Annotated in this window: 105 protein-coding genes and 2 pseudogenes (2 of these 107 only partly in view); 63 read left to right on the forward strand and 44 right to left on the reverse strand. The window is 72.3% G+C overall.

Features of this window, described 5'->3' with window-relative positions; genetic code table 11:
• Together MUY14_RS08530 and MUY14_RS08535 are read left to right on the forward strand one after the other, a co-directional pair.
• Positions 1-1293, forward strand: the 3' portion of a protein-coding gene (locus tag MUY14_RS08530; RefSeq protein WP_247022286.1) for an ABC transporter permease. 300 nt of this gene lie to the left of the window's left edge; 1293 of the gene's 1593 nt are visible here — the last part of the coding sequence; its start codon lies beyond the left edge, outside the window; its stop codon occupies positions 1291-1293.
• Between the two features lie 21 nt (positions 1294-1314).
• Positions 1315-2727: an MBL fold metallo-hydrolase gene (locus MUY14_RS08535; RefSeq protein WP_247022287.1), complete on the forward strand. Its 1413-nt coding sequence runs from the start codon at positions 1315-1317 to the stop codon at positions 2725-2727.
• A gap of 78 nt (positions 2728-2805) precedes the next feature.
• Here the strand turns inward: MUY14_RS08535 and MUY14_RS08540 are convergent, their stop codons facing one another.
• On the reverse strand, positions 2806-3147 hold the full coding sequence (locus MUY14_RS08540) for a DinB family protein (protein ID WP_315863264.1): 342 nt from the start codon (positions 3145-3147) through the stop codon (positions 2806-2808).
• Positions 3148-3320: 173 nt separating this feature from the next.
• Here MUY14_RS08540 and MUY14_RS08545 point away from each other — a divergent pair, with 173 nt between their 5' ends.
• Complete coding sequence (locus tag MUY14_RS08545) at positions 3321-4307, forward strand: Acg family FMN-binding oxidoreductase (protein WP_247022289.1); 987 nt, start codon at positions 3321-3323, stop codon at positions 4305-4307.
• Here MUY14_RS08545 and MUY14_RS08550 read toward each other — a convergent pair.
• A complete protein-coding gene (locus MUY14_RS08550) occupies positions 4240-4698 on the reverse strand; it encodes an HPP family protein (RefSeq protein ID WP_247022290.1) in 459 nt (152 codons plus the stop codon). The two genes, MUY14_RS08545 and MUY14_RS08550, sit on opposite strands and share 68 nt — an antisense overlap.
• A 186-nt stretch (positions 4699-4884) precedes the next feature.
• Here MUY14_RS08550 and MUY14_RS08555 point away from each other — a divergent pair, with 186 nt between their 5' ends.
• The 3 genes from MUY14_RS08555 to MUY14_RS08565 are packed head-to-tail and all read left to right on the forward strand — an operon-like array spanning position 4885 to position 6723.
• A complete protein-coding gene (locus MUY14_RS08555) occupies positions 4885-5484 on the forward strand; it encodes a hypothetical protein (RefSeq protein WP_247022291.1) in 600 nt (199 codons plus the stop codon).
• Positions 5485-5506: 22 nt separating this feature from the next.
• The gene (locus MUY14_RS08560) at positions 5507-6013 is read left to right on the forward strand and encodes a universal stress protein (protein WP_247022292.1); all 507 of its coding nucleotides are present in this window, start codon (positions 5507-5509) and stop codon (positions 6011-6013) included.
• Positions 6014-6024: 11 nt separating this feature from the next.
• Positions 6025-6723: a CBS domain-containing protein gene (locus MUY14_RS08565; RefSeq protein ID WP_247022294.1), complete on the forward strand. Its 699-nt coding sequence runs from the start codon at positions 6025-6027 to the stop codon at positions 6721-6723.
• A gap of 242 nt (positions 6724-6965) precedes the next feature.
• Here MUY14_RS08565 and MUY14_RS08570 read toward each other — a convergent pair whose 3' ends face one another.
• Positions 6966-8003, reverse strand: a complete 1038-nt coding sequence (locus MUY14_RS08570) for a zinc-dependent alcohol dehydrogenase family protein (protein ID WP_247022296.1) — start codon at positions 8001-8003, stop codon at positions 6966-6968.
• Positions 8004-8076: 73 nt separating this feature from the next.
• Positions 8077-8673 (reverse strand): DoxX family membrane protein, encoded by a 597-nt coding sequence (locus MUY14_RS08575; RefSeq protein WP_247022298.1) that lies wholly within the window; start codon positions 8671-8673, stop codon positions 8077-8079.
• A gap of 210 nt (positions 8674-8883) precedes the next feature.
• Between MUY14_RS08575 and MUY14_RS08580 the strand changes: the two genes are divergently transcribed.
• Positions 8884-9732 (forward strand): universal stress protein, encoded by an 849-nt coding sequence (locus MUY14_RS08580; RefSeq protein WP_247022299.1) that lies wholly within the window; start codon positions 8884-8886, stop codon positions 9730-9732.
• On the opposite strand, the gene MUY14_RS08585 is transcribed toward MUY14_RS08580, so the two are convergent.
• On the reverse strand, positions 9687-9923 hold the full coding sequence (locus MUY14_RS08585) for a PLD nuclease N-terminal domain-containing protein (protein ID WP_247022300.1): 237 nt from the start codon (positions 9921-9923) through the stop codon (positions 9687-9689). The genes MUY14_RS08580 and MUY14_RS08585 overlap by 46 nt on opposite strands.
• A 151-nt stretch (positions 9924-10074) precedes the next feature.
• Here MUY14_RS08585 and MUY14_RS08590 point away from each other — a divergent pair, with 151 nt between their 5' ends.
• From MUY14_RS08590 to MUY14_RS08615, 6 genes are all read left to right on the forward strand, one after another.
• Positions 10075-10737, forward strand: a complete 663-nt coding sequence (locus tag MUY14_RS08590) for a CBS domain-containing protein (protein WP_247022301.1) — start codon at positions 10075-10077, stop codon at positions 10735-10737.
• Positions 10738-10750: 13 nt separating this feature from the next.
• On the forward strand, positions 10751-11995 hold the full coding sequence (locus MUY14_RS08595) for an FAD/NAD(P)-binding oxidoreductase (protein WP_247022303.1): 1245 nt from the start codon (positions 10751-10753) through the stop codon (positions 11993-11995).
• 7 nt (positions 11996-12002) lie between these two features.
• On the forward strand, positions 12003-12320 hold the full coding sequence (locus MUY14_RS08600; protein ID WP_247022305.1) for a TusE/DsrC/DsvC family sulfur relay protein: 318 nt from the start codon (positions 12003-12005) through the stop codon (positions 12318-12320).
• A gap of 14 nt (positions 12321-12334) precedes the next feature.
• A complete protein-coding gene (locus tag MUY14_RS08605) occupies positions 12335-12802 on the forward strand; it encodes a DsrE/DsrF/DrsH-like family protein (RefSeq protein WP_247022306.1) in 468 nt (155 codons plus the stop codon).
• Positions 12803-12830: 28 nt separating this feature from the next.
• Positions 12831-14465, forward strand: coding sequence for a DUF11 domain-containing protein (locus MUY14_RS08610; RefSeq protein ID WP_247022307.1), 1635 nt, complete (start codon positions 12831-12833; stop codon positions 14463-14465).
• A 100-nt stretch (positions 14466-14565) separates the two neighbouring features.
• A complete protein-coding gene (locus MUY14_RS08615; protein ID WP_247022308.1) occupies positions 14566-14925 on the forward strand; it encodes a group 1 truncated hemoglobin in 360 nt (119 codons plus the stop codon).
• A gap of 124 nt (positions 14926-15049) precedes the next feature.
• Here MUY14_RS08615 and gap read toward each other — a convergent pair whose 3' ends face one another.
• Positions 15050-16063, reverse strand: a complete 1014-nt coding sequence (gap, locus tag MUY14_RS08620) for a type I glyceraldehyde-3-phosphate dehydrogenase (RefSeq protein WP_247022309.1) — start codon at positions 16061-16063, stop codon at positions 15050-15052.
• Between the two features lie 151 nt (positions 16064-16214).
• Between gap and MUY14_RS08625 the strand changes: the two genes are divergently transcribed.
• The 3 genes and pseudogenes from MUY14_RS08625 to MUY14_RS08635 all read left to right on the forward strand — a co-directional run bounded on the left by MUY14_RS08625 (position 16215) and on the right by MUY14_RS08635 (position 18247).
• Positions 16215-16712: a universal stress protein gene (locus tag MUY14_RS08625; protein WP_247022311.1), complete on the forward strand. Its 498-nt coding sequence runs from the start codon at positions 16215-16217 to the stop codon at positions 16710-16712.
• 16 nt (positions 16713-16728) lie between these two features.
• Positions 16729-17337: pseudogene (locus MUY14_RS08630) on the forward strand (ATP-binding cassette domain-containing protein); the annotation flags it as partial.
• A 94-nt stretch (positions 17338-17431) separates the two neighbouring features.
• On the forward strand, positions 17432-18247 hold the full coding sequence (locus tag MUY14_RS08635) for a slipin family protein (RefSeq protein ID WP_247022313.1): 816 nt from the start codon (positions 17432-17434) through the stop codon (positions 18245-18247).
• A 67-nt stretch (positions 18248-18314) separates the two neighbouring features.
• Here the strand turns inward: MUY14_RS08635 and MUY14_RS08640 are convergent, their stop codons facing one another.
• A complete protein-coding gene (locus tag MUY14_RS08640) occupies positions 18315-19574 on the reverse strand; it encodes an NAD(P)/FAD-dependent oxidoreductase (RefSeq protein ID WP_247022315.1) in 1260 nt (419 codons plus the stop codon).
• Positions 19575-19714: 140 nt separating this feature from the next.
• On the opposite strand from MUY14_RS08640, the gene MUY14_RS08645 reads away from it, so the two are divergent.
• A complete protein-coding gene (locus MUY14_RS08645) occupies positions 19715-21241 on the forward strand; it encodes a WS/DGAT domain-containing protein (RefSeq protein WP_247022316.1) in 1527 nt (508 codons plus the stop codon).
• Between the two features lie 269 nt (positions 21242-21510).
• Here the strand turns inward: MUY14_RS08645 and MUY14_RS08650 are convergent, their stop codons facing one another.
• From MUY14_RS08650 to MUY14_RS08670, 5 genes are read right to left on the reverse strand one after another with little or no spacing between them, the layout of a single operon-like run.
• Positions 21511-22872: a wax ester/triacylglycerol synthase family O-acyltransferase gene (locus tag MUY14_RS08650; protein WP_247022317.1), complete on the reverse strand. Its 1362-nt coding sequence runs from the start codon at positions 22870-22872 to the stop codon at positions 21511-21513.
• Between the two features lie 9 nt (positions 22873-22881).
• Positions 22882-23535 (reverse strand): hypothetical protein, encoded by a 654-nt coding sequence (locus MUY14_RS08655; protein ID WP_247022319.1) that lies wholly within the window; start codon positions 23533-23535, stop codon positions 22882-22884.
• A 2-nt stretch (positions 23536-23537) separates the two neighbouring features.
• Positions 23538-23777 (reverse strand): SHOCT domain-containing protein, encoded by a 240-nt coding sequence (locus MUY14_RS08660; RefSeq protein WP_247022321.1) that lies wholly within the window; start codon positions 23775-23777, stop codon positions 23538-23540.
• 13 nt (positions 23778-23790) lie between these two features.
• The gene (locus tag MUY14_RS08665) at positions 23791-24801 is read right to left on the reverse strand and encodes an Acg family FMN-binding oxidoreductase (protein ID WP_247025084.1); all 1011 of its coding nucleotides are present in this window, start codon (positions 24799-24801) and stop codon (positions 23791-23793) included.
• Entirely contained in the window at positions 24801-26351 is a 1551-nt protein-coding gene (locus MUY14_RS08670; RefSeq protein ID WP_247022322.1) for a bifunctional aminoglycoside phosphotransferase/ATP-binding protein, read from the reverse strand. The genes MUY14_RS08665 and MUY14_RS08670 overlap by 1 nt, the downstream gene beginning before the upstream one ends.
• 127 nt (positions 26352-26478) lie before the next feature.
• Here MUY14_RS08670 and MUY14_RS08675 point away from each other — a divergent pair, with 127 nt between their 5' ends.
• The 9 genes from MUY14_RS08675 (at position 26479) to MUY14_RS08715 (ending at position 35148) form a co-directional block, all read left to right on the forward strand.
• Positions 26479-27204 (forward strand): ABC transporter ATP-binding protein, encoded by a 726-nt coding sequence (locus MUY14_RS08675; protein WP_247022323.1) that lies wholly within the window; start codon positions 26479-26481, stop codon positions 27202-27204.
• Complete coding sequence (locus tag MUY14_RS08680) at positions 27201-27935, forward strand: ABC transporter permease (RefSeq protein ID WP_247022325.1); 735 nt, start codon at positions 27201-27203, stop codon at positions 27933-27935. Before MUY14_RS08675 ends, MUY14_RS08680 begins: the two co-directional genes overlap by 4 nt.
• A 309-nt stretch (positions 27936-28244) precedes the next feature.
• Positions 28245-28697, forward strand: coding sequence for a hypothetical protein (locus MUY14_RS08685; RefSeq protein WP_247022327.1), 453 nt, complete (start codon positions 28245-28247; stop codon positions 28695-28697).
• On the forward strand, positions 28616-29398 hold the full coding sequence (locus MUY14_RS08690) for a hypothetical protein (protein ID WP_247022329.1): 783 nt from the start codon (positions 28616-28618) through the stop codon (positions 29396-29398). Before MUY14_RS08685 ends, MUY14_RS08690 begins: the two co-directional genes overlap by 82 nt.
• Positions 29367-29816: a DUF6292 family protein gene (locus MUY14_RS08695; RefSeq protein ID WP_247022330.1), complete on the forward strand. Its 450-nt coding sequence runs from the start codon at positions 29367-29369 to the stop codon at positions 29814-29816. The genes MUY14_RS08690 and MUY14_RS08695 overlap by 32 nt, the downstream gene beginning before the upstream one ends.
• 14 nt (positions 29817-29830) lie before the next feature.
• The gene (locus MUY14_RS08700) at positions 29831-30820 is read left to right on the forward strand and encodes an Acg family FMN-binding oxidoreductase (RefSeq protein ID WP_247022332.1); all 990 of its coding nucleotides are present in this window, start codon (positions 29831-29833) and stop codon (positions 30818-30820) included.
• 147 nt (positions 30821-30967) lie between these two features.
• Positions 30968-31579, forward strand: a complete 612-nt coding sequence (locus MUY14_RS08705) for a hypothetical protein (RefSeq protein WP_247022333.1) — start codon at positions 30968-30970, stop codon at positions 31577-31579.
• Between the two features lie 1034 nt (positions 31580-32613).
• Entirely contained in the window at positions 32614-33405 is a 792-nt protein-coding gene (locus tag MUY14_RS08710; RefSeq protein WP_247022335.1) for a hypothetical protein, read from the forward strand.
• 861 nt (positions 33406-34266) lie between these two features.
• A complete protein-coding gene (locus MUY14_RS08715; protein ID WP_247022336.1) occupies positions 34267-35148 on the forward strand; it encodes a ParB/RepB/Spo0J family partition protein in 882 nt (293 codons plus the stop codon).
• Positions 35149-35156: 8 nt separating this feature from the next.
• Here the strand turns inward: MUY14_RS08715 and MUY14_RS08720 are convergent, their stop codons facing one another.
• Positions 35157-36752 carry a DUF692 family multinuclear iron-containing protein gene (locus MUY14_RS08720; RefSeq protein ID WP_247022338.1) on the reverse strand — a complete coding sequence of 532 codons (1596 nt, stop codon included), beginning with the start codon at positions 36750-36752 and terminating at the stop codon, positions 35157-35159.
• A 100-nt stretch (positions 36753-36852) separates the two neighbouring features.
• Here MUY14_RS08720 and MUY14_RS08725 point away from each other — a divergent pair, with 100 nt between their 5' ends.
• Genes MUY14_RS08725 through MUY14_RS08735 form a run of 3 tightly spaced genes read left to right on the forward strand, consistent with a single transcriptional unit; the run spans position 36853 to position 40362 of the window.
• Entirely contained in the window at positions 36853-37008 is a 156-nt protein-coding gene (locus MUY14_RS08725) for a hypothetical protein (protein WP_247022340.1), read from the forward strand.
• A 52-nt stretch (positions 37009-37060) separates the two neighbouring features.
• Positions 37061-38146, forward strand: coding sequence for a nucleotidyltransferase domain-containing protein (locus MUY14_RS08730; protein WP_281506270.1), 1086 nt, complete (start codon positions 37061-37063; stop codon positions 38144-38146).
• On the forward strand, positions 38143-40362 hold the full coding sequence (locus MUY14_RS08735; RefSeq protein WP_247022342.1) for a peptidylprolyl isomerase: 2220 nt from the start codon (positions 38143-38145) through the stop codon (positions 40360-40362). Before MUY14_RS08730 ends, MUY14_RS08735 begins: the two co-directional genes overlap by 4 nt.
• On the opposite strand, the gene MUY14_RS08740 is transcribed toward MUY14_RS08735, so the two are convergent.
• The 6 genes from MUY14_RS08740 to MUY14_RS08765 all read right to left on the reverse strand — a co-directional run bounded on the left by MUY14_RS08740 (position 40285) and on the right by MUY14_RS08765 (position 48415).
• A complete protein-coding gene (locus MUY14_RS08740) occupies positions 40285-41121 on the reverse strand; it encodes an endonuclease/exonuclease/phosphatase family protein (RefSeq protein WP_247022344.1) in 837 nt (278 codons plus the stop codon). The two genes, MUY14_RS08735 and MUY14_RS08740, sit on opposite strands and share 78 nt — an antisense overlap.
• Before the next feature lie 4 nt (positions 41122-41125).
• Positions 41126-42220, reverse strand: a complete 1095-nt coding sequence (locus tag MUY14_RS08745; RefSeq protein ID WP_247022345.1) for a hypothetical protein — start codon at positions 42218-42220, stop codon at positions 41126-41128.
• Positions 42221-42528: 308 nt separating this feature from the next.
• The gene (locus MUY14_RS08750; protein ID WP_247022347.1) at positions 42529-44397 is read right to left on the reverse strand and encodes a RiPP maturation radical SAM C-methyltransferase; all 1869 of its coding nucleotides are present in this window, start codon (positions 44395-44397) and stop codon (positions 42529-42531) included.
• Positions 44394-45401 (reverse strand): TauD/TfdA family dioxygenase, encoded by a 1008-nt coding sequence (locus MUY14_RS08755; RefSeq protein ID WP_247022348.1) that lies wholly within the window; start codon positions 45399-45401, stop codon positions 44394-44396. Before MUY14_RS08755 ends, MUY14_RS08750 begins: the two co-directional genes overlap by 4 nt.
• A 96-nt stretch (positions 45402-45497) precedes the next feature.
• Entirely contained in the window at positions 45498-46883 is a 1386-nt protein-coding gene (locus MUY14_RS08760; protein WP_247022349.1) for a metallopeptidase TldD-related protein, read from the reverse strand.
• Positions 46880-48415, reverse strand: coding sequence for a TldD/PmbA family protein (locus tag MUY14_RS08765; RefSeq protein ID WP_247022351.1), 1536 nt, complete (start codon positions 48413-48415; stop codon positions 46880-46882). The genes MUY14_RS08760 and MUY14_RS08765 overlap by 4 nt, the downstream gene beginning before the upstream one ends.
• A gap of 166 nt (positions 48416-48581) precedes the next feature.
• Here MUY14_RS08765 and MUY14_RS08770 point away from each other — a divergent pair, with 166 nt between their 5' ends.
• The 4 genes from MUY14_RS08770 to MUY14_RS08785 are packed head-to-tail and all read left to right on the forward strand — an operon-like array spanning position 48582 to position 53325.
• The gene (locus MUY14_RS08770) at positions 48582-49541 is read left to right on the forward strand and encodes an ABC transporter ATP-binding protein (RefSeq protein WP_247022352.1); all 960 of its coding nucleotides are present in this window, start codon (positions 48582-48584) and stop codon (positions 49539-49541) included.
• A gap of 4 nt (positions 49542-49545) precedes the next feature.
• On the forward strand, positions 49546-50343 hold the full coding sequence (locus tag MUY14_RS08775) for an ABC transporter permease (RefSeq protein WP_247022354.1): 798 nt from the start codon (positions 49546-49548) through the stop codon (positions 50341-50343).
• Entirely contained in the window at positions 50330-51106 is a 777-nt protein-coding gene (locus MUY14_RS08780) for an ABC transporter permease (RefSeq protein WP_247022356.1), read from the forward strand. The genes MUY14_RS08775 and MUY14_RS08780 overlap by 14 nt, the downstream gene beginning before the upstream one ends.
• A 14-nt stretch (positions 51107-51120) precedes the next feature.
• The gene (locus MUY14_RS08785) at positions 51121-53325 is read left to right on the forward strand and encodes a putative PEP-binding protein (RefSeq protein ID WP_247022358.1); all 2205 of its coding nucleotides are present in this window, start codon (positions 51121-51123) and stop codon (positions 53323-53325) included.
• Between the two features lie 187 nt (positions 53326-53512).
• Here the strand turns inward: MUY14_RS08785 and MUY14_RS08790 are convergent, their stop codons facing one another.
• The 4 genes from MUY14_RS08790 to MUY14_RS08805 form a co-directional block, all read right to left on the reverse strand.
• Entirely contained in the window at positions 53513-53746 is a 234-nt protein-coding gene (locus MUY14_RS08790) for an aldehyde dehydrogenase family protein (RefSeq protein ID WP_247022360.1), read from the reverse strand.
• A 147-nt stretch (positions 53747-53893) separates the two neighbouring features.
• Complete coding sequence (locus MUY14_RS08795; RefSeq protein ID WP_247022362.1) at positions 53894-54661, reverse strand: hypothetical protein; 768 nt, start codon at positions 54659-54661, stop codon at positions 53894-53896.
• Between the two features lie 38 nt (positions 54662-54699).
• Complete coding sequence (locus tag MUY14_RS08800) at positions 54700-55074, reverse strand: hypothetical protein (protein WP_247022364.1); 375 nt, start codon at positions 55072-55074, stop codon at positions 54700-54702.
• A 327-nt stretch (positions 55075-55401) separates the two neighbouring features.
• Positions 55402-56301, reverse strand: a complete 900-nt coding sequence (locus MUY14_RS08805; RefSeq protein WP_247025085.1) for a LysR family transcriptional regulator — start codon at positions 56299-56301, stop codon at positions 55402-55404.
• 93 nt (positions 56302-56394) lie between these two features.
• Between MUY14_RS08805 and MUY14_RS08810 the strand changes: the two genes are divergently transcribed.
• The 4 genes from MUY14_RS08810 (at position 56395) to MUY14_RS08825 (ending at position 61282) form a co-directional block, all read left to right on the forward strand.
• The gene (locus MUY14_RS08810; RefSeq protein ID WP_247025086.1) at positions 56395-57480 is read left to right on the forward strand and encodes an alcohol dehydrogenase catalytic domain-containing protein; all 1086 of its coding nucleotides are present in this window, start codon (positions 56395-56397) and stop codon (positions 57478-57480) included.
• Positions 57481-57780: 300 nt separating this feature from the next.
• Positions 57781-58302 (forward strand): PadR family transcriptional regulator, encoded by a 522-nt coding sequence (locus tag MUY14_RS08815; RefSeq protein ID WP_247022366.1) that lies wholly within the window; start codon positions 57781-57783, stop codon positions 58300-58302.
• Positions 58302-58991, forward strand: a complete 690-nt coding sequence (locus MUY14_RS08820) for an ABC transporter ATP-binding protein (protein ID WP_247022368.1) — start codon at positions 58302-58304, stop codon at positions 58989-58991. Before MUY14_RS08815 ends, MUY14_RS08820 begins: the two co-directional genes overlap by 1 nt.
• Positions 58991-61282, forward strand: a complete 2292-nt coding sequence (locus tag MUY14_RS08825; protein ID WP_247025087.1) for an FtsX-like permease family protein — start codon at positions 58991-58993, stop codon at positions 61280-61282. The genes MUY14_RS08820 and MUY14_RS08825 overlap by 1 nt, the downstream gene beginning before the upstream one ends.
• 126 nt (positions 61283-61408) lie before the next feature.
• Here MUY14_RS08825 and MUY14_RS08830 read toward each other — a convergent pair whose 3' ends face one another.
• Positions 61409-62173: an SDR family oxidoreductase gene (locus MUY14_RS08830; RefSeq protein WP_247022369.1), complete on the reverse strand. Its 765-nt coding sequence runs from the start codon at positions 62171-62173 to the stop codon at positions 61409-61411.
• Positions 62174-62272: 99 nt separating this feature from the next.
• Here MUY14_RS08830 and MUY14_RS08835 point away from each other — a divergent pair.
• A pseudogene (locus MUY14_RS08835) lies at positions 62273-63128 on the forward strand (helix-turn-helix transcriptional regulator).
• A gap of 273 nt (positions 63129-63401) precedes the next feature.
• Here MUY14_RS08835 and MUY14_RS08840 read toward each other — a convergent pair.
• Together MUY14_RS08840 and MUY14_RS08845 are read right to left on the reverse strand one after the other, a co-directional pair.
• A complete protein-coding gene (locus MUY14_RS08840; protein WP_247022370.1) occupies positions 63402-63554 on the reverse strand; it encodes a hypothetical protein in 153 nt (50 codons plus the stop codon).
• A 34-nt stretch (positions 63555-63588) separates the two neighbouring features.
• Positions 63589-64557, reverse strand: coding sequence for an NAD(P)-dependent alcohol dehydrogenase (locus MUY14_RS08845; RefSeq protein WP_247022371.1), 969 nt, complete (start codon positions 64555-64557; stop codon positions 63589-63591).
• Between the two features lie 66 nt (positions 64558-64623).
• Between MUY14_RS08845 and MUY14_RS08850 the strand changes: the two genes are divergently transcribed.
• Complete coding sequence (locus MUY14_RS08850; protein ID WP_247022372.1) at positions 64624-65280, forward strand: TetR/AcrR family transcriptional regulator; 657 nt, start codon at positions 64624-64626, stop codon at positions 65278-65280.
• Between the two features lie 136 nt (positions 65281-65416).
• Here the strand turns inward: MUY14_RS08850 and MUY14_RS08855 are convergent, their stop codons facing one another.
• Positions 65417-66166 carry an SDR family NAD(P)-dependent oxidoreductase gene (locus MUY14_RS08855; RefSeq protein WP_247022373.1) on the reverse strand — a complete coding sequence of 250 codons (750 nt, stop codon included), beginning with the start codon at positions 66164-66166 and terminating at the stop codon, positions 65417-65419.
• A 92-nt stretch (positions 66167-66258) separates the two neighbouring features.
• On the opposite strand from MUY14_RS08855, the gene MUY14_RS08860 reads away from it, so the two are divergent.
• Positions 66259-66858, forward strand: coding sequence for a TetR/AcrR family transcriptional regulator (locus MUY14_RS08860; RefSeq protein ID WP_247022374.1), 600 nt, complete (start codon positions 66259-66261; stop codon positions 66856-66858).
• Positions 66859-66952: 94 nt separating this feature from the next.
• On the opposite strand, the gene MUY14_RS08865 is transcribed toward MUY14_RS08860, so the two are convergent.
• Positions 66953-67879 carry an NADP-dependent oxidoreductase gene (locus tag MUY14_RS08865; RefSeq protein WP_247022375.1) on the reverse strand — a complete coding sequence of 309 codons (927 nt, stop codon included), beginning with the start codon at positions 67877-67879 and terminating at the stop codon, positions 66953-66955.
• A gap of 279 nt (positions 67880-68158) precedes the next feature.
• Here MUY14_RS08865 and MUY14_RS08870 point away from each other — a divergent pair, with 279 nt between their 5' ends.
• On the forward strand, positions 68159-68887 hold the full coding sequence (locus MUY14_RS08870) for an AraC family transcriptional regulator (protein WP_396126843.1): 729 nt from the start codon (positions 68159-68161) through the stop codon (positions 68885-68887).
• Positions 68888-68946: 59 nt separating this feature from the next.
• Here the strand turns inward: MUY14_RS08870 and MUY14_RS08875 are convergent, their stop codons facing one another.
• Complete coding sequence (locus MUY14_RS08875; RefSeq protein WP_247022377.1) at positions 68947-69999, reverse strand: sodium:calcium antiporter; 1053 nt, start codon at positions 69997-69999, stop codon at positions 68947-68949.
• A gap of 557 nt (positions 70000-70556) precedes the next feature.
• Positions 70557-70745: a hypothetical protein gene (locus MUY14_RS08880; RefSeq protein WP_247022378.1), complete on the reverse strand. Its 189-nt coding sequence runs from the start codon at positions 70743-70745 to the stop codon at positions 70557-70559.
• Between the two features lie 216 nt (positions 70746-70961).
• Here MUY14_RS08880 and MUY14_RS08885 point away from each other — a divergent pair, with 216 nt between their 5' ends.
• Both MUY14_RS08885 and MUY14_RS08890 read left to right on the forward strand, forming a co-directional pair.
• Complete coding sequence (locus MUY14_RS08885; RefSeq protein WP_247022379.1) at positions 70962-71516, forward strand: RNA polymerase sigma factor; 555 nt, start codon at positions 70962-70964, stop codon at positions 71514-71516.
• 10 nt (positions 71517-71526) lie between these two features.
• A complete protein-coding gene (locus MUY14_RS08890; protein WP_247022380.1) occupies positions 71527-72573 on the forward strand; it encodes a hypothetical protein in 1047 nt (348 codons plus the stop codon).
• A gap of 144 nt (positions 72574-72717) precedes the next feature.
• On the opposite strand, the gene MUY14_RS08895 is transcribed toward MUY14_RS08890, so the two are convergent.
• The 4 genes from MUY14_RS08895 to MUY14_RS08910 are packed head-to-tail and all read right to left on the reverse strand — an operon-like array spanning position 72718 to position 77426.
• Complete coding sequence (locus MUY14_RS08895) at positions 72718-74457, reverse strand: amylo-alpha-1,6-glucosidase (protein WP_247022381.1); 1740 nt, start codon at positions 74455-74457, stop codon at positions 72718-72720.
• Between the two features lie 13 nt (positions 74458-74470).
• Positions 74471-75232 carry a carbohydrate ABC transporter permease gene (locus tag MUY14_RS08900; protein WP_247025088.1) on the reverse strand — a complete coding sequence of 254 codons (762 nt, stop codon included), beginning with the start codon at positions 75230-75232 and terminating at the stop codon, positions 74471-74473.
• 47 nt (positions 75233-75279) lie between these two features.
• Positions 75280-76167: a carbohydrate ABC transporter permease gene (locus MUY14_RS08905; RefSeq protein ID WP_247022382.1), complete on the reverse strand. Its 888-nt coding sequence runs from the start codon at positions 76165-76167 to the stop codon at positions 75280-75282.
• An 8-nt stretch (positions 76168-76175) separates the two neighbouring features.
• A complete protein-coding gene (locus MUY14_RS08910) occupies positions 76176-77426 on the reverse strand; it encodes an extracellular solute-binding protein (protein WP_247022383.1) in 1251 nt (416 codons plus the stop codon).
• 95 nt (positions 77427-77521) lie between these two features.
• On the opposite strand from MUY14_RS08910, the gene MUY14_RS08915 reads away from it, so the two are divergent.
• The 3 genes from MUY14_RS08915 (at position 77522) to MUY14_RS08925 (ending at position 81240) form a co-directional block, all read left to right on the forward strand.
• Positions 77522-78607 (forward strand): LacI family DNA-binding transcriptional regulator, encoded by a 1086-nt coding sequence (locus tag MUY14_RS08915; protein WP_281506271.1) that lies wholly within the window; start codon positions 77522-77524, stop codon positions 78605-78607.
• Positions 78608-78737: 130 nt separating this feature from the next.
• Complete coding sequence (locus MUY14_RS08920; RefSeq protein WP_247022385.1) at positions 78738-80567, forward strand: RICIN domain-containing protein; 1830 nt, start codon at positions 78738-78740, stop codon at positions 80565-80567.
• 463 nt (positions 80568-81030) lie between these two features.
• Positions 81031-81240, forward strand: a complete 210-nt coding sequence (locus MUY14_RS08925) for a hypothetical protein (RefSeq protein ID WP_247022386.1) — start codon at positions 81031-81033, stop codon at positions 81238-81240.
• Between the two features lie 547 nt (positions 81241-81787).
• Here MUY14_RS08925 and MUY14_RS08930 read toward each other — a convergent pair.
• Complete coding sequence (locus MUY14_RS08930) at positions 81788-82531, reverse strand: TetR/AcrR family transcriptional regulator (RefSeq protein ID WP_247022387.1); 744 nt, start codon at positions 82529-82531, stop codon at positions 81788-81790.
• A 97-nt stretch (positions 82532-82628) separates the two neighbouring features.
• On the opposite strand from MUY14_RS08930, the gene MUY14_RS08935 reads away from it, so the two are divergent.
• Both MUY14_RS08935 and MUY14_RS08940 read left to right on the forward strand, forming a co-directional pair.
• Complete coding sequence (locus MUY14_RS08935) at positions 82629-83240, forward strand: flavodoxin family protein (RefSeq protein WP_247022388.1); 612 nt, start codon at positions 82629-82631, stop codon at positions 83238-83240.
• 359 nt (positions 83241-83599) lie between these two features.
• Positions 83600-84697, forward strand: coding sequence for an AI-2E family transporter (locus MUY14_RS08940; protein WP_247022389.1), 1098 nt, complete (start codon positions 83600-83602; stop codon positions 84695-84697).
• 93 nt (positions 84698-84790) lie between these two features.
• Here the strand turns inward: MUY14_RS08940 and MUY14_RS08945 are convergent, their stop codons facing one another.
• Entirely contained in the window at positions 84791-85120 is a 330-nt protein-coding gene (locus MUY14_RS08945; protein WP_247022392.1) for a helix-turn-helix domain-containing protein, read from the reverse strand.
• A gap of 778 nt (positions 85121-85898) precedes the next feature.
• Positions 85899-86849, reverse strand: coding sequence for a LysR family transcriptional regulator (locus tag MUY14_RS08950; protein ID WP_247022394.1), 951 nt, complete (start codon positions 86847-86849; stop codon positions 85899-85901).
• A 76-nt stretch (positions 86850-86925) separates the two neighbouring features.
• Between MUY14_RS08950 and MUY14_RS08955 the strand changes: the two genes are divergently transcribed.
• Positions 86926-87771: an alpha/beta fold hydrolase gene (locus MUY14_RS08955; protein WP_247022395.1), complete on the forward strand. Its 846-nt coding sequence runs from the start codon at positions 86926-86928 to the stop codon at positions 87769-87771.
• Complete coding sequence (locus MUY14_RS08960) at positions 87768-89279, forward strand: MFS transporter (protein WP_247022396.1); 1512 nt, start codon at positions 87768-87770, stop codon at positions 89277-89279. The genes MUY14_RS08955 and MUY14_RS08960 overlap by 4 nt, the downstream gene beginning before the upstream one ends.
• A gap of 7 nt (positions 89280-89286) precedes the next feature.
• Here the strand turns inward: MUY14_RS08960 and MUY14_RS08965 are convergent, their stop codons facing one another.
• Entirely contained in the window at positions 89287-89700 is a 414-nt protein-coding gene (locus MUY14_RS08965; protein ID WP_281506272.1) for a molybdopterin cofactor-binding domain-containing protein, read from the reverse strand.
• A 43-nt stretch (positions 89701-89743) separates the two neighbouring features.
• The gene (locus MUY14_RS08970; RefSeq protein WP_247022398.1) at positions 89744-90355 is read right to left on the reverse strand and encodes a TetR family transcriptional regulator; all 612 of its coding nucleotides are present in this window, start codon (positions 90353-90355) and stop codon (positions 89744-89746) included.
• A gap of 102 nt (positions 90356-90457) precedes the next feature.
• Between MUY14_RS08970 and MUY14_RS08975 the strand changes: the two genes are divergently transcribed.
• The 5 genes from MUY14_RS08975 (at position 90458) to MUY14_RS08995 (ending at position 92560) form a co-directional block, all read left to right on the forward strand.
• Positions 90458-90748, forward strand: coding sequence for a muconolactone Delta-isomerase family protein (locus tag MUY14_RS08975; RefSeq protein WP_247022399.1), 291 nt, complete (start codon positions 90458-90460; stop codon positions 90746-90748).
• A gap of 12 nt (positions 90749-90760) precedes the next feature.
• The gene (locus tag MUY14_RS08980; RefSeq protein ID WP_247022400.1) at positions 90761-91276 is read left to right on the forward strand and encodes a cupin domain-containing protein; all 516 of its coding nucleotides are present in this window, start codon (positions 90761-90763) and stop codon (positions 91274-91276) included.
• A 224-nt stretch (positions 91277-91500) separates the two neighbouring features.
• Positions 91501-91776, forward strand: a complete 276-nt coding sequence (locus tag MUY14_RS08985) for a hypothetical protein (protein WP_247022401.1) — start codon at positions 91501-91503, stop codon at positions 91774-91776.
• Positions 91777-91882: 106 nt separating this feature from the next.
• The gene (locus tag MUY14_RS08990; RefSeq protein WP_247022402.1) at positions 91883-92107 is read left to right on the forward strand and encodes a DUF6480 family protein; all 225 of its coding nucleotides are present in this window, start codon (positions 91883-91885) and stop codon (positions 92105-92107) included.
• Between the two features lie 150 nt (positions 92108-92257).
• Positions 92258-92560, forward strand: a complete 303-nt coding sequence (locus MUY14_RS08995) for a hypothetical protein (RefSeq protein WP_247022403.1) — start codon at positions 92258-92260, stop codon at positions 92558-92560.
• 57 nt (positions 92561-92617) lie between these two features.
• Here MUY14_RS08995 and guaB read toward each other — a convergent pair whose 3' ends face one another.
• Positions 92618-94129 carry an IMP dehydrogenase gene (guaB, locus tag MUY14_RS09000; protein WP_247025089.1) on the reverse strand — a complete coding sequence of 504 codons (1512 nt, stop codon included), beginning with the start codon at positions 94127-94129 and terminating at the stop codon, positions 92618-92620.
• A 304-nt stretch (positions 94130-94433) separates the two neighbouring features.
• Between guaB and MUY14_RS09005 the strand changes: the two genes are divergently transcribed.
• The 7 genes from MUY14_RS09005 to MUY14_RS09035 all read left to right on the forward strand — a co-directional run bounded on the left by MUY14_RS09005 (position 94434) and on the right by MUY14_RS09035 (position 108187).
• Positions 94434-95381 carry a RimK family alpha-L-glutamate ligase gene (locus MUY14_RS09005; RefSeq protein WP_247022404.1) on the forward strand — a complete coding sequence of 316 codons (948 nt, stop codon included), beginning with the start codon at positions 94434-94436 and terminating at the stop codon, positions 95379-95381.
• A gap of 73 nt (positions 95382-95454) precedes the next feature.
• Positions 95455-96165, forward strand: coding sequence for a DUF6875 domain-containing protein (locus MUY14_RS09010; protein ID WP_247022405.1), 711 nt, complete (start codon positions 95455-95457; stop codon positions 96163-96165).
• Positions 96162-103085 (forward strand): non-ribosomal peptide synthetase, encoded by a 6924-nt coding sequence (locus tag MUY14_RS09015; protein WP_247022406.1) that lies wholly within the window; start codon positions 96162-96164, stop codon positions 103083-103085. The genes MUY14_RS09010 and MUY14_RS09015 overlap by 4 nt, the downstream gene beginning before the upstream one ends.
• Positions 103082-103903, forward strand: a complete 822-nt coding sequence (locus tag MUY14_RS09020; RefSeq protein WP_247022407.1) for a hypothetical protein — start codon at positions 103082-103084, stop codon at positions 103901-103903. The genes MUY14_RS09015 and MUY14_RS09020 overlap by 4 nt, the downstream gene beginning before the upstream one ends.
• On the forward strand, positions 103900-105138 hold the full coding sequence (locus tag MUY14_RS09025) for an MFS transporter (protein ID WP_247022408.1): 1239 nt from the start codon (positions 103900-103902) through the stop codon (positions 105136-105138). Before MUY14_RS09020 ends, MUY14_RS09025 begins: the two co-directional genes overlap by 4 nt.
• The gene (gene asnB / locus MUY14_RS09030; RefSeq protein ID WP_247022409.1) at positions 105135-106967 is read left to right on the forward strand and encodes an asparagine synthase (glutamine-hydrolyzing); all 1833 of its coding nucleotides are present in this window, start codon (positions 105135-105137) and stop codon (positions 106965-106967) included. Before MUY14_RS09025 ends, asnB begins: the two co-directional genes overlap by 4 nt.
• A gap of 26 nt (positions 106968-106993) precedes the next feature.
• Positions 106994-108187, forward strand: coding sequence for a tryptophan 2,3-dioxygenase family protein (locus MUY14_RS09035; protein ID WP_247022410.1), 1194 nt, complete (start codon positions 106994-106996; stop codon positions 108185-108187).
• Between the two features lie 226 nt (positions 108188-108413).
• Here the strand turns inward: MUY14_RS09035 and MUY14_RS09040 are convergent, their stop codons facing one another.
• The 4 genes from MUY14_RS09040 to MUY14_RS09055 form a co-directional block, all read right to left on the reverse strand.
• Entirely contained in the window at positions 108414-108707 is a 294-nt protein-coding gene (locus MUY14_RS09040; RefSeq protein ID WP_247022411.1) for a DUF1330 domain-containing protein, read from the reverse strand.
• Positions 108708-108731: 24 nt separating this feature from the next.
• Positions 108732-110117, reverse strand: coding sequence for an MFS transporter (locus tag MUY14_RS09045; protein ID WP_247022412.1), 1386 nt, complete (start codon positions 110115-110117; stop codon positions 108732-108734).
• 41 nt (positions 110118-110158) lie between these two features.
• Entirely contained in the window at positions 110159-110542 is a 384-nt protein-coding gene (locus tag MUY14_RS09050; RefSeq protein WP_247022413.1) for a MarR family winged helix-turn-helix transcriptional regulator, read from the reverse strand.
• 132 nt (positions 110543-110674) lie between these two features.
• Positions 110675-113281 (reverse strand): fibronectin type III domain-containing protein, encoded by a 2607-nt coding sequence (locus MUY14_RS09055; RefSeq protein ID WP_247022414.1) that lies wholly within the window; start codon positions 113279-113281, stop codon positions 110675-110677.
• Positions 113282-113455: 174 nt separating this feature from the next.
• Here MUY14_RS09055 and MUY14_RS09060 point away from each other — a divergent pair, with 174 nt between their 5' ends.
• Positions 113456-113578, forward strand: partial view of a hypothetical protein gene (locus tag MUY14_RS09060; protein WP_247022415.1) — the 5' portion only. The gene runs 1803 nt beyond the window's last position; 123 of the gene's 1926 nt are visible here — the first part of the coding sequence; the start codon lies at positions 113456-113458; its stop codon lies off the right edge, out of view.

A 113578-nucleotide genomic window follows, 5' to 3' on the forward strand; every position in this document is an offset into this window, starting at 1 on the left:
GTCCGGCACACCCGGGCCGAAGAAGAGGCCGGGCGCCGCGAGCTGCTCGGCTCCGCGGTCGTGGGCCGCTACGCCGGGCTCGCCGCCGGGCTGGCCGTCACGGCCGGCGCGAGCATCGCGCTCGGTCTGGCCACCGCGGTGGCGCTCGCCGCGACGGGGTTGCCGGTCGCCGGGTCGCTGGCTTTCGGGTTCTGCTGGGCGGGCGCGGGCCTGGTCTTCGGCGGCGTCGCCGCGGTGACCGCCCAGCTGACGAAGAGCGCCCGAGCCGCGTCGGGCCTGGCCGTGCTCGCCCTGGTCGTCGCGTACTTCCTGCGTGCGGTGGGCGATTCCGCCGGTCCTGCTTGGCTTTCGTGGGCCTCGCCGATCGGCTGGAGCGAGGAGGTCCGGCCGTTCGCGGGGGACGTCTGGTGGGTGCTCGTGCTCCCGGCCGGCACGGCCGCGGTGCTCGGCGGGGTCGCGGTGGCGCTGTCCCGGGTGCGCGACCTCGGCGCGGGCCTGCTGCCCGACCACCCGGGCCCGGCCGGTGCGGGGAGGGCGCTGCGGAGCCCGTGGGGCCTCGCGTGGCGGCTGAACCGCGGGACGCTCGCCGTCTGGGTGAGCGCGTACGTGCTGCTCGGGGTGGTGTGCGGCAGCCTGGCCGGCAACGTCGGTTCGATGCTGACGAACTCCCAGGCCCAGGCCATGATCACGGCGCTGGGCGGCGAGAAGGGGATTTCCGACGCGTTCCTCGCGGCGGAGCTGGCGATGGCCGGGGTGATCACGTCCGTTTACGCGATCACCGTGCTGGCCCGGCTCCGGGCCGAGGAGCGGGCCCTGCGCGTCGAGCCGTTGCTGGCCGCCGCGGTGGACCGGCGCCGGCTCCTGGCCGGCTACCTGGTGTTCGCGGCCGCGGCGCCGGCGGTGCTGCTGGCCGCGCTGGGCCTGGCGGCCGGGCTCACGAACGGCGCCCACCTCGGCCGGGTCGGGCCCGAGGTGGCCCGGCTCGTCGGCGCGGCCTCGGCGCAGCTGCCGGCGGTCTGGGTGCTGACCGGGATCGCCACCGTCGTCTTCGGGTTGTTCGGCCGCGCGCTGACCGCGGCCTGGACGGCTTTGGTGGCCTTCCTGCTGCTCGGTGAGTTCGGCACGCTGCTGAAGCTCGACCAGTGGGTGCTCGACCTGTCGCCGTTCACGCACTCGCCGAAGCTGCCGGGCGTGGCGGTGCACGCGACGCCGTTGCTCTGGCTCACCGCGCTCGGGGCCGCACTGGTCGCGGCCGGTGTCGTGGGGTTCCGCCGGCGCGACGTCGCGGGCTAGGACTCCGGAAGGGAAAGACCGATGGCCGATGGTTCTCGCGGTGCCGCGCTCAGCGCCGCCCGCCGCGCGTCCGCGCGCTACCGCACCAGCCCCTGGCCGGGGAAGCTGCACCTGACCGGGCATCGTGCCACCACGCGTCCCGCTCCGGTGCTGACCTTCCTGGGCGGGGACGGCTGCGCCCGGTACCTCCTCGAGACGCCGGACGCGAAGCTGGTGATCGGGTGCGGGCTGTTCGCCGGCCCGGATGCCCGGTGGCGCCGCAACTTCTCGCCCGGCCCCGACGAGCTGCACACGGCCGACGCGGTCATCCTGCCGGGCGCCGGCCTCGGGCAGGCCGGGTTCCTGCCGCAGCTGGTCGCCGAAGGCTGGCACGGCCCGGTGTTCGCGACGCCCGGGACGGCCGCGCTGCTCCCGATCGTGCTGGCCGACGCCGCCGCGCAGTTCGCCGAGGACGCGGAGCGGAGCCCGTTCGGCCCCGCGCTGCCACCGTTCCGGGCGGCGGACGTCACCCGGGCGGTCGCGCTCGTGCGGCCGGTCGAGTTCGGCACGCTCGGCCGGCTCGACGGCGCCGAGTTCGAGTTCGGCCGCGCGGGCGGGCGGCTCGGGGCCGCGTGGGTGCGGGTCCGCGCCGCCGGCCGGTCGGTGCTGTTCGCCGGCCCGCTCGGCGCCGCCGGCCACCCGCTGCTGCGTCCACCGGACCCGAGGCCGCGCTCGGACGTCCTCGTGCTGGCCGCCCCGGGGCCACCCGGCGACGGCCACCTGGCCGGCCGGTTCGCGGCGGCGGTGCACCGCGCGGTCCGGCGAGGCGGCAGTGTCGTCGTCCCGGTGTCCGCGGCCGGCGGCGCCGAACTGGTGCTGACGATGGTGCGGGACCTCATGGCGGCCCGGGAGCTCCCGCGGCTGCCGGTCCTGCTGGACAGCCCGGCGGGCTCGGCCGGGATCGACGTCCACCGGCGGGCAGCGGCCGAACGGTGGCACGAAGTCCGTCGCGACGGTGTGGTGGGCGTGCCGCCTTCGCTGGCCGAGCGGATGCCGGACCGGTCGTCGCTCATCGTGGCCGGGCTGGAGACCGCCGACGCCGGTCGCGTGCTGCGGCAGCTGGAAACCCTGCTGCCGGATCCGCGCAACGGCGTCGTCCTGCTGGGGCACCCGGTGCCGGGGACGCGGGCCGCCGAGCTCGCCGGCGGGGCCCGTCAGCTGAAGATCCACGGCCGGTACGTGCCGGTCCGGGCGGAGGTGACGTCGCTGGGCGGAACCGGTGAGTTCGCCGGGCCGGCGGAGGTCCTGGAGTGGGCGAGCGCGACCCCGGCCCCGGAGACGGCGTTCGTCGTCGAGGGGGCGGAGGAGCCGTCGTCGGCACTGGCGAAGGCGTTGCACGCCGAGGCGGGCTGGTGCGCGGTGGTTCCGGCGGACGGTGAGCGGGTGCTCTGCTGAGCCGCTACCGGTCGAGGGTGAGCTGCTGCCGGTGGAAGGCGAAGTGCTGTGCCGGGTAGCGGTAGATGTCCGCCAACGTCATGTACGGCTCGAAGACGGGTCCCAGCGGTCCGGGTAGTGCATCCCGCGTCCGAGATCGGCTTCGGCGGCACGCTCCAGGCTCCGGTGCAGCGAAGCGATTATGTGGTCGAGCCACGCGGCGGCGAACCGGCGGCTCACGGAGTCCGGCAGCCTGCCGAAGACCCGGACCAGGACCAGCACAGCACGCACGATCTGGTAGCCGAACACGAGGTGGAACACCGGCTGGCCGTTCGTCCACCGGGTTCCGGCGGACGGCCGGCGCAGCTCGGCGGTGGCCGCCGGTTCGTGGACGGCGGCCCGGTCCTGGTCCCACTGCTCGTGCACTGGCCGCCGATCCATGGGCCACCTCCGCGTGCCGTCGTCGAGCATCCCGCGATCCGGGGAAGCCGGCGCCGGTCACGCGCACTCCGAAGGCCTTTGGTCCCTCCGAGACGTGACGCGAGGCCGTCGTCGCGAGGGGTGGGCGACGGTGATGCTGGGTGTGCCAGTCCCTCAGGAACCGGAGCCCGACGATGAGCCGACCACTGCCCGACGTGTTCGACCAGGCGCTCGCCTCGGCCGTGCGCGCGCCGTCGCCGCACAACACCCAGCCTTGGCGGTTCGTCGTCGAGCACGAGGTGATCGAGGTGTGGCTGGACCGCGAACGCGTGCTCCCCGTCGCCGACCCGCACGGGCGGGAGGCCCGGCTCGCCTGCGGTGCGGCCGCCTTCAACCTGCAGATCTGCCTGCGCGCCAACGGGCTCGCCGCCGTCGTGCGGCTGCTGCCGGACCCGGCCGAGCCCGACCTGGTCGCCGTGATCCGGCTGGACGGCAACGAGAAGGCCTCCGCGACCGAACGCAAGCTCGCCGAAGCCGTGTTCCGCCGGCACACCAACCGCCGTCCGCTGCTGGACAAGGAGGTGCCCGCCGCGGTGCGGACCGCGCTCAAGTCCGCGGCGCTGCAGGAGGGCGGGCAGATCGAGTACCTCGACGCCTCGGGCCGCTACACGCCGGTCGCGTCGCTGGTCCGGCAGGCCGAAGCACTGCAGGCCGACGACTTCGACTTCAAGGCCGAGGCCGCGTTCTGGACCCACCGCGAGCCCGGAAGTCCCGACGGGGTGCCGAAGATCGCGTCCGGTCCGCCGCCGCACAGCCCCGGGATCGTCTCGCTGCGTGCCTCGCACGAGAACCCCGAGCTGCCGGACCGCGAGTACGAGCAGGAGCCGCTGCTCGGTGCGGTGCTGACCCGCGACCGGGGGCCGCACGCGGAAGTCCGGGCGGGCATGGCGATGCAGCGGGTGCTGCTCACCGCGACCGCGGAAGGGCTGGCGACGTCGTTCCTGTCGCAGCCGTTCGAGACCTCGCGGACGCGCGATTCGCTCGTCGGGCTCTTCGCCGGGCTCGGGCAGCCGCACACCCTGCTGCGCATCGGCTACGGCTACCCGACCCGGCTCACCGCCCGTCGTCCGGTCGGCGACGTGCTGACCCACCGGACCGGGCCGGACGTGCCGGCGAGCTGACGCCCCGGGCGCGCAGCACGTCCCGGAAGGTGACCATGCCGACCACGTGCCCGTCTTCGACGACCGGCGCCGACCGGACCCCGGCGTCGGTCATCAGCCGCGCCAGCTCGCGCACGTCGGTGTCGGCGGGTACCGCCAGACCGGACGTGCGCATGACCGCGCCCGCGGTGCGCTGCCGGCCGTCGAGCACGACGCCGGAGTCCGGATCCCCGGCCGGTCCGGGCGCCCGCAATATGTCCACTTCGGACAGCAGGCCGAGCAGCCGTCCGTCGGTGTCGACCACCGGCATCGTCGTGAACCCGCGCGAGGTCATCATTTCCGCGGCTTCCTCGAGCGTCGCCGACGGCGCGAGGGCGAACGTCGGGGTGGACATGATGTCGCGTGCGCGCATGGTGTTCGCTCCGTTTCCTTCGGCTGCCCCGACGATCTCGCGCCGCCCGCGGGGAGCACAGGGTCCTAAGTCCCCGGCCCGCCCGCCGAGGGGCTCCGGGCCGGGGTCCAAGGCCTCTTCGGCCCGGCTCGAAAGCCCGCGAAGCTGGACGCGCGAACGACTTCCGGCACCGAAGGGGCAGGAACCATGAGCACGTCGTCGAACCCGCTCGCGCGGATGTGGCACACCGTCCTGCCCCGGCGCGGTTCGGTGGCGCGCGCCTCGGACCGCGTCCAGGCCGCCGTCGGCGTCCTGGCGGTGCTGCTCGCGCTCGCCGCGCTGCCGGTCGCCGCCAGCGTCGGTTCGGAAACCTACGTGCGGCAACAGGGGGAGTCCGCGCAGCAGCTGGGGGAGCGCACGCCGGTGACCGCGACACTGCTCGCCGACGGGCCGGCCATCACGGTCAATTCGCGCTCCGGTGCCGCCGGCGGTGGCGAGCCCACCGACGCGACGTGGACGCTCCCCGACGGCACGCCACGGGTCGGGAAGGTCGTTGCCGACGAGGGCACCCTCAAGGGGGCGCAGTTCACGATCTGGGTGGGCCGCGAAGGCACGCCGGTGGACCCGCCGCTCAGCGGCGCGGCGGTCGTCATCGACGCCGCGGGCGTCGGGCTCGGCCTGTGGATCTGCGCGCTGGTCCTGCTGGCGGCCTGCTACCGGATCACGGTGTTCGCCCTCGACCGCTTCCGCTACGCCCGGTGGCAGCAGGAGTGGCTCCAGGAGCAGGACCGCAAGACCCGTTCTTGAGACAGAGGAAGGTGAAACCGAAATGACCACGGCAAACCAGGGCGACATCGTCGTCGGTGTCGACCATTCGGCGGTCAGCGTGGCCGCCCTGCGCTGGGCGGCGGCGGAGGCCGCGGCAAGCGGCCGCCAGGTCGTCGCGCTGCGGGCCTGGACGTTCGAGCCGGCCTACGACCTCGGTGCGGCCGTCGCCGGAACCCCGCAGACGGTCGCGGAGCGCGAGCGGCAGCAGCTCGACGAAGTCCTCGGCGAGGTACGGGCCCGGCACCCGGGCATCGCCATCCGGGCGGAACTGGTCGAGCACTCGGCCGCGGTGGCGCTGGAAGAGGCGTCGAAGACCGCGGCGATGCTCGTGCTCGGCAGCCACGGCCGCGGCCGGCTGCTCAAGCTGCTCGTCGGCTCGGTCGCCGAGCACTGCCTGCGGGAGGCGAGCTGCCCCGTGGTGGTGATCCCGGCGCGGACCGTCCCGGAGCCGGAGAAGGCGCCCGCCGGGGAGCCCGTGGGCACCTACTACCCCGGGCCGCTGCTGTGAAGGAGATCAAGATGCCCAGTCGCCGCAAAGTCGGTGCGGTCATGACGACCGACGTCGCCACGGTCGGACCGGACACGCCGTTCAAGGCGGTCGCCGTCCTGCTGGCCTCGTGGAACATCAGCGGGGCGCCGGTGGTGGACGAAGACGGACAGGTGCTCGGGGTCGTCTCGCAGGGCGACCTGCTCGAGCGCGAGGCCCCGCACGGCCTGCTCAAGCCCGGCTCGCGCCAGGCGAAGCGGAAGGCCGGCGCGGCGTTCGTCGCCGACCTGATGACCAGCCCGGCGGTGGTCGTGCGGACCGGCGACGACGTCGCCGTCGCCGCGAAACTGCTGGAGGAGCACCACTTCCACCGTCTGCCCGTGGTGGACGAGGCCGGCAAGCTCGCCGGCGTCGTGTCCCGGTCGGACCTGCTGCGCGTGTTCCTGCGCACGGACGGGGAAATCCGGGACGAGGTCCGTGACGAGGTGCTCCTGCGAGAGATGGCGCTCGACCCGTCCGCGCTGTACGTCGCGGTGCACAACGGCATCGTGACGCTCAACGGCACCGTCGAACGCGAGAGCATGATCCCGGTCATCGTGGCCCTGATCCGCCGGGTGGACGGCGTGGTGGAGGTCCGGCAGACCCTGCGGGCACACTTCGACGACCGCGGCGTGTCGCCGGTACCGCCCGGGCCGACCGGGCTGCTCAGCCGGAAACGGCCCCTCGTCTGATGGGGCGCGGAAGGGGGCCACCGTCCGAACCGGACGGTGGCCCCCTTCGTATGCCCTTGCGGGCGGAGGACCGGCCGCGCCGATCCGGCTCGGCCGGGGCCACGTCGCCGGACGTCATGAACGACTCGTTCACCTCGCCGGGCGCGGTGAACGACTCTTTCATGACGTTCCCTGCGCCGCCCGAAAGCGGCCACCACCCGGATGCGGCCACCACCCGACAGGGGTGGTGGCCGCATCGTGGTTCAGCTGCGGAACAGGGCGACCTTCAGCGCGTTGCTGTCCTGCGGGTGGGCGAAGACGTCGTACGCCTCGTCCATCTCGTCGAGCCCGAACCGGTGCGTGATGAACCGGCTCGTCTCCAGCCGGCCGGCCGCGAGCATCCGCAGCAGCATCGGCGTGCTGGACGTGTCGACCAGCCCGGTGGTGATCGTGACGTTCTTGATCCACAGTTCTTCGAGGTGCAGTGTCGCCGGGGCACCGTGGACGCCGACGTTCGCGACGTGCCCGCCCGGGCGGACCAGCTTCGCGCACAGCTCGAACGTCTCCGGGACGCCGACCGCCTCGATCGCGACGTCCGCGCCGAGGCCGCCGCTCACCTCGGTCACCGCGGCCGCCGCGTCTTCCGGTCGCACCATCAGGTCCGCGCCGAACGACTTCGCCGCGTCCAGGCGGGCGGGTTCCCGGTCCACCACGACGATCGTGCTGGGGGAGAACAGCTGCGCGTTCGTGATCGCGGCCAGCCCGATCGGCCCGGCACCGACGATCACCACGGTGTCGCCGGGCTTGACGCCGCCGTTGCGGACGCCGACCTCGTACGACGTCGGCACGATGTCGGCCAGCATCAGCGCGGACTCGTCGCTCACCCCGGACGGCAGCACGTACGTCGACGTGTCGGCGAACGGGACGCGTGCGTACTCCGCCTGGACGCCGTCGGTGGTGTGGCCGAGGATCCAGCCCCCGCCGCCGAGGCACTGACCGTAGGCCGCGATCCGGCAGTACTCGCACCGGCCGCAGGCGGAGATGCAGGACACCAGGACCTTGTCGCCCGGCTTGACGGCGGTCACGGCGGACCCGGCCTCGACGATCGTGCCGACCGCTTCGTGGCCGAGGATCCGGCCGCGCTCGACCTCGGGGATGTCGCCCTTGAGGATGTGCAGGTCGGTGCCGCAGATGGTGACCGCGTCGACGCGGACGATCGCGTCGGTGGGCGCGGTGATTTCCGGCTCGGCGTGGTCGGTCCAGCCGCGCCGGCCGGGGCCGTCGTACACGAGTGCCTTCATTTCTTCTCCTTCGTCACCGGAACAGCGGAACGGGCGCCCGCCGGTCGGCGGGCGCCCGTGGAACGGATCGCTTTCAGCGCAGCCACTTGCGGTCGCCGGCGAGCTCGGCCCAGCGGCGGCCGAATCCCCACGTGTTCCCGGCCGAAGCGGCGGCCAGCGCGATGAGGATCAGCGCGTAGATGATGTGGTAGTCGACGATCGGGTTGGTGGAGTGCGTCGCCTCGCCGGTGCTCATGCTCTGGGCGAGCGGCCATTCGGCGGCCCACATCATGAGCATCATCAGCGAGCCGGCCACGGCACTCAGCCGCAGTCCGACGCCGGCGATCACGGCGAGGCCGATCGCGCCGAGGCCGAGCATGAACAGCCAGTCGGCCCACCAGGTGCCGGCCCAGGTGTGGAACATCGACTCGAACGGGCCGACGTGGACGCCGCTCAGGAAGCCCTTGGTCGGCGAACCGCCGTTGAGCCACGCGCCCTTCGACGGGGTCGCGTAGCCGAGGCCGAACAGCTTGTCCAGGAACGCCCACAGGAAGATGAACCCCGTGGCGACCCGCAGGACGGCCAGGGACTTCCCGGCGATGGTGGGTCCGGCGACGAAATCGGGGATCGGCGCCGGCTCGGTGGCCCGGTGAACCGGGGTGGTCTTCTTCTCATCCGGTCGGACGGACATGGGGAAACCTCCGTTCTTTTCGGTGCTGGGGTCAGTTTCTGCCGGTACCCCGGCGGTTTCTGGGGCCGAAGGTCCCCGGCCGGGAGGCCCTTGGGCGCCGATCGCCGGGGACCGCGCGGGAAGGACCGAAGTCCTCCCGGGAGGTGGCCGAAGCCTCGTGCCGCCGGCGGCTTCGGCCGGTTGACTTCCCGGTGACGAAAGGGGAAGCGGATGAGCGGCACGGAACTCGTGGTCGGCGTCGACGGTTCGGCCGGAGCCCTCGCGGCGGTCCGGTGGGCCGCGCGCGTCGCACGCGAACGGAATCTCGGCATCCGGCTGGTCCGCGCGCTGCCGGGACTGCCCGCGCCCTTCCCGAGGAACGATCCGGGGTACGAGCAGCTGCTGGAGGCGGCCACGGGGGAGAGCCGTGCCTTGCTGGCCGAGGCCCGCGACGCCGTTTCGGGTGTCCGCGTGGAGACGGTGCTGCGACCCGAGCAGCCCGCGGACGCCCTGGTGGCCGAGTCCGCCGACGCGGCGATGGTCGTGCTGGGCACGCCTGGTCTCCGGCCGCTGGGCCGGATCCTGCTCGGCTCGGTCACGGTGGCACTGTCCGCGCACGCGCGGTGCCCGGTGGCCGTGGTCCGCCCGCACGCGGGTGAGGACGAACCGCCCAGCGAGGGGCCGGTGGTGGTCGGCGTCGACGGCAGCCCGGCAAGCGAGGAGGCCATCGCGACCGCGTTCGAAGAAGCGTCCTGGCGGGGTGCCTGGCTGATCGCGGTGCACTGCCGCCGCGACGGATGGTGGGACACGGGCGAGCGGGCCGGGCAGTACGGGCACGAGCTGCTCGCCCAGCGACTGGCCGGCTGGCAGGAGAAGTACCCGGACGTACCCGTCGACCGCGAGGTCGTCGCCGGGCGCCCGGCGGAACGCCTGCTCGACTTCGCCGACCGCGCGCAGCTGCTGGTCGCCGGCAGCCGCGGCCGGGGCGGGTTCAGCGGCCTGGCCCTCGGATCGACGAGCCAGGCGCTGATGTCCTACGCGCTCTGCCCGGTCGTCGTGGCCCGGCCCCGGGCGAAGTAGAGCACCGGACCCACGAAGTTCACGGCGATCACCAGGGCCCACAACCACTTCGGCCCGCGGACCCGCTCGGCGGGCCGGTGGGCCAGGTCCCACCAGGCGGCCGCGGCCAGCAGGAACTGCACGCTCGCCGCGGCCCGGATCCCCGCGCGCTGCCGGGTGTCGAGCTCACGCCACCGCTTGTGGTCACTCATCGGACTGCTCCTTTCCTCGGTCCTCCAGCCAAGGGCGGCCGAGGCCACGGGCAAAGGGGCGAAAGACCTCTCGCCCGGGGACCGTCGCCCGCGGCGGGCGGCGGCACCGCGTTCCTAGTGTGCGGTCGAAGCCCTTAGACGGAGGTGTGCCATGCGCGGTCCGCTGGTGTCCGACCTGATGACCCGGCCGGTCGTGACCGCCGCGCCCGGGACGTCCTTCAAGGAGCTGGTCTCGTTGCTGGCCGACCACGGCATCGCGTCGATCCCCGTGGTCGACGAGCACCGGCGCCCGGTCGGCGTCGTCGGCGAGAGCGATCTGCTGGCCCGCCACGGCCGGGATGCGCACCGGCCGCAGCCGGTGTTCCGCAAGCGCCGGGTGTGGACCAAGGCCCAGGGCCTGAGCGCGCGAGAGCTGATGACCCGGCGCGTGCCCACGGTGGGCAAGGACGAGCCGGCGGCCGGCGCGGCCCGTCGGCTGGTAGAGGCGGACCTGCGCTGCCTCTACGTCGTCGACGGTGCCGGCCACCTGGTCGGCGTTCTCGCCCGGCGCGACGTCCTGCGCGCTTTCCTGCGGCCGGACGACGAGATCAAGGAGACCGTGGAGCGGGAGGTGCTGCAGCGCTCCATCTGGGCGGACCCGTCGACGGTGGCCGTGCAGGTCGTCGACGGTGTCGTGACCCTGAGCGGGGTGATCGACCGGCGCAGCGAGGTGGAGCGCGCCGAGTGGCTGACGGGGGCGGTACCCGGGGTGGTCGCGGTGCGCAACCGCATGAAGTACACCCAAGACGACGGCGCGGCCGTCGAGCCGCGCTGACGGGAGCGAAGTGATGAAACGCATCGTGATCCTCGGTGGTGGAACCGGTGGGACCCTCGCGGCGAACCGCCTGCACCGTGCTTACGGCGACGGCGCGCGGATCGTGGTCGTCGACCGGGACGACGACCACGTGTACCAGCCCGGGCTGCTGTTCGTGCCGTTCGGCATGGCCGACGCCGATGACCTCGTGCGCTCGCGCCCGCGGCAGCTGGCCGACGGGATCGGTTACCACCGCGGCGAAGTCGAACGCGTCGACCTCGAGGCCGACCGCGTCCACCTGGCCGACGGCACCGAGCTCGGCTACGACGCACTCGTGATCGCGACCGGCGCCCGGCTGATGCCGGAGGAGACCGAAGGGCTCACCGGCCCGGGCTGTCGCGGGCACGTCGACACGTTCTACGACCTCGACGGTGCCGTCGGCCTGGCGTCGGCGCTCGCGGCGTTCGACGGCGGCAAACTGGTGGTGAACGTCATCGACCTGCCGGTCAAGTGCCCGGTCGCGCCGCTCGAGTTCTGCTTCCTGGCCGACTGGTTCTTCACCGAACGCGGCATCCGCGACCGGGTCGAGCTGACGTACGTGACGCCGCTGGACGCCGCGTTCACCAAGCCCGTGGCCGCGCGGACGCTCGAAGGGATCCTGGAAGCGAAGGGCGTCGAACTGGTCACCGAGTTCACCACCGGCGAGGTGGACGGAGCCGACGGCAGGCTGGTGTCCTTCGACGGCCGTGAGGTCGCCTTCGACCAGGCGGTGGTCGTCCCCCTGCACGGCGGAGCGTCCTATGTGGACCGGTCACCGGGCCTGGGTGACGAACTCGGGTTCGTCCGCGCCGACGAGCACACCCTGCGTTCCCAGGTGAAGGACAACATCTTCGTCCTCGGGGACGCCGCATCGGTGCCGACGTCCAAGGCCGGCTCGGTCACGCACTTCGAGGGGGAGGTGCTGGCCCGCAACGTGGGGCAGTTCCTGGACGGCAGGCCGCTCGACGCGAGCTTCGACGGGCACACGAACTGCTTCATCGAGAGCGGCTTCGGCAAGGCGCTGCTCATCGACTTCAACTACGACACCGAACCGCTGCCCGGGCACTACCCGGCGGACGCGGGGCTGCCGCTGCTCAAGGAGTCGCGGCTCAACCACCTCGGGAAGCTGATGTTCTCGTGGCTCTACTGGCACAGCCTGCTCCCCGGCCGGGACCTGCCCGGCGTGTCGAGCGCGATGCCGCGCGCGGGCAAGCGCTTCCCGGAAGCCGCGCGACGATAGGAGAACCATGTCCACGAAGGTCTACGCGGGTACCGAGGTGCCCGTGAACGAAGAGGGGTTCTTCACCGATCCCGCTCTCTGGCGCGAGGAAATGGCGCCGGCGATCGCCGCCGACGCCGGCGTCGGCGAGCTGGGCGAACGGCACTGGCAGGTGCTGAAGTTCGTCCGCGCCGAGTTCGCCGAGAAGGGTACCGGCCCGACGGTCCGCGTCCTCGGCAAGACGTCCGGGGTGCCGGTCAAGGAGCTCTACCAGCTGTTCCCGAAGGGGCCGGCCAAGCTCGCGGCCCGCATCGCCGGGATCCCCAAGCCGCGCGGCTGCATCTGAGACAGGAGCACATCGTGACCGAGAAGATCGAAAAGATCTCCATCATCGTGTCGAAGGGCTCCCTCGAAGGGATCTACCCGGCGCTGATCATGGCGAACGGCGCTCGGGCCGAGGGCATCGAGGCGAACCTGTTCTTCACCTTCTTCGGCCTGGACGCGATCCACAAAGCCCGCCACGAGCACATCAAACTCGCCACGGTCGGCAACCCCGGCCTGCACCTGGCGACGTGGGCGGGCGGCCTGCCCGGCTTGTCGTCGGTGATGACGCACTACCTGGCGCGCAAGATGGACGCGCTGGACATCCCGCCGATCCCGGAGTTCGTCGAAATGATCGCCGACACCGGTGCGGGGCTCTACGCGTGCCAGGCGTCGGTGGACCTGTTCGGGATGGCGAAGTCCGACTTCATCGACCAGGTGAACGGCATCATCACCGTCGGCGAGTTCTACGACCTCGCGGCGGGCGGTCAGATCATCTTCACCTGAAGGTCACCACTGCGGGAAGGGACGACCCATGCTCCAGCTGTCTCGGGCGGCCGCCGCGGTCACGGTGGCGGCCGCGCTGTCCTTGGGCGTGCCGGCCGGTCCGGTGTTCGCCGGGGAAGGGCCCACGCCCAGTTCGCCGGCGCCTTCGAAGTCCGCTGTGGCGGCCACGTCGGTGCCCGCGTCCGCGCCGGACGAGCCCGACCTGCGGCTCACGGTGGTGCTCGATCGGACCTCCTACGGTGCCGGCGATCCGGTCGTCGCCAGTGCGACGGTGGCGAACGCGGGAAGCGCCACCGCGAACGGCGTGCGGCTGGCCGACACCGGCACCCTGTCGGCGCACTCCTGGGACGGCTTCCCCGGCCGGGAGTTTTCCCTCACACCGGGGCAGACGGCCGAGGGCACGGCTTTCGCCTGGATCGAGGACCTCGGTGCGGGCGTGGTGCGGTTGACCGTCGAAGTCACCTCCGCCGAACCCGACGCGAACCCCGCCGACAACTCCGTCACGGTGACGGCCCCGATCACGGTGGTGCGAGGAGGCTTCACGGGCACCGCCTACGGCGACGTCAACCGCAACCACCAGCCGGACCCGGGTGAGGCGCTCGCCGGCCTGCGCGTCCACGCCTGGGGCTCGCCGCCGGGCTGGTCCGCCGACGCGGTGACCGACAGCGAGGGCCGTTTCGCCTTCCACGACCTGCTCGCCGGTTCCTGGTCGGTCTCCGCGCCTTCCTCCGAGTGGACCTTCGACGTCGTTCCCGTCACGGTGGACGGCATCGGCGAACCCGACGTGGTGGTGCGGGGCGCGTACGACATCACCGGGTGGCTGACCGGCTCCGCGCGGTTTTCGGCGCTCACGTACGCCGCGGGCGACACCGCCCGGATGACCGTCACGGTGGTCAACCGCGGCCGGGGCCCGGTGCCCGGCCTGACCGCGAACTGCTGGGCGAGCAACGGCGCGCCGGTCGACCGGGGCGAGCTCGACCCGGCCGGCCCCGGAGCGACGATCCCGGCCGCGTCGTCGCGGGACTTCGAGGTTTCGGTCCCGGTCGACGCGGAAGCGCTGACCGCCGGGTACCTGGACGGACACTGCTGGATCGGGCCGCCCGACTGGTACGCCATGGTGCAGGTGGTGGCGACGGCCCGAGTGCCCGGCGCTCGCGCGTCGAAGGTGGTCGGCGACCTCGTCACGCCCGACTTCCAGTGCGGGTGCACCGTGCGGTTCAAGGCGGTCCCGGGAGTCAAGGTGTACCTGCGCGACCAGGTCAGCGCGGCGATCGTGGCACGCGCGGTGGCCGACGCGAACGGGCTCTTCGCGTTCTCCGACCTCCCCGCCGACCGCTACGACCTCGGCTTGGTGGGCCCGTGGCGGGGCTACTACGGCGATCCGCCGATCTTCCTGGTCCGCGGCGGGGACGACGGGACCGGCCGGCCGCAGCTCGTCGTGGTGCGGCCCGGACCCGACCAGCCCGACCCGGACCCGGCGCCCGTGGTGAACCGCCCTCCCGGCGACGCGGCTCAGCCGGTCTCGCCCGCGGCCACGGTGCGTCCCGCGACCGGCGACCTCGCCGCGACGGGTGTGGGTGTCGGCTGGCTCGCCCTGGGTGGGTCGGTGACCTTCACCGCCGGCCTGGCCATGGTGTTCGGCAGCCGCCGTCGCCGGATGTGAGGGTCGGTGGGAAACAGCTAACCGGCGGGTGATCGTGGTCTTACGTCCGGGAAACCTCGGCGCGCTTCCCTGATCGTCACCACCACGACAGGGAGGCGACGTGACGAGCACCTACGAGCTGATCGGCGGCCAGGAAGCGCTGGCCGCCGTGGTCGGCGACTTCTACGAACGCGTCCTCGCCGACGCAGAACTGGCCGCGTTCTTCAGGGGTACGAACATGTCCCGGCTCAAGGGCAGGCAGGTGGAGTTCTTCGCCGCCGCGCTCGGCGGGCCCGACGAGTACCGCGGCCGGTCCATGAAGGACGTGCACCGCGGGCGCGGTATCGGCCGGCACCACTTCGACCTCGTGGCGAAGTACCTGACCGATGCCCTGCTCGCCGCCGGTGTGCCGGAAGAGACCGCGGAGAGCATCATCGGCGCCGTCGCCCCGTTGTCCGCGGACATCGTTTCCCCGGACTGATGGGAACGGGTGCCCGCCGGGCCGCACCACCGGCAGGCACCCGAGGCCGCCGGCCTCGCGCGTGGCAAGTTGCCTTGGGGCGCACTGCCGGACCGCGGCCGACGAATGGGGGCGCCCGGAGCCGTCAGCCGAGCGAGCGTCCGATGAGCTCGACCAGTTCGACCGTGCGGGTCGCGTAGCCCCACTCGTTGTCGTACCAGCCGAAGACCTTCGCGAGGTGCGAGTCGGCCTTCGTCAGCTCGGCGTCGAACACGCACGACGCCGGGTCGCCGATGATGTCGCGGGAAACCACCGGGGCTTCGGTGTAGCGGAGGATTCCCTTGAGGTCGCCGTCGGCGGCCTCGGCGAACGCGTGGTTGACCTGCTCCGCGGTGACCGGGCGCTCGAGCTCGACCGTCAGGTCGGTCAGCGAACCGTCCTCGACCGGGACCCGCACGGCGACGCCGTCGAGCTTGCCGGCGAGGGCCGGCAGGACGAGGCCGATCGCCTTCGCGGCGCCGGTGCTGGTGGGCACCACGTTGACCGCCGCCGACCGCGCGCGGCGCGGGTCCTTGTGCGGGCGGTCAAGCAGGGCTTGGTCGCCGGTGTAGCTGTGGATGGTGGTGAGCAGGCCGCGGCGGATGCCGAACGCGGAGTGCAGCACCTTCACCATCGGCGCGACGCAGTTCGTCGTGCAGGAGGCGTTCGAGATGACGTGGTGCTTCGCGGGGTCGTAGTCGTCCTCGTTCACCCCGAGCACGATCGTCGCGTCGACGTCCTTCCCGGGCGCGGAGATCACGACCTTCTTGGCGCCCGCGGCCAGGTGCGCGCCGGCGGCCGCACGGGTGCGGAACTTGCCGGTCGACTCGACGACGACGTCGACGCCGTACTCGCCCCACGGCAGCTCGGCCGGCTCGGCTTTCGCGCCCACCTGGATCAGGTGGTCCCCGACGCGCAGCGCTTCGCCGTCCACGACCTCGACGGGGATGCGCAGCCGCCCGTAGGTGGAGTCGTACGCGAGCAGGTGCGCCAGCATCTCCGGCGACGTGACGTCGTTGACCGCGACCACTTCGATCGGGCTGTCCGGCGTTTCCAGCACGCACCGGAGGATGTCGCGCCCGATCCGCCCGAAGCCGTTGATCCCGAGCCGTACCGTCATCTGCTTCTCCCTGTCGTCGAGGCGTCTTCAGTGATGGTTCGGCACCCGCGGTCCCCGCTCGTAGGGCACTTGGTCCTCGCAGGTCGGGCAGAACGGCAGCTTCGCCCGGCGAGCGGGGGGCGTTGGCTGGTGGGTGGAAAGGAGTGTCGCCATGACGGAAACACCTGTGAGCGGCCGGATAGTGGTCGGCGTCGACGGCTCGGACGCCGGGACGGCGGCGCTGGTCTGGGCGGTCGGGCAGGCCGAGACCAGCGGCGCGGACCTGGAGGTCGTGACGGTCTGGACCTACGACGCCATGCTCGACGACGCTTCGGTGAACCGCACGCTCGCCGAAGCCCGGCGCGCGCACGTGCACGAGCTCGAAAAGCTGGTCACCGCGGTGACGAAGGAGCACGCAGGCGTGCCCGCGCAGTGCTCGGCCCCCACCGGCGATCCCGCGGAAGTCCTGGTCGACCTGGCGAAGGACGCCACCATGCTGGTGGTCGGCAGCCACGGCAAGGGCAAGCTGCGCGAGGTGCTCGCCGGCTCGGTCAGCAGCGCCTGCCTGCGGCACGCGACCTGCCCCGTGGCCGTGATCCCGCCGCCCGCGCGCACCCCGGACAGTCCCCTCGGCAAGCAGCTGGCCGGGTTCGTCGCGGGAAAGCCCTGAACCCGCCGTGACCGTCATCGCCGAACAGCGCGTCGAGGTCCCGGCCGGCCCGGCGCCGTTGCTGCGGATCCGGGGCGTCACCAAGAAGTTCGGCCCGGTGCAGGCACTGGCCGGCGTCGATCTCGACGTCCCGGCCGGGCAGGTGACCGCGCTGGTCGGTGACAACGGCGCGGGCAAGTCCGTGCTGATCAAGTGCATCGCCGGCATCCACGTCCCGGACGCCGGGGAGTTCGCGTGGCAGGGGCGGCCGGTGCGCATCCGCACCCCGCGCGACGCCGCCGCGCTCGGGATCGAGACGGTCTACCAGGACCTCGCGCTCTGCGACAACCTCGACATCGCGCAGAACATGTTCCTGGGCTGGGAAAAGCGGCGTCGCGTGACGCTCGACGGGGATGCCATGGAGCTGGCTGCGAAGGAGACCCTGCACAGCCTGGGCGTGACGACGGTGAAGTCGGTCCGCCAGCCGGTCGGGTCGCTGTCGGGCGGCCAGCGCCAGGCGGTGGCGATCGCGAAAGCCGTGCTGTGGCACTCGAAACTGGTGATCATGGACGAGCCGACCGCGGCGCTCGGCGTGCAGCAGACCGAGGTCGTGCTGGAGCTGGTCGGCCGCTTGGCGGAACGGGGCCGGCGAGCTGACGAAGGAAACGGTCGTCGACCTGATGACCGCGGGCCGCTCCGACCGGTCGGGGCGCCCCGATCCGAACGAAGGGAGTCGCGTCATGACCGTCTGGCTCATCATCGCCGCGGTCGTCATCGTCCTGCTGGCGTTGTCGATCCGGATCGTGAAGCAGTACGAAAAGGGCGTGCTGTTCCGGCTCGGCCGCGTCGTCGGGGTCCGCGAGCCGGGGCTGCGGTTCATCATCCCGGTGATCGACGTGCTGCGCCGCGTTTCCCTGCGGATCGTGACGATGCCGATCCAGTCGCAGGGCATCATCACGCGCGACAACGTGAGCGTCGACGTCTCGGCGGTCGCCTACTTCCGCGTGGTGGACGCGGTGAAGTCGGTGGTGGCGATCGAGAACGTCCACGCGGCGATCGACCAGATCGCCCAGACGACGCTGCGCAAGGTGGTCGGCCAGCACACCCTCGACGAGACGCTGGCGGAAACGGACAAGATCAACTCGGACATCCGGCAGATCCTCGACGTGACCACCTCCGAATGGGGTGTCGACGTCACCTTGGTCGAGCTGAAGGACATCCAGCTGCCCGAGACGATGAAGCGGGCCATGGCCAAGCAGGCCGAGGCGGAGCGGGAGAAGCGCGCCAAGATCATCAACGCCGAAGGCGAGGCCCAGGCCGCGGCGGCGCTCGGCGCGGCGTCGGACACGATGATGGCGCACCCGCTGGCGCTGCAGCTGCGCAACCTGCAGACGCTGATGGAGATCGGCGTCGACCACAACAGCACGGTGGTGTTCCCGGCCCCGTTGATGAGCACGATCGGTGAGCTGGGCTCGTTCCTGTCCCGCGAGGCAGCCGCGGCCACCCCCGCGAAGGTCGTGCCCAACGGCGAGCCCGCGGTCCTGGCACCCCGCTGACCGGTGGTTCGTGAAGGCCGCCTTGGGGAACTTCACGTTCCTCAAGGCGGCCTTCACGGCTTTCGGGTCACCGGGTCAGCCAGCGGGCCCAGTGGCGCGTGCCGAAGGCGACGGTGTCCCAGCCCCTCCCCGCGTGCACCGGCAGCCCGGCGCCGAACCGGCCCAGCACGTACGTCCGGAGGAACTTCCTGGCCGGCCGCCAGGCCACCGACGCGCCGGCGCGGTAGGCGTCGAGGGCCCCGGGGTCGACGGCCACGGGCCGCGCGGGGTCACCCGTAAGGGAAAGCGGGACCTGCGCGAACGCCACCTTGCCCGCCATGTCCAGCAGGCACGTGGCCATCGGCTCGAACCCGGGCCCGGGCAGGTGCGCGCCGGCGTCCACCGCGATCCGACCGGCCACCGCCTGGGCCTGCAGCAGGGACAGGAACGCCTGCTTGACGGGGAAGTCCCCGGCGTCGCCGGGAGCGTAGACGTCCGGGTGCCCCAGCACCTCCCGGCGGCTCTCGTCGCAGACGAGGAACCCGCGGTCGTCGGTGGGCAGCCCGTCGAAGCGCTGAGCGGCGACGTGCGGCGGGAGCGCCACGAGGAGGTCGAACTCCTGGGTGGTGCCGTCGGTGTAGGCGACCTCGAGTTCGCGGATCTTGTCGGGCGCGGCTCCGGTGCGCCCGTCGATGCCCCGCGAGGTGAACTCGGCGGCCACGATGTCGTGCAGCTTGGGGCCGAACGCCGGCAGGTAGCTCTGCTCGGAGGTGGTGAAGGCGAGCTGGACGTTGTCGCGGACGTCGCGGTGGCGGAGCCAGTCGTCCAGGAGCAGCGCGATCTCGTACAGCTGTTCCGCGCCCTTGCTGCCGGGCGGTACGAGGAAGAGGACCTGCTGCTGCCGGCCGTGCCGCGCGTTCTGCGCGACCCACCGCAGCTGCTCGCCGAGCGCGTGCAACTGCCCCGGCGTCCGGACCGAGTGCGCGTGTTCGGCCAGGCCGGGCACCTCCTCGGGGCGCATCGCGGCGCCGGTGGCGATGACCAGGTGGTCGTAGGGAACCGGGCCGCCGGTGGTGTGCACGACACCTCGTCCGGCATCGACGCCCTCGGCGGTCGCGACCCGGAAGTCGACTTCGCGGCGCCGCAACGGTTTCGCGAGCGGCAGGTGCAGCGGTGCCTCGGCCGCGCCGAAGGGCAGGTAGCTGCCGTCGGGCCGGAAGTAGAAATCGTCGCGGTCGGACACCAGGCTCAGCCGGACGTGTTCGGGACCCGCCAGCGCGCGCAGCGCGAACGTGGTTTCCAGCCCGGCGAACCCGCTGCCCAGCACGACGACGTGGGTGGGGGACATGACTTCCTCCGATGCTCCGGGGTTTCGGCAGAGGCCTCCACGATGCGGGCCGGTGGACTACCGAGGCAGGGCCCTCGGCCGTGGGCGCGGAGGACTTCCGGCCCTTTTTCGGGGAACCGGCGAGGCCGGACAGTGAACTCGTGCCGAACACCCGAAAGCTCGCCGGACCGCATCGCCGGATACCCGCGCAGGACAGCTTGTGGCTGCACCTGGACCGGCCGGAAAACCGCATGGTCGTCACCTCGGTGCTGTGGACGCGCACGCCGGTGGATCCGGCGCGGCTGCGGTCGGTCGTCTCCGACCGGCTGCTCGCCCGGTACCCGGTGTACTTCCAGCGGCCCGTGCCCCACGGCCGGGGCCTCTCCTGGGAAACCGACCCGGAATTCGACCTCGGCGAGCACCTGCTCGTGCGAGACCTGCCGGAGCCGGCGGACCAAGCGGCCCTGGAAGCGTTCGTCGCGGGCCGGCGTGGTGCGCCACTCGACCCGAGGCGTCCACTGTGGACCATCGACCTGGTGCGGGGCTATCGCGGAGGCAGTGCGCTGGTGTGCCGGACACACCACGCGATGGCGGACGGGATCCGTCTCACGCAGGTCCTTTTCAGCCTGCTGGACCCCCTCGACGGCGAGACCGCGCCGCACGCCAAGGTGGGTGGCGCCGGGCCGCACCGCGAAGCCGTGGCCCAGCCGGTGGTCCGGCTCGGCGCCGCGGTGCTGCGCGTGCTCGGTGACACCGGCGCGAAGGCGCAGCAGCAGGCGGCGCGGGTGCATCCCGTGCTGGAGTCCGCGGTGGCGCTGCCGGTGCTGGGCGCGACGGCCGTCGTGGGCGCGACCGGGGCCGTCGCCGGGTTCGTGTCCTCGGCGTTGAGCGGCGGGCCGCGGCGCGCGGTCGACACGGTCGCCGGCGCGGCGACGACGCTCTGGCACAGCGCCACCGGCGCGGGTGACCTGCTCGGGCCGTCGACGGCCACGGGCGTGTGGGACGGCGAACCCGGTGTCGAGAAGACCGCCGCCTGGGGCGACCCGGTCCCGCTGCTGACGCTCGCCCGGATCGGCCACGAAACCGGGACGACCCTCAACGACGTCTGCACCGCACTCGTCGCCGGCGCGCTCGACCGGTACTTCGCCGCGCAGGGCACCGCCCGCCCGGAGCCGTCGGACCTCGGCTGGCTGATCCCGGTGAGCTTGTCCTCCTTCGACGACGAGCTGCCGGCGGACTTGGGCAACCACTTTTCGCTGGTGCTGGCGCAGCTGCCGCTCGGCCGCCGGACGTTCGCCGAGCGCCTCGCCGAAGTCCACCGCCGGGTCGCCCGGATCCGCGACTCGTTCGAGCCCGCGCTGACGTTCGGCGTGCAGTACGCGATCGCGCAGAGCCCGGCGGCGCTGGGCCTGCCGGCGAGCCGCTTCTTCGCCGGCAAGGCGGTCGGGGTCCTGACGAACGTGCCCGGCCCGCGCACCCCGATGACCCTGGCCGGCGCGCGGGTCGAGGGAATCGTCGGCTGGGCACCGTGCAGCGGCCACCAGGCGATCACGATCTGCATCTTCAGCTACGCCGGCGAAGTGCGCTTCGGGTTCGGTACCGATCGCAAGCTGATCCCGGACCCGGAAGCTCTGGTCGACGCGCTGGCGAAGGAGTTCGCCGAGGTCAGCCGTGTGCCGCGGGCCTAGCGTCGCGGGCGCTGTCTCCTCGGGCAGGTGCAACGTCTTGCTGCCCATTTGACTCGCCCGCAGTTGCATTGCGAGGTCACCGGTCAGAATCCTTAAGCCGGTATCGGTCTCGCAGCGGCACTACCAGCCTGGCTGACAAGAAATCGTTGGTGTCGTAGACGACGGGTAGGCCCGGCCGAGCGGCGAGTGCCTTCAGAGCGTCGAGCTGGAGGCGAGTTGGCGCTCGGCGATACCGAATTCCGCTGAACGGCCGGCACGGTGCCGGCAGATCAGCGAGCCGCTCCGCGCAGCGCCTGGACCTCCCGCTCTATCGCCTTCACGAGCACCTCGGTGTCCGGCACCGCGTCGGCGTCGGCCGTCACTCCGAACGTCACCTGGCCGGCGTAGCTGAGCATCGCCACGCCCACCCGCACGCGCAGCGCGATCGGGACGTACGGGTAGATCTCGACGATCGGCCGGCCGAGCGCCGACAGCGGTTCGGCCGGGCCGCGCACGTTCGTCGTCACCGTGACGATGTTGCGCTGCGGCAGGTGGGCGGCCGCCCGGATCGCCCACGCCACCGGGGCGAACGGCTCGTGCGCGGCCGTCGCGGTGAGCAGCGCGCCGGCCGCGGCCTCTTGGCCCGCTTTCAACGAGGCCAAGCGGTGGTGCACCCGGATGAGGCGCTGCGCCGGATCGGCCAGGTCGACCGGCAGCAGCGGCAGCAGGAGCGAAACCTCGTTGTCCAGCGCCGTCCTGGTCCGCACGGACACCGGGACGAGGGATCGCACGCTGTCGGCGGCGGGTGTTTCCCCGCGCTGCAGCAGCAAGTCGCGGAATGCGCCCGTGACGGCGGCCAGCAGGACGTCGTTCACCGTGACGTCGAAGGCCCGGGCGACGGACTTGACCTCCGCCAGCGGCACCGAAGCCGTCGAGTAGCGCCGGTCGCGGCCGAGCGGTCCGGTCAGCCGGGACGGTGACGCGGGCAGCAGGGCCGAGGTCAGCGCGGTGAGGCCGCGGGCGGCGTCGCTGATCCGGCGGGCCAACCGGTTCGGGTGCAGCAGTTCACGGGCGACCAGGCGCGTCTGCTCCCACGGGGTGCGCAGCAGCGAGCCGGCGGCGTCCAGCAGCAGTGCGACGGCGCCCGGATCGGCAGCCTCGCCGCCCGGATCCGGGTCGGCCGGCGCGTCCCCGAACAGGACCGTCTGCAACCGGGTCGCCGCGAGCCCGTCGGCCAGGGCGTGGTGCAGCTTCGACAGGATGGCCCAGCGGCCGTCCGGCAGGCCTTCGATCACCCAGAACTCCCACAGCGGCCGGTCGCGTTCGAGCCGCTCGCCCATCAGCAGGGCGACCAGTTCGCTCAGCGCGGCCCGGTCGTGCGGTGCCGGGAGCGCGACCCGGCCGAAGTGCGCGGGTGGGTCGAAAGCGGGATCGTCGACCCAGGCCGGGGGCCCGAGGTCGAACGGCACCGTGCGCACCTTCTGGCGGTAGCGCCGGATTCCGGCCAGCCGCGCCAGCACGGCCCCCTCGAACTCGGTCTGGGCGGGAGTGGGGCCCTCGGCGATCGCCACCGAGGCGATGGCCAATGACGAGCTGGGGTCTTCGTCCTCGATCTGGAGGAAGGCCGCGTCCAGTGGGCTGAGCCGGTCCATGACGTCCTCTCAGTGGGCGATGTCGACGACCACCCGGCGGATCCGGTCCGGCCCCGCCTGGGTGAAGACGCGGAACGGCAGCTTCGCGCGCACACCGACGGCGAACGCGCACTGGCCTTCGAAAGAGCCGGCGAAGCGGACGGCACGCAGGGCCGGCCAGCTCGGCGTGCTCACCAGGGTGTCCCCGACCGCCGCCAGTGTGCGCCCGGGCTGGTGCCCGGCGTCGTCGGTGCCGAGCGCGGGCGCCCGGACGACGACTTCCAGGGCGGCGCCACCGGGAACCGGCAGCGGGTCGCCCTTCGGGTCGGAGGTCACCACGGGGACGTACCGCACCGCGTACCCGGCCTCGGCGGGCCCGTTGACGTCGAAGACGACGCGGTCGAAGCACGTGTGCCGCCCGGAGCGCACGAGGTAGAGCGCGTCCCGGCTCGAGGTTTCGGAACTGCGTGCGTCCGTGCGCCACCCGGTGGTTTCCGCACACGACGGCGTCGCCGGCGGCGGCGCGGTCGTGTGCGTTCCGGGCGCGGGGACCGTGGCGGTGGTCGCCGGCGCCGGAAGAACCGATGCCGGGAGCGATGTCGACGGGGACGCGCCCTGGTCGGTCCCGCACCCCGCGAGAGCCAGGACGCTCGCCAGCGCCACGAACACCATCGGGGCGCGCACGGTCAGCTCGCCCGCGTCAAGGCGTCGCGGCGGCGTTCGTACTCCTCCTGGTCGATCTCGCCGCGGGCGAACCGTTCGTCGAGGATCCGCCGGGCGGTGTCGGCCGGGTCCGGGGGCTGCGAACCCCGCCGGGTCAAGACGACCGCGACGACCACGACGGCGGCCAGGATCAACACCATCAGCAGGAGCATGCCGAGTCCACCGACCCAGCCCATGGCTGCGGGAGTGTGCCAGTACGGCATGACGGCTCCTTTCCTAGTGGGACTGGAAATGCTTCGGGGCGGCTTCGAGCGGCTGCAGGACGTCGGCGAGGTCGCGGCGCGGTGTCGCGGGCAGCGGGTCGGCGTTGGCCGGTGCCCAGCCGACGCGCAGCACCATCTGCGGGAACGACCCGCCGGTGACGTGCTCGGTCACGGACTCGCGGACGTCGTGCAGCTCCAGCGGCTCGGTGAGCGGGCAGGACGAGAGGCCGAAGGCGTTGGCCGTGAGCAGCACGGCGCTCGTCGCTTCACCGGCGCGCAGGCGCGACATCCGGTCGTCGGACGCCGTGCTCAGCACCAGCAGCACGGTTTCGTCGTCCTCGGCCTTGGCGTCGGGCGGCTGGACGAGGAGGGGATCGGCGAACGGTCGGCTCCGCAGCGCGCCAGGTGTGTCGTCCGGGGCCGGGGTGTTCCGCGCGGGCACGCCGTCCGGCGAGATGTGGCGGCCGCTCCAGGCGGCCAGTTCGGTGCGGTAGGCCGGGTCGCCGGTGTGCCGCCGCGAGGCCTCCTCGATCGCCGTCGCCAGGTAGTAGCGCGCCGAGTTCTCGGCGACCTGCAGCACCGTGCCTTCCAGCGCGGCGGCCTTGGCCATGGCTTCGAGGTGCCCGCGCGGCACGGTCCACGAGCTGTGCCGGCGCCGGTCGGTGCGCCGCCGCGGGATCGCCGCCGCCATCGCGATCTCGTCCTGGTCCGGGTCGTGCCGGTGCAGCGTGACCGCGGCGAGGTGATCGGGTTCGTCCGGGTTCGGCAGCCGGTGGACTTCGGCGCCCCAGCCGAGAGCGGCGAAGCCCACCCGGAGGTGGTGCAGGGCCGCGCCGCAGCTGAGGATCAGGTCGCGGCCGTCCGGGTCGGTTTCGCGCAGCAGCCGGTCCTGGTCGGCGTAGAGGTGCAGGGAGCTCTGCCCGATGCGCCAGTACCACGGCTGGGAGTTGTGCACCGACGGCGCGCGGACCGCCATCGCCACCGCGGTCTTGACGGTGAAGTCGTCCGGAAGTCCTCGCTCCATCATCGGCCTGCCTCGGGATCGGGGGTGTCTTCGGCTTCGACCCTCGCACCGCCGGGTGCGCCGCGGGGAGGGCCGGAATGCCTTTGGCCGGGGGACTTTCGGTGTTCCGGCACCAGCGCCGCCAATGCCCGCGTGAGCGTTTCGGCCGGGCTGCCGGTCGTGGGCAGCGGATGCGCTTCGGGCCACGGGTCGGCGTCCGCGGCCATCCGGTGCGCGATCTCCGGGGTGGCGTCGGACAAGGCACCGGTCCGGGTCGTGAGCCGCCGCGCCGCGGTCTCCTCCGGGGCCTCGCAGCGCACGGCGAGCAGCGGGCTGTCCGTCCGGCCGGCCACTTCGGCGGCGAGTGCGCGGTGCCGGGCGGCGGTCCACGACGCGTCCAGCACCACGTTCTGGCCGAGTGCCAGCAGCTCGCCGGCGCGGCGCACGAGCTCGGTGTAGGTCGCGTCCGTGTGGCCGGTGTCGTAGAGACCCTGCCGGTAGCCCTCCGCGGCCCGCCGGACCGGTTCGAGCCCGGCCAGTTCCTTGCGCAGCCGGTCCGACTGCAGGAGCGTGGCGCCGAGCCGGTCGGCCAGGCCGCCGGCGATCGTCGACTTGCCGGTGCCGGGCTCCCCGCCGACGAGGATCAGGCGCACCCGGCCCAGCCGCAGGTGCCACACGGCGAGATCGGCGTAGTCGCGGGCCAGCGCGGCCGCTTCGGCGTCGCCCTGTGCGTGGCGCAGGCACGCCACCTTGACCCGGACGAACGCGCGGTAGGCGAGGTAGTGGTGCACCAGCGCCGGGGGAGCGGGGTCGCCGGTGAACTCGCGGTAGTCGAGCAGGAGCTGTGCACCCAGTTCGGGAGCGCCGAGCCGCTCGAAGTCCATGGCGAGGAAGGCGATGTCGTCGAGGACGTCGACGTGCCGGAGGTGGTCGTCGAACTCCAGGCAGTCCAGCACGCGGGGGCCGTCGTCGAGGCAGAAGACGTCGTCGGCGAGCAGGTCGCCGTGCCCGTCGACGACGTGTCCCCCGGCGATCCGGCGGTCGAACAGCGGCTCCCGGCCGGCCAGGAACTCCTCGGCGAGGGCTTCGATCTCGAGGGCGGTGGCCGCGCCGAGGACGTCGTCGTGGAACGGCCGGACCTGCTCGAAGCTGTCCCGCCACCGGTCGCGGACGGCGTCGCGGGTTTCGTCGGCGTCGATCTCCGGCCCACGGGCGGCTCGGGCGTGGAAGGCGGCGAGCTGCCGGGCCAGCCGCCGGGTCGTCACGTGCAGGGGCGCCCGCTCGCGGACGAGCGTGGAGAGCCGCCGGTCCTCGGGCATCCGGCGCATGACGACCAGGTGGTCGCGGACCTCGCCGTCCGGACCGGTGACGTCGGCGACGCCGAGGTAGACGTCCGGGGCCAGGCGCCGGTTCAGCTCGACCTCCCGGTGGCACACCCGTTCGCGCGTCCCGCGCGCGGAAAAGTCCAGGAAACCGAGGTCGACCGGCTTCTTCAGCTTGTAGGCGAGGTCTCCGACGAGGAAGACCGCGCCGATGTGGGTTTCGTGCACATCGGCCCAGGGTGCGTCCATGGCTCGAGCATCGGCCCCGGTCCCGGTCTCGCACCGGGGACGAAAGTCACCGGAGCCGGGGACCCCGGCCACCTGTCGCGGGCGGGGCGGGCGCTCACGATGGAGCCGTCGAGAGCGGAGGAGCGACGTGGACGAAGCGGCGATCGAGGTGGCGCACCTGCGGGTGGTCCGCGGCGGGCAGGAAGTCCTGCGCGACATCGGGTTCACCGTGCGCCGCGGCACCGTGACCGGCCTGCTGGGGCCCAACGGCTGCGGCAAGAGCACGCTGATGCGGTCGATCGTCGGCGTGCAGGTCGTCGAGGCCGGTGAGGTGACCGTGCTCCGCCGTCCGGCCGGCCGCCCCGAGCTGCGCAGGCGGATCGGGTACGCGACCCAGGAACCGGCGATCTACGCGGACCTGACGGTGCGCGAGGCGCTGCGCTACTTCGCCGCCGTCCTCGGCGCGGATCCGTCCGATGTGGACCGGGTGATCGCGGAGACCGGTCTCACCTCGTCGGCCCGGACACTGGTCGGCCGGTTGTCGGGCGGCCGGCGTGGGCGGGCCAACCTGGCGGTCGCGCTGCTCGGTACACCCGAGCTGCTGGTGCTCGACGAGCCGACGGTCGGCTCCGACCCCGAGCTGCGCGACGAGCTCTGGAAGCTGTTCCACGGGCTGGCGGCGGCCGGGGTCACGCTGCTGATCTCCAGCCACGTCATGGACGAAGCCGCCCGTTGCGACGAGATCCTCCTGCTGCACCAGGGGAAACTGCTGGCGCACGCGACACCGGAGGCACTGCGCGCCCGCACCGGCGCACCCGATCTCGAGCAGGCATTCCTCCGCTTGATCAAGGGCCGGGAAGGAGCCACGCGATGAGCGTCCCGATCGCGTTCGCCACCACCCGGCGCATCCTGACCCAGCTGCGGCACGACCCGCGCACGGTCGCGCTGATCATCGGTGTACCGACCCTGCTGATGATTCTCCTGCGCTACGTCCTGAACTCGGAGCAGCGCTTCAGCGCGATCGCCCCGGCGCTGCTGGGCATCTTCCCGTTCACGATCATGTTCCTGCTGACGTCGATCACGACGCTGCGGGAGCGGACCACCGGCACGCTCGAACGCCTGATGACGATGCCGATGGGCAAGCTCGACCTGCTCTTCGGCTACGCGCTGGCGTTCGGCATGCTCGCGACGCTCCAGGTCGTGGTGGCCGCCGGGGTCAGCCTGACCTGGCTCGGCCTCGGCATCGCCGGCTCGGTCTGGACGCTGCTGCTCATCGTCGTGCTCGACGCGCTGCTGGGCACCGCGCTCGGGCTGTTCGTCAGCGCGTTCGCCCGCACGGAGTTCCAGGCGATCCAGTTCCTGCCGGTGTTCGTGCTGCCGCAGTTCCTGCTGTGCGGCCTCTTCGTGCCGCGCGGCGACATGGGCTGGCTGCTCAACGCGCTCTCGGACGTGCTGCCGCTGTCGTACGCGGTCGACGCGCTCACGCAGGTCACGCGGTCGGCGGAGGTCGACGGCACGCTGGTCCGCAACATCGCGATCATCGCCGGCTGCGCGATCCTCGCGCTGCTGCTGGGCGCGGCGACCCTGCGGCGCCGCACCCCGTGAACGGGAGCGCGGTGGCCGCGGTGCTGCGCATCCGGCCGTTCCGGCGGCTGTGGCTCGTCCTGGGGGTCTCCTCCGTCGGCGACTGGCTCGGCCTGCTCGCCACGTCCACGTTCGCGGCCGGCCGGTTCAGCGCCCCGGCCGCCCAAGGCGCGGCGTTCGGTGGCGTGGTCGCGGTGCGGCTGCTGCCCGCTCTGGTGCTCGGGCCGCTGGCCGGCGTGCCGGCCGACCGCTTCGACCGGCGCCGCACGATGATCGTCTGCGACCTCGCGCGGTTCGCGCTCTTCGCCTCGATCCCCCACTGTCGGGCTCGTGACGAGCGACGCGGGCGTCGCCGTCGGCTGGGCCGCGGCCGCGACCTTCCTGATCGAAGCCTTCGCCATGGTGTGGTCGCCCGCCCGGGACGCCGCCGTCCCCACCCTGGTCCCGCGCGCGGAGCTGGAGGCGGCCAACCGGCTGTCCCTGGCCACCACCTACGGCGCCACACCGGTGCTCGCGGCCCTGGTCATGGCGGGGCTGCACGGGCTGCCGCGGTCCTGGACCGACCCGGTCACCGCGGCGCTCTACCTGAACGCCGCGACCTTCCTGGTGAGCGCCGGGGTGCTGGCGACGGGCATCCGCGAGCTCGGCGGCCGGACCCGGGTGGCCGCCCGGCCCGGGATCCGGCGTGAGCTGGGTGAGGCGTGGCGCTACGTGCGCCGGACGGGCCGGTGCGCGGGCTGGTCACCGGCATCTTGGTCGCCTTCGCCGGGGCAGGTGCCGTGATCGGCGCGATCCAGCGGTACGCGGGGGACCTCGGCGGCGGGTCCGTGGCGTTCCCGCTGCTCTTCGCCGCCCTGTTCGCCGGGATGGCGTTCGGGGTGGCCGGTGGCCCGGCCGTCGTGCACGCCCTCTCGCGCCGCCGCTGGTTCACGTTGTCCCTCGCGCTGGCCGGGCTGTCGCTCGCCGTCCTGGCGCTGGCCCCGGGACTCGCCGTCGCCGCGGCCGCTTGCGCGGGAACCGGGGCGGGCGCGGGGATGGCCTTCCTCGTCGGCTGGACCCTGCTGGGCGGCGAGGACGGCGACGACCTGCGCGGCCGGGTGTTCGGTTTCCGTGGAGGCCGGGGCCGGGTCGCACTGCTGGTGTCGATCGCCGGGGCGAGCGTGCTCGTCGGCCTCGGCCGGCTGCCGCCCGGTGTCCCGGCGGCCCGAATGGTGCTGCTCGGCGCGGGTCTGGGCGTGCTCACCGCGGGCCTGGCCGGCCTGCGGCGCATCGACGACCGGCCCGGCGTGCCGGTGCTCGCGGACCTGCTGCGGGCACTGCGGCGCCCAAGTGACCAAAGTCCCTCCCGAGGGGGCCGAACGACGCCATCCGCACGCGAGGCCGGAAACGTAACGTCGGCCCCCGGTGGGGACCGGTCCGATCCGGCCGGTGAACGTTGCGAGACGATGGAGGGTGATTCCCCTGCTGACCGGTATCGACCGTGACCACGGCCTGCGGAGCGGGCTGACCGGCTACCTGGCCGCGGTGAGCACCGCGGTCGGCGTGGGAGTGGAGTCCTGCACGATGGACCTCGACGATCCCGCCTCGGCGTACGTCGCCCTCGACGTGGAGCTGCCGCACCACCCCGGCCGCGACACGGCCCTGCTGTGGGACGAGCGCCACGGCTGGGCGTTCGCGATGGAAACCCATTCCGCCGAGGACCTGCTGGTGCTCGCCTACCTCGGCGGCGAGCTCGTACCCGCTCCGGCCCGCGTTCGCGGCTTCGTCGCCGCGATCCGGTCCGCCGGTGGCACCGTCGGCGAGCCCGTCCCACCGGACCTGCGCGGCGACCGCGGCGAACTGTTCGCCCGGCTGCGCGGCACGGCGACGACGTCGATTCCGTTCCTCTCCAGGGCTGGGTGATCAGCGTGTCCACAATGGATAGTCCCGATTGGACGCCGGCCGAGACCGAGGTGCTGGTCCGGTCGATGATGCGCGCGCCGTCGGTGCACAACACCCAGCCGTGGCTGCTGGACGTCGCACCGGGAGAACTTTCCGTGCGCGAGCGTGCCGAACCGGCCCTCCCGCACCACGACCCGGACGGACGCGACCGCGCCGCTTCCTGCGGTGCCGCCGTGGCCAACCTCGAGCTGGCCGTCCGCACGCTGGGCCGGACGGCCGAGGTCGCGTTCCTGCCGGACGACGGGCAGGCGGAGCTGGTGGCGCGCGTCGCCGTCGGCGGTGCCGAGGCGCCGAGCGTCGAAGAGCTGCGCCGCTACGGGGCGATCGCCCGCCGGGCCAGCCACCGTGCGCCGTTCGAAGGCCTGGTCGTGCCGGAGCCGGTGGTCCGCGAGATCGTCGCGGCCGGGGGAGCAGCGGGCGTCGAGGCGCGGCCCGTCCGGGAGGTCGCCGCCGTCGCCCGGCTGCTGCACTTCGCGGCGAGGAGCTTTCAGCAGGACGGCGGGTACCAGCGCGAGCTGTCCTTGTGGACGATCCGGGACGAGCGCGCCCACCACCACGGTGTCGGGCTCCCGGCCAGCCGTGTCCCGGCCGGCTCGGTGCCCTGGGCGGGTCTGGTCCGCCGGGCGACCGAGATCCCGCTGCCGGCCGAGCTGGAGCGTCGTCTGGCGGCCGAGACGCTGCTGCTGTTCGTGACCGCGGACGACGCGCGCTCCGACCACGTCCGCGCCGGCTACGCGATGGAACGGGCCTGGCTCGCGGCGGTCGACGTCGGCTTGGCGGCGGCGGTGCTGACGCAGCCGTTGCACCTGGAGCCCGTCCGGTCCGCGCTGTGCGAAGACCTCGGTCTGACCGGCTTCCCGCAGGCTCTCCTGCGCATCGGCTACACCGCGGAGGCCGATCCGGCCGCGCCACGACGGGCTGTCGAAGAGGTGCTGCGCCAGGGCTTTTCGCCGTCCGCGCACTGACTTCGGCCGCGAGCGCCCGAAGTCACCGGCGCCACGACGACCGAAATGGTCGCACGGCCCACGGTCCGGGGACTGTGGGCCCTAGGGCGGCGACCGTCCCTCCGGTGATGCTGGGTGCGCACGCCGAGACGAGAAGGGGCGGGACCGATGTACACGAGGATCCGGTTGACGCGGTTGTGGCACAGCCTCCGGCCCGGCCACGACTCGCCGGCCCGTCCTTCGGACCGGCTGCAGGCGAGGCTCCTGGCACTCGTCCTCCTGCTTTCCCTCGTGGCGGCGGCGGGAGCGGTGCTGCTGGGCATCGGCGTCTACTCGGGCGAACTGGCGAAGTCCCGTGAACAGCTGGCGACGCGGTACACGGTGACCGCGGTGCTGCTGACCGACGGCCCGCCACCGGCCCAAGCGGGCCGCGGCGGCACGTCGTACAGAACCGGCGCCACGCGGGCGACGTGGTGGACCCGGGAAGGCGAGCAGCGCGTCGGCGAGGTCGACGCCGCGGCGGGCACCGTCACCGGCCAGGAACTGGCGATCTGGGTGGACGCCACCGGCGCTCCGACCGTCCGCCCGCTGACCCCGGCGGCGGCGATCGTCGGCGCACCGCTCGCCGCCACGGTCGTGTGGACGGCTTTCGTGACTGCGCTCGCACTGCTCTACCGCGGCGTGGTCTTCGTGCTGGACCGGCTTCGCCTCGCCGCGTGGCAACGCGAGTGGACCACCATGCAGACCCGCCGCGACGACCAAAGCCCCGCCGGTTCGTGACCGACGGCCACAGCCTCCGGGGAGGGGGCAGGTGGGCGATCGTCGAACCCACCGTCCACTGAGGAGTGAGCACGACGGCCGCTGTCGTAACGGGTTTCTCGCCCCCGCTCGAGCTGTGCGAGGTGCTGGTTCCCGAGCCCGGCCCGGGGCAGCGGCTGGTCCGGGCCGGAGACGTGCGGGATCTGCCGCACCGACATCCACGCCGCCGCCCCTATTCGCCCGACGCTGGTCGCGGCAAGCACGCTCGAGCGAAGTAGCCCGGCCCGACCGGCAGCGCCTGATCCTGACGGCCCCCGTAGCCGATCGCCGGCGTGACGTGGGCTCCGGCGGGCAGTCCTGAGCAGCCTCGGCGGCGGGCGCGCCGGCCGGTCGGTGGCGAGCCGTTCGACGACGTTCATCAGGAAGGCGACTTCCCCGCCGGTGCGGTGGGGCCGGAACGGCGCCGCGAGCAGACACAGGCCGAGCGCCGCCGACGCGGGTGCCGGACCCGAGAACGCGGCGGCCGATTGCGTTGCGCCGGTCGCCGCGGCCGCTGTCGTCAGCACTCGGATTCCCACCCGGGAGCTCGGCGCAGGAGCCGCCAGACCGGGCTCGAGGTCGGCGACGTTCCGAGCAACTTGGATCACAGCGAAGCCAAGGAGCTCCACCAGCGGATGAGCAGCAGGAGCCGGATAGGAGGTGAACGGGCCGTCCGTGCCGTGGACGACGGCGACGACCGCGATGCCCAGTCCTGCCGGTCCGGCGAGCCGGCGCAGCAGACGTCGCCCGATGGGCATCCGGGGGAATCGCGTGCAGGTTCGCTCGATTGGCGCATCCAGGGCCGGGAGAGCCAGCTGGCCGTATAACGCTCTATGCGTCGACGCGTGACGGTGAACCGCACCACGTTGTTCCTGGTAGCGCTGACGCTGGTTGATCTTCACGGACGGTGGGAGGGCTCGCGGGGCACCGTTGCTCTGGAGCGGGCAGGATGTCGTGCGGGGAGTCGTGCTCGTCGGACGCGCGATCCCTTTCCCGGCCCGAGGATTGGACGCGCAATGGGACGCTCGTCGGTGTTCACCTTCCAGTACATCGCCATCGACACGGAGGCTGGTGTCACGCCGGAAGAGTTCGAGACCTTCGTGCGTGGTGAAGGCGTTCACCTGCCCTTGTACCCGGGGTGGCGGTGGACTCTGCTGCGCGGGTTGCGCGGAGAGCGGACCGGGCAGTACCTGATGTTGTACGAGATCGAGAGCGCCGAGCAGCGCGACCGCTACGTCACGGCCCGGGGTGAGCAGACCGAACTGGCCCGGCTGTTCTGGGCGCGGCACCCGGAGGCGGAGGCGGTGCTGGCGCGGTGGCGGCGGCTCGGCACGTTCGGTGAGCTGCCGACGCTGTTCACCGACTACCGGCTGCTGGCCGACAATCCGCGGAGCACCGTCGCGCCCGGCCCCCGCTACCGCGACCGCCCGGGGGAGGAGCCCGTCGCCCGGGTCATCGGGATCCACAACCTGGCGTTGCGCGCCGGTGTGACCGAGGAGGTGTTCGACCGCTTCATCGCCGAGAACCACCACCGGATCGACGACTACCCGGACTGGCGGTTCCACGTGCTCAAGGGCGAGCGGGGCAACCGCCTCGACCAGTACGTGATGATGATGGAGATCGCGAGCCTGGACGCGCTGGACGTCTTCTACCCCGAGCCCGACATCGCCACCGGCGAGGCCGCGGAGTTCGCGTCCGCCCACCGCGACACCAAGCAGATGTACGAGGAGTGGAAGCAGCTGGCCTCGTTCTCCGGCTCACCGCAGATCTACACGGACTACCTCGCCGTCGCGGAGAACCCGGCGTAGTCCCGCACGACCGGGACGGGCCCGGGATCGAGTGGTGGTGAGTGCGGAGCCGTTCGAGCATGGCGTGGTGATCTCGGCGCGGGCGTCCGGGTAGGTGACGACGGTGAGGTCGGTCAGGTTGGTTCAGGCGAAGGCGGTGCGAAGGGCCGCGGGCCAGAGCGCCGGCAGGACTCGATCGGGCTTGTCCGGCTCGCCACGCGCGGTACCACCGCGGCGGTAGGGAAGCTGGTCACGCTCGGCGCTCTCGCCCCCCTGTCCCTCCGCAGGAGGGCCACGGGTGATGTCGTGTGGAGGGCGTCGATGGTGTCGTGGAACCGGTGCGGCACAAACCTTCGGCGCTACCGGACGTGCTCGAACGGCGCTTCGTCGAAGGCTGCTGCGGCCACGTCGAGTGACCGACGGGTTTCTCGTGTCGGTCGTCCAGACCAGTGGTTGAGCCGAGCGGGTGAAGCCGGCCGTCGGGGCTAAACGGCACACGGCGGACGAACGTGCTCGCGGAGAACGGTCCGGCAAGCCGAGAGCAGGGGAGTGCCGATGCAGCTGTGCGGGTCGCCATCGTATGTCCTTAGTGGACAAATGTGTTCTCCGGCCGCGAGACCGTTGCGCCTGCGGGCATGCCGGGACGACGGCGTGTCCCGATGCCGCTTTTCCGATGGTAGCGCGGGCAGGTCCGGTCACCTACCTTCGGTGCCTGGGTGATCGTCGGTTGCCGGTGCCGCGTGCGTGCGGATGACGAGGCGGGAGACGCGTTCGGGGGTGCGCATGGATGACGAGCCTGTGGAGACCGGTCGGGGGGACGCCGTCGTACCGGGGATCCGGTCGGTGCTGGAGCGGACCGACGCCGCCGTCGAGGATGTGCCGATGAGCAGGCTTTTCCCGGCCGACTCCCCTCGGCTCGGCGGGGAAGACCTGCGGCACGTCGAGCTGCTCGCCGAGTCCGGTGGCCCGCTTCCGCCGATCCTCGTCCACCGCTCGTCGATGCGCGTGATCGACGGCATGCACCGGCTGCGGGTGGCCCAGTTGCGCGGGGACCAGACGATCGCTGTGAGGTTCTTCGACGGCAGCGACGACTTCGCTTTCGTGCTGTCCGTGGCCGCGAACATCGCGCACGGGCTGCCGCTGTCGCTGGTCGACCGGCGGGCTGCGGCACGTCGGATCGTGACGTCGCGGCCGGACTGGTCGGACCGCGCCATCGCCGCCGCCACCGGGCTGGCGGCCAAGACGGTCAAAGGTATCCGGCAGAGTGCAACCGCGGACCTTCCGCAGTCGAACACCCGGCTCGGCCGCGACGGGCGGATGCGGCCGGTGAGTGCGGCCGAAGGTCGGCGGGTCGCCGGCGAGATCTTCGCGGCCCGCCCCGACGTCTCGCTGCGCGAGGTCGCCCGCATCGCCGGCATCTCGACCGGGACCGCCCGCGACGTCCGGATCCGCCTCTCGAACGGGGGGTCGCCGGTACCCGGGCCACCGGCGAGGCCGGATCAGGGGCCGGCCCGGTCCGAAAAGGACTCCGCGTCGATCCTGCGGGCCTTGCGGACGGATCCCTCACTGAGGCATTCCAACGCCGGCCGGCTCCTGCTGCGGTGGCTGCACCGCAAGGCGGTCGACCGGCACGGCTGGCGGGATCTCACGAGCATGGTCCCCGGGCACTGCGTCGGCGTCGTCGCCGAGCTGGCCCGTGCCTGTGCCCATGAGTGGGGGCGGTTCGCCGACGAACTGGAGCAGCGGGACGATGCCCCGGTGTGACGGCTCGATCAGTCGCCCGAGCAGCAGCGGGCGGTGCCGCACACCGGGGGTTCCTCATCGCGGCCCGGCGCGGACGGCCGTGAGGTCGGTGCCGTCTTTCCCCGCCGCGCGAACCGGCCGTCGCCCAGGTACACCAGTGTGATCCGCTCCGCGAGCCCGGACAGGGTGACCGCCGGGTCCGCGGCACCCTTCGCCGCGCGGTCGACGTCCACGCCGAACTGCTGCTCCCGCTCGGCACCGCCGTCCGCGACACAGGTGTTCATCCACGTTTCGCAGCGCAGGAGTTCGTGCACGTTCCGGGCTTCGGCCATGTCGGGCAGCAGACTGTGGAAGGCGTCCGTGACGTTGGTCAGGTCCATCGGGCGGCTGCCGTCGAGGCCGTCGATCAGCCGGCCGTACAGCTGCTCTGCTGACCACCCGGCCAGGCGGCGCACCCAGGACGCCGTCACCGGGAAGTACGACGCGATGCCGTCGCCGACGACGAGCAGCCGGGACTGCCGGTCGTAGTCCCACCGCCGGCGTTCCGCGGTGGCGAACGCGTCGAGCAGCTCCGGCCCCTGTTCGTGCAGGCGGTCACCGGATATCGGCCGGTCGGAGTGCAGGAGGTCGAACAGCGCCACGGCTCGGACCTTCGCGGTCTGCCTGCTCTGCGCGAGCGGCTCGGCCGCGGTCTCGGTTGCGTTCCCGTCGAGCCACGCACGCACCGACGGGCGTTCCCGGGTGGCCTGCAGCCTGCGCAGCGCGCGCTCGGGGCGGCGGGCGCCGAACAGCTCGAGCGCGATCGCACGGAGGTGGGGCGCGGTGGCGATCACCTCGTCGATCAGGTCGAAGCAGACCGACACGACTTCCCGGTCCCCGTGGTCGTCCTGGTAGAAGAACCCTTCCCGCACCAGGTCGATGCTCCCGCCCGCGAAGTGGATCTCGGTGACGTGCTGCCAGGGGATCCGGTGGAAGTCGGCGGTGGCGGAGGCACCGCGGGCCAGCTGGTAGCTGAGCACGTGCCCGACGTCTACGCACATCCCGCAGCCGGTGGCCGTGCACAGGCGGTCGAAGAACTCGAAAGCGTTCATGTCGCCGAGCACGTACGACATGGGCGGGAACTCCGCGTTGAACGGGCGTCCGAGGATGCGCTGCACCCGGGTGACGTTGTCGATCGTCACGGCGAGGGTGTCGGCGGTCAGCGGCAACGGCATGAAGTGCGGGTACACGTGCCGTTCGCTCATCAGCCAGACACCCAGGTCCTCGGTGACCCACGGCGAGCCGCTCACCCGCAGGAGCTCGCCGAGCTCCGCGAGGTCGTGCTCGGTCGGCGGCTCGGCGTAGACCGGATTGACATTCGTACTGTGCACCAGCACCGTCGCGTGCCCGGCGAGCTCGCGCACACCGCGGCGGGAGAACCCGCCCTGTCCCTGGCGTTCGTGGCGGCGGCGGACGTCGGCGTACGGGACCGGCCCGCGCCGCCGCGCGCTCGGGGCGGTGACCTCGAAGAAGTCCACGCCGGCTCGAGCCGGGTCGAGATAGGCCTCGTGGAAATCGGACGGGTTCATGCCGATCCCCAGCCCGTACCGCGGAACGTCGGCGAAGTAGTCCGGGCCGAACTCCATGCGGGTCAACCTCCGTGCGTCGGGATGTCCGCCGACCTTAACCATTCACCCGGCACCGGAACACTTCTCAGCCCGGCCCGCCTTCGTTATCGTCGATCGCATGACAACTGACAACACGCCGGAAGAAGTTCCCCGCCACAACGACGACGATCTGCAGGAAATCGAGTTCTCGGCATTGGAGCCGGACGACGCCGCGGCCCTGGAGAACCGGGTCTACCTGTTGGGAGTGCACGCCGACGGTCCGCGCGGACTGTAGCGCGGCGGTGATCACGGCCCACACCGGAGCCGGAGCGGAGTCCGCGCGCCGTGTGGACGGGGAATCTCGTTCCACACGGCCCGGCTCCGCCGGCAACGACACTTTTTTCCTCGCGCGGCGGGCCGCGCGGGAATTGGCGGACCGCCCCGGCGTCATCGGCGCATTTGTCGTGGGCGGTATTGCGCAGGGATTGCACACCCCGAACAGTGATATCGACATCCACCTCGTCGGCGGCGATTCACCGGCGCCGCGGACGCAGTTCGGCATCGGCCGGACCCGCGTCGACGTGCACCAGGTGCCGCTCACCCGGCTGGCCGCGCTCGTCGACGCGGTGACGGCCGCCGATGTGGCCGATGCGCTCGCCCCGACCGTGCCGACCGCAGACCTCGAACTGCTGGCCAGGGTGTCGCAGGCGGACGTCGTGGTGGCCTCCGATGCGCTGCGAGCCCTCCTGGACCGGCTGGCCACGAGTGCCCCGGCCGTGCGCCGGCAGCTGCTGCGACACTGGCTCACGACCGCGCACCTGTGGTGGGAGGACCACGACGGCTTCCTCCGCATCGGCGAGCAGGACGGCGCGCTCGACGCGGCGCGGCGGAGCCTCGTCGCGGCGGGCAAGGCGGTGCTGGTCGCCCGCGGCGACCTCCACCCGGCACCGAAGTGGGTGTGGCGGCAGCTGGACCGCTCGGCGCCGCGCGGGTTCCCCACCGAACTGTTCCGGGCACTGGGCCGGGCCGATCTTGCCTCCGCGCGTGACGGGGTGACCACTGCCGACCTCGAACAGCTCCTGCAGACCTGCCTGCTGGCCGCGGCCACGGTCGGCTGGCACGGCGGTGCCCTGGCGGACTGGACGCACTGGCAGCGGGGGAGCGGGGCTTTGGCGCGGGCGGCCGGCTGGCACCCCCGAGCGGCGGTCACCGGGGTGGTGGCCGCTCTCGCGGGCCGCCGCCGAGTCGCCCTGCGCCCGGACGCGGCACTGGTGTGGGCCTTGAGCGGTGGCGTGACGGACGAGGAACTGGCCGAGCGGATCCGTGCCGTGGGCGCGGAACTTCCGGTCTACGCGAACCTGACCGCCGCGCGCCGCGAGGTCGTCGTGGCGCGGCTGCTCGCGTCGGGACTGCTGGTCCGGGACCGCGGATGACCGATATCGAACTCCGGTTCCGGGAGAGCGCCGTCCTGGACCTCTTCCTCGCCCTGCACCGTGAACTGAAGGGCCGGATGCCCTGGGAGATCGGCCTGGTGCAGAACCCGCCGGTGGCCGACATCGCGCGGTTCCGCACCGCTCTTCGTGCCCTGCGCGGCAACGGTGCCGACACCCTGCCCGCCTGGCTCGCGACCGCGCACGACATCGCCGAGCTGTCCGGCCCGTCGCCGGCCGCACCCGCCGCGATCGCGGAACCGGTCGGGGCCGCGCTCACGGCCGCGGCGCCGGTCCTCATGCCGGTCATCGACCGATGGGCTGGCCGGCGGACGGCCGCGGCGGTCGAAGTCGCCCGGCTCCTGCCGTTCGACCGGATCGAACCGCTGCTGCGGAACGCGCTCGGTGTCACCGACGGCCCGCCGCTGTCGCTGGCGCTGCACTTGGTGCCCTACGCGCCGCATTCTCCGGGTGTCGGGTTCCTGACCGAGGGTGGCAGGCCTGCCGCCGCCTACGCCGACTGCCGTCGCTTCTCCGGATCCACCCTCGCCGACTGCGTGCTCACGCTGGTCTGCTGGGCGCTTCTGACCACATCGGACGGTCCCGCCACCCTCACCGCGGAGCTGGCCGCGCGGCTGCCCGGGGCGACGCCTTACGCACGCAGGCTCCGCGCCGTGCTGATCAAGCTCCTCGTCGAGTACACGGCCGGGCACTTCGTCGCGGCGGAAGAACCCACGCACCGCGCGTGCGTGGACGTGCTCGGGTCCGCCTGGCGCTTCCCCCGGCTCGTCGCGGTGGTCGAGCGGCACTGGGGCGCGTTCCTCGCGGGGCGGATGAGCCGTGAAGAGGCACTGTCCGCATTGGCCGGGGAAGTAGCCTCGCACCGGCCACAGTGGTACGTCGACCACGTGGACGGGTCGTCCCTGGCCGCCGACTTCTACCTCCTCGAAATGATGACGGCGGGCGGCGACCGCGAAGCCGGGATCCGGCTCGCGCGCTGGGTGCCCCGGCTCGCCTACTACTTCGCCCGCCAGCTCGACCTGATCATCGGCCTGGAACTGGGGCACTACGAACGCGCGCACACCGACCCCCTCCCAGACCCGCTCGTGACGTTCATCAGGCAGGTGACGTCCGAGTCGAGCTCGGTCGCCTGGGCGCGGGTGCGGGCGGAACTGGGCCAGGTGCGGGCCCTGTCCCTGGCGGCGGACGCGTTCGCCGGGCCCGGCACCGAGTACGGCGGCCGGCTCTGGGCTCCGGTCGCCACGCTGCTGCGCGCGTACGTCTGCCACGAGCTGTCCGAGGCGGTCTTCGTCGACCAGTGCTTCACCATGGAGCACAACAACGGATCGCTGTTCGACAAGTTCTTCCTGACCGAGGACATGCCCGCGGTGCTGGACGCGCAGGCGGCGGGCGACGTCGACGTCCTGCTGGCGCACGCCTCGGCCGAGGTCCGGTGCCGGTGGCAGGGCTACGCGCGCGGCAAGCTCCGCGCCGCCGACCCCGCATGGGCCGCCGGCGGCGCCGCGGTTCCGCTCCCGGCCCCGTCCGCGGCTCCACTGTGGACGACCTGCACGATCACGGCGGGCACGCCGGGCGCACTCGGGTGCGGCAGTTCCGCGACGGCCGAAGAGATCCGCGGGCCGGGACGCCGGCCCGATCCGCGGCCGGTGCACGTGCGCGACCGGGTGCTGCGCAAGCCCATCTCGTTGCCGCTGCGCCGCTACGTCGGTGTGAGGGCGACGCTGCTGACGAACCTGGGGCCGGTGACCATGAACCTGTGGCCCGAGCTGGCCCCGTACTCGGTGGACAACTTCGTGCGCCTCGCCGAGGGCACCCGCCGGTGGAAGGACCCGCACACCGGGCGGGACGGGGACGGCGGCTTCTACGACGGCACGCGGTTCTTCCGGCGGGTGCCCGGGTTCCTGGTGCAGGCCGGGGACCGGACCGAGACCGGCCAGGGTGGTCCCGGCTACCGCGTGCCGGACGAGCCGGACGCCCGGCGACCGTTCGACCGGCCGTTCCTCGTCGCGCTGTCGAACCTGGGCCCGGCCAGCTCCGGTTCGCAGTTCTTCGTCACGCTGGCTCCCGCCGAGCACCTGTCCGGCTACTTCAACCAGTTCGGGGAGATCGCCGACGACGCCTCACGGTCCGTGCTCGCCTCGATCGCCGTGGCCGAGCAGCCGCCGGTCGTCGAGTCCGTCGCCGTGGCGGTCTGGTGACCGCCGTACGGCGACGAGGTCGACCACGACCGCGGCGTGGTCCGACGCCCACAGCGCGTTCCTCGGCTCGTCGGCGGCCACCGCTGCCGACCGGACCGTGAGGCTGCCGCCGGCGCCGACGAGGACGTAGTCGATCCGCACGGACATCGCGCCACCCGGCGCCTCCGCATCCCCGGTCAGCCAAGTGTGCCCGGGTCCGGCGGCACCGGGCCACGCGTCGGTGAAGTGGCCGCGCACGGCGTCGAGCACCGGTGACGCCGGGCGGGCGTTGAAGTCTCCGGTGAGCACCGCGGGCAAGTCGCCGGGGCCCCAGTCCACGGCCGCCCGGCACAGCCGCTGCACCTGGTCGCACCGGAAGCGGACGTCACCGTGGGCGGACAGGTGGGCGGTGTGGAACGGCAGCAGGCCGTCCGGGGTGCGGACCAGGGCGCTCAGCGCGGTCCTGGCGTGCGCGTCGGACAAGATCGTGACGCGCGTCCGCTCGATCGGCCACCTGCTCAGCACGGCGGTGCCGTGCCGGACCGAGTCGTCCCGGATCCGCCGCTGCCAGTACCGCTGGTTGCGCGCCGGGCCCCACGCCCACCGCAGGCCCAGCTCGCCGGCCAGCGACTCGGCGAGGTTCTCCTCGTCGTCCTGCCACACCTCCTGCAGACCGCAGATGTCGGGCGCGGTTTCGGCGAGGACTTCCAGGATGAGCCGGCGCCGTGCCCGCCAGTCGCCGAACCGCCACCACAGGTTCCAGCTGAGTACCCGGACCACGGGGTCAGCCCGCCGCGGCCGCTAGGTGCCGGATCGCGCCTTCGTAGTCGTCGGCGCTGACAGTCTCGTGGACGGTCGCCAGGAAGTCGCCGACCGGCGTCCGGAGGATCACGTGGTCCCCGAACACCTCGGTCCGGGCCGGCGTCTGCTCGGCGGGGACGTCGTGGATCCGCAGCGGGACGCTGGGCACCGGCACGCCCGCGGCCAGCCAGCGCCAGACCGGGCCGGGCAGCGACCGGTCGATGGGGGGACGCGACCACACCGCCCGCCGGCCGAGCTCGGCGCCGGCCGCTGCGGCCACCACGCGGGCCACCGGGCCCAGGTCGCCGATGTCGCAGTGTTCCGCCGTGGCGCCGAGCAGTTCGGCGAGCTCGGGCGCCAGCCGGCACTCGGCGGCGGCCGCGACGACGTCGGGCACCGAGGGCAGTTCGCTGTCGGCCAGGGCGAGGACGTCGGCGAAGTCCTTGACGTTGAACGGCCGCTGGAAGCGCTCCTCGGACAGCACGAGCAGGTCGGTGAGCACCGAGGGCAATCCGGCGGGCAGCGACCGGACCCCGACGGCCGCCGCGTTGCCCATCAGGGGCGTCGCGAAGATCTCGGCCTTCATCGGGCGGTCCAGCCACGGATCGGCGGGTGGCCACCGCAGCGTGACGAACGGCAGCCGATCGGGGCCGTGCAACACGACCGCGACGTCCTGGACCGGGCGGGCGCGGACGATGGCGGCGGCGGCCCGCCAGATATCCGGGGCTCCGGCCACCAGCAGGTCGACGTCCCCGACGGGCCGGAGGAGATCGCCCGGGTAGTGGCGCGCCAGCGACGAACCTTTGACCACGCGCGCGCCCGGCACCGTGCGCCGCACCTCGCCGACCAGGTCCCGGTAGTCCTCGGCCCGGGCTGCCGCCCTGGCGAGCAGGCCGGTGCTGCCCGGACCGAGCTCGGCGCCGGTGCGGCGCGCGACGGTCAGCACCAGCTGCGGCACCGTGCCGCGCACCGCCGCCGCGGCCTCGAGCAGGTGGTGGGGTTGTGCCTCCTCGGCCACGCCGAGGATCCGGCGCAGCAGCGGGAGGGTGAGCTGGTCGATTTTCCGCGGTCGGGTCACGAGAACTCCCATCGACGTGAACGACCGCCGTGCGCCCCGCGGCGCGGGGTCACACGGCGGTCGTCCGCACTCCGTAAGTGCCTTTCCCGGCGGGGAGTCACCGGGTGGCGTCGGCCTTCACGGGGTCCGGTTTGCCGGCCCGCTTCTCGACCTTGGGCTTCACGGTGCTGCACCAGAAACCGAACATCTCCGCTCCCGTTCGTCGTGGGATTTCCCGAATCGTTCCCGACGGACGTTACCCGGCGGCCACCAGCACGTCGAGGCGTGCAAAAGAATGGGGAGATGTTGTGGCGCAGCAGAAACCCGGGTCACCAATCGGGGTTTTCGGGCAGGGCGATGGCGAGGTAGTGCCCGTCGTCCGCGAGCATGATGCCCGCGCGGCAGCAGCTGTCGAGAAACGCGCGCACGCTTGCCTCGGCTACGTCGTCGCCGAGTTCGAGCAGGGTCCGCCGCACTCCCGCGGCACTCCGCGGAGCGTCTCCCGCCGCCTCGTAGGCCGCGGCCCGCCAGCCCGGCAGTTCCGCGACCTTCACCTGATCCCCGCGCTGGTCGACAACTCGGAGCAGACCCGGCAACCGCTGGTAGACCAGCTGAGGCCGCCGTGGCGACCGCCAGCGCCGCCGCCACTCGCCGATCGCCTCGCCGAGCGCCGACCGCGCGGCGGCACTCGACACCCCGGCCGCCTCGTAGTCGAAGAAGTACGCGATCTTGGCGTGGTCCAGCGTTTCGGGGTAGACGTGCCGGTAATTGGCGTTCGGCCGGACACCGGAGATGGGGAACGACGGATCCGTGAAGTACGGGCTGAAGCGTTCCAGCCAGATCCCGGCCGATCCCGACGGCGGTTGCAGGTGGTGCAGCAGCGGAATCAGCTCTGCCTGGGTGCGGTAATCCTCGTCGTTTTCGCCGGGTACTCCCATCAGCATGTTCCACAGCACGAAGATGTCGTAGTACCGCGCCCATTTCATGAACCGGACGTTGGTCAGCACGGTCGCGCCCTTGCGCATCAACCCGAGCACGTGGGTGCTCAGGCTTTCGATGCCGGGCTGCACGCGATGGATGCCGGCCCGGCGCATGGTGCTCAGCTGCGCACGGTTGAGGTTGGCCTTGACCTCGAAGAACAGGTTGACGTCCCAGTGCTGTTCCCCGAGCCGCACGCACAGCGAGGAGAGGTAGGACATGTCGAGGATGTTGTCCACGGCGTCGACGTGGACGGCCGGGTAGTCCCGCAGCAAGGCGCTCAGTTCGGTCATCGCCCGGCCCGCGGTCTTGGCCCGGTAGGCCATACCCGCCGAGTTCAGCCCGCAGAACGTGCAGTGGTGCTTCTGGCCCCACCAGCACCCCCGGGACAGCTCCACCGGCAGGGTGACCGGTTTGCCGCCGAGCACCGTGCGCCGGTCGTACCGGTCGAGCGCCTCGAAGTACTCGTGGTAGTCAGGCACCGGCAGGGAATCGAGGTTCCGCACCGGGACCGCCGTGGCGGCCGGCCCGGCCAACGGGAGCGATACCGCGTCCCGCACGTGGACGCCGGGCAGGCCGGTGCCGCGCTCGCCGTTCGCGATGGCCGCGAGAAGGGCCGGGAACGTCGTATCGGCTTCGCCGGAGACCACGTAGTCCAGCCAAGGCAGCCGGCGGGAGTACTCCTCGCCCATCTCGCCGTCGAAGTTGGCGCCGCCGTACACCAGGCGGGGACCGGGGAACCGGTCCCGGATCAGCCGGCCGAGCGCGAGCGAGGCGGTGTTCTGGAGGAACGTCGAGGAGAAGCCGATCACGTCGTAGGTGTCCCACGCGATGTCGCCGAGCAGCTTGCCCAGCCACCCCGGCAACACCTCCCGGCGCAGCGACACGAGGTGTCCGAGGTCCTCGCCGGTCAGCTCGTGCCACAGCCCGGCCAGTTCCGGGTATTCGGCGAAGTACGCGTCCTCACCGCGCAGGGGACCGAACGCGGCGTGGGAGAACAGCCACTCGCCGAGCATGTGCAGCCGTTCCGAGGGCAGGTCGGCGACCGCGTCGTAGAGCGATCCGCCCAGCAGCGCGGCCAGGTCCAGGTTCGGGTACAGCACCTCGCACCGGTGGCCCGCCGCCACCGCGAGGGACTTCAGCAGGCCGCACTGGATCGACGGTGCGTCCACCCGCGCCCACGGCATCGTGACCAGCGCGACCCGCAGCGTCACGGTCACGCCACCTCGTCGGACATCAGGTAGTCGGTGCCCGCGACGAGGTGCCGCCGGTACGGGCCGGTGTCGTCGAGGTTGGCCGACTTGATGATCCAGCGCGTCCGCAACGCCTCCTCGTCCCGGACCTCGTGCACCTCCCGTGCGTGCAGCGACAGGTGGTTGCTGACGGCGGCGAGGTCGCCGGGCATCAGCTGCACCCGCTTCCGGAACCGGCCCGGCTGCTCGTCGAGCCGGCGCGCGACGGCCTCCGCTTCCGGGGTGCGTCCCCGGGTCCGCCCTTGGGTGAACCGCATCCGCGCGGTTCCGGTGAGGATCGGGTGTGACGGGTACACGCCGCCGGTGTCGTAGCTGGTGGCCGGATCGGCCGGGGTGAAGAAAACCGGCTCCCGCACCAGGTCCAGCTCGTCTTCACGCAGCTCGCGCAGCATGTCCACGGAACGGACGAACGACGTGCAGACGTCGTTCTCCGGCGCGCACCGCATCGACAGCATGTGGATGTGGTCGGGCACGATCGGCTGGCTGCCGAGATCCTTGTGGAACGGCTGGGAAAGCAAGCCCTTGGACGAGTGCGTGTGCCACGCCGACCGCTTCGGGTAGATGTCGTTGTACACGTCGCCGTAGGCGATGTCGATGTTGCCGATGGCGGTGACACCGGTCAGCGCGGCGAACACCTCGAGGAAGGCCTCGGCCACGAACGTGGTCTTGAGCCGGTACTTCGACCGCACCGGGTCGTCCGGGTCGAACGGCGGCACGTCCCGGTCGATGGGAGCGTTCCGGACGAGGACGACCGGCTCCTGCGCGCGGTCCCGGTCCCGCAGGGCGCGGCAGAACGCGAGGAAGTCTTCGGGCACCCCACCGGTGTCGACGACCGCGCTCGCCTGGCGCCGGAACGGCTCGTAGAACTTGTAAGGACTGAGGATCACGCCCGCCAAAGCCGCGGCGAAGGCGTCGCGGCCGGCGTCGGAGAACTCGTAGCCGATGGTCAGCTCGCACAGGGGAATGGTCATGGAACGTCCGTTCGCTGTCCGGGGTTCACCGCGAAGCTACAAGGGACGGGCCGGGCGTCACAACGGGCCTTTCCCCCTGGTACAACAGGAACACCGTCACGAACCGGGCGCGGCCGGGCTCAGCGCGAGATCGGGGACGCGCAGCGCGGGTGCGACGACCCGGGGGAACCACGACCGCGCGTCGCGGGGCAAGGTCCGCTCCGCCCGCCCGGCCTCCGTGGCCCGGCCGAGCAGGTCCACCGGCGAGTCGGTGAAGCGGAAGTCCTCGCAGGCGCCGACCACTTCGCCGTCCTCGACGAGGAAGACACCGTCGCGGGTGAGCCCGGTCAGCAGCAGGGTGGCCGGGTCGACCAGGCGGATGTACCACAGGCAGGTGAAGAGCAGGCCGCGCCGGGTGGTCCGGACCATCTCGTCGAGGGTGGCGGTCCCGCCGCCCAGGACGAGGTTGCCCACGTGCGGCACGAAGGGGAGACCGGTCAGCTCGGCGGAATACCGGCTCGTCACCAGGTTCCGCAGCCTGCCGTCCGCCAGCCACACCGTGCGGTGCAGGGGTTGCCCGTTGTCGAAGGGCGAGCGGAGCGCGTCCGGCCCGTGCACCGCCAGGAACGGCCGGGCGCCGAGCCCCGGCTCGCCGGGATCGCTGTGCAGCGAAAGCCCGAGCGGGCACAGCAGCCTGCCGACGTCGGCACCGCCGCCCGGCCCGCCGAACGGGCTGCCGCCCTCGGCCGCTTCCCGGCCGCCGAGCGCGTCGTACAGCCGCACGAGGAGGTCGGCCGTGGCGGCGGGCGGGAGAAGCACCTCGTACTTCCCCTCGGGCACGGCCACCCGCCGCCGCGTCCACGCCAGCCGTCGTTCCAGGTCCCGCCCGACGGCGGCCAGGTCGACGTCGCGGAAGTCCTCGGTGAACTGTCCACTCCAGACGGATCGGTGGTGGTCGCCCGCCTGCACCGTCACCTCCACGGAACCGGAGTGCCCGGCGTGCCGCAGCCGTGCCCCCGAGGACGTGGCGAGGTAGGTGGTCGAGACGTCGTGGCGGGCGAATCCGTACCACTCGTGCCGGGCGCGGCGTCCACCGCCCAGTACCGCGCCCAGATCGGCCGCGAAGCCGGCGAAGACGGCGGGGGAGGTGCCCTCGGGCGGTGCGGTGAAGCAGCTGGACCGGCCTTCGCCGATCGGGGGCCGGGCGTCGGGCCGGGGCGTGGCCGCCCGCGCGCTCGCGTCGGCGTCACGGACGAGTGCCTCGATGTCGGCCGGGGTGGCGACATCGCGGGTGAGCAGGCCCGCGGCGACGCCGTCCGCCCGGTCGACGGACACCACGACGGTGGCGGTGCGGTCGTGCGTGACCCCGTTGGTGGTGACCGCGTTCCGCGCCCAGCGCAGGTGCGCGGAGGACGTTTCGGTGAGCAGCACCGTGCAGGCGTCGCCGGTGAAGAGTTCGAGCGCCCGTTCGGCGAGCCGGTGCGGAGCCCCGTCCCCGGTCATCCGGCGGTGGCGGTCACGTGGATGTCCCGGAACACCGCGGCGGGGCTGCCGTGCGAGACCGGCGCCGCCTGCACGGGCTGGCCCTTGCCGCAGTTGAAGGCACCGCACAGCAGGTAGGTGGCGGGCCCGCCGAGACGGGCGAGCGAGTTCCAGAACCGCACGGTGTCTCCCCGGTAGGCCACGTCGTTGAGCTGTCCCACCAGGCGGCCGTGCTCGATGCGGTGGAACAGCTGGCCGGTGAACTGGAAACCGTGGCGGCGCGGGTCGATGGACCACGAGCCGTCACCCACGACGTGGATCCCGTGCTCGACGCCCGCGATCAGCTCCGCCAGCGAGGGGCCTGCCGGATCGGGGTGCAGCGAAACGTTCGCCATGCGGGGCAGCTGGACGTGCCGGGCGTCCTCGGCGTACGAGCAGCCCGTCGAGCGAGGAAAACCCGCCTGCGCGGCGGTTTCCCGGTCGGTCTGGTAGCCGGCCAGCACGCCGTCCTCGACCAGCGGCCACGACTGCGTCTCGACGCCTTCGTCGTCGTACCCGATCGTGGCGAGGCCGTGGGGGGTCGTGCGGTCGGCGCTCACGTGCATGCCCGGCACGCCGTAGCGGAGCCGGCCGAGCCGGTCGAGGGTGGCGAACGAGGTCCCGGCATAGGCCGCTTCGTACCCGAGGACGCGGTCGAGCTCCGTCGCGTGCCCGATCGTCTCGTGGATGGTCAGCGCGAGGTTCGACGGGTCCAGGACGAGGTCGTACCGGCCGGGGCGGACGACCGGGGCACGGGTCTTCTCCGCCAGCTCTTCGGGCAGCTGCGCCAGCTCGTCCACCCAGTCCCAGCCCGCGCCGAGTGCGTACTCCCACCCGCGTCCGGTCGCCGGGCCGCGCGTGCGCACGGTGCGCGCCCGGCCGGTGGCCGCGTCCGTCCCGGTGACGGTGAACACCGGGTGCAGGCGCACCCGTTGCTGGGTGGTCGTCGTGTCCCGCGAGTCGGCGTAGAACCTCGTTTCGCGCACCACCCGCAGCCGCGCCTCGACGTGGCGGACGGCCGCGTGCCCGAGCAGCCCCCGGCTCGCCGCCGTGAGGAACTCGGCCTTCTCGGCATCGGGGACCGCGAACGGGTCGATTTCGCAGGGCGCGCACCAGACCGCTTCGCGGTGCACCGGTTCCTCCGACAACCGTACCGGGGCGGCTCCGGCGGTGCCGTTGATCCCGGCGGCGAGCCGCGCCATCGCGACCGCCTGGTCGACGGCGGCGGCGACCGCGGCGGGCCGCAGGTCGGTGGTGGCGGCGAACCCCCGGCAGCCCCGGTGCTCGACCCGGACACCGCAGCCGGTCGCCGTCCCGTCCACCGTCGCCACCAGGTCGCCGTCCCGCGCGAGCCACCCGCCGCGGCGGGTTCGCGTGATCCGGACGTCGGCGTGGCCGGCGCCGTGACGCCGGGCGCGCGACAACGCCGCGTCGGCGAGCCGATGCAGCGGCAGGGCCAGGAACGCCGGATCCAGCCGCCGTCGTACGTCCTTTGTGGACTCCGGGTTCGGCACGGCTGCGCTCCGTCCGTGTGCCTGCATACCGCGATGGACGCTAACCAGCGGCCCGCTCCCGGGCAACTGTGCGGGGCCCGGCCTTGCGCGCCTTGTCCGCGACGACCGCGTCCTGCACGATGCGGAAGGCGGACGACCCGTGGTGCGAAGGCGAAGGGATCCGGAATTGGCCACATCGGGACCGGCGATCGAAGTGGCCGGGGCCGGGCGTACCTACGGTTCCGGCGCGAACCGGGTGACGGCGCTCGACGACGTCTCCTTCACCGTGGCCGAAGGCGAGATCGTCGCGCTCCTCGGCGCCAACGGGGCGGGGAAGACCACGCTTGTGAAGATCCTCGCGACGCTGCTGCTGCCGACCACGGGCCGGGTACTCGTCTTCGGCGCGGACGTCGTGGACCGCGTCAAGGAGGTCCGGCGACGCGTCGGCGTCGTGTTCGGCGGCGACCGCGGCCTCTACACCCGGCTGTCCGGCCGCGAAAACCTCCGTTTCTTCGGGATGCTGGCCGGGGTCCCCCGTGCCGAACTGCGCACCAGGGCGCCGGCGATGCTCGAACGCGTCGGGCTGGCCGAGGTCGCCGACCGCCGCGTCGAGACCTACTCGCGGGGGATGCGCCAGCGCCTGCACATCGCGATCGGCCTGCTGCCGCGGCCCCGTGTGCTGCTGCTCGACGAACCCACCACCGGACTCGACCCCACCGAGGCCGAACGGCTGCGCGACACCGTCTCCGAGCTGCGCCACGACGGGGTCAGCGTGCTGCTCACCAGTCACCACCTGCTCGACGTGGAACGCCTCACCGACCGGGTCGTCATGCTGCGGGAGGGTACGGTCGCCGCGGACCTGCCCCTGGCGGAGTTCGCCGCGCTCGCCGGGTACGCCGCCGCGGTGACGGTGACCATCCGGCACCCGCTGCCCGAGCTCGAGGCGCTGCTGCCGGCCGAGGTGGACGTCGTGACGCGCAGCGAGAGCGCCGAGGGCACGACGGTGGAGCTGCGGTTGCCGTCGTGGGGCGGCGGGATGTTCGGCAGGCTCGGCGCGCTGCTGGACCGCGCGGACGTCGTCGACGTCCAGGTGCGGCCGGCCCGCCTCGAGGAGGCGTTCACCTCCTTCCTGACGCGGCGGGCCTGAGCGCATGCGGACGGCCGACATCGCCCGCCGGGTCGCGACCACAGCGGACGTCGTGGTCACGAGTGCCCGGATGCGGGTCGCCGAACTGCTCGCCACCCCCGCCACACTCGTGCTGACGGTGATCCAGCCCGCGGTGCTGCTGCTGGTCGTCCTGCTCACCGGAGACCACCTGCCGCCGGCCCGGGTCAACACGCTCGTCACCGGGGTGCTGCTCACCGCGTTCTCCGGCGCCACGGTCCGCGGCACCGGTGCGGTGCTGGCCCGGGACCGGGCACAGGGCGTGCTGGCCCGGACCGTCACCGGGACGGTCGACGCCCGGCTGGTGGTCGTCGGGAAGGGGCTCGGGGCAGGGCTGCTGTGCGTCGGCCAGATCGCGGCGACCATCGCCGCGGTCCTGCTCGTCCTGCGGCCGCCGATGTCCCCGTGGCACCCGGGCCTGCTGGCCGCGGGCCTGGTGCTGGCGCTGCTCTCCGGAGCCGCCGTCGGCCTGCTGATCGCGTGCCTGTTCGTGCTGACCCGGTACGCCGTGCAGGTCTCCTCGATCCTGATCTACGGCAACTACGTGCTCGGCGGGATGCTGATCCCGCCGGAGGCGCTACCGGCGCCGCTCGGCTGGTTCTCCTGGCTGGTGAGCCTGCACTGGCTGCAGGAGTTCCTGACCGGGGCCGCCACCGGCCGGACCGACCTCGGCGCGCTCGGCGCGGCCGCGGTGCTGACCATCGGCTACGGCGTCGCCGGATCGCTGCTGTTCACCCGGATGGTCACCCGCGCGCGGGGGGAGGCGACTCTTGATCTCGTCTGAGCAGACCGCGGCCGCCGCGCGCCTGGGCGTTCTGGAATACCTGGCGGCCAACCCGTGGCGGATCATCGTCACGACCCAGTGGCCGCTGGCGCTGGCGCAGTGCTTGTTCTACACGGTGCTGGGAGACCTCGCCGACGGTCCGGGCGACGGGTCGTTCGCGTTCGTCGGCTCCCTGGGGCTCGTCCTGGCGCTGAGCACGGTCGGCGGCATCGGTGCCCTGCCGGGGACGGAGAAGTGGGGCGGGACGTTCCACCGGCTGCACCTGTCGGGCCTGCCGCCGGCCGTGGTCTTCGGCCTGCGGTCCCTGCCGTACCTGGTGAACGGCGTCGCCACCGTGGTGTTGTGCCTGATGGTCATCGGGCCGGTCACCGGACACGGCCGGCTCAGCGCGGAGCTGGTGCCCGCGCTGCCGGTGCTGGTGCTGATGGCCTTCACCACCGCGGCGGCAGGGCTGGCCGCCGCGTCCCCGGCGATGGGACGGCGGTCCGAGGTGGTGATCACCAACGGCCTGATGTACCTGCTCGTGGTGACCGGCGGGGTGCTCATCCCCGCGGGCACGGCGCCGGTCTTGGACACCGTGGGCACGGTCCTGCCCCTGCGGCACGGTTTCCTGGCGGTGCGCGCTCTGCTCGACGGGCGGTCGTGGCTCGCCGAGACCGGGCTGGAGTGCCTGGTCGGCGTGGGCTGGGCGGGGTTCGCCCACCTGCTGTACCGCCGCCAGTTCGCCCGTGCCCGCAGGCTCGGCACCGACGACTTCGCGTAGACGGGACGGACCGGATGACCAACCGCGCGCCGGAGGTGGCGCTCGCCGCCACGGCCACGGCCGGCGAGATCGCCGCTGCGCTGGACCGGCTGGACCCGGACGGTCGCCGCGGTAGCGAGGACGACCCGGTGTTCTTCGCTCTCCACGCCGACGACGAGCGGCGTGGCCCGGCGATGTTCCTCGGCATGTCCCGGCCGGCGCAAGCGTGGCTGGCCCGGGTCGCGGGAGCCTCGGCTGTCGAAACGCGGCTGCGGGACCTGGCGTGGTGGTCGTCCGGGGATGCGTCGGCCGCGCTCCCCGAGGACCCGGTCGAGCAGATCGCCGTGGCGCTGCGCGCCGTCGAACGCGGGACCGCCCGGTTGGCCGTGCTGCCGGTGGGACTGGGCGAGGGGAGCGGCAGCGGGGTCGTGCGGTCCCACGACGAGATGTCCGGCCAGGCGCGGCTCACCGGCACCTTCCGGGCGGCCGGGACGGGGGCGGACCTGATCCTGCTGGGCGGCGCCGAGCTCGCGGCCGTCGTCGCGGGACAGCCGTGGGCGGCCGCCTTGTCCGACGAGGTGGCTGAGGCGGCCGCCCGCGCAGGCCGTCCCGTCGAGGTCGAATTCACGGTCGAGCGCGGCCGGCTGTGGGTCCTCGGCGAACGGCCGCTGCGGTTGCGAGGCGCCGCGCTGGTCCGGCACGCCTCCGGCGGGGACGCGGCGACGTTGCTGCGTGAGGTGCCGGCGGCCGCCGTGGCCGACGCGCTCGTCCCGCGCGCGGACACCCGTGGTCTCGTCCCCGTCGCGGGCGGGATCGGGATCTCGCCCGGCTTCGCCACCGGGGCGGCGGTCTTCGACCCGGCCGAGGTCGCGGCCGAGGGCGACGCGGCCATCCTCGTCCGGTCCGAGACCCGGCCGGAGGACCTCACCGCGATCCTGCGCGCGGCCGGGGTGCTCACCCAGCGGGGCGGCCGCTCGTCGCACGCGGGCGTCGTCACTCGCAGCGTCGGCAAACCGTGCGTGGCATCGCTGGTGGACGCGGTGGTCGACCCCGAGGCCGCGGAGCTGCGGCTCGCCGACGGCACCGTGCTGCGCCGCGGAACCGTGATCACCATCGACGGGACGGCGGGCGGCGTGTACCTCGGCGCGCCGACAGCGGAGGCGACCGCACCCGGTCCGGCGGCGGCATTCCTCGACCGGGTACGTGACGAGCCGGCGTCGCTGCGGGTCATGGTCAACGCCGACAGCGCGGCCGAGGCGGCCGCCGGACGCGCCGCCGGAGCGGAAGGCGTCGGCCTGTGCCGGATCGAGCACCTGTTCCTCGGGGAGCGGAAGCACATCCTCGAGCGGCTGCTGATCTCCGCGCGCGGCCCGGACGTGCGGGAGGCAGCCCGCGAGCTGCACCGCGTGCTGTGTGACGAGCTCACCGCGCTCCTCGCGGAAATGGACGGCCGCCCGGTCGTGATCCGGCTGCTCGATCCACCCCGCCACGAGTTCATCGGCGCGCCGGAGCCGGTGCCGGATCGCGCGGACGGCCACGAGCGCGCGTCGGTGACAGCCCGCAACGCCCTGCGCGAACGGGTCCGGGAACACGAGCCGATGCTGGGGGTCCGCGGGGCCCGGTTGGCGATCTTGACCCCGGAGCTGCTGGACACCCAGCTGAACGCGCTGGTCGCGGTGGTCGCGAAGCTGCGGGCGAACGGCGCGGATCCGCGGCCCCGGCTCCTGGTGCCGATGATCAGCACGCCGGGTGAGCTCGACGTCGTGCGTGGCGCTTGCGTGGCAGCCCGCCTAGCGGCCGGCCTCCCCGATTCCGTACCGCTGCCATGCGGGGCGATGATCGAGACACCGAGGGCCGCGCTGCTGGCCGGCGACCTCGCCCGCCGTTGCGACTTCCTGTCCTTCGGTACCAACGACCTGAGTGCCCTGGTGTGGGGCCTGTCCCGTGACGACGCGGAGAACGAGCTGATCCCGCGGTACCAACGACTCGGTGTGCTGGACGAGTCGCCGTTCTCGCGGCTCGATGTCGCCGGGGTCGGGCACCTGATCCGGCACGCCGTGTCGGCGGCCCGGGCCGCCGAGCCCGCTATCGGGATCGGGGTCTGCGGCGAACACGCCGCGGACCCGGACTCCCTGCGGTTCTTCACCGAGGTCGGCGTCGACTACGTGTCGTGCGCGGCCCAGGCGGTACCGGTGGCGCGCTACGCCGCTCGGCGCATCAGCTCGCTCGCCGGCCGGTAGCCGGACGGTCGGTTCGCTCACCGTTCCTGACGGCGTTTACGCGGACTTACGGGATTCTACGGCTCGCCCGGCGACCTCCGGGTGCCCGAAGTCGTCACCGCGACCGTTGCGACCACGCCGGGACCCAGTTGCCATCCCGGCAGGGCCGCCGGAGCGTGGCGGCCGGGCGGAGGGCGGCAGGGACCGACTACACCGGCCGGCCGACACCGCGCTCCGGAACCGCCGCGACGAGACCGTATGCGACCGGGTCGAAGATCTCCTCGCGGAACGCGGGCATGTCGGTGGCTACGACGGCGAGCACGATGGGCTGGGAGAACAGACCCTCGTCCGTGCCGCGCAGCTGGCCTTCGTTGATCAGCGGGCCGAGGAAGACCGGCTGGGTGCCGGGAACGCGCCCACGCGCCGGCGGAGCTGGTGACATCGAGGTCGGCAGTGCGTTGTTGCCGCCCAGTTCCAGGGAAACGACATCATCGCGACGTTCGGGTCCTCGACCAGCGCGGCGCCTGGTGCGGCGTCGCCCGGGTAGGACGTGCAGGAGGCCGGCCTCCTGGAACAGCCGTGCGGAGCCTCAGCCGAGCAGGTCGGGGAAGTTCTCCGTGTAGCCGAGGAACAGCAGTTGCCGTTGCGGCAGCAGGGCGGCGAGCTCCGCCCAACTCTCAGTGCTGGGCGCGCCGTAGAGGTGTTGCAGGTCCGCGACAACCGCCTCTGCTTTGTCGGCGGCCGGCGGGGCCGGGCGGTCGAACCCGAGCAGTGAAGCGCCGATCCCCAGGAGGCGATAGCCGTGTGCGGCCATCCGCCGGATGATGGTGTGGTTCTGGAACACGTCCCAGTCGCTGGTGAAGTAGCCGTTGGGGATGCCCGCGATCGCGAGGTCGTCGCGAGCCACGGGTACGCGCTGGATGAGTACGACGTCGTCGAGGAAGCCGTCCGGGTTCCGGTTGACCTCGACGAGCGCCGCGACATCGGCTTCGCCGCCGAGGCGGTCGCCGGGAAGCTTCTGCCAGGGGAACTGCTGCCCGGGATCGTCGAGGGCGGCGGCGATGCGAGCGGCCCGGCCGTCGTCGGCGCGGCGCCGTGCGATGGGGTCGTCGTGGTCGATGTCGCCGTCGTCGAACCAGAGCCGATCGTCTTCGGTGGCGTGTCCGCTGGTGTAGGCGCACTGGCTGACGTCGTCGAGGGTGCAGAGGATCCGAGCCGGGCGGTGTTCGGCGCGGATCCGGGCCAGGACGCCGAGGAGCTCGGTGAAGGTGCCGACGTCGTCGAGGCGGGCCACGGTGTTCGTGTTCAGCCGCGCTCGCCCGACGTCGTCGGACGGTTCGTAGCGCATCACTCGCATGGGCGCATCCTGCCACCCGCGGACCGCGCGGCGTCGTGTCATCCGGACGTACCCGGGAATCGAGGTGGCGGCGTTGTGGTCTCCGGCCTGCCGAGGAAACGCATGAGGCGCAACGGTGTCCGTCCGCGGGTACGTGCTGCGGAGACCGCGAAAAGGTAGCGGCCACATAATTGGTGGAATCCGACGCCGAGCGCCGTCCCACCGGCGAGGGACTTGACACACACCGATTGCAGGTCGCGGCGGAACGTGACAACGGGGTTGCGGGGACGCTCGTCGCTCATCGGGGTCTCCGCCCACGCGGCCTCCCCGATCGCGAACCAGGCGGCGAGCCCGAACACCAGCCCGAACAGCAAACCGAGAGTCAGGCCGTTCCCGACGTGGCCCACGAACCCGACCACCAGACCGAAGAGCACACCGGATGCGGATCCGGTGGCCAGCCCGAAACTGGTTCCCCGCGAGATAGCGTCCTGGAGTCCACGGCGATTTCGGCTTGCCCGGCCGCAACCAGTCCGACAGTCCGACAGGCGGGTGGTCCGTGATTCGCCCGGTAGCTCCCGGCCCTGCCGCTGACCAGCGTTCGCACCGCTTGCGAGAGAGCGGCGGTGGGAGGCACCGGGTGGCGTGAGGTGGGCGGCGGCATGAGAGCGGGCAACTGCGCCTGCACAGGGAATTCTCGGAGGAGCACATCCGGCGGCCGCCATCGAGAACACCCGACCGGCCACCGCGCAGGCCGGCCGTCGTCACGGCTGGGCAGTTGAGGTGATCACCTGGGTGACCGCTGTGATCGCCGGCGTGGGAGTGCCGGGGAGACGGGCCACGAAGATTCTGCGGATCTCTGGTGGCGCGCCCTGGACCCGCAAGAAGATCACGCCGGACGGGGCGACCGGTGACAGGCTTTCCGGAATCGTGGTGACGCCGAAACCGCCGGCGACCAGGTGCATTTTCGTCAGCCAGTCCCGCGCATTGTGGACGACGTGGGCTCGCCCCGGCAGGCCCGGCCAGACACCGAGCAGTGGCTCCGCGCTCGACGACGGGCTGGCGATCCACGGTGCGTCGACCAATTCGTCGATGTGCACGGAAGTGCGGCCCGCGAACGTGCCGGTGGCCGGGGCGGCCACGAGAAGCTCGACGTCCCGGACGGCCGTGATGTGCAGGCGGGGCAACTCGCCTTCCGGTGGCCGGTGCGGTGGGCGAGAGGTGAGCACGGCGAGGTCGATCGAACCGGTGCGCAGCGCCCGAGCCAAGCCGGGCGTGGTGCCTTCGCGGGTGGAGACCCGGACCTGTGGCGCTGTCGTGGCAAGGCGGGCGAGCGCGGCGGGCAGGATCACCGGTCCGGCGCTGAAGACCAGCCCGAGCCGCACCGGCTCCGTACGAGGAGCACCGCCGGTCAGGTCGCGCTCGGCCGCGTCGACCGACTCCAGGATCGCTCGGGCATGGCGCAGCAGCGTCAGTCCGCGCTGCGTGAGCCGCACCCCGTCGGTCCGCCGCTCGAACAGGGTGGCTCCGACGCTGCGCTCGAGGGCGATCGCCTGACGCGAGACCGCGGACTGCGTGTAACCCAGCTGCGCGGCGGCGGCGGTGAAGCTGCCCGACTCGGCGATCCGGCACAGCACCCGGAGGCTCGCGCTTGACATGTCCATGCTGACCACGCATACCAGAGATGCCAGACCTTCGCTTCCCGCATGCCACTGCCGCGCCTAGCGTGGCGGAAGGACGAGACAGAAAGGCTTTCCATGCGTGCAGCGACACTGACGGCGTTCGGCTCTCCCCTCGTGGTGCACGACGTACCCGACCCGGAAGCCGGCAGCGGTGAAGTCCTGGTCGAGGTCTTGGCGACTTGTGTCCCTCCGTACGCGGCAGAGGTGTTCAGCGGTGAACGGCGCTATCCGCTGGAACCCCCGGTCGTGCCGGGTGTCGGTGGCATCGGCCGGGTGGTGAGCGTGGGGCCGGACGCGACCAAGCTGGCGGTGGGGGACCTCGTGTGGTGCGACTCGACCGTCCGTGCCCGCGACGACGTCCTGACACCGGACATCACGCTGCAGGGCTGGAGCTCCCGCGGCGAGGGCGGCGCCAAGCTGGCCCGGTACCTGCACGACGGACCGTTCGCCGAGCTCATGCGGGTTCCGACCGAGAACGTGTACCGCCTGCCCGCGGGGGCGGCAGCCGATCCCGCACGCTGGTCCGCACTGGGGGTGCACACCATTCCCTACGGTGGGCTCCTGGCCGGCCGGCTCGCGGCCGGTGAGACGGTGCTGATCAGTGGGGCGACCGGCAATCTCGGCAGCAGCGCGGTGGCCGTCGCGCTCGCCATGGGTGCCGGGCACGTGGTGACCCCGGGACGCAACCGGGCCGTCCTCGACCTGCTCGCCGACCGGTTCGGCGCGCGGGTGAGCCCGGTCGAGCTCAGCGGGGACGAGGACGCCGATGGTGCGGCCATGGCGCTGGCCGCCGACGGCCCGATCGACCTGGTGCTCGATCTGCTGCCGCCCCAGGCCCCCAGTTCCGTGGCACGGGCGGCAGCCATGACCGTGCGCGAGTACGGGCGGGTCGTGCTGATGGGCGGCGTCGGCATGCTCGGCGGCGCGGACTTCGCTTTGCCTTATCCCTGGATCATGCGCAACTCGGTGACCGTACGCGGCCAGTGGATGTATCCACGCACGGCGAACGTCGGCATGATCCGGCTCATCGCGACGGGCGCATTGGACCTGGCCCCCGAACGCATCACCCGATTCGACCTCGACGAGGTCAACGACGCTGTCACCTACGCAGCGGCACACGGTGGCGCCTTCGATCGCACCATCCTCACCCCCAATTCCTGAGAACTCGGCTCGGCGCGGGGGTTTCCGTTGTGGGCGAAGGCTTTGTGTCGCGGCTGCGCGCTGCGAACCGGCCGCAACGGATCTGCTCTGCTGCATCACCACCGGGCGGCGCGGGTGAGCGCGGCGGCATAGCTCATTCCGCCGAGCCCACCACCAGCCAGCCACGACAACTCCACCCGCTGGTCGCAAAGCTGCCCTCTACCTGCGCGTTTGGGGTACACAGCGTGTGTATACACGACGTGTATACGCATGAGGTATAGTGATCTCTGCCCAGGGAGATCCGGGCGAGGAGGGGAGTAAATGTCGGTCTCGCACACCTTGCTCGCGTTGCTCGAATCGGGCCCGCGGCACGGCTACGACCTGAAGCGGGCGTACGACGAGCAGTTCGGGCAGGACCGCCCGCTTGCTTACGGCCAGGTCTATTCGACGTTGTCCCGGCTGCTGCGCAACGGCATGGTCGAGGTGGCGGGCGTCGAAAGCGGCGAAGGGCCGGAGCGGAAGCGCTACACGATCACCGACGCGGGGGTCACCGACGTCGAGACGTGGTTGCGGACTCCGGAGAACCCGCAACCGTACCTGCAGAACACGCTCTACACGAAGGTGGTGCTCGCGTTGCTGTCCGGCCGCAGCGCGACCGACGTGCTCGACGTGCAGCGCAGCGAGCACCTGAACGTGATGCGTTCGCTGACCAAACGCAAGAACGAGGGCGATCTCGCCGATCAGCTGATCTGCGACCACGCGCTCTTCCACCTCGAGGCGGACCTGCGGTGGCTGGAGCTCACCGCCGCGCGCCTCGGCGAACTCGAGAAGGCGGTGCGCTGATGACCACGCCCGGAACGCCGTTGCTCGCCGGCAACGGACTGCACAAGTCGTTCGGCCGCACACAGGCGCTCGACGGGGCGGCGCTGTCCGTCTCGGCCGGGGAAGTGCTCGCGATCATGGGCGCGTCCGGGTCCGGCAAGTCGACGTTGCTGCACTGTCTCGCCGGCATCCTCCGGCCGGACGCGGGAACCGTCGGCTACGGCGGCGCCGACCTCGTCGCGATGGACGACAAGGCACGAAGTGCGCTGCGGCGCACCGAGTTCGGCTTCGTGTTCCAGTTCGGCCAGCTCGTGCCGGAGCTGTCCTGTTTGGAGAACGTCGCGCTTCCGCTGCGGCTCACGGGCAGCAGGCGGAAGCAGGCCGAGGCGAAGGCAGCCGAATGGCTTGCGCGGCTGGAGGTCGACGGACTGGCGAAGCGCCGTCCCGGCGACGTGTCCGGCGGGCAGGCGCAGCGGGTCGCGGTGGCGCGGGCGCTGGTGACCGGGCCGAAGGTGGTCTTCGCGGACGAGCCGACCGGCGCGCTCGACTCGCTCAACGGCGAGAAGGTCATGCAGATGCTCACGACCGCGGCGCGGGAAACGCACGCCGCGGTGGTGCTGGTGACCCACGAGCCGCGGGTCGCGGCTTACTCGGACCGGGAGGTCACGGTGCGGGACGGGCAGACGGTCGACCGGGAGCTGGTCGCGTGATGCGGGATCTGGCGCTGGGGCTCCGGCTGGCCGTCGGGGGCGGCCGGATGTCCGGCGCGGCGCTGCTGCGCCTCGCGATGACCGCGTTCGGGATCGCGCTCGCGGTCGCCGTGCTGCTGCCCGCCGCGGCGGTCCAGCACCTGACCGGTGCGCAGGCGGAACGCAAGGCGGCGATCACGCAGGTCACCGAGCCCCGCGCGGGCGTCGCTCCGCTGCTGACCTACAACTGGTACCCGTCGGTCGGCGACGACTTCGTGAAGGTCACCGCGGTCGCGGCGACCGGACCCGGCTCGCCGGTGCCGCCGGGACTGACCCGGCTGCCCGCGCCGGGCGAGCTCGTCGTGTCGCCGGAGCTCGCGGCGAGGCTGGCCGCACCGGGCGGCGGTTCGCTGCAGGCGCAGCTGCCGGGGCGGGTGGTCGGCCAGATCTCGCGGGAAGGCGTTTCCGGCGCGGGTGATCTGGCCGCGTTCTCCGGGGTGCCGGCCGCGCAGATCGAGGCCGAAGGCGCGCGCGGCAACAAGGTCTACGCGTTCGGCCGGCCCTACACCGGGCTCGGGCTGTCGGCGGCCATGCTGGCCATCATCCTGCCGGTCGCGGCGGTGTTGCTGCTGCCCTTGCTGATCTTCGTGACCACGGCGTCGCGGATGGGCGCGGCGCAGCGGGAACGCAGGCTCGCCGCGCTGCGGCTGATCGGCCTCGACTCGGGGCAGGTCAAGCGGGTGGCGGCGGCGGAGTCGCTGGTGGGGGCGGTGATCGGGCTCGTGGCCGGGCTCGGGTTCTTCGCCGTGCTGCGCACGTTCGTCGCGGACATCCTGCCGTTCGGCCTGCGGATCTTCCCGGAGGACTTCGTCCCGGACTGGCCGCTGGTCGTGGTGATCGTGCTGCTGGTGCCCGCGCTCGCGGTCGGCTCGGCGATGTTCGGGCTGCGCCGCACGATCGTGGAACCCCTCGGTGTGGTCCGTCAGGGCAAACCGATGCGGCGGAGGATGTGGTGGCGCTGGGCGCTGACCACGACGGGCGTGCTGTTCCTGGCCGCGAGCCTGGCTCTCGGTCGCGGGACCACCGACACGAGCGCCGGGGTGGCGCTCGCGGCGGGCAGCGTGTTCCTGCTGGTCGGCGTGGCGGCCCTGCTTCCGTGGCTGGTCGAGCGGCTGGTGGAGCGGCTGCACGGCGGTCCGCCGTCGTGGCAGCTCGCGATCCGGCGGCTGCAGCTGGACAGCGGCACCGCCAGCCGCGTGGTGTCCGGCCTGGTCGTCGTGCTGGCCGGCACGATCCTGGTCCAGGGCGTGCTCACGTCCCTGTTCGACGGTGCCGAGCAGCAGGTCTCGCCGGCCAGCGTGGCCGCGGCTCCGGTGCGGGTGCAGACCACCACCGCGCACGTGGCCGAGGTCACCGAGCGGGTGGCGTCGGTGGCCGGCGTGAGCGCGGTGCACCCGGCCACGAACATCATGGTGCAGTCCGGGCAGGAGCCGACCTACGGCGTGGTCGGCGATTGCGTCGCGCTCAAGGCGGTGGCCGACATCGGCGGCTGCGCCGACGGCGACGTGTTCTACGTGGTGCCGTCCCGTGGCGGCATCCCTCCGGCCGGAACGGTGCAGATCCGGAGCTTTCAGCGCGGCGGCGAGGTGAACGGTCCGGAGTGGAGGGTCCCGGGCAGCATCAAGGTCGTGCGGTCGGTGACCACGGCCTCGGCGGCGGCGGGGAACTTGTTCGTCACGCCGGGTGCACTCGGCGGGCTCGCGCTGCCGGCCTCGTCGGTCGCGCTGTACGTGTCGGGCGGCGGCGATCCGCAGGCGCTGACCGACAACGTCGCGAGGGCGGTCAACGCGCTCGCGTGGAACGCCACGGTCACCAGAAGCAGCTACCTCGACGATTTCCGCGCCCGTGACCAGCAGATGGCGGAGAACTTCCGTTCGGTGTTGATCACGGCGTCGTTGTTCGTGCTCGCGGTGGCCGCGATGAGCCTGCTGATGCTGTCGGTCGAGCAGATCAGCGAACGGCGGCGGCCGCTCGCGGCGCTGTCCGCGGCCGGCGTGCCGATCGGGGTGCTGGCTCGCGGAGCGCTGTGGCAGACGGCGATCCCGGTCGTGGTCGGCGTGGTGCTGGCGGTCGCGGCGGGGCTGGGGCTGACCGCGCCGATCCTGTCGCTGGCGGACCGGCCGATGATCATCGACGTGCCGGTTCTGCTGGCGCTGGCGGGCGCCACGGTGGCGGCGGTCTTGCTGGTGACCGGGTTGACGATGCCGTTGCTGCGGCAGGTGACCCGGTTGGACACTCTGCGCTCGGAATGAGCCGGTGCGCCGGCTCGGTGCCGGGCTTCGTCTCGAAGGCACCGATTTCGGCAAGGAGAGTCCGAGGTAGAGGGAGCTCCCGCTGGACCGGCTCTTCGAGCTGGAACCCCGTCATCGAACCTGTCCTCAGCTCTGGTCCGGGTCGGTGCCGTTGAGGGCCGCGACGACCTGGTCGTAGTCGCCGCGGGCCTCGCCGTAGCGGAGGAACTTGACTCGCTCGACCTGGATCTCCTTCGTCTCCGGCTGCGTCTCGAGGATGCCCATCACCTCGGCGACGAACTCGTCGAGCGGCATCGCCTGGTCGTTCTCCGCGTGGCCCGGCAGCAGGTCCGTCCGCACCGACGGCGGCACCAGCTCCAGGACGCTCACCGAGGTGTCGGCCAGCTGCAGCCGGAGCGACTCGCTGAGCATGTGGATCGCCGCCTTGGACGCGTTGTAGCTCGGGGTCACCTTGAGCGGGGTGAAGGCCAGTCCCGAGGAGACGGTCACGATGGTGGCGTCCGGCCGGGTCCGCAGGTGCTCGACGAAGGCGGCGATCAGGCGGATCGGGCCGAGCACGTTGGTCGTCACGACGCTTTCGGCCGACTCGAGGAACGTTTCGGGCCGGTGCCAGTCCTCGACGCGCATGACACCGGCCATGGTGACCAGCACGTTCAGCCCGGGGTGGCGGTCGAGTACCTCCTTCGCGGCGGCCGGAACGCTCGCGGCGTCGGCGGTGTCGACCCGGACCGTGTCGACACCGGGGTGCTCGGCGGCGATCCGCTCCAGCAGTTCGGTGCGCCGCCCGCCGACGATCACGGTGTTGCCCCGCTCCCGGAGGGCGAGGGCGAGGGCCAGGCCGATGCCGCTGGTGGCACCGGGGATGAAGATGGTGTTGCCGGAAATGTCCATGCCCCGAGTCTCGGCGTCCCGGCCGCGTGGCGGCAGAGATCGCTCATCGGGGGATCGGCGATCCCTGGTTCGCGCCCGGCGGGGCGGGACACCGGAGTGGTGGATCGAGCGGAACTGGCGGCCTTCCTGCGCCGGCGCAGGGAGCAGTTGCAGCCCGAGGATGTCGGCCTCCTGCCGGGAGCCCGCCGCCGGACGGCCGGGCTGCGCCGGGAGGAGGTCGCGTCGCTGGCCGCGATATCGACGGACTACTACACGCGTCTGGAGCAGCAACGCGGACCGCAGCCGAGCGAACAGCTGCTGGCGGCGCTCGCCCGCGCGCTGCGGCTGACGGACGACGAGCGGAACTACCTGTTCGCGGTGGCCGGCCGCAACGCCCCGTCACCCGCGGCGGCCGCCGCACACGTCGCGCCCGCTCTGCTGCGGGTGCTGGACCGGTTGTCGGACACGCCCGCGTTGATCTTGTCGAACCTCGGCGAGGTCCTGGTGCAGAACCGCCTCGCCGAAGCGCCTCTACGGCGGAAACGCCGACCACACCGGTCTCGCGCGCAGCGAGATCTACCGCTGGTTCACCGACCCCGGCCAACGCCTGATCTACCCGGCACACGACCACGACCGCCAGAGCCGCGCGATGGTGGCGAACCTGCGGGCCGCGCACGGGTCGATGGGCCCGCAGTCACGGGCCGGTGAACTGGTGCGGGCGTTGAGCCGGGAGAGCGCGGAATTCTCGCGGTTGTGGGAACGGCACGAGGTCGCGAAGCGGTTCGAGGACCACAAGGTGCTCGTGCACCCGCAACTGGGGGAGATCGAGGTGGATTGCCAGGCGCTGTTCACCGAGGACCGATCGCAGGCGTTGCTGGTGCTGACCGCGCCGCCGCGCACGGAGGCGTTCGAGAAGCTGCAGCTGCTCGGGGTGGTGGGCCACCAGCGGTTCGAGGACGCCGGCCAGGACCGCTGAGTCCACAGTGGACGTCCCGCTGGGTCTTGCTGTTCGTCGTCGCCCGCCTCGTGGTTCACCCTCGGCTGTGTGCTCGCTGCCGACCGGCACCGCATTTCGAGGGATCCGACGAAGTGGTCTTCGGTCCTGATGACGGCGAGACCGGGGCGTGCGGCCGCGGCGGCGAGGTCGCCCGGCCCATCTCGGGGCCCTGGAATCCGGCCGGCCGCTCGGCGATCCCCCGGGAGACCATGCGTTCGGTGTGGTCCCGGAGCGTGCCGCCCAGCAGATCCGCTACCGACTTTCGCCGACCTCGGGCAGCTGCCACTGGCGGGCGAGCTCGTGCCAGGTGCAGCCGGGGTCGAACACGCCGAGGGAGTCGCTGACCCAAGTCTTCAGCAGGTCGGGCCGGGTCATCGCGACGGAGACGACGGTGCTCCCGCCCACGTCGTGCCCGACCGGATCGGCGGGGCCTTCGACCTCAGCCCTCGACCCGGACGACGTACTTGCCCCGGACGCCGCCCGCCTCGAGAGCGCGGTGCGCGGCCGCCGTTTCGGCCAACGAGAAGACCCGGTCGACTGCCGGGCGGAGGTTTCCTTCGGTCACGTGCCGGGCGAGGTCGTCGAACTCCGGTCGCTTCGGGTTGCCGCTGAACGCGCGTACCCGGCTGCGGCCGTGGATCGCGCTCACCGCCAGGTAGCCCAGCGAGGTGACCGCCCGGGTCAGGTCGAAGGCGATGGTGACCATGCGGCCGCCCGGGGCCAGCAGCCGGCGGAAGCTCGGCAGGTCGGTGCCCACGGTGTCCAGGACGACGTCGAAGCGGCCCAGTTCGGGGAGCCGGGCGGTCCGGTGGTCCAGGGCCGTGGCGGCGCCGAGACCGCGGACGAAGTCGAGGTTGGCCTCGCGCGCCAACGCCGTGACGTCGGCGCCGTACGCGTGCCCGAGCTGGACGGCGGTGTTGCCGACGCCGCCGGCCGCGCCGCGGACGAGGAGCCGTTCGCCAGGGCGCAGCGCGGCCTTGTCGCGCAGCGCGGTCACCGCCGTGGTGGCGACCGGGAGCGCCGCGGCGTGCACCAGGTCCAGGCCGTCGGGCACCGGGCCGAGCCGATCGGACGGCACCGTGACGTACACGGCGGCGCTGCCGAAGCCGGCGGTGCGGCCCAGTACGCCCCAGACGCGGTCGCCGGCCGTGAACGCCCTCGTGCCGGTGCCGAGCGCCGCCACTTCACCGGTGAAGTCCAGCCCGACGCGCTTCGGGAACTCCTGGCCGGTGAGCAGGCGCAGCTTCCCGGAGCGGGCCGCGAGTTCGCCGCCGTTGACGCTGAACGCGCGTACCCGCACCAGCACCTCACCAGGTCCCGGCGCGGGCCGCGGCACCCGGCCGACGTAGAGCACGTCGGGGTCGCCGTAGCGGTCGTAGAGCACTGCTTGCATCGTGCGGTCGGTCATGACGGCGAGCGTAGGGTCGAAAACGGACGAGATCATCCGATACGGTCGAGGTGGGAAACATTGCCCGTGGCACCTTCTCGGATCCCGGTGCGGGACGACCTGCGAGCGGATGCGCGGCGCAACCGGGAACGCATCCTGGCCGCCGCTCGCGCGGTCTTCGCCGAAAGCGGGATCGACGCGCCGATGGCGACGGTGGCCCGGCGCGCCGGCGTGGGGGTCGCGACGCTGTACCGGCGGTTCCCGAACCGCGACGCACTGGTGCGGGCGGCGTTCGCGCGGCAGATGGACACCTGCACGCGGGCTTTCGCCGACGCGCTCGCCGATCACGATCCCTGGCGCGGGTTCCGGCGGCTGGTCGAAGTGGTCTGCGAGCTGCAGCGGGAGGAACGGGGGTTCCCGGCCGCGTTCGTCGCGGCCTTCCCCGACGACGCCGTGGCCCACGCGCGGTTGCGGAGCCAGGCGGACCGGTCGCTCGCGACGCTGGTCCGCCGGGCGCAGGCGGCGGGCGCGTTGCGGGCCGACTTCCACCCCTCCGACCTCGCGGTCGTCTTCGCCGCGCACGGCGGGCTGGTGACCGCGTTGCCCGCCGACGCCGCGGCGTCCCGGCGCCTGGTCGCGTACCTGCTCGAAGCGTTCCGCGCGGACGTGGCGAACGGGCCGCTGCCCGCACCGTCCTCAACGGACTTCCGGCAGGTGGGTCCCGCTGATCGCGCCGCCCGGTAACTGGTCCGGGTGACAGGGCGGCGCGATCAGCGCGGGCGCCGCGACCGGGAGGAGTGACCGCGGCGCGCCCTCGCCGGGGAAGGCAGGGGAGCGCGCCGCAGCCGTTCCGGATCGCGACCGGCCGCCCGGTCCGGGCTCAGATCTGGTTCTCACCGCCGTCGACGTACACGTTGGCGCCCAGCATGAAGCTGCTGTCGGGCGAGGCCAGGAAGGCCACCGCGGCCGCGACCTCCTCGACGCGCCCGAGCCGTCCGATGGCGATCCGGGCCGCTTCGGCCGCCTTGAACGCCGGGGCGTTCTCCTCGCCCACGAGTTCGGTCATCCCGGAGGTGTCGGTCGGGCCCGGAGAGATGGCGTTCACCCGGATCCCGCGGTCCTTCAGCTCGTTCGCCCAGACGCGCGTGAACGTACGCAAGGCCGCCTTGGACGCCGCGTAGGCGCCGAAGCCCGCGGTGCCGCGGTCGGCCGCGGTGGAACTGTTGATGATCACCGAGGCCCCCTCGTTCAGCAGCGGGAGTGCTTTTTGGACGGTGAAGACGGTGCCCTTGACGTTGACGCCGAAGACCTGGTCGAAGTCCTCGGCGGTGATCGTCTCGACGGTGGCGAGCGAGGCGGTGGCCGCGTTGGCGAACAGCACGTCCAAGCCCTGGCCGCGGGCGGCGACCTGCGCGTAGAGGCGGTCCAGGTCGGCCGGGTCCGTGATGTCGCCCGGCACCGCGGTCACGTTCCCGCCGAGTACCTCCACCGCCTCGTCCAGTTCGGTCTTGCGCCGTCCGGTGATGAACACGTGCGCGCCCTCGGCGACCAGCCGGGCGGCGGTGGCCCGGCCGATCCCTCGGGTGCCGCCTCCGGTGACGACCGCGGTCTTGCCTGCCAGCCTCTGCATCTTCGACCTCCGGGTAATTGTGCACCGATCGGTGCCGAAGTCGACCGTAGCAGCTTCTGCACCGATCGGTGCAGAAGCGGTAGGATGCGGTGGTGGACAGGGCGCAGGTGGGGCGGCCGCGGGCGTTCGACGCCGAGGCGGCCGTGCAGAAGGCCATGGTGGTCTTCTGGGAGCAGGGTTACGACGGGGCCAGCCTGACCGAGCTGACCGAGGCCATGGGCATCTCCCGCAAGAGCATGTACGCGGCCTTCGGCAACAAAGAGGACCTCTTTCGCCTGGCGCTGCAGCGCTACACGGAAGGCCCCGGCGCCTACATCGTCGAAGCACTGCAGGCCCCCACCGCCCGGGAGGTGGCGACGTTGTTCCTGCTCGGCTCGGTCCGGGCCACCACGCGACCCGGGTTTCCGGCCGGTTGCCTGGGGGTGCAGGGCGCTTTGGCCGTCGGCGCGACCGGGCAGGTCGCGCACGACACGCTGGCCGCGTGGCGCGCGCTGGGTCAGGACTACTTGCGCGAGCGTTTCAAGCGGGCGGTCGAGGAGGGTGACCTGCCCGCCGACGCCGAGCCGGAGCTGATCGCCCGCTTCGTCATGACGATCGCGAACGGCATGGCCGTGCAGGCGGCGGGCGGCGCGACCCGGGAAGATCTGCGGCGGGTGGCGGAGCTCGCGCTGCGGAACTGGCCGCCGGCCTGAACGAGGTGCTGCGTGCCCGAACCGGCGCCACGGACGAGGACTTATCGGCGCCGAATGCCCACGAACCCCCGGAACGGGTGGCGGTGCCGCGGAATCAGACGGTCAGGACGAGCTTGCCCCGGAGGTGACCGCCGTCGAGCAGCCGGTGCGCGTCGGCGACGCGCTCGAACGGGAACGTCTCCTGCACGTGGACCCGCAGCTTTCCCTCTTCGACGAGGCCGACGAGACGGCGCAGAACCACCGAATCCGGTTCGACCGCGATACCGCTGAAGCGCCGGCCGGCCGCCTCGAACCGGCCTTTGAGCTCCGTGTCCTCCTCGGCGACCGCCGTCACCAGGTGCCCGCCCGGGCGAAGCACGCCGAGCGACCGCGCGACGGTGTCGCCGCCGACCGTGTCGAGCACGATGTCGACGTCGCGGACGGCCTCGGTGAAGTCGACCGCCGTGTAGTCGATCACCTCGTCGGCGCCGAACCCCTCGACGAACTCCCGCTTGCTCCCGCTCGTGGTCGTGATCACGTGCGCGCCGAGCGCTTTCGCGATCTGGATCGCGACGTGGCCGACCCCGCCGCCACCGCCGTGGACCAGGACGCGGTCTCCCTCGGCAACGCCGCCGACGTCGACGAGGCCCTGCCACGCCGTCAGTCCGACGACCGGCAGCGCCGCGGCCTCGACGTGCGACAGCGACGCGGGCTTGCGCGCCAGGTGCAACGCCGGCGCCGACACGACCTCGGCGTACGCGTTGGCTGCCCGGGGGAACAGCGGCATGCCGAACACCTCGTCGCCGGGCCGGAACCGCCACGTCTGCGCCTGCTCGACCACGCCGCTGATGTCCCAGCCGAGGACGAACGGCGGCCGGCCGAGCAGGGGGAACTCGCCGGCCCGCAGGCGCGCTTCGAGCGGGTTCAGCCCGATCGCCTCGACGCGGACGAGAACCTCGGTCGGGATCGCCCGGGGTTCGGGCGCGTCCACGATGGCGAGCACCTCGGGACCGCCGAGGGTGTGCTGGGTGATGACTCGCATGACTCTCCTGGCTTGAGGGGGTGTGAGAACGACGCTAAGTGCCGGCCAGGCGGGCGCGCTGCCAGTTTTGCGCCAGGAAATTGTGGAAACCCGCCAACACTGGCGGGGATCACTATCCTGACGTGACCGGCACGAGAGCCGACCAGCTGACGGCGCTCGTGAAACGCCCTCGACCCCGGGTGGCCGTGACTTGCGAATGCGGGCTGGAGGAAGCCGATGACCGAAGTGGGGCCCGGGCCGGCGTTCCTGGCGATCGACGATGGTCCGGCCTGCGCGCCCATGGCCCACGGCGAGGCCATCCCCGCGCACTTCCACGACTACGGTCAGCTCAGGTACGCCGCCTCCGGAGCACTGGTCACGACGACCTCGGCGGGCACGTGGGCGGCGCCGGCCAACCGGATCATGTGGATGCCGCCGTTCTGCGTGCACAGCAGCCGGTCGTACGGCGAGACCGACGTCCGGATCCTCCAGGTCCCGGCGGCGCTCGCCAAGCAGCTGCCACCCCAGCCGTCGGTGTTCGCGGCCAGTGCGCTGATGCGCGAGGCGTACCTCGCGATGATCAACGACCGCGAACCGAGCGACAGCCCCCGTGCCCGCCTGCTGCTCGAGGTCGTCATCACCGAGCTTGTCCGCGCCCCGCAGGAGTCACTGCGCCTCCCGGAGCCGGACGACGCTCGCCTCAAGGCGGTCACCGACCTGCTGCACGCCGACCCGGCCAGCCCCGCGACGCTGGCCGAACTGGGGCACCGGACCGGCTCGAGCGAGCGGACCCTCAGCCGCCTGTTCGGCAGCGAGCTGTCGATGAGTTTTCAGCAATGGCGGACGCTGCTGCGCATCCAGCGGGCGCTGCTCGAACTCTGCGAAGGCACCTCGGTCACCGACACCGCCATGCGACTCGGCTGGGCGAACCCGGGCAGCTTCATCGGCGCCTTCACCGAACTCGTCGGCCAGACACCCGGCCGCTACCGCTCGGCAGAGCGTGCGGCCCGGCTGGAAGCGGATCGCTGAGGGCACCAGCTGAGTCGTTCCGAGGTTGCTGCCGGCTGCTCAGGACGTTGCGATGGCGATCAAGCCGCCGAGGCCCGCCATGTAGAGCAGCACGACGACGAGGGAGTCGACGCCGACGCCCGCGATGCGGCGGCTGGGGCGGAACAGCAGCCCGGCAGCGTAGACGAGGGTGAGGAGCCCGGCCAGCGCGGTGAGGTAGATGTCGGTGGCGGCGGCGCGCGGGAGGATGGCCTGGCTTGGCCGGAGACCAGGGTGCCGACCAGGAACAGCACCGGCAGGAAGGCGTTGCCGCCGAAGATGTCGCTCACCGCGAGCTGGTAGTCGCCGTTGCGGACCGAGGTCAGCCCGGTGGAGACCTCCGGCAGCGACGTGGCGGCGGCCAGGACGGTCGCCCCGAACAGCACCCCGGACAGTCCGATGTGGTCGGCGATGGCGTCGCCGCCGCGTTCGAGGAACACCCCGGCGACCAGCGTGATCACCGCGGCCGCGCCGAACACCGCGGCGGACTTGGCCGTGCTGGTGCCCTTCCGGGTCGCCTCCTGTTCGACGTGGTGACGGCGGTGGCCGCGGGGACGGTCCTGCCCGTCGGGTGCGTCGCCGGCTTCGTGCCACGGCAGTGACCGGCCGGCCCGCCGCAACAGCAGCAACCCGGTCACCCACAGCACGGTGATCAGGACCGGCGCGGGTGTCAGCCGCCACACGATGAGGGTGGCGGGCAGCTGGGTGCCGGCGATGACGACGGCGAGCACGGCGACGACCAGCGCGGCTTCGAGCACCAGCACGAGCGACGCGGCCCGGTAGGTCAGCGGCCGGTCGCCGCGGACGCCGAACCCGTCCAGCACCACCAGTACGACGGTCTGGATGGCGATGCCGCCGAGGATGTTCCCGACCGCGACTCCGACGTTGCCCGCCGCGGAGGCGGAGACGACGATCGCGATCTCCGGCAGGTTCGTCGCCACGGCGAGCAGGACGAGACCGCCGAGCGCGGAGCCGAGGTGCAGCCGGGTGGCCAGCACGTCGGTCTGGTCGGACAGCCGGATGCCGGCGACCCAGATCGCCGCGGCCGCCGCCGCGAAGATCAGCACCAGCACCGCCAGCGGCAAGGACGACACCCACTGACCTCCGCTTCGTCACCGAGCTCGGCCACCTGCCGGCTCACCGCCGCGAACCCCTCGCGTGCGGTCGTCGAATACCCGCCGAGCGACCGGCCAATCGGAAGACGATCCGGGAATCTGGTGCGGTACCACCGATCCGGGCGGTGAGGGGGAACGAATTCCGGGCGAAACACGCCAAGCGGGACAGGACGGGCACGTGAGCACTGGCGCCGCAGCGGTCGGCCGCGTGCTCGACGAGCTGACTGCCGCCGACGGTGCAACTCCGCGGAGGAGAACGCTCGCGGCGCTGACCCGGACACGAGGATGGCCCGTCCACCGGAGCCTGGCGGACGGGCCATCGCGTGCACGCGGCCGATGCGTCCGGTTCGCCTCTCGGCAAGTGGCGCGACGCGGCTCCAGCCGAACGGAAATCCGCGAGGGCAAACGGGTTGAGCCCGGGGGACACGCGACGCATCGACCAACTCGTTCAACCGGTCAGGACCGGCAGCTATTCCCGTCCAGCCAGGGCTGGTCGGGCGTTCGAGCAGTGCGCTGGAGATCAGGCGGATCGATGATCACCGGGACGGTGACAGGCCGCCGAACACCGCGGCGCCCCAGGCCGCCGGCTGCGGTGCGGGATCGTCGATGACGACGGTGAGAGCGTTGGCGTTGCTGATTTCCGGCGGCAGGTCGTGTGCACACGACAGCGTGATCGGCGTCGTGGCCACGTACAGGGTGAGGTCGCCTTGACCGTGACAGGCCACGCCGGCCCCCTGACCCCTCACTGCCAGAGCCGGCCCACTCTCATGAGCGGCGTTGCTCGAGGGGACCCCTGCCCTGAGAGCAGCTCACCGAGACGCACGCTCCTCGCACACGTCGCCTGACCAGCGATGTTCGTCATGGGGTGACCTAGCCTGAACGCTTTGGGCGGGCGTTGGCAAAGACGGGGTGTCAGGGCGAAGCGAAACCCGGGGAGCTTCATGTCGTCAGACGCGGAACTGATCGGCCGGTCGCTGCGCGGAGACACCGATGCCTTCGTGGAAGTGATCAGCCGGCACGAGACCGCGCTCGGGAACTACCTGGCGCGCAGAGTGGGGCGGCAGGCAGCCGAGGACGTGCTCGCTGAAGTGTGGGTGGCGGCTTACGAGTCCCGCGCGAACTACGACCTTTCGTATCCCGAAGCCAGGCCCTGGTTGTACGGCGTCGCGCTGAACAGGCTGCGCCGGCACTGGCGGTCCTCGCCGGCCGAGGAGCCGGCGTCGGACCTGGCCGGCGTGGCGAGTGACTGGGATCCCTGGCCGGCGGTGGACGCCCGCGTGGACACGCAGGCGCTGCTGAGCAGGGCACTGGCTCGGCTCAAACCGGAAGAGCGGGAAGTGCTGGGCCTGGTCGCCTGGGAAGACCTGACCGTCGCCGAGGCCGGGCGGGTGCTCGACATCCCGGCCGGCACGGCCCGCCGCCTGTTGCACCAGGCGCGCAAGGCGTTGCGTGAAGCCCCCGAAGTGGTCGCGCTGCTTCAAGTCCCGACAACGTGAAAGACAACTCATGGACGAAATGGATCTCATGAAGAAGCTGCGTGACGTGCCGTCCCCCGGTCCCGAGGCCTATGACCGTGCCCGTACGGCACTGCAGACGGCGATGGCGGAACCGGTGGCCACGGTCGTGCGACCGAAGCGCTGGTTCTCCTGGCCCAAGGTCGGCGTCGCCGCCGTGGGCGCGGCAGCCGTCGCGGCGGCCGTGGTGATGGGGACGTCGGGCGGCAGCGTCCCGGCCGGCCCGTCCGGCGCCGCCCCGCAGGCGGCCGAGGCCCCTTTGGCGGTCGAGGCGCCGCTGGTGAAGCTGGCCTCCGCGGTCCAGGCGGCCGGCACGCAGCCAGGAGACGCGTCGCTGATCATCAACACGAAGTTCGGACTGGACGACAAACCGGACCTCTACTACACCCTCTACACCGACAAGGGCCAGCAGTTCACGGGCGACTCGGCGAAGACCCTGGTGGACGCCGTCGCCAAGGGGCACGCCGAGCCTGCGACGCCGTACGACGGGAAGGTGATGGCGGCGGCCCGTCTCGCCGCGAACGGCGACGTCGACCAGGCCAGGATCGCGATGATCACCGCGTCCAACAATGCGCTGGGCGTCGGCTTGAGTCCCGCCGAGGCCGACAAGGCCTGGGCGGCCGCCCAAGCGGAGACCGCGGACATGTTCCGCAAGATGGGCAAGCCGGTTCCCGCCCCCCGGCCGCGTCCGACGGGCAAGGACCTGGAAAACCTCATCGACAACCACCTGTGGAGCAACGCCGAACACGCGCTGTTCGCCAACGCCGCCGACGCGGAGGTCCGCGCGGGCGTGCTGAAGCTGTACGCGACCATCCCGGACATGATCGTCGGCAAGACCAGCGTCGACGGCCAGGCCGCGCTGACCCTCACCGCGCCCCCCGCCATCCTGGCCGGCAGCGCGGACGTCCTCATCATCAACGCCGACAACGGCTTGCCGATCCGTGAGGAGATCACCTCGGCGGAATCGTCCGAGCGCTACGTGGTGAACTACAAGTCCTCCCGCGTAACCCTCGCCGACGTGGCCGCTGGCAAGATCTGATCCTCGTACCGGACTGTCCGGGGAGGGGCCGAGATCACCTCGGACCCTCCCCGGACACGTTGCGGTGGGTGGCTCGGTGCCGGCGGAGATCCTGGCGGATCCCACCTCCGCGGGCCCACCACGACCGGTGGCGAAGAGCGGCGATCAGGACCGCTTCGGGGGCGAGGCGGCGGGTCGGTGCGCGGCTTCCCGCGCGCCGCGCCGATGCTGGGCTGCTTCGCTCAGCAGGAGGTACGCGCCGGCGGTCCAGGTGTAGGCGTGGTCGCGCAGGCCCGCTCCGGTGAGCGCGTCGAAGTTCTCCGCGAAGCCGTGTTGCTCGCAGGTCCGCCGGAACCGGCTGCTCACTTCGTCGGCGAGGTCGGTGGCGCCCCCGCGGCGGAGGCCGTCTTCGACGAGGACCGTGACCGGGGCCCAGACCGGGCCGCGCCAGTAGCCGTCGGGTTCGTAGTGCGGCGAGGACGGCAGCTCCGTGGCGAGCCCGACCGGGGTGAGGTGCTCGGCCACGCGGACGCACAGCCGCTCGAAGACGTCGCGGGGCAGGTGCTCGCCGAGCACGATCGGCATGAGGTCGAGCAGGCTCGAACCGCGCTGGGACGTCCCGGTGCGCACGGTGCGGCTGCCGAAGAACGAGCCGTCCCAGAGCTCGGCGAGCAGCGCCGCCAGCAGGGTGTCGGCGCGTCGCGCCCAGTCCGTGGTGGTGTCTCCGACGACGCGGGCCAGCGCGGCGAGTTCCTTCAGCTGCAGGACGAGGAAGGCCGCGAGGTCGGCGGTGACGACGAGGCGTTCGCCGGCGAACACCGTGGCGTTGTCCCAGCCGCTGTCGTTGCCGTGTTCGTAGTACGGCAGCCGCTGCCCGGGGGCGCGGCGGTGGTCGAGCCAGAACGACGTCCACGCCGCGAGCTGCCGGTAGGCCAGCTCGGGATCGGGAAGCCCGCCCGGTAGCCGGCCGCGCAGGTGAGCCAGCGCCCAGCCGTGGATCGGCGGTTTGACGAAGTTCCGGAGCACCTCCGCGTGGGTGACCGAGTCCGGCAGGGCGCCCAGGCCGTCCTGGTGGTCGAAGGGCAGCTGGTACTGGTTCCACGCCAGCTCCGGCGCGCCGGGGGCCAGTGCCAGCGCGGTGAAGCAGTGGTCCCAGCTCCACACTTTGTTCATCCAGTGCTTGGACATCAGCACGGCCGGGCGGGCGAGGAACCCGGCGGGCGCGACCGTGGCGGACCACAGCACGTAGCAGGCGAGCTCGGCCGCGGGGGTCGAGTGGTCCCGCCACGGGGCGACGGCGTCGGCGAAGCCGGTGAAGTCGCCGCGCGCCGCGGCGGCGGCGCGCGGGAAGTCCTCTGTGGACACGTAGGGCGTCGCGCCGGTGCTGATCTCCTCCAGCGCGACCTCCCACGGGCCGCCGTCGGCACCCACCGTGACGCCGCGCCGGGCCGTGCCGAGCTCCTGCTCGCCGACGTGCGTCCAGTGGCCGGAAAGGAGCGTCAGCCGGAGGCGGTTCCCCGTCTCGTAGAAGGTGAACACGGCGGCCCCGGACGGATCGGCGAAGAAATACGGGCCGGTGAAGGGCGTGAGGGCCGGCTCCGCGGCGATGATGCTCATGCCCAGGCCGGTGCCGGCGATCCGGAGGCTGCCGGCGTCCGGGAAGGCCGCGGTGATCCGGCCGCCGGACGAGCGCCACGTGAGCACGGCGGGATCGGCCGAGACGTCGGTGGCGGCGCGGTGGCCGTCCCGCTCGGGCACGAGGGCCAGCACGGGGTGCAGGCCGTGCCGGTGGGACACCACGTGCACGTCGTCGGCGCGCCGCGTCGCGCTGAGCACCGGGGACAGGCCGAACCAGGCGCCGGCACGGCTGAACGGGATCTCCCCGACGGAGAACTCGGCGGTCACAAGGTGAGTCCCTTCAGTCCTTGACGGCGCCGGCGGTGACACCGGCCGCGACGTAGCGCTGGGCGAGCACGAGCAGCACGGTGGCGGGAACCGACGCGACCACGGCGGTCGCCATGATCGCGTTCCACTCCTGGTTGTTGTTGCCGATGTAGTGGTAGATGCCCAGGGTGAGCGGGCGCAGCCGGCCCCCGGCGTCGAGGGTGGCGGCGAACACGAAGTCCGACCAGGCCCACAGGAACGAGAACAGGGCCGCGGTGACGACGCCGTTGCGGCTGGCCGGGAGCACGATCGACACGAACGTCCGCCACGCCCCGGCGCCGTCGATGCGCGCCGCCTGCAGCAGTTCGTCGGGCACCGAGGCCATGAAGGAGGTGAGGATCAGCACGGCGAACGGCACCGCGACGGTGGAGTCGGCGACGATCAGGCCACCCACTGTGTTGGTGAGGCCGATCTTGACGTAAACGCCGTAGAAGCCCAGGGCCATGATGATGCCCGGGATCATCTGCGCCACCAGCAGCACGAATCCGAGCACACGCCGGCCCGGCGGGCGGAGTTTCGCCAGCGCGTACGCCGCGGGGGCCGCGATGACCAGGGTGAGTGCGACGGTGCCCAGCGCGACGAGCAGGCTGGTCCCGAAGTAGGGCAGCTGTTCCCGCAGGACGCGCTCGTAGCCCGCGAAGGTGGGCGAGGCCGGGAACAGGTCCGGCGGTGACTTCCGCAGCTCGCCGGCCGGGGTGAGCGAGACGGCGATCATCCAGTAGACCGGGAAGAGCATCACCGCGGTGAGCAGGACGCCGATCGCGGTCAGCCACGCCGGGCGCTTCACCCGTTTTCCTGGTGGCGTTGCAGGCGGATGTAGACCAGCCCGGCCGCGAAAGCGAGCAGGATGAGCACGTTGCCGACCGCCGCGCCGGGCCCGAACTTCGGCAGCATGGAGCCGAACCCCAGTTCGTAGGACCAGGTGGCGAGGGTGCTGGACGAGCCGCTGGGACCACCCCTGGTCATGATCCAGATGATGTCGAACACCTTCAGCGTGTAGACCAGGCCGAGCAGCAGCGTGATCGCCGATACCGGCCGCAGGACGGGAAACGTGATGTGGCGGAACGTCTGCCAGCCGGTCGCACCGTCCAAAGCGGACGCTTCGTAGACCTCTGCGGGGATGTTGCGCAGTCCACTGTGGAGCACCACGAGGTTGAACGGGATGCCGATCCAGATGTTGGCCAGGATGACCGACACCAGCGACCACGACGGCGAGGTCAGCCAGTCGACCCGGGCGATCCCGAGCCCCTGGAGCACCGCGTTGACCAGCCCCGACTCGCTGTTGAGCAGCCAGGCCCACGTCGACCCCGACACGATCAGCGGCAGCAGCCACGGCACCAGGAACAGCGCCCGCAGCGTCGCCGACAACCGGAAGCGGCGGGTGAAGAACACCGCCGTCGCCAGGCCGATCGCGTACTGGAAGACCAGGGACGCGGCCGTGAAGACGAGGGTGTTGACCAATGCGGTCGTGAACTGCGGGTCGCCGACCACGGTGGCGTAGTTGGTGAGCCCGGTGAAGGGTGCCCCGCCGTGGACGAAGGTCCGGACGGTGTAGTTCCGCAGGCTCAGGTCGACGGTCGTGTAGAGCGGGTAGCCGTAGCAGGCGAGCAGGTAGGCCACCAGTGGAACGAGGAACGCCCAGCCGGCGAGCCGCTTCTTGTCGAGTCGCACGTGCGGGGCTACTTCGCCGCCGCGGCCGCGGCTTGGGCGTCCTTGAGCGCGGCGTCCGGCGTCTTCGAGCCGGTCAGAGCGGCCTGGACGGCGTTCCACAGCGGCTGCGAGATGCGCGGGTACCGCGTGCCGAGGTTGTCGCCGGTCCGGCCCTTGGCGTTCTTCACCGCGTCGACCCACACCGCGAGCTCCGGCTTCTGGGTGACCTGCTTCTGCTGGACCGACGGCACCGCCGAGACGTAGGTGAGCGCCGTGTCCGAGGTCAGCACCTTGTCCGGGGAGGTGAGGCAGGTCGCGATCCGGCCTGCCGTGCGCTCGGTGTCCGGGTTGTCCTGGGCGGGGACGGTGACGAACTCCCCGCCGGTCGGCGCGGGCGCGGTGCCGCCGCTGCGGCCCGGGATCGGGAGGACGCCGTACGGGAAGCCGGCCTTCTTCGCGTTCTCCAGCTGCCAGGTGCCGTTCTCGGCGAAGGCGTACTGCCCGGTGGCGAACTCCTGCCAGCTGGTCGTCTGGGTGTTGTCGATGACCGAGTTGGGGGCGTAGCCGCGGTCGAGCCAGGACTTCCACTGGGTCAGCGCCGCGACGGCCGGGGGAGCGGACAGGTCGGTCAGTGCCGCACCCGAGCCCCAGAACCACGGCAGGAACTGGAAGCTGCCCTCCTCGGTGCCGATCGCGGAGAACGTGATGCCCTTCTTCCCGGCCGCCTTCACCTTGCCCAGCGCCGTTTCGAGCGACGCCCAGTCCGTGACGGAGGCGGGGTCGACGCCCGCGGCGGCCAGGACGTCCTTGTTGTAGTAGAGCGCGAGGGTGTTGGCCCCCAGCGGCACGCCGTAGGTGCGGTTCTGCACGGTGCCGGCGGCCACCAGGTTCGGTTCGGCAGGCGAGGCGTCCAGCCCGACTTCGTCGTTCGCCTTGAGCACGCCCGCTTCGACCATCGTGGACACGACCGGGTTGTCCAGCACGAGCACGCTCGGCGCGGTGCGCTGCTGGGCGGCGAGCAGCACCTTGCTGGTCAGGTCGGTCGTGTCGTAGGCCTGGCGCTGGATCTTGACCCCGGCCCCGGCCGCGCACTCGTCGATCACTTTCGCCCACGCGGAGTCGGCCGTGAACTGCGGGTACGGGTCCCAGATCGAGAACGTGCCGGTGGTGCCGGCGCTGCCGCCGGTGTCCGGGGACGACGAGCAGGCCACCATCGTCGCGGCGAGGGCGACCGCCGTCAGCGCGGCCGGGATCGGACGGGTGCGCGGGGGGTACGGCATGGGTCCTCCTGGCGGCTACGGCGACGACAGTCATCGAACCGGTTCGATGATGGGAGCCGGGTCAACGTAGACCGAGGTGCCGCCCGTGCGCAAGGGTGCGCGTTTCCAGGTGGCAAGATGGTCGAACCGGTTGCCGCCGACGGATCCGGGGAGGGGAAGCGCACATGAACATCGGCGAGATCGCCAAGCGGGCCGGGGTCTCCCGCAGCACGGTGTCCTACGCGCTGAGCGGCAAGCGGCCGGTGTCGGCGCGGACGGTGCGGCGGATCAACGACGTCATCGCCGAGCTGGGCTACCGGCCCAACGCCAGCGCGCGAGCTCTGGCCGAAGGGAAGACCCGGACAATCGGGTTGGTGATCCCCCCGGCGAGCGCGCGCCTCACCGACGCGCAGCTGGGGTTCGTGGCCAGCGTCGTGGAGGCCGCGGCGGCGCACGACCACGACGTGCTGCTCTCGCCCAGCGGCGGCGACCACGACCGCTCGTTCGAGCGCATCGTGACCGGGCGCCGGGTCGACGGCGTGATCCTCATGGAGATCCTGCTCGAGGACGCCCGGGTCGACCGGCTGGCCGGCGCCGGGCTGCCGTTCGTGGCGATCGGGCACGTCGAGCACCCCGGCGCGTCGTGGTGGGTCGACGTCGACTACGCGACGCTGATCGGGCGGTGCGTGCGCCACCTCGCGGACCTCGGCCACGACGACGTCGTGCTGATCAACCGCTCCGAACACCTGGTCGCCGCGGGCTACGGCCCGGCGGTGCGCGCCACGGCCGGGTTCCTCGGCGCGACCGCCGAGTGCGGGATCACGGGGCACACCGTGTGCTGCGCCGATGAACCGGCCGCCGGGCTGGAGTGCTTCGAGGGGATCCGGGCCCGGTGGCCCGAGGTCACCGCCGCGGTGACGATCAACGAAGCCGCCTTGCCCGGGGTGCAGCGGGCCCTCGACCGGGCCGGCCTGGACGTCCCGCGGGATTTCTCGCTCACCGGAGTGCTCGCCGACCGGCTGGCCGAGGACTTCCACCCGCCGCTGACCGCGGCGGACGTGCCCGCGGGGGAGATGGCTCGCCTGGCGGTGGACCTGCTGCTGGAGCAGATCGGCGACCGGGCGGCCGAGCCGCGGCACGCCCTGTTGCGGCCGGCGGTGGCCCTGCGGTCCAGCACCGGCGCCCGCCGCCGGGCGTCGTAAGCCTCGGCGGAATCGGTTCGACGCCATTTGGCCGCTTGTTGGCGAATTCCTGACGGCGTAGCTTCACTCCTTGGTCGAACCGGTTCGATGTTGCCGCATCCCTCGCTGTCCGTGCCCAAAGGAGTCGCACGTGATCTTTTCGCGCGAGCGCGCCCGCCGTGGCTTCGCCGCCTTCCTCCTCACCGCCGCCCTCACCGGCGCGTCCGCCGTGGCTCTCGCCGAGCCGGCCCGGGCCGCCGACGAGTCGATCGCCGTCGACTTCTCCGCCGGGGGTGGTACGCCGGCCTACCGGGCGTCCGGCTGGATCTACGGCATGACCGAGAACGCCTCGGCCCCGGCCGACCACTTCTACCGGGACGTGAAGTTCCAGGCCATGCGCGCCGGCGGCGCGCAACTGGACAGTCCGGGCGGCTGGGTCTCGGGCCGCTACGACCGCCGCTGGAACGCCACCCGGGCTCAGCTGCTGCGCACCCGCGCGCTGGGCGGCCGGTTCGTCCTGCTGGTGCACGACCTGTGGGGTGCGGACGGCTACCCGATCTCCCGCTTCCCGGGCGACAACGGCGACTGGACCGACTACGACAACTTCCTCACCCGCCTGATCGGCGACGTGCGGGCCACCGGCGCCCCCGTGGAGTGGGACCTCTGGAACGAGCCCAACATCTCGCTCTTCTGGAACCGCCCGCAGAGCCAGTACTTCGCGCTGTGGCAGCGCGCGTACCAGCGGATCCGCGCGGCGTTCCCGGCGCAGCCCATCATCGGCCCGAGCCTCGCCGGCGTCCCGTCGACCTCGGCCGGCTGGTGGACGCAGTACCTGGACTTCGTCCGTTCCGCGAACGTCGTCCCGGACATCGTGAGCTGGCACTCCCTGCCGGGCGATCCGGTGGCGAACGTCGCCGCCGCCAACGCTTCCCTCGACGCCCGCGGCATCCCGCACCCGCGGCCGTACCAGATCAACGAGTACGGCGCGTCGAACGAGCAGAACCCCGGCGACGGCTCGTGGTACATCACCCGGCTCGAACGGGCCGGCGCCGACGGGCTCCGCGCCAACTGGGCCAGCGGGGGAAACCTCCACAACGACCTCGGCAACCTGCTCGTCCACGATTCCGCCGGGCAGCACCAGCCCAAGGGGGAGTGGTGGGTCTACCGGTTCTACGGCTCGCAGACCGGCCGGATCGCCGCCACCACGCCCAGCGGTTCGTACGACGCGTTCGCCACGGCGACGAGCGGGACGGCGAAGGTGCTCCTCGGCGGCGGTGGCACGACCGGCAACGTCGCGGTCGCCCTGCGGCGCCTGGACGCCACCACGGGAATCGTCCAGAACAACCAGGTCCGGGTGCTCGTCCAGCGGATCCCCTACAACGGCGGCGGCGCGGTCGCCGGCCCGGTCACCGTCCAGAACTCGGTGCTGACCCTGTCGGGCAACGCCGTGACGGTCAACGTCCCGCACACCAACGCCGACGACACGTTCACCCTCACGCTGCTTCCGCCGTCGGACGGCGGGTTCCCGTCCGTCGCCGTCGCCCAGCATTCCCAGCAGTGCTTGGACAACACCGGCCTGAGCACCGCCGACGGCAACCGGCAGCAGCAGTTCCCGTGCGAGGGCGGCGACCAGCAGCTGTGGAACTTCCGCCCGGTCTCCGGCGCGTTCACCGTCGTCAACCAGCAGTCGGGCAAGTGCCTCGAGGTGGCCGGCGCTTCGACCGCCGACGGTGCGGCGGTCCAGCAGGGAACCTGCAGTCCCGGCGCGGCGAACCAGCAGTTCACCTTGCGGAAGGTGACCTACGGCGGCAACGACTCCCACGACTACCAGCTTGCCGCCCGGCACAGCGGCAAGTGCGTCGACGTCAACCAGGCATCCACCGCCGCGCGCGCCCAGCTCATCCAGTGGACGTGCCGGGCGGTCACCCAGGGCAGTCCGCTGAACCAGACGTGGCGCCTGTGGGGGAGCGGCCCCGGGTGAGGCACCGAAGAAGTCCGCAGCCAGGCCGACGCGCACAAGGAGCGCTTGGCGGTTCCCGGCCGCAGCAGACCTTCGCGGGCCATCCGGTCGTCCGGCTGTCTGGCGGCGGGCACAGCGGGAAACCCGAACCGGACCGTCGAAGATCGCCGGAAATGCTTGGTCATGACTGCCCAGCGAGCGCCGGAGGCCCTGGTGGTGGGCCTGCTGACCGACGATGGGTTGCCCCGGCAGCTCGCCGGGACAATCGCGGACGAGCTGCCCGCCCGCCTGGCCCGCGACCTCGGCGAGGAGACGTCCTGGCGCGTCGAGCACGAAACGCAGTTCCTTCCGTTGAATGACAACGGGGACATCCCGATGTCGGCCTTGGCGGAGGAGCGCCGGGCCGAGCGCGGCGGGGACCTGCTCGTGCTGATCACCGACCTGCCGCGGCGGGCCGGCACGGTCCCGATCGCGTCGGACTACAATGCCGACCACGGCGCTGGGCGCCCTGCGCCTGCGCCACCGGGTGCGCCGGCTGATCGTCCACCTGGTCCGGCACCTGGTGGCGCACCGCTCGGCGAAGGCGCCCGACCCGCCGCGGCGGATGCTCGACCGGCTGCGGGAGCTCGTGGCGCCGACGAGCACGTGGCCCTGGTGGGTGTGCGCGGACGCCTGCGGCTGCTGGCCGGGATGATCCGGGACAACCGGCCCTGGTGGCTGGTGCCCAACCTCGCCGGGGCCACCGCGGCCGCGGCGGCGACCCGCCGCGTACGGCATCATCACCACCTCGTTCTGGCGGCTCGCCGAAGCCCTGCCCGCCCTGCGGCCGGCCGGGATCACGCTCCTGGCGATCGTGGTCATGGCGGGCTGGCTGATGGTGCACAACCACCTCTGGGACTCGCCATCGGGACACTTGGAGCGCCGGAAAGCGCTGCTGTACAACGCTTCGACGGCCCTTACCCCGTCGATCGTGCTGATCGAAGGCACCTACTTCGGAGAGGTGCTCGGCCACCCGGCCGGGCCGGCCACGTACCTGAAGGTGGTGTGGCTGGCCACTTCGGTGGGCTCGAGCGTCGAAGACGAGGAACGGGTGCGCCGGGCCACCTACAGCCGGCGCGAGCGGCCAAGAGCAGCGGTGACGGCTGAGCGGTCACGGAGCTTCGAGGGCTTCGCCGACCATGCCGTCGGCTGGCCCCGGCTTGCACCGACGACACCACCGTGCCATCGGGGTCATCCGGTCGTCATCGGCCCAGGATGCCCAGCCACTCCCGGAACAGGGCCGCTTCGGTGGCCCGGAATCCGGCGGCCACGAGCGGGTCGCTGTCCTGGCCGTCCCCGACGGCGGCCAGCAGCGCCAAGGCCCGGCCGGCGATCCCGGCTTGGGCGTCGGCCGCGGGCTCGTCGCTGACGATCGAGTCGATGACGGTGTCCCGCAGCCCGGTGAGCGGGGCCGGGTCGCGCTCGCCCTCGGGCTGTGCCAGCAACAGCAGCACGGCGCCGGTCGTCGACGCCTCGATGGCCCGGGCGGCCGTCTCGACCGGAACGCGCAGCCGCCCCTGCTCGCGGGCCCGCTCGAGCATCCGGCGCAGGATCTCGCGGTTCTCGCGGGCGGCGGCCGGCCGGTGGCCGGGGCGGAGGTTGCCGTACATCAGGGCGTAGAACGCGGGGTTGCGCAGCCCGAACTCGACGTGGATGTTCCAGCCGCCCCGGAGGTCTTCGATCGCGTCCTCGCTCGGTTCCAGTGCGCGCTTTTCGGCCAGGTAGCTCTCGAACCCGTAGCTGACGAGGGCGTCGAGCAGCCCGTCCTTGTCGCCGAAAAAGCGGTAGAGCGCCGGAGTCTGCACCCCGGCGGCGGTCGCGACGGCCCGCGTCGAGATGCCGGCCGGGCCGTGCTCGGTCAGCAGCTCGGCGGCCGCCTTCAGGATCGCCCGCTGCTGGTCGCGTCGTTCCGCGCCCGTCTCGGGCAGGTCGGGATCGGTGCGCATGTGCCGATGTTAACAGGATTTCGATGACGTTGACACTGACAGTGTCACGCATCTAGCGTTGACAGTGTCACCGCATCCGATCGAGAACGGAACGACCATGTCCCACGTCACCGTCGGCATCGCCTACACCTCCGGCTACGGCCACACCCGTGAACTCGCGAACGCCGTCGCCGGGGGCGCCGCCGCCGTGCGCGATACGGCCGTCGAAATGGTCGACGTCGCCGCCATCACCGACGACGATTGGCACACCCTCGACCGGTGCGACGCGATCGTCTTCGGCAGCCCGACCTACATGGGCAGCGCCTCCGGCGCCTTCCACGCCTTCGCCGAAGCCACCTCCCGCCGATGGATGACCCGCGCCTGGCAAGACAAGATCGCCGCCGGATTCACCAACTCCGGCTCCATGAGCGGCGACAAGCTGCACACCCTGCAGTACTTCTCGATGCTCGCCGCCCAGCACGGAATGCACTGGATCAGCCTCGGCCTGCTGCCCGGCTGGAACACCACCGCCGCCAGCGAACACGACCACAACCGGCTCGGGTTCTACCTCGGCGCCGGCGCGCAGACCTGGAACGACCGAGGCCCCGAAGCCGTCCACGGCGCCGACCTGTCCACCGCACACCACCTCGGCCGGCGAGTGGCCACCCACACCAGCCGGTTCGCAGGCATCCCTGCCGCTTCAGCGCCCCGTTCCACTGTGGACGGATGATTCAGCGACAGGCTGCGACACGACCGCGATGGTGGTGACCACCTGGGTGGTGGCCGAGACGGACGACGCCCGACGCCGTGCCGGCCGGGGGAGCGGACCGGTGCCCGCGCGCTGGGCGCGGAGCTGGACGCGAGCCACCTGTTCTGGCCGGACATCGGGTGGTGGACGGAGTTCCTGCGCGCGGTCGACCCCGAGCCGGCGGTCGCCATCGAGCACGAAGACCGGCGCCGGTCGAGAGCCGGTTAGCCGTAACCTCGGCCGGGAATCCCCGCGCGGCGGCGACGTGGCAATCCGGGCAAGCTGGAGCAGGCCACGTTCTCGCCGGGACGAACAGCGACAGCACGGAAAGGCCGACGCGCATGACAGCCGATCAGCCGGTGGGCGGGGAGAGGGAGCACTCCGAGGAGGTCCTGTCCTCGGTTCCCCGCGGACTCCGGGTCGCGGCCGCCGTCTCGTGGCGCGCGCTGGTCGTCGCGGGTGCGCTGACCGTCGTGGGCTTCCTGGTCGTCAAACTGGCCTCCGTGGTGGTCCCCGTCGCGGTGGCCCTGTTGCTGGCCGGTCTGTTCTCGCCCGCGGTTTCCTGGCTGACTCGCAAGAAGGTCCCACGCGGGCTCGCCACCGCGATCGTGCTCGTCGTGGGCATCGCGCTGGCCGGCGGCGTGGTCACGTTCGTGGTCATCACGGTCACCGCGGGCATGCCCGGGCTGATCGACCAGGTCACCGCGAGCGTGACGGACCTGCACACCTGGCTGCGCACCGGGCCGCTGCACCTGAGCCAGGGCCAGCTCGACGAAATGCTCGGCAACCTGACGTCCATGCTCGGCCGGAACAAATCGGTCATCGCCTCCGGGGCGCTCACCACGGCGGTGACCGTGGGGGAACTGCTCGCCGAGTTCGTACTGGCGGTGTTCTGCCTGATCTTCTTCCTCGCCCAGGGCCGCACGATCTGGATGTTCGTGCTGCGGGCCGTGCCGGCACGGCTCCGTGATCGCGTGGACGTGGCCGGGCGCAGCGGGTTCACCACCCTGGCGCACTACATCCGCGGCACCGCCGCCGTCGCGTTCGTCGACGCCGCCGGCATCGGCCTCGGGCTGGTGATCATCGGGGTCCCGCTGGCGGCTCCGTTGAGCGCGCTCGTCTTCCTCGGCGCGTTCGTCCCGGTCATCGGCTCGGTGATCGCGGGCGCGGTCGCCGTCCTCGTGGCCCTCGTGACCAAGGGTGCCTTGTCGGCGATCATCGTGCTCGCCGTCGTCGTCGGCGTCATGCAGATCGAAAGCCACGTCCTGCAGCCGCTGCTGCTCGGGCGGGCCGTCCGGCTGCATCCGCTGGCGGTCGTCCTCGCCCTGACCATCGGCCTCGTCGCCGCAGGCGTCATCGGCGCTCTTCTCGCGGTGCCCCTGCTCGCCGTCTTCAGTTCGGGTGTGCGCAGCATGACCACCCGGCCGGAAACGGATTGACCGCCAACACTCGTCCGGCACGATGTGCGGAGCGGGTCTTGGCGGTCGAATCGGGGTGTGGCACCCGCGGGGCCGGCGGTGGGCCTCGCGGGTTCAGTCGGCGGGTTGGGGACTGGGGTTGCGTTGTCGGGCTTCGTGGAGCTGGTCTTCGAGGGAGATGATGCGGCAGGCGGCGTCGATGGCCGTGCCCTCGTCGACGAGCTGCCGCACTCGCGCGGCGATGCGCAGCTGGTGGCGGGAGTAGCGCCGGTGCCCGCCGGCGGAGCGCTGCGGGGTGATCAGGCCGACGTCGTCGAGACTGCGCAGGAAGTTCTGCGTGGTACCGAGCATTTCCGCGGCCCGGCCCATGGTGTAGCCGGGGTAGTTCTCGTCGTCGAACTTGTCGGCCACGCGGGTGGCCGGGTCGTATTGGTCAGGGATCATTCCACCTCCACATCACAAGGGACCCCGGGTGCCATGCACGGCACCCGGGGTCCCAGGGGTTTGGGTTTCACCATTGTCAACCGACGCGACCGCCGGCTTCCTGTACTCGCGTCGCCCGGCCGAGAGGCCGACGAGGCGAGGATCGCTTACTCGTAACCGAGAACCACCTGCCAATCCGATGGGACTGCGGTACCCGCGCGGCTGTACTGCCCGGCCGCTGCGGGCGATCCAATGATGTGCCCCTTCCCTTCTTTCCGGTGTTTCCTTCTTACTGCGTACTGCCTTACTGCGTACTGCCTTACTGCGTACTGCCTTACTGCGTACTGCTGGTGCGGTCGTCACCGGCTGGAACCCTTCCACTGATCGGCCCCAGCACGCGTGCTACCGCGGGCCACTGCCCGGAACCCCTTACCGTGATCGGTCCCGGCCACCTGGCTTCACTGCATACTGCGATCCAGCACCTTCTTCGGTCACCAGCCGAGACCTGTCCACTGATTGGCCCCGTCCTGCCTGACCGCCTGTCTCACTTCGCGGGTAGTTACGTCCTCTCCCGCGCCTGCTTGACGTTGTCTCTCTCCGTACAAGAAGAACTCTACACACACTCGGCGCCGAATGTCTAACCCGGCTGGCATAGATTTACTACTGCACCCGATCGGGGTACTGGGCGCCCGCGAGGACTACGCGGGCGCCCTCACCCGGCTGATCGCGCGAGCTGCTGGGGCAGCCCGCTGGGTGACGGCGGCGAATCCTTGGGTGATCGCGAGGACGCGCCAGGTGACTACTGCTTGACCGATCGGGCTTCGCGGCGGGCGAGGACGTCGTCGAGCCGGGAGCCGACCTCGGCGCAGTTGGCGCGGACGACGTTCAGGAACGCCGCGAGCACCGGGGAGTCGTCGGCCGCGCGGAAGGACAGCTGCAGGTCCGGGAGGCGGACGTGCGGGGTGATGTCGCAGAACCAGACGTCCTTGCGGGCGATCAGCCGCATCCGGGCCGGGCCGAGGCCGACACCGACGTCACACGCCGCCAGGCCGATGATCGTGTGGACGTCCCGGGACGTCGTCGCGGCGTCCAGCGCGGCCGCGCCGGTGCCGAACAGGTCGCGCAGGCGCGCGGCCACGGCGGGTTCCTGCGCGGGTGCCGAGATGATCAGGCGCTCGGCCGCGAGCTGCTCGAGCCGGATCGCCGCGCGGCCGGCGAAGGGGTGGGCGGTGCCGACGACGGCGACCAGGTGGTCGGCGCCGATGGGGACGGTCACCAGGCCGTCCACGCGCGCGCCGCGCGGTGCGCCGCGGCCGACCGCGACGTCGAGTTCGCCGGCGACCAAGGCGGCCGTCCCCTCCGCGCTGTTCATCTCGCGCAGGTCGAGCCGGACGTCCGGCCGGGCCTTGCGGAACCGGCCCAGCACGCCGGGTAGCGGGTCGAGCAGGGCCGAGCCGATGAAGCCCATGCGCAGCTGTCCCGTCTCGCCGCGGGCCGCGCGGCCGGCTTCGACCGCGGCGGCGGACATCTCGCCCAGTGCCCGCCGGGCGCGGGCCAGGAACGCGGTACCGGCCGCGGTCGGGAACACCCCGCGGGGCGTGCGGTCGAAGAGCCGCTCGCCGACCTCGCGTTCGACGGCCGCGATCTGGGTGGACAGCGGCGGCTGGGCGATGCCGAGGGATGCGGCCGCGCGGCCGAAGTGCTGGTGCTCGGCCAGCGCGAGGGCGTAGCGGAGGTGACGGGACTCCATATTTTCAGGATATCGCGCGAGGGTGATTCAGCTATGAAACTGGATAGCGTACTCGTCGGGCGGTGGGGTGGGTTCCATGACTGAAACCACCGCTTTCGTCCTCGTTCACGGTGCCTGGCACTCCTCACTGCACTGGGCCGCCACCCAGCGGGCACTGGCCGCGCAAGGCACCGTCGGCGTCGCCGTGGACCTCCCGGGGCACGGCGTGACCGCGCCGCTGCCGTCCGGGTACCTCCGGCCCGGGCAGCCCGGGCTGGCGACCGAGCCCTCCGCGCTCGCCGGGCTGACCACCGAGGTGCTCGTCGACGCCCTGATCGCCGACCTCGCCGAGGTGCGCCGCCGGTTCTCCCGCGTGGTCCTCGTCGCGCACAGCGCGGGCGGCGGGCCCGCCTCGGCCGCGGTCGAGCGGCACACCGACCTGGTCGACCACGTCGTCTACCTGTCGGCGTTCGTGCCCGCCGGACGGCCGCGCTTCGGCGACTACGTGACGGACCCGGTGAACGCCGGCGCCGCCCACGCACCCCGGACCGGCGACCCCGACGTCCTCGGCGCCTTCCGGATCAACCCGCTCTCGCCCGACCCCGCCGAGGTCGAGGCGATCCGGCGGGCCTTCCTGACCGACTGGCCCGCGGACCGGCCGGGCTGGCGCCTGACGCTGCACCCCGACGAACCGGTGGCTTCGCTCGCCGGCGCGTACCCGGTGACCGCCGGGCGGTGGGGCCGGGTGCCGCGCAGCTACATCCGGCTGACCGACGACCTGGCGCTGCCGCCGGCCACCCAGGACCTGATGATCGCCGAAGCGGACCGCCTGACCCCGGAGCACCCGTTCGCGGTGCACTCCCTGCCCGGCGGGCACTCGCCGTTCCTGACCCGCCCCGGCGAGCTCGCCGAACTGCTCGGCCGGATCGCGAAGCAGGCATGAGGCCCGCCGCGCAAGCCGTGCTGTTGTCGGGGACGTTCGTCCAGCTGATGAGCGTCACCGTGATGCAGCTCGCCGTCCCGCGCATCCGCCACGACCTCGCCGCCGGCTCGGGCGCGGGCCAGCTCGCGCTGGTCGGCTACACGCTGACCTACGCCTGCGCGCTGATCACCGCGGCCCGGCTCGGCGACCGGTTCGGCTACCGGCGGGTGTTCGTCACCGGCACGGCCGTGTTCACGCTGGCGTCGCTGGCCGCGGCCGCCGCGCCGGACGTCGGGTCCCTCGTGGCCGCCCGGCTGGTGCAGGGCGCCGGCAGCGGCCTGGTCGCGCCGCAGATCCTGTCGCTGATCCAGACCGCGGTGCCCGCGGACCGGCGGGCCGGGGTCCTGGGCCGGTACGGGGCGACGATGGCCGTGGCGTCGCTGGCCGGCCCGCTGTGCTGCGGCGTCCTGCTGCACTTCGACCCGCTCGGGCTGGGCTGGCGGCTGGCACTGGCCCTGCCGGTGCCGGTGGGGGTCGTGTCGCTGGCCCTGGTCCGGATCCTGCCCGGCGGGCGGGCCCCGGCGGACGCGAGCCGGGTGGATCCGGTCGGCGCCGCGTTGTCGCTGACCGGGCTGATCCTGCTCGTGCTGCCGCTGACCCTCGGCCAGGACGCGGGCTGGCCGGCCTGGACGTGGGCGAGCCTGGCCCTCGGGCTGGGCCTGCTCGCCGCCTTCGCCGCGGCACAACGCCGAGTGCGCGACCCCTTGGTGCGGCCGGAAGCGCTGAGCGCGTCGAGGACCCGGTGGGGCATCGGCGCGGTGTTCCTCTTCAACGCCGGGATCCCGTCGTTCAGCCTGCTGCTTTCCTTGCACTTGCAGGGCGCGCTGCACCGCGACCCCCTGGTGACCGCGTTGACCGTCGCACCGTACGCGGTCGGCGCCCTGCTCGGCAGCGCGGTCGCCGAAGCCGCGGCACGCCGGTTCGGCGCCGCGGCGCTCGCCGCCGCGTCCGCCGGCCTGGCCGTCGTGTCGCTGCTGGTCATTCCGGTGCTGGCCAGGCCGGCGCCGGTCCTGTGGGCGGTGCTCGGGGGCGGCGGCTTCGCGTTCGGCGTTTTCACGGCATCGGCGTTTTCCCTGGTCCTGAACCGGGTTCCGGTGTCCGTGGCCAGTTCCGTGTCGGGGTTGCTGGCCACCGCGCAGCAACTCGGCGGCACACTCGGCGTGGCCCTGGCCGGGGTCGCCTACGCCGCCGGGGCCCTGGACGCGGCGATGGGCTACGAGGCCGTCGTGTTCCTGCTCGCGGCCGCGGCCACGGCCCGCTTGCGGAAGCCCGCCACGGAAAACCCCGCAGGGGTGGGTCTTCGCCGTCGGACAGCTGTCGTACCGGCTCCTGGACCTCGCGGGGTCGGTGATGTCGAGCGCGAGCGGCTCGGCGCCTGCGTAGGTGGTGGCGCCGTGGCCGAACCCGCGGTCGGCTTCGGTGACGAGGACGGTATTGGTGGCGATGTCCGTCGAAAGCGCCTGGCGTAGCGGGCGGCTACCGCGCGAGGAACTCGAGGGTCTTGGCGACGAACCGGTCGTGGAGGCGCCGGGCCAGGTCGTGGGTGTTCTTCGTCGGCACCATCCGGTCGTGGTCGCCGTTGGCGACCAGCACGGGTGGTGGATGCCGTTTGAGCTGGTTTACTACGCGGGCAGCGAAATCGAACTCCCGTGCGCCGACGTCGTAGCATTCGCGCAGCCGGCGGGTGGAGAACGGCTGCCCGCTGACGGGACGGCCCGTTTCGCGAGCTGCCAGCGCGGCGAAGGTGCTGTGCGGCCAGGCCCGCAGGCCGCTGCCGATCGCGCCGCCGACGAAGGGCGAGATCACCCGGGCCGAGGTCTGCGGGATGCCGAACACGGCTGCGAGCTCTTGTTGCGTGCCACCGACTACCCACTGGGCCTTGTCCCACACCGTCCGGACGAACCGTGGCGGCTGACTTGACCGTCGCGGCGAGCTACTTCGCGGCCGGAGCGGCCGGCGCCCGGCGGCGTCCTCGTGGTGGCCGGGCCGCGGGCACGATGTCGGCGAGAAGGGACGTCACGGAGTCGGTGATGGTCGTCAGGTCGCTGTCGTCACTTTCCAGCCACTTGCGGTAGGCCGTACCGAAGATCTGGCTTCCCGTACTGGCTGCCAGCTCCGCGGTGTCGGGATCGACTCCGCGCTCGCCCAGTGCCCGGCGGAACCCCTCGGCCATCTGGTGCCGCTTGATCAGATCGCGTTCCAGCAACCCCGGGTTCGACGCGATCAGCCTGCTTCGCCGGCGCAGGAGGTCTCGTGAGCCGAGTTTTTCCCAGTCGTACCCGGCCAGGGTCCGGACCACGGTCCGAAGTGGCTGTTCGAGGTCGGGCGTCCGCAGGAGTTCCCGGACGAGCGCCGCGTTGAGCAGGTCCGCGTCGGCGAAGAGGATTTCTTCCTTGTCGGGGAAGTAGCGGAAGAACGTCCGGGTGGTGACGCGGGCGCGTTCCGCGATCTGGACCGCGGTGGTGGCCTCGAAGCCTTGTTCCTCGAACAGCTCCATGGCGGACTGCTTCATCCGCTCTTCGCTGCCTTCTTCCCACCGGGGCATGGCACCAGGATACCCGTGTCGATGACGCGGCGGGACATCAGTGCTACGGTGATGTCACGTCGAGACATCAGACCCGGCGAAGCATCCTCGAAAGGGAAAAACATGCCTCCGAACCCCGGCACGGCACAGACGTTCATGGTGGTCGGAACCCTCCGGGACGACACCGACCTCGCGGAATTCGCCGCGCTGAGAGAGGACGAGCACAAGCAGCTGGAAGTGTTGCGCTCGCAGGGAAAGGTCGGCGCCCACTACGTTTCCCCGGCGCGGCGGGCGACGTTCGTCGAGATCGTGGCCGCCGATCAGGAACAAGTGGCGGAGACCCTGGCCACCTTGCCCTTCGCCCGGTTCTTCGATGCCGACGTCTACCCGCTCGCACCCGCGGACGCCCGCTGAGAGGACGCGATCGTGAAGGAAGAGAAGAACGCCGTCTCCCCGCATGGCGTGCCGTTCGTGGCCGGGAGGGACACCGCGCCGGCGTACTGGGCGTTCGGCGTCCTCTGGGTCGTGCTGGCGGCCTCGGAACAGACCGGGGGAGCGTTCTCGGTGATGGAGCAGTGGATGCCGGCGGAGGGCGGGCCGCCGCCTCACGTGCACCCGATCGACGAGTGGTTCACCGTGCTCGAAGGCTCCATCGAATTCCGGGTCGGGGACCAGCCGCCGATGCGCGCGACGGCGGGTGACTCGGTGTGGATCCCGCGCGGAACGGTGCACGGTTTCACCACCCGGAGCGCCGCCCACGTGCTCAACGGCTACACGCCGGGCGGGTTCGAGCAGGTCATCATGGGGTTGGGCACTCCCGCGGAGCGGCGTGAACTGCCGCCGCCCGACCTCGCCTTCGATCCGCGCTCCGCGGCGCAGCTGATGGACAACTTCTGGTCGGCGAGCGCCGACACGGCCTGGGCCGCGAAGTGGACCCACTGAGCACGGCCACAGGTCCAGTCCCGCGGCGCCTCTCGATCGGGTGACTCCGACCGGTGGCCGGAGCGCATCGGTTTGTTGTCGATTCGACCGGGTATGCGTCCGGTCTGGTGCTCGAGACCGATGCGAAGGATGTGACCGATGCCCGCGTTGACCCGCGTCCTCGGAACGGCTACCGCCGCTTACAGCGTGACGATCATCGCCGCGCCGAAGGTGCTGGCCAAACCGTGCGGCCTGACCACACTCCCACCGGCGGGGTCAGCGCGGGCGTGCGGACGCTGATCGGCGGGATCGGGGCCCGGGACGCCGTCATCGGGCTCGCGATGATGTTCGCCCCGCCGGGTCGTCCGCTGCGCGTCGTCCTCGCCGCGCGCGTGGCCTCCGACGCCGCGGATGCGCTCATCTTCGGCGCCACCCTGCCCGACCGCTCCGCGCGCGGCAAGGTCGCGGCCTTCGCCGCCACGTGGGCGGCGTTGTGCGCCGCCTCCGCCTTCGTGGCCTGACCAGCCCCGCCGGCGAACGCATCCACGGCCGTTGGCCGCCCCCTCCCGGAGAACAGGTGATCACGATGTCGGCCCAGCCCTCGACGGACGTCCCGGCGGCGCGCTCATGACCGCGCCGGGACCCGAGCCCGACGAGGTGCCGGGCCTGGAACGGGGCGGTTCGGTCACCCCCGGCGACACCCCGCCCGACGCCGGGCAGACCTCCGGCCTGTCCCACCCGCAGCCGATGCCGTCGAAGACGGTTCCGGTGCTCGCGCTCGTCCTGATCGGGGTCATCGTGCTGGGGGTGGCCGCGTTCTTCCTGCTGCGCGCCTTCGACCTCTTCGGCTGACGACCGCTTCCCGGGACGAAGGCCGGTTCGCGTCGCGGGCCGCGCATCACTGTGCCGATCGGGTGATTGCCGGGGATCCGGGTCAACCGGCGGTCGCGGGTGGGCGTGTCGGCTTCGCCATGGGACAAATGCGAACCAGGGGAGCGGCGAATGAAAAAGGCAGCTGCGGTTTCGATGATTGCCGGCTTGGTGGTCTCGGGTGCGCTCGCGACAGCCGGTTCCGCTTCGGCGGAACCGTGGCCGTCCGGGTGCACCTGGGGAATTTCGGGGCTGTACACCACCTACGCGAAGTGCACCAAAGGTCCCGGCAGCTACCGCGCGGTCGCCAAGTGCACGAGCACCAGGTACGCCTACGGAAGCTGGCAACCGGCCGGCAGCTACCCGGGGCAGTCGACCGCCAACTGCGTCAACGTCCGTCCTATCTCGGCGAGCATCGGCCTGAGCCAGTCGTGAGCCATGCGGCGAGACCGATTCGGCCCCCGCGTTGTGCGGGGGGCCGAATCGGCCGGATCAGCGGCGGCCCGGTGAGTTGTAGTTGGGGGCGTCGGTCGTGATGGTGATGTCGTGCGGGTGGCTTTCGCGCAGACCGGCCGCGGTGATCCGGACCAGCTGGGCCTGCTGCAGGTCGGCGATCGTGCGGGCGCCGACGAAGCCCATGCCGGCGCGCAGCCCCCCGACGAGCTGGTACACGACGTCGGCTACCGGTCCACGGAACGACGTGCGTCCCTCGATGCCCTGCGGGACGAGGTTTTCCTCCGCCAGGACATCGCCCTGGAAGTAGCGGTCCTTCGAGAACGACTTGGTGCCGTTGCGGGACTGCATGGCTCCCAGGGAGCCCATGCCGCGGTAGGTCTTGTACTGCTCGCCGTCGATGTACACGAGTTCGCCGGGCGCTTCGCCGGTGCCGGCGAGGAGACTGCCGAGCATCACGGTGTCGGCTCCCGACGCGAGCGCTTTGGCGATGTCGCCGGAGTACTGGATCCCGCCGTCACCGATCACCGGCACGCCGGCGGCGGCGCAGGCGAGCGAAGCCTCGTAGATCGCGCTGATCTGCGGGACGCCGACTCCGGCGACCACCCGGGTGGTGCAGATCGAACCCGGGCCCACGCCCACCTTGACGGCATCGGCGCCCGCGTCGATCAGCGCTTGTGCTCCCGCGCGCGTGGCGACGTTCCCGCCGACGACGTCGACCCCGTCGGCGAAAAGGCGCTTCGCGGCGGCCACCGCGGTCAGGACGTCGCCCTGGTGACCGTGGGCCGTGTCGACCATGAGGACGTCGACGCCGGCGTCGACCAGCAGCTTCGCCCGGTTGAGGGCATCTTCGCCGACGCCGATCGCGGCCGCGACCAGCAGCCGCCCCGCCTTGTCCCGCGCGGCGTCCGGGAACTGCTCGTTCTTCGCGAAGTCCTTGACGGTGATCAGCCCGACGAGCCGGCCACCGTCTTCGACGATCGGCAGCTTTTCGACCTTGTTTTCGCGCAGGAGACGCAAAGCCTCTTCGGGAGTCACGCCGACCGGAGCCGTGATGAGGGGGGACTTCGTCATCACCTCGGCGACCGGGCGCTGCGGATCCATTTCGAACCGCATGTCGCGGTTGGTGATGATCCCCGCCAGCTTGCCGTCGTCGTCCACCACCGGCACACCGGAAATGCGGTACCGGGCGCAAAGCGCGTCGACTTCGGCGAGGGTCTGGGTCGGCCGGCAGGTGACCGGGTCGGTGACCATTCCCGCTTCGGAACGCTTCACGGTTTCGACCTGGCGTGCTTGGGCCTCGGCCGGCAGGTTGCGGTGCAGAACGCCGATGCCGCCCTGCCGGGCCATGGCGATCGCCATCTTGGCTTCGGTGACGGTGTCCATCGCCGCGGAGACGAGCGGCATCTTGAGGGTGACGTTCCGGGTTAGCCGCGTCGTGGTGTCGACCTGGCTGGGGATCACGTCGGATTCGGCGGGGAGCAGCAGCACGTCGTCGAAGGTGAGACCGAGGGAGTCGAACTTCGCCGGGAATACTTCTTCGCTGACCATGCGCTCGTGTACACCTTTCGCTTCCAACGTGGACCCCGTCCAGTGTAGGGCAGGGCCGATGACCTGGAACGACGTGCCGCACCGGGCGTCCCGTGCCCCCGGCTCCGCCCGTTCGGCCGACTCGGCCGGACGTTGTCGGTGATCGGGACGGGTGATCATGGTCACCTTGCCCCGCCGGTGCCCGCCTTGCTTCACTTCGGACCGGCGGCGGGAGGGCCGCTGTGGGTTCGTGCCGTCTCGGCGCGCATCAATTGTGGGGGGAATATTCGTGCTGCGCGGAAACGTGCGCCGGACGGTTTCGTTCGTGCACCATCCCGACGACTTCCCGGACGCGTGGCTGCGCGGCAAAGAACGGAAACTGCTCGACCTTTACCTGCCGGCCGCCGAAAAGTCCGGCTTGGGTTTCGAATTCGTCCCGGCGCGCGAACTCGTCCCGGCGGTCGGCCGCCGTCCGCACCTGTACCGCTCGGAACGCGATCTGCTCGAAGAGCGGGGCTGTTTCCTGCTCGAGCAGACCAGCGCCGACCCGCAGGCGGCCCAGTTCCTCGGAGCGATCTACGAGGTCGTCGCGGCCAGCGACAGCGTTCTGGTCAACCGCACCACCACGGACCTCGAGTTCCTGGAGCGCGACAAGCTGGCCATCGCCGACCGGGCGGGCGCGCTGGGCGTGCCGCACCTGCCGACGCTGGTCGTGCCGCCCGGCAGGCACGCGCAGCGGGTGCTGCGGCACCTGCCCCTGCTCGGTGACGGGCCGTGGCTGCTCAAGCCCCGCGAGATGTCGATGGGCCGCGCGGTGCTCAGGTTCTCGAGCGAGGAAGAACTGCGTTCGGGACTGGACCTGGTCGCCCAGAGCGGCAGCAGCTACGTGCTCCAGCCGTACCTGGTCAACGAAGGTGACCTCCGGGTGTACCTGATCGACGGCGTCGTCTCCGGTGCGCAGCTGCGCCGGCCGGCCGCGGGCGGCCTGCTGGCGAACACGAGCAGGGGCGGTCACGTGAGCACGTTCGACGTGCCTGCGGAGCTGGGTGACTGGTGCCGCCGGATCACCGACAGCCTGGGCGCCCGCTACCTCTGCGTCGACTGGCTGGTCACCGGCACGGGCTTCGTGCTGAACGAGTGGTGCACCACCCTGGGCGGCTTCAGCTTCCTCCCCTCGCCGCAGCGGGAAGAGCGCGCGGACGCCTTGTTCGCGTTCATCGCGCGGGAGATCGAGCGAGCCGAAAGCCCGCTGCGCCAGACCGTCACCGCTTGAGGCCGAGCGCGTGTTCCACACCGGGCCCCGCGGTCACGCCGCGCCCGGGCACCATCGAACGGGGGAGTCGAGGATGAACAGCGAGCTCGCGGAACTCGCGGCCACCGAACCGGATGCCGCGGCACTGGTGGGCGTGGCGGAAGCGGCGGCGCTGGCGGAGAGCCACCCGTGGTACGTCGACGGTCTGCGCTGGCTCGACGAATTCATCATGCGGCCCGACCGGCGATTGGGGCGGCGCGGGGCGGTCTGCCCGTTCGTGGCGCCCGCGCTGGCCCAGGACATCGTCTGCTTCACGACCCTCCGGTCGCCGGGGCGGACCGCGAGCGACGCCTACGAACGCTGCCTGGTCCTGGCCGACCTGTTCCTGGAGCGGTTCGCCGGAAAGCCGGAGTTCCGCTCGGCGGCGCTGCTGGCGTTCTTCCCGGACGTCGAGCCCGAGGCCGCGGCGGACTTCATCGACGGCGGCCACCGGCTGCTGCGGATGCCGTTCGTGCGGCTGGGCCTGATGATCGGCGAGTTCCACCCGCGCAGCACCGTCGCCAGCGTGCACAACCCCGAGTTCACGGTCGGCCGGTCACCCGTCCCGATCTTCGCCGTGCGCGCGCTTTCCGGGCACGACCTCATGTTCCTCGACCGTGACGACTACCCACCCGCCGTGCGCTACGAGTTCGTCCGGCAGTTCGACCGGTACCTGGGCGCCCAGCTCGGGCCGGCGGCGCGCGCCCGGCTGGACCGGCGGCTCGAAGACCTGCGCGAAGCCGCGCTGGAGGGCGGAAACCGATGACGCTCCAGGACTTCACGACACTGTCGGCTGCGGTTTCCGCGTCGATGGAGCGGTTCGCCGGCCGGGTCGCGGTCGAGCCCCACGACGGCGCGCCGATCACCTACGCGGAACTCCGGGACCTCGTCGACGGCGCGGCGTCGACGGTGCTGGGCGCCCTGCCCGAAGCAACCGCCGCGCAGCACCTCGTCGCCCTGGTCCTGGACCGGTCCGCGGACTACGTCGTCGCCCTGCTCGGCGCACTGCGGTCCGGCGGCGCCTACCTGCCGCTCGACCCCGCCCAGCCCGCCGGGTACCTCGGGCGGGTACTGCACGACGCGCGGCCCGCGGTCGTCGTCACCGACGCCGCCCACCGTGCACTGGTCGCGAGCGTCTTCGACGGACCCGTGGTGTGCCTGGACGACGAGGTGACAGCGGGGGGCACGCCGTTCCCGGCGGAGGGCCACGACCCGGCCTACGCCATCTACACGTCCGGCTCGACGGGCACACCGAACGCCGTGCTCGTCGGCAATTCCGCGATCCTGGCCTCCACCGGGGCCCGGCTGGAGGTCTACGGACCGGCGGAGCGCCTTCCCCTGATGCACTCGGTGGCGTTCGACGTCACGGTCGGGACCGTCTTCTGGGCGCTGCTCGGGGGCGGCACCCTCGTACTGCCCGGACGCGGGTTGAGCGATGTCGGTGCCACGGTCGCGATGCTGACCGACCGGCGCGTTTCGCACCTGCTGTACCCCTCCTCCCTCTACGGCGTGCTGCTGGAGTACCTCGCCGAGGCCCCGCCGGCCACGCTGCGCAGCGTCAGCGTCGGCGGCGAACGCTGGAGCGACGCGCTCGTCGAGCGGCACGCCGCGGTCCTGCCCGGAGCCGCCCTGCACAACGAATACGGACCTTCGGAGGCGACGGTCTGGTGCAGCCAGGCCAAGGTGTACGACCCCGCCACGGGCAAGACCGGCCCGCTCACCATCGGCAAGCCCATCACCGGGACGAACTTCGTGCTCGACGCGCCGGACGGCGGCCCAGTGCCCGCCGGGACCCCGGCCGAGCTGCTGGTCACCGGAGCCAACCTGGCCCTCGGCTACCTGGGCCGGCCGGAGCTGACCGCACGGCGCTTCGTCACGCTGGCTTCGGGGGAGCGGGCCTACCGCACCGGCGACCTCGTGCGGCGCACCACCGACGGCGACCACGTGTTCGACGGCCGGGTGGATCGCCAGGTCAAGGTCAACGGCCACCGGGTCGAACCCGGGCAGGTCGAGGACGCCTTGCTCGACGTGCCGGGGGTCACGAGCGCGCACGTGACGACCCGCCACCAGGGCGGCACCCCGGTGCTGGTGGCCTACGCGGCCGCTCGGAGCGCCCCCGCGCCGGCAGCGGAGTCGCTGCGCGCCGAACTGGCGCGACGGCTTCCCGCGTTCCTGGTGCCGTCGACCGTCGTCGTGCTGGCCGAGCTGCCCTTCACCGGCAACGGGAAGGTCGACGAGGCGCGGCTGCCCGAACCCGTCCGGCCCTCGGCGGTCGCCGACGAGCCACTGCCGCCGCTGGAGGCCTCGGTGCGCGACGCCGTCTCGGCCGTCCTGGGCCGCACCGGCCTCGCCCCGGACGCGCTCCTCACCACGCTCGGGGCGAATTCGCTGTCCTTCGTCCGCCTCTCGTTGACGTTGAAGCAGAGCCACGGCGTCGACGTGCCGATCAGCGACCTGTTCGGCAACCCGACGATCACCGGGATCGCCGGGCTCGTGCGGGCCGGCATCGCCACCGACCGTCCGCTCGCGCGAGTGGCGGAGCACGGCGACGTCACGCCGCTGAGCCCCCAGCAACAGCAGATCTGGTTCCTCCGCGAACTTTCGCCCGACGCTCGCGCCTACAACGCGCAGTTCTCCCTCCACCTCGAGGGCTCGGTCGACCTCCCCGCGCTCGAGCGGGCGCTCGCCGGGATCGTGGCGGACAACGAAATCCTGCGCACCGTCTTCACCGAGGTCGACGGTGAACCGGTGCAGCGCGTCGTGGCGCCGTGGCAGCCGCGGGTCGAGGTCACCGACCTGCGGGAGGCAGGCGATCCGGAGGCGCGGGCCGCGGCGGCGATGCACGCGGCCATGCGGGTCCCGTTCGACGTCGAAGCGCTGCCGCTCGTGCGCTGGCACCTCTACCGGCTCTCCGCGACCCGATCGATCCTGCTGCAGGTCGAGCACCACTTCGTCCACGACGGCTGGACCGGGGCCCTGTTCCTCGGCGAGATCCGTGACCGCTACGCGGCCGCGCTGGCCGGAGATCGCCACGACGCGGCGCCCGGACTGCGGTACCGGGACTTCTGCCACTGGTACCGGCAGTGGACGGGCACCCGTGACTACCGGACGCAGTTGCGGTACTGGCGTGCGCAGCTGACGGGCTGCCGCGAAGGCGTCACCTTCCCGGCGGACCACGCGCGCGGCGCCGTCCAGGCCTTCGACGGCGACTGCCTCCGCGCCGACGTTCCGGCGGCGCTCGTCGACCGGATCGACGAGCTGTGCGCCGCCGCCGGCGTGAGCCGCTTCGCGGTGTTCCTGACTTCCTTCGCCCTGCTCGCGGCCCGTCATTCCGGCGAGACCGACATGGTCGTCGGTTCGGCGTTCGCCAACCGGCGGCTGCCCGGCACCGAATCGGTGTTCGGCATGTTCGTCAACGCCCTGCCGCTCCGGCTCCGCGTGGCCGAGGACGTGGCCGTCCGCGAGCTGGCCGGTTCGGTGATGCGGGTGCTCCTGGGCGCCCAGGATCACCAGGAGCTGCCCCTCGTCGACGTCGTCAAGCACGTCGACCTGGCTCGTGATCCGCGGCGCAACCCGTTGTTCCAGCTGATGTTCGCCTTCCACGACAGCCCGATGCCGCGCTTCGAGCTGCCGTCGCTGCGGGGCGAGTTCCGCATCGAGCACAACGGCTCGGCGAAGAACGACGTCAACGTCGTGTGCGTCCCGCGCGCGGCCGCCGCGGGCTCGGGGCGCCGGCACGACGGCGTGTCCGTGTTGTGGGAGTACGACAAGACGCTGTTCCGGCCGGAGACGGCGCACCGGCTCCTCGGCGGGTTCCTGCACACCCTGACGGCGCTCGTGGAGGGCTGGGACGGGCCGGTCGCGGACGTCGACGTGCTCCCTCCCGCCGAGCTGACCGAGGTGCTGGCGCTCGGCACCGGCCCCGTCGTCGAGCCCGGCCACCGGACCCTGCCCGAAGGTGTGCTGGACCAGGTCGAGCGCAACCCCGGCGCGCCCGCCGTGGTGCAGGGCGACCGCACGGTGACCTACGCCGGGTTGCGCGAGCTCGCGGACCGCATCGGTCACGCGGTGGCCACGCTGGTTCCCGACCTCCGGGGCTCCGTGGTCGCGGTCACCGCGGCGAAGTCCCCCGAGCAGACCGCGGCCTGGCTGGCCGTCACGCGGGCCGGCGGCACCTACCTCTGCCTCGACCACACGGCCCCGGCGGCGCGGCTCCAGCTGATCACCCGGGACGCGAAGCCCGTGCTCGTGCTCGCGTCCGCCGAGAGCGCGGTGTTCGACGACCTCGGCGTGCCGGTGGTGCGGATCGACGACCTGCCCGCCGCCGCGCCCGCCCGGGTGCCGGCCGCGGCCGCCGAGCCGTCGTCACCCGCGTACCTCACCTACACCTCGGGGTCGACCGGCGAGCCGAAGGCCGTCGTGACCACCCACGCCAACGCGGTGACGGCTCTCACGGCACGGACCGCGCACTTCGGAGCCACCGCCCCGACGACGCTGGTGACGCTGCCGGCGGTGTTCGACGTCGCCGGCTCGATGACCTTCTGGACGCTCTGGCTCGGCGGCACCGTCGTCCTGCCCGAGGGCGACGACGCTCGTGACCCCGAAGCCGTCCGCGCACTGACCGACCGGCACCGGGTCACGCACGTCAACTTCGTGGCTTCGTTCTACGCCCAGCTCCTTCGCAGCACCCCGCCCGGTGGGTGGCGGCCCGGTCTGCGGGTGGTCGCCATCGGCGGCGAGCCCTGCACCACGGAACTGGTCGGTCTGCACGCGCGGCACCTTCCCGGGGCGTCGCTGCACAACGAGTACGGCCCCACCGAAGCCACCGTGTGGTGCTCGGCGAAGACGGTCTACCGCCCCGGGCAGCCGGCGAGCACGGACATCAGCGTCGGTACGCCGCTGGCCAACTACGCCATGGTCGTGCTCGACGGACGGGACCGCCCCGCCCCGGTCGGCGCACGGGGGCAGCTCCACATCGCCGGTCCGGGCGTCGCCGCCGGGTACCTCGGCCGCGACGCGCTGACCCGAGAGCGGTTCGCCGTCCCGGCGCGCGGGCCACTCGCCGGGTGGCGGCTGTACCGGACCGGGGACGAGGCACGGCTGCGTGCCGACGGGGAGTTCGATCTGGTCGGACGGCTGGACGACCAGGTGAAGGTCCGCGGCTACCGCATCGAACTCGACGAGGTGCGGCAGAACTGCGTCGCCCACGCCGACGTGGCCGACGCCTACGTCAGCGTCGACCGCACCGGCGGGACCGACCGCCTGGTCGCCCACGTCCTGCCGGAAAAGGACCGCGAAGTCACGCCGGCCGCGCTGCGGCGGTGGCTCGCGCAGCGGCTGCCCGGCTACATGGTGCCGAGTGCGATCGCGGTGCTGCCCGCCCTGCCGCTGACCGCCACCGGCAAAGTCGACCGCGCCGCGCTCCCGCCCGTCCGGGACGAGACGGACGCCGTCGATTCCGAGGCCGCCCGTCCGACCGGTCCGGCGGAAAGCGCGCTGGCGGACGTGTGGTGCGCGGTTCTCGGCCGCCGCAACGTCGGAGCCGAAGACGACTTCTTCGACCTCGGTGGTGATTCCCTGCTCGCCATCCGCATGGTGGCACGCGCCCAGGCGGCCGGCGTTCGCGTCACCGTCGCCGACCTCATGCGCGAACGCACCGTCCGGGCGCTCGCTGCCCTGGGGCCCGCCGACGTGGCGGTGGCCGTGCGACGGCCGGGCGGAACGGTCCTGCCGCCGACCGGGATCCAGTCCTGGTTCTTCGCGCAGGACTTCGCCGACCCGGACCACTTCAACCAGGCGCGGATCGTCCGGGTGGCGCCGGAGGTCACCGACACCGCCCTCACCACGGGGCTCGTCCGCCTGACGCACCACCACGACGCCTTCCGCACCACATTCACCCGGAGTGGCGACGGCCCGCGGGTGGTGCTCGCGGACGCACCCGCACCCGTCGAGCTGAGCTGGCACGACGTCGGCAACGCGGACGACCCCGCGCTCGCGGCCCACGCCGATCGCGTGCACGCGAGCCTGTCCATCGCCGACGGGCGGCTGTGGGCGTTCTCCGGGATCCGTGCCGCGGGCGGCGAGCGCTACCTGCTCCTGGTGCTGCACCACCTGATCGTGGACGCCGTTTCCTGGAACGTCCTGCTGGACGACCTCGGCCGCGCCGTCCACGGCGAACTGCCCGGAACCGCACACGGACTGCCCGCCGCACCGCCGCCGGAACCGGACGCCGCCGAGCTCGCGCACTGGCGTGCACTCCTCACCCGCGCGGCGGCGGACGCCGGCGACCGGTGGCCCTCGGCCACCTTCGCGGATGCGACGGTCGTGACCCGCGTGCTGTCCGCCGCCGCGACCCGGTTCCTCGTCGACGACGCGGAGGGCTTCGACCTCGGTGGCCCTGCCGCCCTGCTCCTCGCCGCCCTCGGCCGGGCGCTCGGGCGGACGTCGGACCTGTACGTCTTCCTCGAAGGCCACGGACGCAACGACGTCCCCCACGCCCACGAGATCGTCGGCTGGCTCACCGCGCTGTACCCGGTCCGGTTGCCCGCCCCGGCGGGGGACGGCCTCGCCGAAACGGCCCGGGCCTACCGGCGGCAGCTCGACGGCGTTCCCGGCGGTGGAGCGGGGTTCACCCGAGCTCGCTACCAGCACGGCTTGACCGGGCACCCCGCGGACGCGCTTCCGCAGATCACGGTGAACTACCTGGGCGAGCAACGCACCGGTGCCGAGGCCGGCCCGCTGGTCCCGGTGGCCCTGCCCACCGGCACGCCGATCGCCGGTGCGAACGTGTTGCCGACGCCGGTCGACGTGTCCGCTGCCGTCCGCGACGGCCGGCTGACGGTCCGGCTGGCCGCCGCGGATTCCGCGCTGACCCCGGCACGGGCGGCCGGCGTGCTCGACGACGTCATGGCGGCGCTGGACGACCTCGCCGGGGTCGTGCCGCTGTCCACGGACGGCTCGGGCCCGGCCCGGTTCTTCGTCCACCCGGTGGGTGGCTCGGTGCACTGGTTCCGGCCGCTCGCCGACCGGTTGCGGAGGACGGTGGCCCACGGGCTCACCCAGTTCCGGGGAGCCGGCCCGGCCGGCATCGGGGAACTCGCCGAGAACTACCTCGACCGGTTGGCAGTCCGGGGTGCGCGGTCGCCGCTGCGGCTGGCCGGCTGGTCGTTCGGCGCCGCGGTGGCGGCCGAGATGGCAGTGCGCGCGACGGCACGCGACGTCGTGGTCGGCGCGCTCACGCTGGTGGATCCGCCCCCGCTCGCGCCCGGCGAGCGCGCCGACCCGGCGGTGCCCGCCCACCTGCTCTCGGCCGTTCTGCCCGGGTGGAGCGCCGAGCGCGTGCGCGCCGAACTGGACCGGCGCCCGGCGGGCGGACCCCGCGCCCAAGCGCAGGATCTGTCAGCGGCGTACCTGTCCGGCGCGGACGACCCGGTACTGCTCGACCGCGTGACGACCTTGCTGCAGAACCAGGCGGCGCTCGAGGCCTGGATCCCCCGCGGCGGCCTCGGCCACGTGACCATCGTGCTCTCGGAGACGACGAGCGCGCGCTGGCGTGATCTCGCCGGGTGGCGCGGGCTGGCCGCGTCCGTGGACGTGCACACGGTGCCCGGAGACCACGTCTCGATGCTGCGCGACGCCGGTGCCGAGCGCATCGCGGCGCTACTCGACCAGGAGGAGCTCACGTGAGCCACCGGCCGGAAATCGTCCACATCCACGACGCCGAACACGCCGCCCAGGTGGTTCCGGGTGAGCTCGACGGCATCCCGCTTCGTGCGGTGCCGCTGCACGAGCTGGTGCCGGTCGCCGGATCGCGGCCACGCCTGCTGCTCGGTGACGAAGACCTGCTGACCACGCCGAAGGCCTTCTGGATCGACAGGTATTCGCCCGACCCCGCGTCGGCCCGCTTCCTCCAGGCGATCCACGAGACGGTCCGGTTGCACGGCAGCCTGCTCGCCAACGCGCAGCTCGACCGCGCCGACCAGCTCGAGGCCGACCGGCTGGCGATCGCCTGCCGCGCGGCGGCGCTCGGGATCCCGGTCGCGCCCACGACCGCGGTGCCGTTCGGGCGGTACGCGCACCACGCGCTGGAGCCCGCCACCCGCACGGGCGGCAGCTCGTGGGTGGTCCGCGGGCGAACGGACCCCACCGGCGCCGCGGCGCGGGCCGACGATCGCGGGCAGCTCACGATGTTGCTCGCCATGGCCGCCCGGACCGGCACCGGCCACGTCGTGCAGGAAAACGTCGAGCACAGCGACGTCCGCCGGGTGCATTTCCTCGCCGGCGAGCCGGTCGACACCGGCGACCTCCCGGCGGACTTGCGCGACCACTGCGCGCGGCTGGCCGGGAGCCTGCGTCCCGGCTACCTGTGCACGCAGTGGCTGGCCACGCCCGGCGGTGCCGTCCTCGACGGCTGGAGCACCAGCCTTTCCACCCTCGACGCACCCCACCTGCGCAGCCGGTTCGGCACGTGGATCCGCGCCGCGCTGGCCCAGGCGGCCGTGTGAGCCCCGCGCGCGGGAACGTCCCGCTGTACCTGGTGCTGGCCATGGTCTGCGCCGACATGCTCGCCGCGGGTTCCGCGCTCCCCGTGCTGCCCGAGGTGATCCGGACCCTGACCGGGGGCGACAGCGGTGCGGCCGCCATCCACCTCGCCTTGATGATCGCCGTGATGAACGCGCTGCAGTTCGTGGCCGCGCCGGCACTCGGGGCGCTGAGCGACCGCCTCGGCCGCAGGCCGATGGTGCTGCTGGTTCTCGGCTGCAGCATGCTGAACAACGCGCTGATCGCGTTCGTCCCGAGCCTGGGAGTCCTGTACCTGACCCAGGTCATCACCGGCCTCGCGGTCGCCAAGGTCGCCGTGATCAGCGCGTACATCGCGGACATCTCCGGCCCCGAACAGCGGATCCGCAACTTCGGGCTGCTCGGGCTCTGCATGAACGGCGGATTCGTGCTCGGGTCGGCGACCGGTGGGCTGCTCGGCGCCGTCAGCCTGCACCTGCCCTACCTGGTCGCGGCCGCGCTCCAGGCGGTCAACCTGATCTTCGCGCTGACCTCGCTGCCGGAGTCGCACCCGCCGGAAAAGCGCCGGCCGGTCCGGTTGCCGCAGCTCTACCCGTGGCGCGCGCTGGCCGTGCTGCGCTCGACCCCCGCCATGGGCCGGGTGTCCGCGCTCGTCCTCTGCTACTGCTTCGCCACCTTGACCTTCCAGAGCATGTGGGTGTTCTACTCCGGCAAGCGGTTCGGCTGGGGCCCGCTGCAGAACGGCGTCCTGCTCGCCGTTCTCAGCGCCTGCATGGGATTGGCGCAGAGCAAGCTGGTCCCGGTCATGGTCGCGCGGCTGGGGGAGCGGCGGGCGATGCTGGCCGGCCTGGCCAGCGCGGCGGTGGCTCTCGGCGGTCTGGCGTTCGTCGGGAGCCCGTGGATCGTCGTGCCGTTCGTCCTCTGCTACACGGTCGGCTGCGTCATCACTCCTGCCTCCCGCGCGGCGGCCGCACGAGAGGTGGCCGCGGAGGAACAAGGCCGGGTCCAGGGTGCGCTCGCCGGCCTCAACAGCCTGGACGCGCTCGTGGCGCCCCTGATCGGCAGTGCGCTGTTCGACTACTTCACGGGGCCGGAGGCGGTCGTCGCCTTCCCCGGGGCGCCGTTCTTGCTGTGTGGCGTGATCCTGCTGCTCGCGATGCGCATCGTCCGGCGGAAGCGGTGGCCCGCCGGAACGCGCGACGAGGTGGGCGTTCGATGACCTACTCCGGCTGCGGGATCTCTGGCGTCCGGCGGTTCGCCGACGCACGGGACCAGCGCGGGGACGCGGCGGCGGTGCGCCGGATGACCCGGGCGCTGGCCCACCGCGGGCCGAACGGGGAAGGCTTCGCGCAGAGCGAGGGCGTGACGCTCGGCCATCGGCGGCTCAGCGTGGTCGGGCTCGGCGAGCAAGGCGCGCAGCCGATGAGCCGCGACGGGCTCACCATCGTCTACAACGGTGAGCTCTACAACCACCGCGCTCTGCGCGCGGAGCTGAGCCGCTCGGTCTCGTTCAGCTCGGGCACCGACACCGAAGTCGTCCTGCAGGCGTGGCGCCGGTGGGGGCTCGCCGCCGTGGACCGGTTCGACGGGATGTTCGCGTTCGCGGTGTGGGACGAGCGGGAACGCGCGGTGTGGCTGGTCCGCGACCGCCTCGGCGTCAAGCCGCTGTACTACCACCACGACGACCGGCGGCTCGTGTTCGCTTCCGAGGTCGAAGCCCTGCTCGAGTCGGGTCTGGTGACCGCCGAACCCGACCTGGAGGTGTTCCGGCGCCAGCTGCTCTGTTCGTCCACTTTGGACTGGGAGGTCGACCGCACGCTCGTGGCCGGGGTCCGCTCGGTCGCCCCGGGCGCCGCCGCGCGGTTCGACGGCGACGGGACGGTGTCGTGGCACACCTACTGGCGGCTCCCCGGCACCCGGCCCGATGTCACCGACGAACGAGGCTCCGAGGTCGAGGAGTTCGGTCACCTGCTGCGCAGCAGCCTCGGCGGCATGCTGCAGGCGGACGTTCCGGTGAGCGCGTTCCTCAGCGGGGGTCTCGACTCCTCCGCGATCGCGGCGCTCGCCGCCGGATCCGGACCGGTGACCTGCGTGACCGTGGCGTTCGGGGACGCCGACGGGGCACCGCCGTCCCCGACGGGCAACGAAGACCTGCGCTACAGCGAGGAGCTCGTCCGCTCCCTGGGCGCGGGGCGGGTCCGGCACCACGTCGACGTCCACGGCGGCCGGCTGACGCTCGATCAGGTGGACGAAGCGTGCGACCTGGCTGTCCTGGGCGACGACCCGCGGCACCCGACGATCGCGGCGAACTACCGGTCCGTGCGCGACCTCGGGCTCCGCGTGGTCCTCAACGGGCAGGGCGCCGACGAGATCATGGCCGGGTACGTCGGCTTGCCCGGCTTCACCCGCAACGTCCACGACGTCGATGAGCCGGCGAACCCGAAGTTCCTCGCGATGCCCGCTTCGAGGAGGGCACCCGGGCTCTCGCCGGCAGTCCTGGGGCACGCCGAAGTGGTCGAGAAGGGCTTCCGGGACTTCTGCGCGGGCCTGCCGGGCCCTCCGCTGGAGCGGGCACACCGGTTGCTGGTCGCCACGCAGCTGCACCGCGTGCTCCGGTTCGAGGACTTCCTGAGCATGCGCAGCGGCGTCGAAGCGCGGGTGCCGTTCCTGGATCACCACCTGGTCGAATGGTGCTTCGCCCGGCCTCTCGAACGGCACGTCGACCGGGCTCGCCGCCGGGGCAAGGACGTCATGCGGCGAGCGCTCGCGGGTGTGCTGCCCCCGACCCTGCTGGAACGCCCCAAGCAGGTGTTCCCGTTCCCGGGCAAGGCAGCACTGCAAGCGGCACTGGCGGCGCTCGTCCTCGAACACCACCCGGTGCTGGCCGCGGACGACCTGGTCCGGGAACTGCTATCGGTGCCTCCGGCGGACGAGGTCGAGCACACACCCATCCCGCACCTGTGGCTGCTGCTGAGCACGTGGCGCTGGCACGAGAAGGTGCGGCGGATCCGGGCGCGCACCGGGCCGGTCCGCGGGCAGTTCACGTGAGGACGGCAGAGAAACAGGGGGAGCACATGTCGGAGGAGCACCTGCGCCCGGAAGCCTTGATCGAGCTGCTGCGGGAAGCTCGCGCAGGACGGCGATCGCACCCGGCGCTGGAAGTCGCCCACCACGTCCAGACCGTGGGCGTGGACTTCCTCGCGGCGGAGCTGAAGGCCGAACTCGATCTGGCGAGGCGGGCGCCGCACGTGAGCGCGCTGGCCCGGGAACAGCTGGATTGCCTGCTGGACAAGGAAGACGGCCGGTACTCCTACGACACCTACTTGGCGCTGCCCCTGCTGCGCGCGATGACACCGGAGGGCACGGCGCGCCGGACGTCGGCGGCGGCGCTGATCATCGACGTGGTGCAGTTCGAGCTCGCGGCGTTCCACGGCGACCACGGCCGCTTGCCGCTGTGCCGGCCGGCTGCGGGAACCGTGCGCAAACGCGTGAACCACGCACTGCGGCACCTCGGCCGCCACGGGTTCGCGGCGCTGCCCGCCGGCCTGGACGTCTTCGACCGCGAAGCGGTGCGGCGCTGCGCCGACGTGGTGAGGGCGGCCGTCGATCCTGAATTCCTCGAGCTGCTGCCGGCCACGGTCCAGCCGGTTTCCCCCGTCCACGACGAGTACATGTTCATCCGGGTGCTGCAGAGCTACGAGAGCGTCTTCGACGAACTCGTCGACCGGGCCGCGGAGACCATCACCGCGTTGCGAGCGGCCGATCTGGCCGCCGCCGTCACTCGGCTCTCCCACGCCGCGGAGGCGCTGGAGCGGGCGAGCCTGCTCTTCAGCCTGCTCGCCACGATGACCAGCGACACCTTCCACGCCTTCCGGGACCGCACGGAAGGCTCGAGCGCGATCCAGTCGGCCCAGTACAAGCGCTTCGAAGCCTTGTGCGACACGCCCTCCGCCGAGCGGCTGCGGTCGGACGCGTTCCGCAGCGTGCCGGCGGTGCGCGCCGAGGTGCTCGCCGGCCAGGACACCATCGCGGCCGCGTACCGGGCGCTTTGCCCGTCGCGGAACGAAGAACCGGCCCACCGCGCGTTCGGCGCGGCACTGGCCCGGCTCGAAGCCGCGCACCAGCGCTGGAAGTCCACCCACCACAAGATCGCCGTCCGGATGATCGGTGACCGTCCCGGCTCCGGTTACACAGCGGGCACGCCCTACCTGAAGGACCGGATGGACGGCCGGCTCTTCTCGACGACTGACCGCCGGCAGACGGCCTGACACCACGCTCAACCTCGGGAAGCAACGAGGGCAATCCAGGCATGGAAGTTGTTCCGGTGCGCGTCATCGGCGGCAACTGCCGCCCGGGTGCGGCGGCGTCCTGCTCGGACTGCTCGGCCGGCGGCTGCGACTGTGACCCGGCCAGGCCGGGCAAGTTCGTGTCCTGTGGGGACCGCCGGTCGGAGTCGGCCTCGACCGCCCATCCGCCGACGCGCCGGCTCGATCGTCAGTCGAGGCCTTCGATGATGCGGAAGTCGCGCTCGACGCCGTCGGCGAGTGCGGCCAGCGCCTCCTGGTAGGCCGCGCTCGCCCGTGCCGCGACCGCCTGCTCGAAGCTGTCGAACTCGATCAGGATGGTGCGCTCCGCGACGCCGGCCTCGTGGGCGACGACCCGGCCGTCGCGGGCGAGCACCCGGCCGCCCGCGGCCTTGACCGCCGGACCGGCCAGCTCGTTGTAGGCGGCCAGTTTCTCGCGGTCCGAAATGGACCGGTAAACGCTGACCCAGTAGCCCTTGGGCATGGAACCTCCAGTGTTGTGTCCGACTTACGGGGTGGTCTCGGGCGAGCGTCGCCGGGCGAGGGCGAGGCTCGTCAGCGTAGTGATCGCCATGGCGCCGATGCCGACCAGCGCCGCGGTCGTGTAGGCGCTGTCGTCGGGGAAGACGTGGCCGGGGCCGGTGCCCGCGGCGAGGATCAGGCCGCCGATGGCGCTGCCCAGCGAGTACCCGACGCTGCGGACGACGTAGTTGAAGCTCATCGCGCTCGACGTCTCGCTCGTGGGGGTGGCGGCCAGGATGACGCCGGGCATGGCGGCCGAGAAGCTGCCGACGCCGAAGCCCAGCACGCCCATGGCCGTGAGCAGTTCGGCCAGGCCGGACCGCGCGGTGGCGAACAGGACGAACCCGCCGCCGACGATGGCGGCGCTGCCGGCCAGGAGCAGGGGGCCGTCGATCCGCGCCCGGACCCGCGGCGTGAGCTTGCCGGCGACGAACCCCAGCACGGAGAACGGGATGAGGACCAGCCCCGCCACGAAGGTGTCCAGCCCGAAGCCGTAGCCGGCGCTGCGCGGCGTCTGCGCGTAGCGGGTGATGAGCGTGAGCAGCAGGTACATGCCGCTCCCGCCGGCGAACATGGCGATGTTCGCCCCGGCGACCGCCGGGTGCCGGACCGCCCGGACGTCGACCAGCGGCGTCCGGGCGCGTAGTTCCAGAACGGCCCAGACGCAGAGCAGGAGCACGGCGGCGACGGCTAGGGTCACCGCCACGGCGAGGTGCCGGCTCCACAGACTCCGCTCGCCGGCCAGGAACAGGACGAGGAGCAGGCCACCCGCCAGGACGAGCGCACTGGGCACGTTCACGTGCGCGGAGCGGCCTTCGGGAGCCGCGGGCACGGAGCGCCACGCGGTCACGAAGGCGATGGCGGTGACGAGCAGGCCGAGGCCGTACGCGGCCCGCAGCCCGCCGAACTCGGCGAGCAGCGCCGCCAGCGGGTAGCCGACGCCGGCCCCGATGATGGAAACTACGGAGATCAGGGCGATCGTGGCCGCGCTGCGCTCCTCGGGGAGGTGGTCGCGGGCCACGCCCATCATCAGCGCGGTGAGACCGAGTCCGGCGCCTTGGGCCGCTCTGCCCGCGAGCAGCCAGGCGAACGGCAGCGGCAGCACGGTGAGCGCGCTGCCGACGACGACGATCGCCAGCGTGGCGAGGATCGTGGCCCGCCGGTGCGGGCCGGCTCCGAGCCGGCCGAGGACGGGTGTGGCGACGGCGCCGCTGAGCAGGGCGATGGTCAGCGTCCACTGCGCGCTGTCGAGGGAGACGGCGAAGGTGGTCGCCACGCTGGTGATGAGCGGCGTCCCGAGGCTGGCGACCGCCGCCACGACCAGGGCGACGAACAGCAGCGCGGGGACCAGCAGCCGGGCCTCGGAACGCATCGGGGCAGCGCTCGTGGGCCGGTCGTGCGGGCGGGCCGGGGTCACCGGTCCGGCTCCGCCCGGGCGTGGTTTTCGAGCTCCGCCAGGTGAAGCAGCGCCGGAAGGGCCGCGGTCAAGGCTTCGACCTCGTCGGCGGTGAGTTCGTCGATCAACCGCGCGTACGCGTCGACGCCCGCCTGGTGCCGCGTCCGGACGTACGACGTGCCGGCCTCGGTCAGGCACACCAGCGTGACCCGCTTGTCGGACGGATCACCCTTCCGTTCGACCAGGCCGGATTTCTCCATCACCCGGACCAGGACGGTCATCGCCGGCTGGGTGACGCCCTCGGCCGCCGCCAGCTCGGTGATCCGTCGCGGGCCGGTCTTGGCCAGGGTGGCCAGGGTGGCGGCGGACGTCAGGCTCAGGTCGCGGGGGAGGCGTCTCACGGCCCTGGTGGCCAGACCGTAGAGGGCTGACCCGATGGCATCGGAAGCGCGGCGCGCGGCGTTTCGGCGACTCACGCCTTAAGCATAGCAGCTTTATATAAGTCCTTTATGCATCTCTCTGCTCCCCGCCTCTCAGGCGGCCGCGGTCGTCGCGGTGAAGGTCGCCGCCGGGCCGGTGCCCGTCGCCGTCACCGCGGCCACCGTGAACGTGTACGCCGTGGCCGGCTTCAGGTCGTCGACCACCCGGGTCATGCCCTTGACCGTCGGCTGGGTCACCAGTGCGTCCCGGCCGGTGACCGAGGTGGTGCGGCCGTCGGACACGGTGATCAGGTAGCCCAGCACCGGCGTGTCGCCCGCGGCCGACGGCGGGTTCCAGCGGATCGAGGCCGCGGTGGCGCTCGGCAGGGCCTTGGCGCCCGTCGGGACGCCCGGCAGCGCCCCGCCCTTCGCGCCCGGGGTCACCGGAGCCGCGGGCAGCGACGGCTCGCTCGTGCCGTAGGCGTTGCGCGCCGCGACCGTCACCGTGTACGCCGTCCCGTCCGTCAGGCCCGGGACTTCCGCGTACGCGCGCTCCGCGAAGTCGGCCGCGGAGATCGTCGCCGACTTCGTCTCGCCGCCACCGGTCGCGGTCACGACGTAGCCGGTGACCGGCGCGTTGTTGAACGCGAACGTCGGGTTCCACGTCGCGTACAGCTTGCCCGGGACCGCGAAAGTGCCGACCCGCGACGGCGCTTCGGCCGGTGCGGAGCCACCGGCCCGGCGCGTCAGGAGGCCGCGGTAGGCCGGTTCGAGGCCCGCGTTCGCGACGACCGCCGCCGGGGCCGCGGCCGGGTCCGCCAGGAGCTGGTTGCCGCGCAGGACCACGCCCTTGTCGTCCTTGTCGCGGTCGCCCTGTTCCCAGTAGTTGCCCTCGATCAGCGTCGGGTCGTTGTTGCGGAGGTCGTCCCGGTAGTCGACGTGCGTCGAGCCGACGTTCGCGTACGCCGTCCGGTAGAGGACGTTGCCGCGGATCGTCTCGTAGGTGTTCCCGTTGTCGGTGTAGACGCCCTTGCCGAGCCCCCACTGGTCGTGGATGACGTTGCCGGTGACCTGCTCGCCGTCGGCCAGGGAACTGCCGGTGATGCCCTGGGTGTAGATGCCGCCGCCGTCGTCGAGCATGAGCATGTAGTCGAAGATCAGGTTGTCCGAGACGGTGTTGCCGTGCGACAGGTTCGGCGTCGCCGGGCGCTGGATCTTGTCGGGCCAGCCGCCCCAGCCGAGGGAGACCGCCGAGTAGCCGACGTGGTCGATCTGGTTGTGGGCGATGGTGTTCCGCACGGTGTAGCCGTCGACGATCGGCACCCCGCCGTGGAATTCGCGCGGCAGCCCGTAGAGGTGGTTGTCGGTGACCCGGACGTCCCGGACCACGTCGGCGTCGGTGTCGGTCACCGGCTTGTCGACGCCGCCGACCTGCACACCGTTGCCGGAGATGTCGGTGAAGACGTCGCCGCGGACCTCGGACTCCTTCGTGCCGTCGATCAGGTCGAGCCCGGCGCCGCCGAGGTGGGCGAAGACGCTGTCACTGAACTCGACGTGACGGCCTTGAGAAACCGAAACGTTCGCGGGTTCGCGGGTCCACGACGCGTACGGGCAGGTGCCGCCGGGCACGAACTGGCAGAGGCCTTCGGTGGCCCAGCCGTTCGCGCCGGTGATCGTGTAGCCGGCCTGGATCTCGGAGAACCCTTCCGGTGACGACGGCGTCAGCCACGTCGCGTACGAGAACCGCAGCCCGCGGAAGGCGACGTCGTGGATCCCCCGCGCGTCGACGAGCTTCTCCAGCACCGGCACCTCGACGTCGGCGCGGCGCAGGTCCTGCCCCGGCTTCGGCAGGTAGTAGACGACGTGCGCGGACCGGTCGAGGTACCACTCGCCGGGGGTGTCCAGCAGCTCGAAGGCGTTCTCGGCGTAGGTCGGGTGGCGGCCGTTGGTGAGGTCCGCCGGGCCGACCATGTTGACGCTGCGGCCGGGGATGTCGGGAAACAGCACGCGTTTCGTCGAGTTGTCCCAGCACGGCTGGGCCATGGTGATCGTCGTGCCGTCGGCCGTGGCGAGCGGGCAGCGCGGCTCGGTCCACTGGCCCAGCCCGTCGCGCGGGACGTTCCAGAGCGCCTCCCCGGCCGTGTAGACGAACTCGATGTCCTTCGGGTTGCGCCAGTGCGCCAGGGTGTCGGCGCTCGCGGTGTACCCGGTGGCGGTGGCCTGGACGGTCACCGGCAGCGGGCCGCGGGCGCGCTGCTCGCGGACGCCGTCGACGTAGAGCTGCCGCGTGCTGTCCAGCCCGGCGGGCGCGGGCGCGGCGAACAGCCCCGGCCGGCCCGGCACCGGCCGCCAGCCGCCGACGCGCACGCCGCCGTTCAGCTCGGTGTCGCCGCTGCCCTGCCAGATGACGCGGTGCCCGTTGCCGCCGGAGTCCCGGACGTCCAGCCGCAGCGGCTGGTCCAGCCGGAACACACCGGGCGCGAGGTGCACCGTGAGGTCCCGGGTGAGGTGCGGCGCCCGCTGCCGCACGAGGTCCCGCGCCTCGCCGAGGGTGCGCACGGGCCGGTGGGCGGTGCCCGGAGCGTGGTCGGAGCCGCCGGGCGAGACGTAGACATCGCGGCTCGCGGCGGCCGCGTCCGCGCCGGCCACCGAGCCGGCCGTGGCGAGCAGCGCGCCCGCCCCCAGGAGAACGGTCGCCGCGGCACCCCACTTGGTCAGCATGGGGGAAACATAGGATCTCTCGCGGCGGATGTCGACTGTTTCCCGCTCAACGGGGCAGGTGGATCAGCCATTCATCAGATGGGTGGGGTTGAGCGGTCGCCTCGACGTAACGTTCTGCGATGGGGCACGACTGCCTCCGTGACGCGCCGAGCGGCGGTGCGCTCGGGAGGTGTCGTGTCCGGCCAGCTCTACAACCGTACGGTCGAGCCGAAAATCCTGCGGCAACTGCTGATCCGGCCCGAGGACGGCGACCCGCGCTACGCCCCGGCCGTGCTCTTCGAAGGTGACGCGCGCACC

Origin of the sequence: Amycolatopsis sp. FBCC-B4732 (genome assembly GCF_023008405.1) — a bacterium.
Taxonomy (GTDB): domain Bacteria; phylum Actinomycetota; class Actinomycetes; order Mycobacteriales; family Pseudonocardiaceae; genus Amycolatopsis; species Amycolatopsis pretoriensis_A.

Bases quoted from the DNA above. Each gene is read 5' to 3' on its own strand.
- MUY14_RS08535 (WP_247022287.1), top strand. From the start codon at position 1,315: ATGGCCGATGGTTCTCGCGGTGCCGCGCTCAGCGCCGCCCGCCGCGCG.
- MUY14_RS08540 (WP_315863264.1), bottom strand. From the start codon at position 3,147: ATGGATCGGCGGCCAGTGCACGAGCAGTGGGACCAGGACCGGGCCGCC.
- MUY14_RS08545 (WP_247022289.1), top strand. From the start codon at position 3,321: ATGAGCCGACCACTGCCCGACGTGTTCGACCAGGCGCTCGCCTCGGCC.
- MUY14_RS08550 (WP_247022290.1), bottom strand. From the start codon at position 4,698: ATGCGCGCACGCGACATCATGTCCACCCCGACGTTCGCCCTCGCGCCG.
- MUY14_RS08555 (WP_247022291.1), top strand. From the start codon at position 4,885: ATGAGCACGTCGTCGAACCCGCTCGCGCGGATGTGGCACACCGTCCTG.
- MUY14_RS08560 (WP_247022292.1), top strand. From the start codon at position 5,507: ATGACCACGGCAAACCAGGGCGACATCGTCGTCGGTGTCGACCATTCG.
- MUY14_RS08565 (WP_247022294.1), top strand. From the start codon at position 6,025: ATGCCCAGTCGCCGCAAAGTCGGTGCGGTCATGACGACCGACGTCGCC.
- MUY14_RS08570 (WP_247022296.1), bottom strand. From the start codon at position 8,003: ATGAAGGCACTCGTGTACGACGGCCCCGGCCGGCGCGGCTGGACCGAC.
- MUY14_RS08575 (WP_247022298.1), bottom strand. From the start codon at position 8,673: ATGTCCGTCCGACCGGATGAGAAGAAGACCACCCCGGTTCACCGGGCC.
- MUY14_RS08580 (WP_247022299.1), top strand. From the start codon at position 8,884: ATGAGCGGCACGGAACTCGTGGTCGGCGTCGACGGTTCGGCCGGAGCC.
- MUY14_RS08585 (WP_247022300.1), bottom strand. From the start codon at position 9,923: ATGAGTGACCACAAGCGGTGGCGTGAGCTCGACACCCGGCAGCGCGCG.
- MUY14_RS08590 (WP_247022301.1), top strand. From the start codon at position 10,075: ATGCGCGGTCCGCTGGTGTCCGACCTGATGACCCGGCCGGTCGTGACC.
- MUY14_RS08595 (WP_247022303.1), top strand. From the start codon at position 10,751: ATGAAACGCATCGTGATCCTCGGTGGTGGAACCGGTGGGACCCTCGCG.
- MUY14_RS08600 (WP_247022305.1), top strand. From the start codon at position 12,003: ATGTCCACGAAGGTCTACGCGGGTACCGAGGTGCCCGTGAACGAAGAG.
- MUY14_RS08610 (WP_247022307.1), top strand. From the start codon at position 12,831: ATGCTCCAGCTGTCTCGGGCGGCCGCCGCGGTCACGGTGGCGGCCGCG.
- gap (WP_247022309.1), bottom strand. From the start codon at position 16,063: ATGACGGTACGGCTCGGGATCAACGGCTTCGGGCGGATCGGGCGCGAC.
- MUY14_RS08625 (WP_247022311.1), top strand. From the start codon at position 16,215: ATGACGGAAACACCTGTGAGCGGCCGGATAGTGGTCGGCGTCGACGGC.
- MUY14_RS08635 (WP_247022313.1), top strand. From the start codon at position 17,432: ATGACCGTCTGGCTCATCATCGCCGCGGTCGTCATCGTCCTGCTGGCG.
- MUY14_RS08640 (WP_247022315.1), bottom strand. From the start codon at position 19,574: ATGTCCCCCACCCACGTCGTCGTGCTGGGCAGCGGGTTCGCCGGGCTG.
- MUY14_RS08650 (WP_247022317.1), bottom strand. From the start codon at position 22,872: ATGGACCGGCTCAGCCCACTGGACGCGGCCTTCCTCCAGATCGAGGAC.
- MUY14_RS08660 (WP_247022321.1), bottom strand. From the start codon at position 23,777: ATGCCGTACTGGCACACTCCCGCAGCCATGGGCTGGGTCGGTGGACTC.
- MUY14_RS08665 (WP_247025084.1), bottom strand. From the start codon at position 24,801: ATGGAGCGAGGACTTCCGGACGACTTCACCGTCAAGACCGCGGTGGCG.
- MUY14_RS08670 (WP_247022322.1), bottom strand. From the start codon at position 26,351: ATGGACGCACCCTGGGCCGATGTGCACGAAACCCACATCGGCGCGGTC.
- MUY14_RS08680 (WP_247022325.1), top strand. From the start codon at position 27,201: ATGAGCGTCCCGATCGCGTTCGCCACCACCCGGCGCATCCTGACCCAG.
- MUY14_RS08700 (WP_247022332.1), top strand. From the start codon at position 29,831: ATGGATAGTCCCGATTGGACGCCGGCCGAGACCGAGGTGCTGGTCCGG.
- MUY14_RS08705 (WP_247022333.1), top strand. From the start codon at position 30,968: ATGTACACGAGGATCCGGTTGACGCGGTTGTGGCACAGCCTCCGGCCC.
- MUY14_RS08710 (WP_247022335.1), top strand. From the start codon at position 32,614: ATGGGACGCTCGTCGGTGTTCACCTTCCAGTACATCGCCATCGACACG.
- MUY14_RS08715 (WP_247022336.1), top strand. From the start codon at position 34,267: ATGAGCAGGCTTTTCCCGGCCGACTCCCCTCGGCTCGGCGGGGAAGAC.
- MUY14_RS08720 (WP_247022338.1), bottom strand. From the start codon at position 36,752: ATGGAGTTCGGCCCGGACTACTTCGCCGACGTTCCGCGGTACGGGCTG.
- MUY14_RS08725 (WP_247022340.1), top strand. From the start codon at position 36,853: ATGACAACTGACAACACGCCGGAAGAAGTTCCCCGCCACAACGACGAC.
- MUY14_RS08735 (WP_247022342.1), top strand. From the start codon at position 38,143: ATGACCGATATCGAACTCCGGTTCCGGGAGAGCGCCGTCCTGGACCTC.
- MUY14_RS08755 (WP_247022348.1), bottom strand. From the start codon at position 45,401: ATGACCATTCCCCTGTGCGAGCTGACCATCGGCTACGAGTTCTCCGAC.
- MUY14_RS08760 (WP_247022349.1), bottom strand. From the start codon at position 46,883: ATGACCGGGGACGGGGCTCCGCACCGGCTCGCCGAACGGGCGCTCGAA.
- MUY14_RS08775 (WP_247022354.1), top strand. From the start codon at position 49,546: ATGCGGACGGCCGACATCGCCCGCCGGGTCGCGACCACAGCGGACGTC.
- MUY14_RS08785 (WP_247022358.1), top strand. From the start codon at position 51,121: ATGACCAACCGCGCGCCGGAGGTGGCGCTCGCCGCCACGGCCACGGCC.
- MUY14_RS08790 (WP_247022360.1), bottom strand. From the start codon at position 53,746: ATGTCACCAGCTCCGCCGGCGCGTGGGCGCGTTCCCGGCACCCAGCCG.
- MUY14_RS08795 (WP_247022362.1), bottom strand. From the start codon at position 54,661: ATGCGAGTGATGCGCTACGAACCGTCCGACGACGTCGGGCGAGCGCGG.
- MUY14_RS08805 (WP_247025085.1), bottom strand. From the start codon at position 56,301: ATGGACATGTCAAGCGCGAGCCTCCGGGTGCTGTGCCGGATCGCCGAG.
- MUY14_RS08810 (WP_247025086.1), top strand. From the start codon at position 56,395: ATGCGTGCAGCGACACTGACGGCGTTCGGCTCTCCCCTCGTGGTGCAC.
- MUY14_RS08815 (WP_247022366.1), top strand. From the start codon at position 57,781: ATGTCGGTCTCGCACACCTTGCTCGCGTTGCTCGAATCGGGCCCGCGG.
- MUY14_RS08820 (WP_247022368.1), top strand. From the start codon at position 58,302: ATGACCACGCCCGGAACGCCGTTGCTCGCCGGCAACGGACTGCACAAG.
- MUY14_RS08825 (WP_247025087.1), top strand. From the start codon at position 58,991: ATGCGGGATCTGGCGCTGGGGCTCCGGCTGGCCGTCGGGGGCGGCCGG.
- MUY14_RS08830 (WP_247022369.1), bottom strand. From the start codon at position 62,173: ATGGACATTTCCGGCAACACCATCTTCATCCCCGGTGCCACCAGCGGC.
- MUY14_RS08845 (WP_247022371.1), bottom strand. From the start codon at position 64,557: ATGACCGACCGCACGATGCAAGCAGTGCTCTACGACCGCTACGGCGAC.
- MUY14_RS08855 (WP_247022373.1), bottom strand. From the start codon at position 66,166: ATGCAGAGGCTGGCAGGCAAGACCGCGGTCGTCACCGGAGGCGGCACC.
- MUY14_RS08865 (WP_247022375.1), bottom strand. From the start codon at position 67,879: ATGCGAGTCATCACCCAGCACACCCTCGGCGGTCCCGAGGTGCTCGCC.
- MUY14_RS08870 (WP_396126843.1), top strand. From the start codon at position 68,159: ATGGCCCACGGCGAGGCCATCCCCGCGCACTTCCACGACTACGGTCAG.
- MUY14_RS08885 (WP_247022379.1), top strand. From the start codon at position 70,962: ATGTCGTCAGACGCGGAACTGATCGGCCGGTCGCTGCGCGGAGACACC.
- MUY14_RS08890 (WP_247022380.1), top strand. From the start codon at position 71,527: ATGGACGAAATGGATCTCATGAAGAAGCTGCGTGACGTGCCGTCCCCC.
- MUY14_RS08900 (WP_247025088.1), bottom strand. From the start codon at position 75,232: ATGCTCTTCCCGGTCTACTGGATGATCGCCGTCTCGCTCACCCCGGCC.
- MUY14_RS08910 (WP_247022383.1), bottom strand. From the start codon at position 77,426: ATGCCGTACCCCCCGCGCACCCGTCCGATCCCGGCCGCGCTGACGGCG.
- MUY14_RS08925 (WP_247022386.1), top strand. From the start codon at position 81,031: ATGCCGACCACGGCGCTGGGCGCCCTGCGCCTGCGCCACCGGGTGCGC.
- MUY14_RS08930 (WP_247022387.1), bottom strand. From the start codon at position 82,531: ATGCGCACCGATCCCGACCTGCCCGAGACGGGCGCGGAACGACGCGAC.
- MUY14_RS08935 (WP_247022388.1), top strand. From the start codon at position 82,629: ATGTCCCACGTCACCGTCGGCATCGCCTACACCTCCGGCTACGGCCAC.
- MUY14_RS08940 (WP_247022389.1), top strand. From the start codon at position 83,600: ATGACAGCCGATCAGCCGGTGGGCGGGGAGAGGGAGCACTCCGAGGAG.
- MUY14_RS08945 (WP_247022392.1), bottom strand. From the start codon at position 85,120: ATGATCCCTGACCAATACGACCCGGCCACCCGCGTGGCCGACAAGTTC.
- MUY14_RS08950 (WP_247022394.1), bottom strand. From the start codon at position 86,849: ATGGAGTCCCGTCACCTCCGCTACGCCCTCGCGCTGGCCGAGCACCAG.
- MUY14_RS08955 (WP_247022395.1), top strand. From the start codon at position 86,926: ATGACTGAAACCACCGCTTTCGTCCTCGTTCACGGTGCCTGGCACTCC.
- MUY14_RS08960 (WP_247022396.1), top strand. From the start codon at position 87,768: ATGAGGCCCGCCGCGCAAGCCGTGCTGTTGTCGGGGACGTTCGTCCAG.
- MUY14_RS08970 (WP_247022398.1), bottom strand. From the start codon at position 90,355: ATGCCCCGGTGGGAAGAAGGCAGCGAAGAGCGGATGAAGCAGTCCGCC.
- MUY14_RS08975 (WP_247022399.1), top strand. From the start codon at position 90,458: ATGCCTCCGAACCCCGGCACGGCACAGACGTTCATGGTGGTCGGAACC.
- MUY14_RS08990 (WP_247022402.1), top strand. From the start codon at position 91,883: ATGACCGCGCCGGGACCCGAGCCCGACGAGGTGCCGGGCCTGGAACGG.
- MUY14_RS08995 (WP_247022403.1), top strand. From the start codon at position 92,258: ATGAAAAAGGCAGCTGCGGTTTCGATGATTGCCGGCTTGGTGGTCTCG.
- guaB (WP_247025089.1), bottom strand. From the start codon at position 94,129: ATGGTCAGCGAAGAAGTATTCCCGGCGAAGTTCGACTCCCTCGGTCTC.
- MUY14_RS09010 (WP_247022405.1), top strand. From the start codon at position 95,455: ATGAACAGCGAGCTCGCGGAACTCGCGGCCACCGAACCGGATGCCGCG.
- MUY14_RS09015 (WP_247022406.1), top strand. From the start codon at position 96,162: ATGACGCTCCAGGACTTCACGACACTGTCGGCTGCGGTTTCCGCGTCG.
- asnB (WP_247022409.1), top strand. From the start codon at position 105,135: ATGACCTACTCCGGCTGCGGGATCTCTGGCGTCCGGCGGTTCGCCGAC.
- MUY14_RS09035 (WP_247022410.1), top strand. From the start codon at position 106,994: ATGTCGGAGGAGCACCTGCGCCCGGAAGCCTTGATCGAGCTGCTGCGG.
- MUY14_RS09040 (WP_247022411.1), bottom strand. From the start codon at position 108,707: ATGCCCAAGGGCTACTGGGTCAGCGTTTACCGGTCCATTTCGGACCGC.
- MUY14_RS09045 (WP_247022412.1), bottom strand. From the start codon at position 110,117: ATGCGTTCCGAGGCCCGGCTGCTGGTCCCCGCGCTGCTGTTCGTCGCC.
- MUY14_RS09055 (WP_247022414.1), bottom strand. From the start codon at position 113,281: ATGCTGACCAAGTGGGGTGCCGCGGCGACCGTTCTCCTGGGGGCGGGC.